We start from the raw sequence: 115343 nt of genomic DNA, 5'->3' as shown, positions 1-115343 counted from the left end.
GTGAGTATGCTAAAGCCAGATGCTGCTTCGCTTTTTGCACGGAATGCTTTTGATTTGAATGCTGTTTCGGCAGATCAAAACTTAAAATCGAATCCAAAAAAAATTGAATTAGGAAAGAAATTATTTTACGACACGCACTTATCCAAAAACAATACACGCAGCTGCGCAAGTTGTCATGATCCCGAGAAGGCATTTACCGACGGATTTAAAGTGGCTTCCGATTTGGCAGGTAGTCCGTTGCTTCGCAACACACCTTCTTTAAATTACGCAGGTTTTTATCACGGACAATTTTGGGATATGCGGCAAGCAGATATAGAATCACTTACTACAAGTGTGATTGAAAACCAAGAAGAGATGCACGGCAATATGACAGATATTTTAAAAATGGTACAAACCGATGAGCACTATGCAACTTTATTTAAAGAGATTTATAAAGACACTAAAATTGAAGGTTGGCATGTTCAAAATGCATTGGCAAGCTATGTTAGATCGCTTAGTACGTTTTCTTCGAGATTTGATGATTATATGCGTGGTGAAAAAACAGCTTTAACTTCCTTAGAAAAAGAGGGATTTAATGTTTTTGTTGCTAAGGCAAAATGTGCAACCTGTCATTTTTTACCCATTTTTAACGGAACAGTTCCGCCACGGTTCTCCTCTTCTGAACAAGAAGTTTTGGGGGTTCCTGCTGATGTAGAAATTACTGTTTTAGATAACGATTTGGGAAGATATATATACAATACCGATTTATATCAATTAAAAAATGCATTTAAAACGGTGACTGTTCGCAATATTGAAAAAACTGCTCCATATATGCACAATGGTGTTTTTAAATCTTTAGAAGAGGTAGTAAACTTTTACAACAAAGGGGGCGGTTTGGGTTTTGGTTTATCTGTAGAAAACCAAACGCTTCCGGCAGATGCTTTAGATTTATCGGAACACGAACAAAAAGCACTCATTGCGTTTATGAAAGCCCTAAACGATCAATAAAAACAATAAAACCTTGCCAAAATTTAATACTTTGGCAAGGTTGTTAATTGAATAAACTATTTTCTGCTGATTGCTTTTTTTGCTTTTTCTACGATTGATTTTGCGTTTAAACCGTATTTTTCCATTAAAGCTTCTGGTGTTCCCGATTCTCCAAAAACATCGTTCACTGCAACAAATTCTTGCGGAGTTGGTTTATTTAAAGCTAAAACACCTGCAACACTTTCGCCTAAACCACCTAAATAGTTGTGCTCTTCTGCAGTTACGATACAACCGGTTTTTGCTACCGATTTTAAAATCGTTTCTTCATCTAACGGTTTTATGGTGTGTACATTTATTACTTCAGCAGAAATTCCATCTTTTTCTAATTCTTCAGCAGCCTGCAAAGCTTCCCAAACCAAATGACCAGTTGCTACAATGGTAACATCGGTTCCTTCTGATAAAAGTACAGCTTTACCAATTTCAAACGGCATATCTTCTGGAATGAAATTTGGCACAACCGGGCGACCAAAACGCAAATAAACCGGTCCTTGGTGATCGGCAATTGCCAATGTTGCAGCTTTGGTTTGGTTGTAATCGCAAGTGTTAATCACGGTCATCCCAGGCAACATTTTCATTAAGCCAATATCTTCTAAAATTTGATGCGTTGCACCGTCTTCTCCCAAAGTTAATCCGGCATGCGATGCACAAATTTTTACGTTTTTCTCTGAATAGGCAACCGACTGGCGAATTTGATCATAAACGCGGCCTGTTGAAAAGTTGGCAAACGTTCCTGTAAAAGGAATTTTACCGCCAATGGTCATACCGGCAGCCATACCAATCATATTCGCTTCGGCAATTCCTACCTGAAAGAAACGTTCCGGATGATTCTTCTTAAAATCGTCCATTTTTAATGAGCCAATTAAATCGGCACACAACGCCACAACGTTTTCGTTCTTTTGTCCTAATTCTGTTAATCCCGCTCCGAAACCAGAGCGTGTATCTTTACTTCCTAAGTTGGTGTATTTTTTCATTTAATCTAAAATCTTTATGAATTCTAAAAGTAATTTTTGATCTTTTTGCGATAAACTGCTTCGTAATTTTTCTATTTCTAACAAGCTTTTTCGCATGCTGTTGATCGTTCCAAAATAATCCACACTTCCACCATTATTATATAGGTATAAATCACAAAAATGTCCTGTTAAATTGTGAACGTGTTTTTTTAATTCATTATTCTGGAAATTAGGGATTCTGTTTTTTAAATTATCGCAATAATTTGGTGCGTATTGTTTAACTTGTTCATTATTTTCTGTATCAATATCATAAGCCAATGAGATTTGGTCAATGTTGATATCGTTGTAATCAGATTGATATTTTGTGTAATAATCATAATCTTCTGCATAAGCAGCATCAGTAACGACTTCTTCAACCATATCTGTTTCAGCATAATCTGTGGCAACTTCTGTATTTGGCACATATTGTTTGATTTTTTCGTTTTGATCTTTAAAAAATTTCTTTAATTCTTTTGCTTGATCAGAAGTAATCAATTGAGATGCCTTTAAGTTTTTAACCAAAGATTTAGATTCTTTTTTATAGAATGCAACTACTTGATCCCTCGTGAGTGGTGCTTCTTCCGAACCATACTCTTTTGTATTGTACAAAACATTTGTTGTTACCGAATAAAGGGGCGAAATATAATTGTATAAATCGTAATTCGTTAAGTCATCGCCATCAAAACTATAGGTGTAAAGCGGATCTTTATAAGCTCCATAATATGCTTCGGTTGGTGCGTAAGCCGGTTCTTCAGCCACTTCTTTTAAAATACTTTCTTGGTATTCAGAAATATCTTTGGAAACTTTATCCGCATCTATATCTAATTTCAAATTGACATTTTCAGCAGATTGAAATACCAATTTGTACGAAGCTTCATTATTATATTCTATCGATAAAATTAATCCTTTTAAATTTGCATTTGGAAAAAGGGCTTCTGTATTATTGATTTTATTGGTTGCATCGATACAAAAACAAAAATCATACTTTTCTTTATTGTTGATGTCTTCTAAAATTGCGTAATAATCACAACTTGTTCCGTTAATGCTGCCTGAGCGATTTAATTTTGAAACAACTTGGGTGTCTTTCACAATTTTAAAAGCCGAATACGGGGAATAGTTTACCGTTTTTGAAACGCCGCTAACCGTTAAAGGAACCATCCAGTTTTCACTAACGAAATAATTAGATTCGCTACCGCCATACATTGCTGTATTAGAATTGTTGTAATAAAAAGACAGTAAGCTTTCCGAATTGTTTTTGCTTAAATAATGATCATAATTGATATTATTGAAGTCTTCTTGGCTGTATTGATCTTTATTAGAAACTTCTATTTTATAATATAATCTTTTGGTAAATTCTACCGGTTGATTGCTTTGAGCTATACCTGCAAACCCAACTAAACTTAGTGCTAAACAAACAATTTTTTTCATAAATGCTTAATTAAAATTAATAATCTCCTAAGGTAACTAGATTTTGATTTAAAGCATTTTCCAACTGTTCGTTATTGGGTGCTTTACCATGCCATGCATGTGTGTTCATCATAAAATCTACACCGTTGCCCATTTCGGTGTGTAACAAAACCATAATTGGTTTTTTGTTACCTGTTTTTTGTTTTGCTTGTTGCAATCCGTTGATAACAGCTTCTAAATCGTTACCTTTTTCAATGCTTAAAACATCCCATCCAAAAGCTTCAAATTTTGCTTGCAAACTGCCCATGTGCAATACCTCATCGGTAGTTCCGTCGATTTGTTTTCCGTTTAAATCTATGGTTGCAATAATGTTATCTACTTTATTAGCAGCAGCATACATCAGTGCCTCCCAATTTTGACCTTCTTGCAATTCGCCATCACCCATAAGCACATAAACCAATTTATCGTCATTGTTTAACTTTTTGGCTTGTGCAGCTCCCAAAGCCACTGATAACCCTTGCCCCAACGAGCCCGATGCCATACGAACACCCGGTAAATGACTGTGAGTGGTTGGATGACCTTGTAAACGCGAATCGATTTTTCTAAAAGTAGCCAATTCGCTTACCGGAAAGTATCCGCTGCGCGCCAAAACGCTGTAAAATACAGGCGAAATATGCCCGTTTGATAAAAAGAAAAGGTCTTCGTTTTTGCCATCCATATCAAATGAATCTTTGCGATCCATAAGTACTTGATACAATGCTACAAAATATTCAGCACAGCCTAAAGATCCACCCGGATGACCCGAATTTACAGCATGCACCATTCTTAAAACATCTCTTCGAACTTGTGTTACCAAGTCTTGTAATTGTTGTGTGTTTGGTTTCATTTATAAACGCATAAAATTTATAGTACACAAAGATAAGTTTTTTAAAAGATTGCACGCAAAAACTTCCTATTTTTGTTCACATTTAATAAACACTTGTGTTTTCTTTTTTTACAATGAATATTTTAAAACAGTATTGGCAAAACTACATTTGTGCCTACAAAGGACTTTCAAAAGCTACTTGGTTATTGGCTTTGGTGATGTTTATAAACCAAAGCGGTTCAATGGTATTGCCTTTTTTGGGCGTATATATGGCTACTGTTTTAGACTTTTCTTTGCAAAATGCCGGCATTGTTTTAAGTATGTTTGGTGTGGGTTCTATTTTGGGTTCTTTTATTGGTGGTTGGCTCACCGATCAATTTGGCTCGTTTAAAATTCAGGTTTGCAGTTTGTTTGGCAGTATTCCGTTTTTTTTGATTGTACCACTTTTCAACACTTTTGAAAACCTGTGCGTTGCCATCTTTTTTTTAAGTTTAATTAAAGAATTGTTTCGACCGGCAAACAGCGCTTCGGTTTCATTTTATGCCAAACCCGAGAATATCACTCGCGCTTTTTCATTAAACCGAATGGCCTTAAACTTGGGATATTCTATTGGTCCGGCAATTGGTGGCTTTTTAGCAGCGGTCTCGTATAACTTTTTGTTCTATGCCAATGCGTGTATGTCTTTTATTGCTGGAACACTTTTTATTATTTATTTCAAAAATCGGGCAGGAAATGCACCCAAGAAAGTAATAGCTGAAAAAGCAGCAACTGTTGCAAAAGTAAAATCGGCATATACCGATGGTATTTTTTTAATTTTCAGCTTTTTTATTGCTATTTATGCCTTTTGTTTCTTTCAAATTTTAAACACACTACCTCTTTTTTACAAGAATGTGGCTTTTATGAATGAAAAAGAAGTGGGATTGCTTATGGGTTTTAACGGAATTGTTGTTTTTGTGCTGGAAATGGCATTGGTACATTTTGCCGAGAAAAAATTCACCCTTTCTGCCAACATGATTATTGGTAGTTTGTTTTGCGGTGCAGCATTTTTGGTATTGATACCGTCGCATACCCAGTTCATACTTTTTAGTTCGATTTTCTTAATTTCTATCTCCGAAATTTTAATTATGCCCTTTGCATCAACCGTAGCCGTAAATAGATCTTTACCTTCAAACCGTGGATCATATATGGGATTAAACGGTATTTCGTTTTCAATTGCCTTTATTACATCGCCCTTGCTGGGAACATATATTGCAGAAAATTTTGGTTTTACCAACTTATGGATTGTAAATTGCACAATGATTGCAATTACCAGTATTGGTTTTTATTTTATAATGAAAAAGATTTAAGAAATGAACGTGTTCAAAGCAATAGATTTATCAATTGGTTATAAAGACAAAACACTGTTTACCGATTTGAATTTTGAATTGAAAACAGGTACTCTCACGGCTTTGTTAGGAAGCAACGGTATTGGAAAATCTACTTTGCTAAAAACCATTTCGGGATTGCTTGATAAACAGCAGGGAAAACTTTTGATTAACCAACAAAATGTGGATGCTTTTTCTGTTCACGAATTTGCCCAAATGGTGAGTGTGGTGCTTACAAATGAAAATGTGAACAAAGAACTCACTGTGTACGAATTGGTAAAATTGGGCAGACAACCCTATACAAATTGGTTAGATAAGCTTTCGGAACAAGATGAATTGCTTATTGAAAACGCTTTGAACGATTGCGAAATCATCGATTTAAAAAATAGAAAACTTGCACAATTAAGCGACGGACAGTTGCAACGCAGCCTTATTGCCAGAGCCGTGGTACAGGACACACCATTTATTTTCTTAGACGAACCCTCTACACATTTAGATTTATACCACAAAGTGCGTCTGCTAAAATTGTTAAGAAAACTGTGTGCGAATCACCATAAATGCATTTTATTTTCTACGCACGATTTAGATTTAGCTTTGCAGTTAAGCGATGAAATTATGTTGCTCAAAGACGAGAAATTTTATCACAACACTACTAACAGCCTAATTAACCAAGGCGTTTTTGACCGTTTTTTTGATACCGATGATATTGTTTTTGATAAAGGACGAAAGCAGTTTTTGATACTTTGATTTTTGCCACAGATGTACAGATATTTTTGTGAATAGAAGAATCTTTCTCTAAGAGATTCCTCCTTTAGCATGTACTGAGTTTGTCGTAGCATGGGAATGACAAAATGTAATAAAATCTACAAATTACTATTATGCTTTTTATTTAAAGAAACATTCTCTATTGTCCAGTTAATTTTTTCTTGAAACGGATGTTTTCTCACAGGACAATCAATTTTACTGCAAATGTTACACGAATATTCTTTACAAGCATCCAAGTGCACAAAAAGTTCAATTCTATCACCAAAATGATTTATTACGGTGTCTTCCAAAGCATCCACTTCTTTATGTCCTTCTTCGATATTAAAATACCAAGGCACTGTCATGTGACAATCAAAATGCAAGGTACTTCCATACTTAATGATGCGTAAATTATGCAAATCAATCCAGTTTTTACGTCTTTTTTCATTTAAAAAAGCCACCACTTCTTTCAACAGTAATTTATCTGTTTCATCCATAATCCCAGAAATCGATTCCCGTAAAATTTTGTATCCCGTAAAAATGATAAATGCTGCAAAAATCAATGCCGTTACGCTATCAATCCAAGCTATTTTTGTGAAATACAAAACCACCAATCCAATTACAATTCCAATAGTAGAATAAGTATCGGTTTGCAAATGTTTTCCACTTGCAATCAGTGCCAATGAATTATTTTTTTTTCCTTTTTGAATGGCATAAAAACCCAAAATATAATTAATAACAGCTGTTATTGCCACTAGAATTAAACCAACATCTAATTTTTCAATGACTTTAGGGTTTTGCAATTCCCCAATGGCTTCATAAATTATAACCACACCTGCAATACTTATCAATGAACCTTCGATAGCTGCCGAGATAAACTCTACTTTTCCATGACCATAGGGATGGTTGTGGTCTTTTGGTAATGCCGACAAATACAAGCTGTACAAACCAATAAATCCAGCCAAAACATTAATGGTACTCTCTAATGCATCGGTAAGAATTGCAACCGAATTGGTGACATACCAAGCATATATTTTAACAATAAAAAGAAGTATTCCAACAATGGTAATTATCCGTTGGAATTTAAAGTTTTCGGTGGCGGAATTGCTCATTAATACGAACGTTTTAATACTCATTCAAAGTTACTAATTCCTTTATTAAAAAAAGAATCCGGTCTCTTTGTTATTATTTTTTTGTATTTGAAAGCAATATATTTCTAGGTTTAAATCAAAATTTAAGCTATCATTTTAAAAAAAGTTGTGTATTGCTAAAAACATTTCTACGAATATATATATCAAATAAAATCACAATAAAAACACTTTCAAATCTGCATAAAATTATGTATTTTTACCCAAATTCACTACAATTTATGCAACAAGAATCTCAGTATACTGAAGATAACATCCGCTCGTTAGATTGGAAAGAACACATTCGTACACGCCCGGGAATGTATATTGGTAAATTAGGCGATGGTTCTTCGCCTGATGATGGTATTTATATTCTCATTAAAGAAGTGTTAGACAACTGTATCGATGAATTTGTAATGGGTGCCGGAAAAACAATCGAAGTCACCATTAAAGACCGCACAGTTTCGGTACGCGATTACGGTCGGGGTATTCCGCTTGGAAAAGTTGTGGAAGTGGTTTCGCGAATGAATACAGGTGGAAAATATGACTCTAAGGCTTTTAAAAAATCAGTCGGTTTAAATGGTGTAGGTACTAAAGCTGTAAACGCTTTATCGTCTTACTTTCGTGTAGAATCAGTGCGCGATAACCAACAAAAAGCAGCTGAATTCAGTGCCGGAAATTTAACTTTAGAAGAAGATTTGGTTGAAACCACCAAACGCAAAGGAACAAAAGTTACTTTTACAGCAGATGACACCATTTTTAAAAACTATAAATTCCGCAATGATTACATTGTGCGAATGCTTAAAAATTATTGTTACCTGAATAAAGGATTAACGATAATTTACAATGGCGAAAAGTTTGTTTCCGAAAACGGTTTAAAAGATCTATTACAAGAAACAATCACCGAAGAAGATATGATTTATCCGATTATTCATTTAACCGGAAATGATATCGAAATTGCTTTAACTCACAGCAAAACGCAGTATTCCGAAGAATACTATTCGTTTGTAAATGGTCAAAACACCACGCAAGGCGGCACGCACTTATCCGCATTTAAAGAAGCAATTGTTCGCACCATAAAAGAGTTTTACAACAAAAACTTTGAAGCATCGGATATTCGCAAATCCATTGTTTCGGCTATTTCGGTAAAAGTAGAAGAACCTGTTTTTGAGTCGCAAACCAAAACAAAACTGGGATCAACCGATATGGGACCTGATTTGCCCACTGTTCGTACCTTCATCAACGATTTTATAAAAACAAATCTGGACAATTTCTTACATAAAAATCCAGAGACCGCCGATGCATTGCTCCGAAAAATTCTTCAAGCAGAACGCGAGCGCAAAGAACTTTCGGGTATTCGTAAATTGGCAAAAGATCGTGCAAAAAAAGCATCGCTACACAATAAAAAACTGCGCGATTGCCGCATACATTTAACCGATGCCAAAAACCCAAGAAGTTTAGAAAGTACCCTTTTTATTACAGAAGGAAACTCAGCATCTGGTTCCATCACAAAATCGCGCGATGTAAACACACAAGCCGTTTTTAGTTTGCGAGGAAAACCGTTGAACACCTACGGAATGTCGAAAAAAATTGTGTATGAAAACGAAGAGTTTAATTTATTGCAAGCCGCTTTGAACATTGAAGAAGATTATGAAAATTTGCGATACAACAATATTGTGCTTGCAACCGATGCCGATGTGGATGGTATGCACATTCGATTGTTAATGATTACATTTTTCTTGCAATTTTTTCCAGAATTGATAAAAGAAGGGCATTTATACATATTGCAAACACCGCTTTTTAGGGTTCGCAATAAAAAGAAAACCATCTATTGCTATTCAGAACAAGAGCGTATCGATGCTATTGAAGAATTAAAACCAAAACCCGAAATTACCCGATTTAAAGGTTTGGGTGAAATTTCGCCCGATGAGTTTGTGAATTTTATTGGCCAAGATATTCGTTTAGAACCGGTAATGTTAGATAAAGCCTCGTCTATAGAAAAATTATTGGAGTTTTATATGGGCAAAAACACACCTGATAGACAAGAGTTTATTATTGATAATTTAAAAGTGGAGTTGGATAAAGTAGAGTAAATAAAACCTGTTATTTAGGAATGAAAAACATTGATAAAACAAGTTTAGAAAATGCGTTTCGCTTATTTGATAGCGGATTTATTAATGAAATAGAAATTGGTACTACTAAAGGTTTACAGCAAATTCATAAATATCTTTTTGACGACCTTTTCGATTTTGCAGGAAAAATCCGTACGTTGAATATTTCGAAAGGCGGTTTTCGTTTTGCTACGGCGTTGTATCTGAATGAAATTCTTGTAAAAATAGAAACAATGCCCGAAAACTCTTTTGAAGAAATTATTGCAAAATATGTAGAAATGAATATTGCGCACCCTTTTATGGAAGGCAACGGACGAACCATGCGTATTTGGCTTGATTTAATTTTGAAACACCGTTTAAAAAAAGTAGTTAATTGGCAGTTTGTTGATAAAACACTTTATTTACAGGCAATGGAACGAAGTCCGATCAATGATTTAGAATTGAGAACCTTGCTTTCCCAAAATTTGACTAATGATATAGATAACCGCGAAATTATTTTCAAAGGAATTGAGCAGTCTTATTACTACGAAGGTTACGAAAAAGAAGATTAAATTATGGAAAGCGAATTGATTATATTTCAGTCCGAAAACGGAGCCTTAGAACTTCGTACAAACGGAGAAAAAGATACTGTTTGGGCAAGCCTTGACCAAATAGCAAGCCTTTTTGGAAGAGATAAATCAGTTATTTCTAGACATATAAATAATATTTTTAAAGAAGAAGAGTTAGATAGAAATTCAACTGTTGCAAAAATTGCAACAGTTCAAAAAGAAGGTAAGCGAAATGTTAAAAGACAAATAGAATATTTTAATCTTGATTTAATTTTATCAGTTGGGTACAGAGTAAATTCAAAAATAGCAACAAAATTTCGCCAGTGGCCAACAAAATTGCTTAACCAACATATTACAAAAGGATACACAATCAATGAAAAATTATTAAAAAGAAATAATGCACAATTTATTAAAACGCTTGAAGATTTAAAGATTCTTACAAAAGAAAATAGTCAATTAAAAGCAACAGATGTTTTCACAAAAAACATCTTATCCTTTCCAAAATAAAGTATCGCCTGAAACATTAACGGTGTTAACGATACTAATTGCCGAATCAAATCCATCTGATAAAGAAAAAATGATTGGAATAGTGAAATCAATTTTAAATTTTTAACTCAATTTAAGTTTTTTTTGCGAATATTACATAAAACATAATTATTCAAATGAATAACGAAGAATTTAACGAAGATGCCGAACTAAACAATTACGATCCCGAATTGGACCATAATAGTTTGGAAAGCACCGAAGCCGAGACCATAAAGAAGGTTTCGGGTATGTATGAAGAATGGTTTTTAGATTACGCTTCGTATGTGATTTTAGAACGTGCGGTTCCGGCAATTGAAGATGGTTTTAAGCCAGTTCAGCGCCGCATTATGCACTCAATGAAAGAATTAGACGATGGTCGTTACAATAAAGTAGCAAACATCGTTGGGCACACCATGCAATACCATCCGCATGGAGATGCAAGTATTGGCGATGCCATGGTGCAAATCGGTCAGAAAGATTTGTTGATTGATACACAAGGAAACTGGGGAAATATTTTAACGGGAGATGATGCCGCAGCTTCGCGTTATATCGAAGCACGTTTAAGTAAATTTGCCTTAGATGTTTTGTATTCGCCAAAAATCACGCCGTGGCAACTTTCCTATGATGGCCGTAGAAACGAACCGATCAATCTACCGGCAAAATTCCCAATTTTATTAGCGCAAGGTGGCGAAGGTATTGCAGTTGGTTTATCAACCAAAATTCTTCCACACAATTTTATCGAGCTAATAGATGCTTCCATCAAAATATTAAAAAAGAAACCTTTTGTATTGTATCCCGATTTTCCAACTGCGGGTATTGCCGATATATCTAATTATAACGATGGCGCACGCGGAGGAAGAGTAAGGGTTCGTGCACGCATTTCGCAAGTAGATAAAACCACACTTGTTATTAAAGAAATTCCTTTTTCAACCACCACCACTTCATTGATTGATAGTATTTTAAAAGCAAATGAAAAAGGGAAAATCAAGATAAAAAAGGTAGAAGACAATACCTCTTCTGAAGTTGAAATTGCGATTCATCTTCCGCCTGGTGTTTCGCCTGATAAAACAATCGATGCGTTGTATGCATTTACAAGTTGTGAAGTTTCAATAGCACCATTAGGCTGTGTGATACAAAACAACAAACCCCTTTTCACGGGCGTTTCGGAAATGTTGAAACAGTCAACCGAACGAACAGTTGATTTGTTAAAACAAGAACTGATTATCGAATTAGGCGAGTTGGAAGAACAATGGCATTTTTCATCGTTGGAACGTATTTTTATCGAAAACAGAATTTATCGAAATATTGAAGAAGAAGAAACTTGGGATGGTGTAATTGCTGCTATTGATGAAGGATTGAAACCATTCACCTCACATTTAAAACGCGCTGTTACCACAGAAGATATAGTGCGATTGACCGAAATACGGATTAAACGTATTTCTCGTTTCGATTTAGATAAAGCGCAAGAAAAACTAGATGCTTTGGAAGGTGATATTGAAAAAGTGAAATACAATATTGAGCATATCATTGATTTTACCATTTCATTCTTCACCAACTTAAAAGAAAAATACGGCAAAGGACGCGAACGCAAAACCGAATTGCGCAACTTTGATAATATCGAAGCAACAAAAGTGGTATTGCGAAACCAAAAACTATATGTAAACCGAGAAGAAGGATTTATTGGAACTGCTTTGCGCAAAGACGAGTACATTGCAGACTGCTCAGATATTGACGATGTGATTGTGTTTCTGCGAGACGGCAGTATGACGGTATCAAAAATCGAAGAGAAAAAATTCGTAGGTAAAGACATTATTCACGCAGCAGTTTTCAACAAAAACGATAAACGCACTATTTACAACATGATATACCGCGATGGAAAAACAGGATCATCGTTTGTGAAGCGTTTCAGTGTTTCAAGTATCACCCGCGATAAAGTCTATGATCTAACTCAAGAAAAACCAGGTTCTCAAGTACTTTATTTTTCAAGTAATCCAAATGGTGAAGCAGAAGTAGTAACTATTTTATTAAGACAATTAAGCAACGTAAAAAAACTAAAATTCGATTTAGATTTTGCCGATTTGCTTATAAAAGGCCGCACATCAAAAGGAAACATCGTCACAAAATATCCAATAAAGAAAATTGAATTAAAAGAGAAAGGAATTTCTACCCTTCGTCCTCGAAAAATTTGGTTCGATGATACCGTTCACCGTTTAAATGTGGATGGCAGAGGCGAGCTTTTAGGTGAATTTAAACCCGAAGATCGTTTGTTGATTATTACCCAAAGCGGAAAATTAAAAACAATTATTCCTGAATTAACCACACACTTTGACGATGATATCATTGTATTGGAAAAATGGATTCCCACAAAACCCATTTCATGTATCTATTTTGATCCAGAAAAAGATAAGTATTTCGGGAAAAGATTTTTAGTGGAATCTGTAAATAAAGAAGAACTTTTTATTTCAGAACATCCGTATGCCCGTTTAGAAATTGTTTCTACAGATTACCGACCAATGGCAGAAATAATATTCGCAAAAAGTAAAGGTGTTGAAAAAGAACCTCTAATTATAAATTTTGAAGAATTTATTGCAGTAAAAGGTATTAAAGCACAAGGAAATCAAGTAACAAGCGATAAGGTAAAAATGATGAATCTTTTAGAATCGTTGCCCTATGAAGAGGTTTTGGAAGAAGAAACATCCGAAAAAAATAATTTTACTGATACGGTTGATGAAAGCTCTCTAACAATTGAAGAAGACGGGCAAATTGGCTTTAACCTAGAATAAACAAATACATTTTAAACACAAATAAAAAATATATGAATTTTGTCATAATTGACGATCATCCTTTTATTTTAGAAGGATATGCCAATGTTATAAAGCAAAATTATCCACAAAGCACAATTGTTAAATTGGCTTCGTGCGAAGCTGTTTTTGACTATTTTTCGAACAATGCCGAAGCAAAACGAACGGACATGGTTTTGGTTGATTTCAACATACCAAGTTTTGAAGAAGAACAATTAAAAAACGGGATTGATGCAGCTAATTTCATTCGCCAAATCATTCCATATTGCAAAGTAATATTACTAACCGCACACACCGAAAAAATCTACATTCTAGATATTATTAAAAACGCAAAACCCGATGGTTTCGTTACCAAAGGCGAACTCACACCCGAATATTTGTTAGAATTAATACAAATTGTTTTGGATCAGGGTAAGTTTTACAGCGATTTTATTCAAAAAACATTCAATGAATCTTTAAACGATAAATCACTTATAGACGACTACAACCGTCAAATATTATATTTACTTTCAAAAGGATATAAAATCGTGGAATTAGACAAAATAATTCCGATATCATACAGCGCTATTCAAAAGCGAATTGCCAAAATGAAGCAAGTGATGAAAGCACAAGATGACAAAGGTTTGGTGAAAGCAGCCATAGAAAACGGGTATTTGTAGAATAAAATACTACATGAAATGAGTGTTTTGCTCACATTTTGTTAACTTTTAAATCCATAGTTGTAAATATAAAACCAACGCCCTTACATTTGTAAAACATTTGAACATAATATGAAAAATTATTGGGCAAATAATTAGGGAGTATTAAGGTTTTCACGTTTTAATAAGGTTAGATTAGGTTTAGAACGTATATGTTGTTTTGTTGATTACTTAAAGTTCAAATGAAACCAATCCTGCTTGTATAGCAGGATTTTTTTTATTACTTTTGTACCACTTTTTGGGGCCGATCGGTTTTGACAGCAGGTGGAATTGAAAAGTAAGCACGTCGAGCGCTCATTTACAGCTCGTAAATATCATGAATGAACTTTTTTTTACACGGCGAAGAAAACTACGCTTTAGCTGCTTAATTCTGAATTATAGTAAGATCAAGCCTTGTCCTATAAGATAGGAAAGCTAAATTCCTTAAAAAAGCCTTGATTTATGGCGTTTTGTAATAAGGAACCGTAAATATAAATCTAGAGTAAATAGCACCTCGGAAGTTACTCGAAATCTAAAGAGGTTAAGTGTGTAGTGGTTGTTTTTGGCAAAGCTATACAACGAAAATTTAAACAAAAACTAAACGTGTAGAAAGCTCTTTGATTGCTTGTTTGGACCAGGGTTCGATTCCCTGCGGCTCCACTGAAATTAAAAAAAATGCATTGATTTTTTTAAGTCAATGCATTTTTTTCAGTATTACCGTATTGGTATTGTTTGAAATACTCCATTTTAACTACAAAATATTCCATAGTTTATTAAACCTAAAGAATAAAAAAGCCCTAATTGGATTAGAGCTTCTGTACCTATTATTAAAACCCACGTTTTTTACTTTGGTTGTACCACATTGGCACTTTTTGTCCGCGCGCTTGTTTCATTTGCCCTTCCATCATGCTAATTTGCTCTTTCAGCATACCTTTCGTATCAAGCTTTTTAGCCTCTGCAATTAATTTTTGAGCTTCTGCAGCACGGTTTTTACTCATCGTGATACCTGCCAACTGCAATTTTGCCACTGCTAAATCTTCCTTTTGATTAAGTCCTAAATCAACTGCTTTGCGAAAATCTTTTTCGGCTTGGTTTAAGTTATTTTGCGCGTTGATAATTCCATTCAAATAAAAATAATATCCTTGTTGGTTTTTTATTAAAGCGGTTTCTGGATTAATTTTCGACAAAATGCGTTTTGCTCCCTCCATATCTTGTTTTCTAAACTTAAACAAGGTCATAATAAGCATTTCATTTTTAAAATAAACTAAAACCACTAATAGCGTTAGTATCAATAAAAAAATACCATTTCCAATATTTTTCTCGGTAAATTGCCAAATAGCAGTTGCCAATAACGCTGCTGCTGCAACAATTTTTATATTCTTGTGAATCATAATCGTTTTTGTTTTAATTTTGCAAATGTAGTAAAATACTGCAAGCCACAAAAAATACCTGGCAAGAATCCTGCAATAAGTAACAGAAATTTAAAATAAATTTTAAAAACAATTTGTAGGTATTAAAAGGATTTGTATATTTGCACTCGGTTTTGAAGCAATGATTTCAAAGCTGAACATTTATAAAATATATATTTAAAGATAAGAAGCAATGAGTAAGAGAACGTTTCAACCATCAAAAAGAAAAAGAAGAAACAAACACGGTTTCATGGATAGAATGGCAAGTGCTAACGGAAGAAAAGTATTGGCACGTAGAAGAGCTAAAGGAAGACATAAGTTAACGGTTTCTAGCGAACCAAGACACAAAAAATAATGATGGATCATCATAAATAAAGGCGTTACTTTAAGTGTCGCCTTTTTTTATATCTTTTATTTTTAAACACTTCATTCTTCTTTTTAATTAAGAATAAGTACATTTGAATACAACAATTATAACAACACCCTATAAATAATGCCTAAAGATCATTCAATTAAAACAGTTTTAATCATTGGTTCTGGTCCAATTATTATTGGTCAGGCTTGTGAATTCGATTACTCTGGTTCGCAATCGGCACGTTCGTTGCGCGAAGAAGGAATTAAAGTTATTTTGATCAATTCGAACCCAGCAACCATTATGACCGATCCATCAATGGCGGATCATGTGTATTTAAAACCATTAAACACCAAATCAATCATCGAAATTTTAAAGGCGCATCCAGAAATCGATGCTGTTTTGCCAACAATGGGCGGACAAACAGCCTTGAATTTGTGTTTAGAAGCCGATGAAAAAGGTATTTGGCAAGATTTTGATGTAAAATTGATTGGGGTTGATATCAACGCCATTAATGTCACTGAAGACCGCGAACAATTTAAACAACTTTTAGCAAAAATCGATATTCCTTTTGCACCTGCAAAAACTGCCACATCGTTTTTGGAAGGAAAAGAAGTTGCCCAAGAATTTGGTTTCCCGTTGGTAATTCGTCCATCGTTTACCTTGGGTGGAACAGGAGCTGCTTTTGTGCATAAAGAAGAAGATTTCGACGAACTTCTTACACACGGACTAGAATCATCGCCTATACACGAGGTTTTGATTGATAAAGCATTATTGGGCTGGAAAGAATACGAATTAGAGTTATTAAGAGATAAAAACGACAATGTTGTAATTATCTGTACTATTGAAAACATGGATGCTATGGGCATTCACACCGGTGATTCAATTACCGTAGCACCAGCAATGACCTTATCGGACCGCACGTTTCAACGCATGCGAGATATGGCTATAAAAATGATGCGCTCTATCGGAAATTTTGCAGGTGGATGTAATGTGCAGTTTGCAGTATCACCCGATGAAAAAGAAGATATTGTTGCTATTGAAATCAACCCTCGTGTGTCGCGTTCATCAGCTTTAGCATCAAAAGCAACTGGCTACCCTATTGCAAAAGTAGCTACAAAATTGGCATTAGGCTACACTCTTGATGAGCTGCAGAACCAAATCACCAAATTAACATCGGCATTGTTTGAACCAACTTTAGATTATGTTATTGTAAAAATACCTCGTTGGAATTTTGATAAATTTGAAGGTGCAGATAGAACACTTGGTCTTCAAATGAAATCGGTTGGTGAAGTTATGGGAATTGGTCGTTCATTTCAAGAAGCCTTACAAAAAGCCACCCAATCATTAGAAATAAAACGAAACGGAATTGGTGCAGACGGAAAAGGATACACCAATTACGATCAAATTTTAGATAAATTAGAACATGCGTCATGGGATCGTGTTTTTGTGATTTACGATGCCATTGCATTGGGTATTCCACTAAGCACCATTCAACAAATTACTAAAATAGATATGTGGTTCTTAAAGCAATACGAAGAAATGTATGCTTTAGAGCAAGAAATATCAAAACACACTTTGGCAACTCTTCCAAAAGACTTATTGTTAGAAGCCAAACAAAAAGGGTTTGCAGACCGCCAAATTGCTCACATGTTGCGCTGTTTAGAAAGTGAAATTTACACTTTACGCGAAAAAATGAACATTAACCGTGTGTACAAATTGGTGGATACTTGTGCGGCAGAATTTGTGGCACAAACACCTTACTACTACTCTACTTTTGAAGCCAATATTGAAAAAGCAGACGGCACAGTTTACACAGCCAACGAATCGGTTCGAACCGATAAAAAGAAAGTTGTGGTACTTGGCTCAGGTCCCAACCGAATAGGTCAAGGAATTGAGTTTGATTATTCTTGTGTGCACGGTGTTTTGGCTACATCAGAATGTGGTTATGAAACCATCATGATCAACTGTAACCCGGAAACGGTTTCAACCGATTTTGATACGGCCGATAAATTGTATTTCGAACCCGTTTATTGGGAACATATTTACGATATTATTCGACATGAAAAACCAGAAGGAGTAATTGTACAGTTAGGTGGACAAACTGCTTTAAAGTTGGCCGAAAAATTAGATAAATACGGAATTAAGATTATTGGAACAAGTTTTGAAGCTTTAGATTTAGCTGAAGATCGCGGACGTTTCTCTGAATTACTAACCGATTTACATATTCCTTTTCCTAAATTTGGAGTAGCCACTACTGCCGAAGAAGCAGCGAAATTGGCAGACGAATTAGATTTTCCTTTATTAGTGCGCCCATCGTATGTTTTGGGTGGTCAAGGAATGAAAATCGTTATCAATAAAAAAGAATTAGAAGAGCATGTAATTGATTTATTAAAATCGATTCCGGGCAACAAATTGCTTCTAGATCATTATTTAGCTGGAGCTGTGGAAGCAGAAGCTGATGCGATTTGCGATGGCGAAAATGTGTACATTATTGGAATTATGGAGCATATTGAACCTTGTGGTGTGCATTCAGGAGATTCAAACGCTACACTACCCCCATTCAATTTAGGTGAGTTTGTATTGCAACAGATTAAAGATCATACTAAAAAGATTGCGGTTGCCTTGAAAACAAAAGGATTAATCAACATTCAGTTTGCAGTGAAAGACGATACGGTATATATCATTGAAGCCAATCCACGTGCTTCCCGTACGGTTCCGTTTATTGCAAAAGCTTATGGCGAACCTTATGTAAACTATGCTACAAAAGTAATGTTGGGCGCTAAAGTAACCGATTTTACTTTTAACCCTCAACTAAACGGATATGCTATTAAGCAACCTGTTTTCTCTTTCAACAAGTTTCCGAAAGTAAACAAAGCTTTAGGACCAGAAATGAAATCAACGGGAGAAAGCATTCTGTTTATCGATAGTTTAAAAGACGACGCTTTCTACGATTTATACACCCGCAGAAAAATGTACTTAAGTAAATAACAGCTTTTTTAAAGCACAAAAAAATCCGTTTCTAATATTGTAGAAACGGATTTTTTTTATAGATTCTAAGGGTTTACTTCTTAATAATCTTAATAAATTGTGTGTGTTCTTCTGAAAACAATTTAACCATATAGGTACCGGAACTGAATTGCGAAAAATTGATTTTAACGGTTTCATTATCATTTAACTGTTTTAAAATTCGTTGCCCAGTAATGTTGTACACTTCTACACTTTCAATGGTGTGTTTGTAACTAACTATTAAATCGTTTTCTACCGGGTTTGGATAATATTTTAAACCAGCTAAATCAAAGTTATTCACTGAAAGCGTAATACCTACTTTTACAGCAGTTGGATAGCTTGGACAGCCGTTTTCATCAATTATTACTCCATAATAAGTGACACCATCTTCTAGAAAATCAGAAACGTCTAGAGGATTCATTCTATTTATTGCATCATTATAGCTTAAATACCATGTTACGAAAGGCTGATTCATTATCAAATCGGACACTTTGGCTTGATTCGTAAAATTTTGAACTAAAAATCCTGTAGGCGAATTGGGACGTGTATTCACTTTTACATGAACTTGTCTTCTGCTTGATGTGCATCCAGAATAATCTATCGCTACATAGTAATAACCCGTTGTTAAACTATATGTATCGGGCAAAGGCGTTGTGGAAGAATTATCAACATACCATACATATTTGGTTGAAGTAGAAGCTTTTAAGTATAAATCACCAACTGTTGCGCCTGCACACAAAACAAAATCAGTCATAATAGGTGCTGTAGTAGGATAAACACGGACTGCTACAGCAATTCTTGGTGATTTACAAGGCATTATTTCTTGCTCTACATAATAAGTTCCTGTTAATAAAGGTGTATTTGCTGCTAAAGGTGTAACACTTTGTGCTGAACTGTACCAATTAATAGTTGCTCCCGGCATTCCGTTTGCAACTAAATCAGAAACATAAGCAGTGTTGCAAAATACTTGTTGTGTGGAAACAATTGGCACTGTTACACCTGCTGTGGTTATAATTTGTAGAGGTTTTCTAACCGATTCGCACAAGTTATAATTAAATGTGCTTACATAATAAACACCGTTTGTAAGCAAATGTGTACTTGGTAATGTTTGTGTACTTGTTAAACTGCTGTACCATTTTAATTGCGAGCTACTGAAGTTATCGATTGAGATATTTTGAATCAATGCGGTGTTGCAAATGACAAGGCTTGTTGTTGTGATAGGATTACTCGGGTAAATGTTTACTACCACCGCAAAGCGGTTGGCACTTTCACAACCATTAACTGTTTGGGTGGCATAATAAGTTGTTCCATTAACTAAACTTGTGGTTGCAGATAAAGGCGCACCATTTGTTGCTTTATCATACCATTTGATATTTTGACCGTTTACATTCAAATCCGCAACAGTCGGTGTATAAGGTTCACAAAATTCTTGAACACTTAAACCTGTTGGTATATTGGTTGTATTTATCGTTACATTTATCGCTGCTCGTGTATAATTTTCACAACCATTTATAGTTTGCGAAGCGTAATAACTACCAGTAGCTAGCTGTTGGGTTCCGCTTAAAGGTATTCCACCAAAAGGAGTTGTGTACCATTTCACATCGGTTCCAGTAACGACTAAATCACTTACAGTGGCATTTTCATTGATACAAAAAACTTGATTTGTGGTTACAGGTTGTGGAATATCAGCTGGCTGTGTAATATAAATATTTTGTGATGCAGTACAATTTTTACTATCGATTACTAACACATTGTATAAGCCCGCAGGTAATTGATTTATATTTTGCGATGTATTGCCATTAGACCATTGGTAGGTATAAGGTGGTGTTCCGCCCGTTACATTTAAGTTAATGCTTCCTGTGGTAGTTGCGTAACAAAGTACATTATTTTGCTGATATGTAATATTTAAAACATCTGGTTGATCAATCGTAATACTCTCAGTAAACGTACAACCATAATCATCTGTTATGGTTAAAGAATAGGTTCCGGCCGATAGATTACTAATTGATGCTGTTGTTGCTCCATTTGACCAATTATAGGTAAAAGGAGCTCTACCACCAACGATAGTTGCAGTAATATTTCCATCAGCAAGTCCATTACACGACACATTTTTTTTACTAAAATTTAAAGATAATCCTACGTTTGGCACCACGGTTACACTTTCGGTCACCGTACAACCATTTGCATCTGATACCGTTAAAGTATAATTGCCGGACACTAAATCATCAACAGTCGAAGTGGTTGCACCATTTGACCAAGAATAGGTATATGGTTGTGTACCACCTGTTGGCATAGCTATTACGGAGTTGGTTAGGGCTCCGTTACAACCAGCTTTCGTTTGGGTAATAGCTACTTTTAAAACATTAGGCTCTGTTATGGTCACAGCCTTTGTTAAAGAACAGCCATTTGCATCCGTAACTAAAACGGTATAATTGCCTTTACTTATATTAGAAATATTTGCTGTGTTACCTCCATTACTCCACAGGTAAGTGTAAGGTGCAGTTCCTCCAGAAACATTTATTGTAGCCTCACCAGTTGCTGTTCCAAAACAATTAACATTCTTAGCTATTGCAGTTGCAGATAAAATCTCTGGTTGTGTGATTGTTATATTTTCTACTTTCACACAATTATTAGCATCTTTTACGGTCACAGTATAAGTACCTGCTGCTAAACCTATTACTTTTGGTGTTGTTGCATTATTGTGCGACCATGTATAAGTGTATGGTTGAGTACCACCACTTGGAATTACCTCAATTGTTCCATCATTTGCGTTGTTGCAACTTAAGTTTTTAACGTTTACAACATTGGTAAGTGCTGTAGGTTGCGAAATAACAACTGTTTCTGTTCCAAAACAACCATTTGCATCTGTGATTACAACACTATATGTTCCGGCACTTAAGCCAGATATTGCTGCTGTTGTAGCATTGTTTGACCATAAGTAACTGTATGGTGCTGATCCTCCATTACCAGAAACAGTTGCACTACCATTGCTCTCACCAAAGCACAACACATTGTTTTGTGTTAAACTTCCTCTAACTTGAGGTACTGTTAGCGTAACTGCGTTTGATGCCAAATCATTTAAACAATTACTTTTTACTATTACTTTATATGTATAGCCATTTAAACTATTGGTAACGTTTGAAATAGTAAGACTATTTGTGGTAACCCCAGAATATTCAGTATTATTTGATAAATTAGTAAAACCACTACCGGTATCTACCTGCCATTGATAACCTACTCCATTTACTGCATTTACATTTATTGTTGCATTATTATTTAAACAAACAATTTGATTAACGGGTTGATTAATAATTGTTGGTGAAAGTACTGTTTGTAAATCTATAGCAGCTATTTTCGAACATGGCCCCCAACTTGCAACGGCATAAACTGTTTTTGAAACAGAGCTATAAGCTGTTGGTACCGCAATAGTATTGGCATTTATAGCCTGTGCATCAGCTAAATTTTCGTAGTAAGAATAAGTAACTCCCGAAAGGGTTGAGATAGATGTTTCTGCATTTGTAAGATTATAAACAGCTGTATTTGTTGGAGAACAGCCTTGTAAAGTTACTGGCGTATTTAGTACAAGTGTAGTTATGTTTACATCTACCGCAGCTGTTGCTGGGCAATCAAAATTGCTAGATGCTACTTTTACGGAATAATTTCCAATTTGAGTGGCAGTATAGGTGCTTTGTGTAGCTCCTGAAATAATTGTATTATTAAAATACCATTGATAAGTTGGATTTACTGCAGAAGTTGTAGCTTTTAATGTGGTATTTACAGTTTCACAAAGCACCAAATTACTTGGCAAAATGGTTCCATTAATATCAGTAAGATCAAGTGGTGGTACAGTACCGTTATCAACCGTAATGCTTGCTGTGCTCACACATGTGCTAGAAGGTATTGTTACTTCTACTGAATAAGTACCCGTTTGTGTTACTGTGTATGAATCTGAAATTGCACCAGGAATTTGCACATTATTAAGAAACCATTTATAGGTTGCGTTTGTAGCCAAAACACTAGCTTTAATTATTTGCGTGGCTTCACACTTTTTTATATTTGATGGCAAAATATTCCCTGATGTATCTGTAATCTTTACACCAATATCAAAAGAGCCAGCTTCTAAAAAAACAGCTGTATCGTACTTTTCGTCTGCATAATCTGCAATTACCATTTTAAAATGATAGGTTTCTCCAGGAATAACAGTTGCTGTTGCAGTCAATGGAATGGTTCTTCCTTGAAAATTAATATCCGAATTTGTGGTATTGTATCCTCCAAAATATTGTTGGTTTACAGCTCCGCAAGAGCCTGCTGATCCTGTCACAGCCGGATGAATATTAGATGTACTCACAACTCCTCCTGAATTGGGCAAAACAGCCAAGTTGGTATATGTAGGATCTCCTACTTTCTTTAACAACAAAGCAAATGCATCAGTAAAACTGCACTCATATCCATCGCCATACTCCTCTGAAGCGAGTATATAATTAAAAGTAATTTGATTGGTTATAGGCACAAAATCAAATTCAATATAAGTGGCATCATATAATACCATAGGTGAAATATTTAGGACATTGGCTAAATCAATATCACCTCCTGAATTGAGGTTATCAGAAAGTATAGGGTTTATAAAGTTATTGCCTGCTTTTCGTGCAAAACCTGTGCTCAGAACAATACCCGATTGAAAAGGAAAGTTGGCATTTGCCTTATTAAAATACCCCCATGATCTGTTTAAGTTTGTTGCCGGCAAATTGGGCGAAACCACAACATTCGTAGCATTGGCACTTGTACAGTTACCACCACCAGATATGAGCACATTATTTATCAATTGCGAAACGGTAAATGCACTTTGCGCACTGGAAGCATTGTTAACCTCTATAAAATCACCAATACCTAAAGGCACAACAGGCGGGGTACTATTTGGAATGTTGATTCGAGTGGGTAAGGATTGTCCTAAACTAAGATAGTTAATCACAAATAAAAACAAAAACAGCCAAAAAAAGTTTTGAACATTGATTCGTTTTTTTGTGGAATCATTAAGCAACTTCACTTTTTTAAGATTCATAGTTTACCAGAAAAATGGTTATTTTAAAAAAAGATACTCATATTTTTAAACGTACTTCTCCAAATGGATTATATTCTAATAATGCATTTTTTTAATATACATTTTAAAAATAACCGTAAATGTAATTGATTTTGCATCAATTTTTTAAGCAAATTGAAAAATTAACTTTTTATTCATCAAAAAAAAAGACTGTCCTCTTTGCGGCAGTCTTTCTTTTTCTATTTATTCCCTTTTGCGTGATCAGCTAAGAATTGTTCCAAACCTAAATCGGTGAGTGGATGCTTCAGCAATCCTAAAATCGAACTTAAAGGTCCTGTCATCACATCGGCACCAATTTTGGCACAATTCACAATATGCATGGTATGGCGCACCGATGCTGCTAAAATCTGCGTTTCAAAGGCATAATTGTCATAAATCATTCTAATTTCATCGATTAAATTTAATCCATCGGTAGAAATATCATCTAATCTACCAATAAATGGCGACACATACGTTGCCCCTGCCTTTGCAGCCAATAATGCCTGACCTGCCGAAAATACTAAAGTTACATTGGTTTTAATGCCTTTTTCAGAAAAGTATTTACACGCTTTAATACCGTCTTTCGTCATCGGGATTTTCACCACAATTTGCTCGTTTAATTCTGCAAGCTCCTCGCCTTCTTTAATCATTCCCTCAAAATCGGTAGCAATTACTTCAGCCGAAACATCGCCATCAACAATAGCGCATATATCCACATAATGTTTCAAAATATTGTTTTTGCCTGTAATGCCTTCTTTTGCCATTAACGACGGATTGGTCGTAACGCCGTCTAAAACGCCTAAAGCTTGTGCTTCTTTAATTTGGTCTAGGTTTGCTGTATCTATAAAAAATTTCATAGTTTTGATGTGTTTAATTATTATTTGTTCTTTTTATTGGAGATTATTTCAATTTATAGGAATTCTTTGATTAAGATTTTTAACCATTAAAAGTTACTAAAAATCTGCGAATTTGAGGCAAATAAATTATTTTATTTTATAATGATTCATTAACATTTTTTCATACACCGTATCTGGTAAAATCTTTTTTAGAAAGATAGAAAACTTTTGCATGAAAGCCCCTACTCTGTAATGAACTTTTGGATTTTTTGTTTGAATAATTGCGTTAATTGCTTTTGCCATTTCTATGGGATCGCCGCCATCATTCACATGCTCGTTGATTGTAGCCAATTGTTGACTGTAAATTTCTTTGTATGGAGATTGATCTAAAACCGGCGCATGAAAACGGCGTGCAGCAATATCGGTAGCAAAATCGCCCGGAGCCACATTGGTAACTCGTATATTAAAAGGTTTCACTTCCATTCGTATCGATTCGGTTAGCAGTTCCAAAGCTCCTTTCGAAGCCGAATAAATCCCGCGGTAAGGCAAGCCCATATATCCCGCAATCGACGTTACATTAATAATCAAGCCCGATTTTTGTTGACGCATTTGTGGTAAAACGGCTTTCATAACTTCAATAGGTCCAAAAACATTGGTATGAAAATTATTTTGAATTTCTTCCAAAGGAATTTCCTCAATAGGTCCGGTAATTCCTACTCCTGCATTGTTAATCAACACATCAATTCTGCCTTCTTTTGCAATAATTTCAGTAACCGCACTTTGTATCGATTCCTTGTTTCGCACATCAATGGCAACCAGTGGAAAACGACTATCTGTCACGTTTTCAGGATTTCTACTGCTGCCGTAAACCGTGTAACCTTTCGTTAATAAAAAGTTTCCAACGGTTTTGCCAATACCTGAAGATCCGCCAGTTATCAGTACAACTTTGTTCATTTTTAATATTTTCAACAAATATACAATAGCTATTTGTAAAATTAGTATTTTTAGTATCTGTAAACTAAAATCACAAAAATGAATTTTAAACCTATTATTGGTCTTTTTATTGTTGCCGGATTTTTAAATTCAAACACCATTTATGCTCAAAAACAAAAAGATCGGGTAAAAGAAATGATGGAAAATCTATCGAAAGACGAACTGGTAAAACATCTTTCTATAATTGCGGGCGATGAAATGGAAGGTAGAAAAACAGGCGAAGCCGGGCAGAAAATGGCGGCAAATTATATAAGAAACATTTATAAAAATTTAGAAATTGAAGCCTTGCCGGGAACAGATGATTATTTTCAGGCTGTTCCGTCTGAAGCTATGAAACGTATGTTCAGCCCTAAATTAAACAACAGCGAAAATGTGGTGGCTTATATAAAAGGAAGCGAAAAACCCGACGAATATTTGGTGATTTCTGCACATTACGACCATGTGGGAATTGCAAATGGCGAAATATATAATGGCGCTGATGATAATGGAACAGGAACAACGGCTTTGTTAGAACTAGCGCGTATGTTTAAAATTGCTGAGAAAAACGGTAACGGACCAAAACGTTCGATTGTATTTCTCCATTGCACCGGAGAAGAATATGGTTTGCACGGTTCTCGCTTTTTTGTGAATTCTAAAATAATTCCTTTAGAACAAATTGTTGCCGATTTGAATGTGGATATGATTGGAAGGAGAGATTTTACGTATCAAAAAAATAAAAAAGAATACATCTATTTGGTGGGAAGCGATAAATTAAGCACCGAATTGCACGATATTTCTGAAGCCATGAATAAAAAATATACCGATCTGGTTTTAGATTACACCTATAATGATGATAAGCATCCCGAAATGATTTATTACCGTTCTGATCATTACAATTTTGCAAAATACAACATTCCCGTAATTTTTTATTACAGCGGAGAACATGCCGATTACCACAAACCAACCGACACTGTTGACAAAATTAATTTTGATGAAATGCTTAAACGCACACAGCTTATTTTTGTAACAGCTTGGGAACTAGCAAATAGAAACGAACGAATTAAACTAAAATAAAATGATGAAAAAAATCATAACAACTTGCCTTTTATTTTTTGCAATTGCATCCACTTTTGCACAAAACAGCCACGAAGACATTCAAACAATTCAAAACTATATCCAAAAAACCTCTCAAAACGAATGGTTTGACCCCATCAACAAAAAGGGAAGTCTTTCTAACAATACAACTTATGACACCGCTTATTATTTGCTTTCGAACGATTCGGTGTTTTCCATTATTCATACCGTTTATGAAAAACATACCTTGCAGAAAGTTTTTTATTATAAGGAAGGGGCGTTAATAGCTTGTATTGTCGAAGAAACCGATGCAAATAACGCCAATAGATTGTTGCAATATGCCGATTACTTTTTTAAAGACGGTGCACTTTTAAACACTGGAGACGAAAAAGAAGCATTTCCCGCTGCTGCACTTTTTACAGAAGGAATGGAGAAATTGCAAAATGTTCCGGTTAATTAAAATTTTCACTTGCTTTTTTCATAAAAAAACTATACTTTTCAATTGCAATAATTAAAACACAGAAAATATATGTCTCAAATAGGTAGATTATTCGATATTCCTTATTATCAGTTGCAACACTATCCGTTAGAAAAAGCTTTTTCAACAAAGCAAAATGGCGTTTGGAAAGCAACAAGCATTCAAGAATATATAGAACAAGCAAATTATGTTTCCAAAGCATTGCTTGCAATGGGCGTTAAAAAAGGCGATAAAATTGCACTAATAACCTCAACAAACCGTACCGAATGGAACATTATGGACATTGGTATTTTACAAACCGGTGCAGCAACTGTTCCAATATATCCAACTATTTCTGAACACGATTACGAGTATATTATAAAGCATTCCGAAAGTGTGTATGTGTTTGTTTCCGATAAAACCATTTTAGAAAAATTAGACCGGGTAAAGTTCAACATTCCCAAACTGCGAGGTATTTATTCGTTCGATGAAATTCCGGGCTGCGCCAATTGGAAAGATATTATAACAGCCGGTAAAGATGCAATGAACGATGCCGATGTGGAAGCAGCTAAAGCCAATGTAACTCCAGACGATTTAGCGTCGATTATTTACACATCAGGCACCACTGGCACTCCAAAGGGCGTGATGCTTACGCATAACAATATCATCAGCAACGTTTTAGGTTCGTCTGAACGTGTTCCGTTTGAAAGAGGAAGTTACACTGCGCTGAGTTTCTTGCCGTGCTGTCATATTTTTGAGCGAATGATTTTGTATCTGTTCCAATATATGGGTGTATCAATTTATTTTGCAGAATCAATTGAAAAAATATCTGATAACCTTCAAGAAGTAAAACCACAAGTAATGACAGTTGTTCCAAGGGTTTTAGAAAAAGTATTCGATAAAATTTATGCCAAAGGATCTGAACTTTCGGGCATTAAAAAAGCATTGTTCTTTTGGGCATTGCGCTTAGCAGAAGACTTTAAACCTTACCAAGCAAACGGCGGTTTCTATGAATTTAAGTTGAAAATTGCCCGCAAACTAATTTTCTCTAAATGGCAAGCCGCTTTGGGTGGCAATTTAGAATTGCTGGTATCGGGTTCTGCCCCATTATCTCCGCGTTTGGCACGAATTTTTGGTGGAGCCGATATACCGGTTATGGAAGGCTACGGTTTAACTGAAACTTCTCCGGTAATTTCAGTAAACGACCAACGAAATAATGGCTGGAAAATTGGCTCTGTAGGTAGGGTTTTAAGCAATGTGACCGTTAAAATTGCAGAAGACGGCGAAATTCTTTGTCAAGGACCATCGATTGCAGAAGGATATTATAAAGACGAAGAAAAAACCAAAGAAGCTTTTATCGACGGTTGGTTCCATACTGGAGATATCGGTGTAGTTGATGCCGACGGATTTTTATTCATTACCGATCGTAAAAAAGAAATGTTTAAAACCAGCGGCGGTAAGTACGTTGCTCCACAAATGATTGAAAATGCCATGAAACAATCGCGTTTCATTGAGCAGATAATGGTGGTGGGCGAAGGACAAAAAATGCCTGCAGCGTTGATTCAGCCAAATTTTGATTTTATTAAAGAGTGGGCCAACCGCAACAAAGTAAACCTTGGTTTTACGTTAGACGAAGTAGTGAAAAACGAATTGGTGATAGAACGCATTCAAAAAGAAATTGAAACCATAAACCCGCAATTTGGTAAATGGGAGCAAATTAAAAAGTTTGCACTCACCCCAAATGTTTGGAGCATTGATACAGGAGAATTAACCCCTACGCTCAAACTAAAACGTAAAGTGATTTTAGAGAAGTATAAAGATTTGTATGAAGGAATGTATTCTTAAATATGTTAAAATTTAATAAATAATTTGTTAATTAAAAAAAAAAAAATACATTAGCAATATAAACAATTAAAAAATGTATTTATTATGAAAAAAATTTTAGCAACGTTATTCTTTTTAGGATTGACAACGACTGGATTTGCACAAAGTCCTAAAACAGTAGATGGAAATGCTGCTCTGTGGCCATCATCTCCAGGTTTTATTACAATTGGCTGTGCACCTTCAGAAGCTACATGCTTTACGCTTACTAAAAATTGGTTTAGTGATAGTTGGAGATTACAAGCACCTGCAATAGGTGTTGACGTTAATGTATTGTTACCTACTGTAAATGGAGTACCGGCAGAAGATTTACCGCCACGACAAGACGGAGGCGATAAAGAATTTAGAATTGAATATACAGTTGAAGATTCTGAATAATGTTCTAAAGGATTTGTTTTAATAAAAATAAATCCTTTTTTTTTAACAAAACTACTTATCAACTATGAAAAAAATACTATTTATTTTTTTATTACTTCTTAATCTTATATGTTATTCTAACAATAATAATAAAATAATAATTGCTTTAAGTCTTAACGACTGTTTGAGTTGTTTGATGCCCTTAAATGAAATAAACCAAGCATTAAATCATCCAGAAATGACTATTGTTTTAAAAAGTCATTTACAATCTGATTCATTATTAGTTAATAAAAAAATAGGGATTAATAATTATAAATCAAGTATTACACTATATTCTGATTCCTTGCATAATAGATATGCTAATGGCATAAAATCAACTATAAATATTGTAAAAAACAATGAAAAAATATATTCATCAAATTTATATCAATTAGATGTAAACGAATTTATTAGGTTTTATCTAAATAATGAAGATAATTGTTTTAAAAATGTTAAAAGTGGAGTACGTTATATTCAAGATGATTTTTCTTTATTAGTCAGAAATTTTGAATTAGGGCGTTGGTCTTATTATGATAGTTCTACTTCAATAGATATCATTCCTGATAAGGAATGGTTAAAAAAAGCATACAGTATTTACTACAAAGAAAATAATTTTGATAAACATTATAATGACTTTTTAAATTTATTAATTGAACACCCTAATTTAGATCCATCTATTACCCATGGAAGAAAAATAAATGCAAATCAGATAGCCTTTTTAACAACTGTTTATTTTGTAAAAGACAACCCTGATCCCAAAAATACAAATATTACCCAAGAGCCATTTATGATTATATACAACATACAAGAAAGAAAAATTGATTCTATGCAGTATATTAATTTAAAATTGTCTAAATCATTAAAGGATTATTCTATTAATATTATGGACTTTAATGTTGTTGGAAACGATTATCTTATAACTTTAGTTTCAAATAATTATGAGAATATTGACAATAGAAAGTATTTATCATTATTCGCTAAGAGTAAATATAATGATGATGAGTTGGTATTAAAAGAGTTTATTAATAGTGATATTCCTAACAATTATATTAAATATAAATTGTATCATAATCTACATAGCTATCGCTTTGACAAATCTTTAATATTATTATATTATGGCGAATATATATATGATTACAAGAAAAATGTAAAATACAAAATCCCTTTTAGTGAAGAAGAATTTGCTAAAATAAGTACCGTCTTTCAAGCTTATTCAACAGGAAAGACATCCACTTATCTTATAGATGATATAGCTGACAGAGACAATACTATTCTTTTATTATATCGCAATTCTTCTGAGCAACTTAAATTAATGGAAATAGAGAAAAAAACAGAAAAAGTGCTTAAGGATAAAATTATTATGACTACAGAGGAATTAAAACCTCATTTTAGCTCATGGTTTACTGTAAATGCTAAAGGTGAAATACATTATTTAAACAACAAAAATTGTATTATTAAAATTCAAACATAAACAATAACATATCCTTTTAACGAAAAATTAAATTTAAAATAGTATGCGTGCATACTATTTTTTTATTATATTTGATATAATTAAAGATTTATGAAAAATAAAACGCTCGATTCCGTAATAAAAAACACTTGGCAAGCCATCGCCCGTATGTATAACGAAGAAGCTTCGCAATACGGTGCATCAATGGCATTGGGTTACGCCTTGTTAAACATAGATAAAGAAGGAACGCCGTCTACAGCTTTGGCTCCACGTTTGGGCATGGAACCTACAAGTTTAACGCGTACTTTAAAAACAATGGAAGAAAAAGGGTTAATCATTAAAAAGAAAAACCCAAAAGACGGTCGGGGTGTAAATATTTATTTAACGCCACTTGGGGTTGAAAAACGGGGATTATCCAAACAAACAGTAATCAATTTTAATAATAAACTTTTAGAAACCTTTTCGCAACAAGAAATCGATAACTTTATTGAAATGTCAGAAAAAATTCAAAATATCATCATCGAAAAAAAGAAATTTTAAGAAACCAAACCTTATATAAATATGAATAGATTAATAAAAAAAGTGGCTGTTATTGGTTCCGGAATCATGGGTTCGGGCATTGCATGTCACTTTGCAAACATTGGCGTTCAGGTATTGCTTTTGGATATTGTTCCCAACCAGCTTACCGAAGCCGAAGAAAAAAAAGGGCTTACGCTTAACGATAAAGTGGTAAGAAACCGAATCGTGAACGAAAATTTAGCAACAGCTTTAAAACAAAACCCCTCGCCTATTTACGACAAAAAATTTGCTAACAGAATTTCGACAGGAAACACAACAGACGATCTTCCGAAAATTAAAGATGTTGATTGGATTATTGAAGTGGTTGTGGAACGTTTGGATATTAAAAAGGCAGTTTACGAGCAAATTGAAAAATTCCGCAAACCGGGAACGTTGATCACATCAAACACTTCAGGAATTCCGATTCATTTTATGAGCGAAGGACGAAGTGAAGATTTTCAGGAACATTTCTGTGGAACACACTTTTTCAATCCGGTTCGATACCTGAAATTATTCGAAATTATTCCCGGACCAAAAACCAAACCCGAAGTTTTATCGTTTTTAAACAATTACGGTGAAAAATTCTTGGGAAAAACATCGGTTGTGGCTAAAGATACACCTGCGTTTATTGGTAACCGCATTGGTATTTACGGCATCATGAGTTTGTTTCATTTGGTTAAAGAAATGGATCTAACCATTGAAGAAGTAGATAAATTAACCGGACCGGTAATCGGCAGACCCAAATCGGCAACATTCCGTACGGTTGATGTGGTTGGTTTGGATACGTTGGTGCATGTTGCCAATGGTTTGTACGAAAATGTTCCGAATGATGAAGCACACGAATTATTCAAACTACCCGATTTCATCAATCACATGATGGAAAACAAATGGTTGGGAAGCAAAACCAAACAAGGTTTCTATAAAAAAGTTGATAAAGATATTCTTTCGCTCGATTTGAATACGCTAGAATATCGACCAAACAAAAAAGCATCTTTCCAAACATTAGAACTTACAAAAACCATTGATAATGTAATTGATCGTTTCAAAGTTTTAGTGAACGGAAAAGACAAAGCGGGCGAGTTTTATCGTAAATCTTTTGCGGGATTGTTTGCGTATGTTTCTAACCGAGTTCCCGAAATTACCGACGATTTATATAAGATAGACGATGCCATGAAAGCTGGTTTTGGCTGGGAACACGGACCATTCCAAATTTGGGATGCCATTGGTGTGGAGAAAGGTATCGAATTGATCAAAGAAAGCGGTGAAAACGTTGCCAATTGGGTAAACGACATGTTGGCATCGGGCAATACATCATTTTACACAGTTAAAGAAGGTGCTACTTATTATTATGATATCGATTCAAAATCGCAACAAAAAATTCCGGGACAAGATGCGTTTATTATCTTAAACAACATTCGCGATACCAAAAAAGTTTGGGGCAATGCCGATACTACTTTGTTTGATTTAGGAGATGGAATTTTAAATCTGGAATTTCACTCCAAAATGAACTCAATTGGTGGCGGTGTCATCAGCGGAATCAACAAAGCGATTGATATAGCCGAAAAAGAATACAGCGGTTTGGTTATTGGAAATCAAGCAGCAAACTTCTCGGTCGGCGCCAATTTGGGCATGATTTTCATGATGGCGGTTGAACAGGAATACGATGAATTGAATTTCGCCATAAAATCGTTCCAAGATACCATGATGCGCGTGCGTTATTCAGGCATTCCGGTAATTGCAGCTCCTCATGGAATGACACTTGGCGGCGGTTGCGAATTGGTAATGCATTCAGACAAAGCCGTTGCAGCAGCAGAAACCTATATTGGTTTGGTTGAATTTGGCGTGGGTGTAATTCCTGGCGGTGGCGGATCTAAAGAAATGACCTTACGTGCAGCAGATCAATTCAAAAAGAACGATGTGAAGCTGAATATTCTGCAAGAATATTTCCTAACAGTTGGTACGGCAAAAGTTGCTACATCGGCATACGAAGGGTTTGAGAACGGTGTGCTTTTACCAACAAAAGATGTGGTGGTGGTAAACAAAGACCGACAAATTGCCGAAGCTAAAAAACACGCATTGTTAATGGCTGAAGCTGGCTACACCCAACCTGTTCCTCGCAAAGATATTTTGGTTTTAGGTAAACAAGCATTGGGGGCTTTCTTGGTGGGAACAGACGGTATGATGGCTGGTAAATACATTTCTGAACACGATAGAAAAATCGCCAACAAGTTAGCCTACGTAATGGCAGGCGGCGATTTATCTGAACCTACATTTGTATCCGAACAATATTTGTTAGATCTAGAACGCGAAGCTTTCTTAAGTTTATGTACCGAAAGAAAAACGTTAGAACGTATTCAGTTTATGTTAACTAAGGGAAAACCTTTGCGTAATTGATGATTTGTATCAAGACGTAAGTATTAAGAATCAAGACAAAAATTAGAGTAACATGCACAATTTTGAAAAACTGAAAATCTGGCAAAAAGCAATGGATATAGCTGTTGCTGTTTATGAAATTTCTGCACTTTTACCAATTGATGAACGATTTAATTTAATTCATCAAATAAAAAAATGTGCTGTTTCAATTCCGTCAAATATTGCCGAAGGATCGGGCAGAAATCACAACAAAGAATTTATCCAATTTTTAGGCATAGCTAATGGATCTACTTTTGAATTGATAACACAATTAATACTTGCAAAAAGATTAAATTTAATAGATGAAGCAATAACACAACCCGTTATAAATCAGTTAGTAGAAGTTTCAAACATGAATTTTTCATTTCAAAAAACTCTTAATACAAATATGAATGCAGATGGAAAAAGTCTTAGTACTTAATACTCCCATCTTAATACTTTAATAAATGAAAACAGCATATATAGTAAAAGCATACCGAACAGCCGTTGGAAAAGCACCAAAAGGATTGTTCCGATTTAAAAGACCCGATGAATTAGCGGCAGAAACCATTGAGTTTATGATGAACGAAGTGCCGCAATTAGATAAAAAACGCATCGACGATGTAATGGTTGGAAATGCCATGCCCGAAGCTGAACAAGGTTTAAACATGGCACGATTAATTTCGTTAATGGGACTAAAAATCACCGATGTACCTGGTGTAACAGTGAACCGTTATTGTGCATCAGGCATCGAAACTATTGGTATGGCAACAGCAAAAATTCAGTCGGGAATGGCAGATTGTATCATTGCAGGTGGTGCCGAATCGATGAGTTTTATTCCAATGGGCGGTTATCGTGCCACACCCGATTATAAAGTAACCGCTGCTGGTCACGAAGATTATTACTGGGGAATGGGCTTAACAGCCGAAGCAGTTGCAAAACAATTCAATGTGTCGCGCGAAGATCAAGATCAGTTTTCGTTTGAATCGCACATGAAAGCATTGAAAGCACAAACAGAAGGCAAATTTGAAAATCAAATTGTACCAATTACCGTAGAAGATACGTTTATTAACGATAATGGCAAAAAAGAAACCAAATCCTATACAGTTACAAAAGATGAAGGACCACGCGCCGGTACAAGCATTGAAGCACTAGCAAAATTAAAACCAGTTTTTGCTGCCGACGGTTCTGTTACCGCAGGAAATTCCTCTCAAATGTCTGATGGCGCTGCCTTTGTATTGGTAATGTCTGAAGAAATGGTGAAAGAATTAAACTTAGAACCAATTGCCCGATTAGTAACCTTTGCATCGGCTGGTGTAGAACCTCGCATCATGGGAATTGGTCCTGTAAAAGCCATTCCAAAAGCATTAAAGCAAGCAGGTTTACAACAAAACGATATTGAATTGATCGAACTAAACGAAGCTTTCGCCGCACAATCGTTAGCGGTGATTCGCGAGTTAGATCTAAACCCTGAAATCATCAACGTAAACGGCGGAGCCATCGCATTAGGTCACCCATTAGGATGTACTGGAGCTAAATTATCTGTCCAATTATTCGATGAAATGAAACGTCGTGGTAACAAATATGGCATGGTAACCATGTGTGTGGGAACCGGGCAAGGAACAGCAGGAATTTATGAGTTACTTTAATTTAAGAGGATAGAATATAGAGAAGAGATAATAGATTGTTATGAGTGTAGGAAAAAGACATAATTATAAGAATTTAAAGATTTGGCAATTAGCTTTGGAGATAGCTAATAATATTTCTGATATCTTACTAAATTTTCCTACGGATGAAAAATACAGTCTTAATTCACAGATTAGTCGCTGTTCTATTTCTATTCCATCGAATATTGCAGAAGGCTCTGCAAGAACAGATAAATCTTTTAGTCATTTTCTAGATGTTTCATTAGGATCATCTTTTGAATTACTTACACAATTACATATTGCAAAACATAGAAATTATATCAATCAAGAACTTTTTAATCAACTCGAAAATAAAATAGAAGAATTTCAGCGCATGACAATGGCTTTCCAAAACAATTTGAAATAGTCTATCATCTATATTCTATTTTCTATTTTCTTTTCTCAAAACAGATACACAATGGAAAACATCACAAGAGGTGGTCAATTTTTAGTAAAAGAGACCTTAGCAGAAAACATTTTTACACCCGAAGATTTTTCGGAAGAACAAAAAATGATGCGCGATTCAGTAAAAGAATTTATTGATCGCAAAATTTGGCCTAATAAAGATCGATTCGAGAAAAAAGATTATCAATTTACCGAAGAGTGCATGCGCGAAGCTGGTGAATTGGGCTTTTTAGGCGTGGCAGTTCCAGAAGCTTACGGCGGTCTGGGAATGGGCTTTGTATCAACCATGCTTACCTGCGATTATATTTCGGGCGCAACAGGTTCATTTTCAACGGCATTTGGCGCACATACCGGCATCGGAACCATGCCAATTACTTTGTACGGAACCGAAGAACAAAAGCAAAAATACGTTCCTAAATTGTCTTCGGGTGAATGGTTTGGATCATACTGTTTAACCGAACCAGGTGCGGGATCTGACGCTAATTCAGGGAAAACAAAGGCAGAATTAAGTGCAGATGGGAAATCGTACAAAATAAACGGACAAAAAATGTGGATTTCAAATGCTGGTTTTTGTCATTTAATGATTGTTTTTGCCCGAATTGAAGACGATAAAAACATTACTGGCTTTATTGTGGAATACGATGCTGCCAATCCAAACGGAATCACTTTGGGCGAAGAAGAACACAAATTGGGAATCCGTGCCAGTTCAACACGTCAGGTGTTTTTTAACGATACGATTGTTCCTGTAGAAAATATGTTGGGCGGTCGTGGTGAAGGTTTTAAAATTGCCATGAACGCTTTAAATGTGGGTAGAATTAAATTAGCAGCTGCGTGTTTAGATTCACAACGCCGTTTAATTACACAATCGGTAAATTATGCCAACGAACGTGTACAATTTAAAACACCTATTGCCAATTTTGGAGCTATTCGTTCAAAAATTGCCGATTTAGCAACCAATGCGTATATTGGCGAATCGGCTTCGTATAGAGCTGCAGGTGACATCGAAAACAGAATCAATGCGCGTTTGGCTGAAGGGAATTCGCATCAGGAAGCTGAATTAAAAGGTGTGGAAGAATTTGCAATTGAATGTTCTATTTTAAAAGTTGCTGTTTCTGAAGATGTACAACATTGTGCCGATGAAGGCATTCAAATTTTTGGCGGAATGGGATTTTCTGAAGATACACCAATGGAAAGTGCTTGGAGAGATGCGCGTATTTCAAGAATTTATGAAGGAACTAACGAAATCAACCGAATGTTAACCGTTGGTATGCTCATCAAAAAAGCCATGAAAGGCCATGTTGATTTATTGGGTCCGGCAATGAAAGTGGGCGAAGAATTATTGGGAATACCCGATTTTGAAACTCCCGATTATTCTGAATTATTTGCAGAAGAAAAAGCATTGATTGCAAAATTGAAAAAAGCCTTTTTAATGGTAGCCGGCTCGGCAGTACAAAAATACGGAACCGAATTAGATCAACACCAACAGTTATTAATGGCTGCAGCGGATATGTTGATTGAAATTTATATGGCTGAATCAGGTATTTTGCGTACAGAAAAATTAGCTAAAAATATTGGTGAAGATGCCGCAAGTGTACAAATTGCCATGGCAAAATTGTATTTATACCAAGCTGTTGATATCATTTATACCAAAGGAAAAGAAGGAATTGTTTCGTTTGCAGAAGAAGATGAACAACGTATGATGCTAATGGGCTTGCGCCGTTTCACAAAATATACCAATCAACCTAATGTGGTACAGTTGAAAGAAACCATTGCCAGCCACGTAATTGGAGAAAATAAGTATAGTTTTTAATAGTTCGTTTAGTTTATAAAAAAACCGTTATTTAGTTTGAACATGCTCCAAAAAGTTAAATACTGTTTGGGGCATTTCTATGAAAAGAAAGTCAAATATGATTAGGAATTAAACTAGAATGTATAGAAGCAGAATGTGCGAATATTTTGATTATGAAGTAGTAGCATTGAAGCGTATTCGTATTATGAATATTTCGTTAGATGTTCCCGTTGGGAAATACCGGGAAATTTCAAAAAAAGAAATGGACGAACTCAACCGATTAATTAGCGAAAGTACCAAAACCGAAGAAGGAAGCTTACAAAAACACAATAAACCTTTGGTTAATAAAAACCCAGCGCCAACCAAAGACCGTAAAGATTTTAAAAAGAAATTTACCGAACAACGTCCGCTACGAAACGAACGCAGAGGGAATAGAAATTAAAAAATCCGAGTTTGAAACTCGGATTTATTAATCGCCATAAATTCTATACCAATTATTCTTTATTTTCCAATTATTATCAGGATTTCTTTTAATTTTTTCTTCAAAATATTTTATATTCTCTGGATTTTCAGAATATATTATTTTGGTTGATGGTGCTTCAAAAAAATTTCTAAAAACAAAAAAAGCAATAGTATATTCATTTTCATTATTATGATAAATTGCAATATCATTTCCACCATTCGAAACTATTGGAAATTCAAAAGGAAGCTCGCACATAAAACCATTATAGGTAACATTTGGTAGTAACTCTTTGTTCTTTACTTGCTCTATAATTTGTGTTCTTTTTTTAAACAAAACGTACCAATCAATCTTTTCTACAATCAGCTGTGGCACATGGTTAACTTTATAAAAAGTTAAACTAAATAAGATTAATACAATCGTTAATTTTAGAATCCTTTGACTGACAGTTAAAGGAACTTTTCTATTTTTAATCGAAATGATGACGTTTCTGATTATTAATACTAAAAAATATAGTATCATTAGCAACCATATAAATGGAATTACAAAAAACGGAAAGAGGTAAAATGTGAATATTTGAATAAGAATCCAAACAACTAACAAAGTTAGATAACCCTTTAAATTGAATTTTTCAATAAATGCTTTTATCATCTGTCTTAAAAATTACTATAATACAACTGCTTCGATAAAAGCGGTAATTCATCATAATATTTTAATAGGTTTAAAAGATATTCCGGAACTTCCATATGCTGTTTTTTGTAATAATCAATCAGTGCTTTTTCGTTTCCAGACAAATTCATTAGATAATTCAAATCGGCTGTTTCTTTTTGTAAGTTGTAATGCGTTATAATATTGCCCCAATTAAAAAGCGAACAACCAACCAAACTGTAAAAAAGCACCCACGACATGCGGTCTATTAAATAAAAATTAGTTTTTTTATGCTGCACTTTTAGATAGGAATAAAGCAATCCTACAAAGCAAATAATTAAAAACAAATACACACCTAATCGTTTATAGGTCAACCCCAACGAGCTGATATAAACTGAATTTTGATAAAATGCGGAACAAATCAGCAGTGAATTCAATGCAATCCAAATTTTTGTAAGTTGCAACAACCACTTATTGTTTTTAATAAAATTCAAAGTATTCTTAAAGAAAAACAAAACAACTGCCATTGCCAAGAAAACCGATACAATGATTAAATAGATTTGACTGTGCGTACGACTGCTGTATTCGGAAATGTGTTGGATGTTTTGCTGTGCATTTTCTATGTTGAAAACCACAATAAAAAATAAAAGCATTGCATTTAAACTAGCAAGTGTAATAACACCGCTTCGCATTTCAAAAGCTACAGGAATATAATTGAATGTGGGTTTTAAAGCAGTTTGCTCGGTGCGTGAAAAGTGAAATTTCAGGTTTTTATCAATCACTTTTATAAAGTTGAAGCTTTTGATGTGCCAAAAAACAAAACTGATATAAAACCCCAATAATATGGTAAAAATAATTAATCCGTTAATGTTCCATTCGTACCGATTATACCATTTACTAAGCCATTCACTTGATGAAACATATAATCCGAAGAAAACCGAAAGAATAACCAAAGGAATAACCACATAGGAAAACAGCTTGATGATTGTTTTCTTAGAATCATCTTTTTTAAACTCCAACCATTCATCTACCTTAAAAAACCGAACCACAAACGCCGGCCAACTCAATACAAAATTAAACGCATTGGAAATTAATTTCATTTGTGGATCCACCACAAAATAGCGAAACACAAACGAGGTGATTACAACGGTAAAAACAGTTGCAACCGAAAGTAACCAAGCATTTGAAACACTTGCTGCGACAACACATGCTGCCAACACTAACGCTTTTTTATTGTGAATCAACTTAGGGTGCATTACCAATTGTGTTACTACCAAAAGTAGGGCAAAAACAGATAGGTTTAACCCCAATTCTTGATCATAGAACAAAATGGTAAACAAAATAGCGCTGCCAAAAATTAAAAATTGTTTTTTCATAATATATTAATTTAAAAGTACTTTGTATTTCAAAGTTTATTAGTAAAAAAATAAGACTGGTTTACTGTCTCATTATTTTTTCGAGGAAAGCAAGATGTTGCTGAAATGCCAACTTGCCTGCTTCGGTAATTTTATAGGATGTTCGCGGTTTTTTACCCACAAATTCTTTCTTAATTTCGATATATTCGTGTTTTTCTAAGGCGGTAGAATGGCTTGCAAGATTGCCATCGGTCACTTGCAGCAGATTTTTCATTTCGGTAAAATCTACCCAATCGTTCACCATAAGAACCGACATCATTCCCAAGCGCACTCTGCTTTCAAATTCTTTATTTAAACCGCTAATTATACTCATTTACTTATATTTTCGGTATAAAATCACACCGTAAACAATGTGCAAAACGCCAAAACCAACTGTCCAAAAGATTAATCCTTTACCAATAAAAAATAAAGACAAACAGCCTAAAACTATTTCAAAGTATCCCAAATATTTAATATCTGAATAGGTATATTTCTCGGCATTTACCAAAGCCAATCCGTAGAAAATAAGGGTTGTACCCGCAACCAATCCGTATAAATTATATTGTAGCAACGCCAAAACAAAAACACCGCCAACGAGTAATGGAATTGCCAATTGAACCAGAATTTTCTTGGTGGTAGCCGTCCAAATTTGTAAACCCAACTTTTTGCTCTTTTGGACTGTAAAATAGCATCCACAAAAAATAGCTAATACTAAGGCTGATATTCCCAAAATTAAAAGAAGGTTTACCATGTAACTTTCGTAAGGTTGCACATGATTACTCCTAACGTATTGCATTTTTCCATTGGTTAAATACATTGCCAAACATCCAGTTACCAAACCAACAATGCCTGCTCCTATCCCAGATAATCCGCTTAAAGATAAAAACCTGGATGAACGTTCCATCATAGAACGGATATGTGCTAAATCGTCAGAAACTTTTTGATTCATTCTATTTTACTTTGAAATACAAAGTTATTTGAAATTTTAATTATTCCAAATTTTTTTTATCAAATTTTGTTACAATATCCTATTATTGCCTTTGCATGCAAATTTATCCGTATTTCTTGGTGCTGCTCATTATTGATGACCAATAAATCATTCGGTTGAAGGTGGTATTCGTGACTGTTTATACTTAAATTCATGGGTTCTTTGGCAAAGATAAATACAAAACTGTTTGATAAAACCTGCGTGTTATTAGTCTGTATCATGTTGGAAATTGCGTTTTTGTGCGCCATAAAATTAAAATCAATACCTTCAGAAAACGATTGAATGGTATCGTTCGAATCAAATTGAAAAATAATGTTTGGATTGTAAAATGCCTCTTTTCCATTTTGATACACATGCAAATCACCATTTAACATCAACAAAAAACGCTGGTAATTTTCAAACCGAGTAAAAATAGAAGGTGCTTTTATGATGGTTGCCACGCTTATTCGAAACAAAAAATTTCGTTCTGAATAATTCGATCCAGGCGGATAAATAAAATATTCATAGGTTTCGCCTCCGTCCCAAACTGTTGGATTTAAAAAATCTTTTGAAATTTTAGTAATTTTCATTTTGCATCAACATTAAATAATCTCCATTTTTTTCATAATGAATGTCGCATTTTTATTTTGGCAGATACCGTCTTTAAGCAAATAATCAAAATGGAGTTCATTGTTAATTATTTCCACCTCGAAACATTTATTTTCCATAGTTTCGGGATATTTATTTGTGGTTTCGCATACTTCCAAATCGTGTGTGGCAATCACTCCCAACACATTCATCTGATGCAGTTTTTCAATCACGCCAATGGTTCCCGATTGCTTGTCATTGGAATTCGTTCCCTTTAAAATCTCGTCTAGCAAAACAAAAATGGGTTGTTTTTCTGCTTTGGTAACGATTTGTTTCAATCGTTTTACTTCGGCAAAAAAGAACGATTCACTATCTGAAAGCGAATCGGTTAATCGCATCGAAACCCACAATGGCAAAGGATAAACGCTTGCTTGTTGCGCATCGATTGGCGCGCCACAATAACTTAAAACCAAATTAATACCAATGGTTCGCAAAAAAGTACTTTTACCGCTCATATTGCTTCCTGTTAAAATCACAAAGCTTTTATTGTGGAAATCTATCGAATTTCGGACTCTTTTTTCTTTTGGAATTAACGGATGACCCAAATTTTCAAAAGTGATTTGGTCTGAAGAAATGTTGGGATATTGATAATCGGAATTGTTATAGGCAAAATTTGCCAAGCTGTTTAATGCCTCTACCTCACCTAGAATTTTCATATATTCCCACAATTGTTTTTGATGGTTGCTTTTCCAGTTTTGCAACTTTTTATACACCCAAAAATGATACTGAAACAAACCATTAAATGCTATAAAAACAAATAAATTGGCAATTGTGTTCAGTTTTTCAAAGTGATTGGCCAATTGGGTTACAATTTCGAAAGCCGTATTTTGTTTGAATTTGAGTTGATTTTGCAGCAATTGCAGGTGTTTTGATTGAAAAGATTGACTTTCAAAAGCCTGCAACATTTTAGAATATTGCATTAATGTGTTGGAAATTTTGTCACTTTTACCGATTTCTTTCATGATGAATCTGCTAAAACTTCCCATGGCAATTAAATTCAGCGTAAAAAACAAGAATACCAATTTTGGAAAAACTACGTGCAGATTAAAAATCCAGCCAAGAATCGATAAAAATAGTAAAACAGGAAAAGCAATTGCTAAAATTTGATTGCCTTTTGGTGGATTTTGAATGGATGATTCGCTCCACTTTTTTATGGCCAAATCATCTTCTTTTGCAGTATCAGCCAAGTGTGATAACGCTTGAAAATGCTGGCGAAATGTTAAATTAGGTGCTAATTCCTTTATTGCTTCTTGTTTTTGAAGGATGTAATCGGCAGTGGGAATTTGCTGTAAACTTTCAGCCAAAGCTTCTTCTCCCAAAAATGTTCCCGTGCGATTGATGAACTGAAAAATAGAATGCGGTCCAAACAAATCTAAATCATAAGAAAAAGCATGTTGCGGATTTTGATACGCCAAACCATCGTTAAACTGATGTGTTCCCGATAAAAAAGAAAGTTCGTTGGTATTGATTTGCTTTAATGTTTTGTGATAGGCAACTTTGCTTTGCAATTTCAAATAAACCGTTACCACTAGTATAAACAAAACAATAAAAACCAATGCCATCCACCCAAAAACTTCTTGTTTGCGGTAGAGCATTAAATATAAAAAATAAACCGAAGCTGCTAATAAAACAATACGTGTAAAGCTGATAGCGTTTTTTTGCTTTAATAACTTTTTTAAGATGATCTCTTGTTCTTGGCTTATTTTTGAATACATGATGTGGTTTTAAGTGGGAATAAAAATACGCACAAAAAAACCATCTCGCAAATGAGATGGTTTTTACTTTTTAAGATAATAAACAATCGATTTTATTTCTTTCTCTGTCAATTTAAAATTATGAATGTATTCATTATAATTCTATTCTTCTTTTATTTTGATAGCCAATTCGTTTTTATGATGAAGTAAGCTGTCTTGATGATTGATATAATCCCTTAAAAAAGATAATTCGTATTTGTTATTTCAATTTGAAAAAGATTATCAAACTACCGATTAAATAGTAAGCGCTTTTGAAAATTGTAAAGGTAAACACTCATCCACTTATTGTTTTAAACTTTGTATCCATCAAAAATACCATCAAAAGCATTGCGGATTTGCAGATATAAAAAGTTGTAAGGTGGATGGAGAAACATACGGAATTGCTAAATCTAATCCTCTTAAAATCAATAAAATTCCTGTAAAAGTTAAAAATACAGGTACTGCTTTTTGCAATTTATTTTTAAAGTATTTATTAATCCAACTGCTCATCCAAATTAAAACGGTTAGCAACGGAATGGTTCCCAAACCATACCAAAGCATGAACAAACCACCATATACCCCACCTTGAGTGGCAGTTGCTCCAAACAATGCCATATAAATCATGGCGCAAGGCAACAAGCCATTTAGTAGTCCCAAAACATATAAAGAAAAGGCGGTCCGCTTTTTAAGGTATGCTCCAAACACACTTTTAAACTTCATATATCCTTTTGAATTGAACTTTAAGAGTGATTGTTGCAACCTTTTTTCATTTAAAAAAAGTACACTTATTATTAAACAAATCCCCAAAATAATCGATGTTTGTTGTTGAAAACCTGTGATAAACAACCCTTTTCCTATCGTTCCAAAAACAACGCCCAGCAACGTATATACTGATATTCTACCCAAATGATACAGCACAATTAAGAGTGTTTTTTTGGTGGTGGAAAACTGGTGTACAGGTAATGCCAAAGCAATGGGTCCGCACATGGCCACACAATGCAGACTGCTTAGCAAACCCAATAACAATGGTATGATCATTACAAATGGAGTGTTTGTTGTTTTAAATAATCGGTGCCCTTGTAAGAAAAATCAATGCTAATATCCCAACGACCATCTATCAAGCGAGATTTAGGTATAAGCAAGTAGTTTGATGACAATTCTATGGGAATTGTTTGATCAAAAGCTTGATTAGACGGCCTGTAAAGGGATACTGTTCCTATTATTTCTTGCGGATTGAAATCCTTTGGAAAATAAATTGCTATTCCTTGTGATGTGGTTTTTATCTGAAAAGCATCAGCCAATTTGTTGGCATTTTGCTGTTTGGAATAATTGCTATTCACCTCGGTTTCTTTTTGGTAATATTGCTCTGTTACCAATTCGTTGTCATAACGTGCGTCTATTTGCACACGAATCACGTATTGCAGTATAAAAATCATAAATGCCGCAATACCAATTACGATGCCTGTTCCCCAATTAAATTTCATTTGATTTTGTTTTAGTTTTTCTTTCTATTTTAATTAAAACTTCGTGGACTCATAAAGTTTGTTTTTGTTTGATCGATTAATTCTTCATTGTTATACACCTCTATTTGCACTTCTGTTTTGTCGCTTTTTAAAACGGCTTGTGGAATTTCGATGAACAACGTTCCTTGTGCCATATCTTCTTTTGGGATTTGGATTGATTTTTTCCCAACCAATTCAATTTTTCCTTCTGGATGAGCCAGTTTTATGGTAACATTATCAAAATTTTGGGTTGATTTGTTTGCTATTTTATAGGTATATACATTGCTGATATAATCGCCTTTATGTTCAAATAGCTGACCAGGTAAGCGAAGAATTTTTGCTTCTACATCGCTTCGCATAAACAGCAATCCGCTTAAAATTCCAATAAGAATCAGCAAAACAGCCGTATAGCCTTTCATGCGTGTAGTGAATACAAATTTTTCTTTTTTTGCTATTTCGCTTTCAGAGGCGTATCTGATTAATCCTTTTGGAAGATTTACCGATTCCATCATAAAATCACAAGCATCGATACACGCTGTGCAGTTTACACATTCCAATTGGGTGCCGTTGCGAATATCAATTCCTGTTGGGCAAACATGTACACATTGTGCACAATCGATACAATCGCCTAAACCTTTTTCGTTTCGATCTTCATTTTTTCGAAATTTTGCCCGACCGTTTTCAGCTTCTCCTCGTTTGTAATCATAAGCAACCACAATGGTTTTTTCATCTAACAAAACCCCTTGCAACCTGCCATACGGACAAGCGATGATGCACACTTGTTCGCGAAACCATACAAATACAAAATAAAATACGGCTGTGAAAATAATGAGTGATACAAATGTAGAAATATTGTTTACTGGCCCGTTTATAATCATTGATAGAACATGGTCGCTGCCTACAATATACGATAGAAAAACGTTGGCTATAACAAAAGAAACTATAAAAAACACGAACCACTTTAACGCTTTTTTACGGATTTTTTCAGCATTCCATTCTTGTTTATTCAAGCGAATTTGTGCTCCGCGGTCGCCTTCTATCCAATATTCAATCCTTCTAAAAACCATTTCCATAAAAATGGTTTGCGGGCAGATCCAACCACAAAAAATCCTTCCAAAAACCACTGTGAACAGTGCCACAAACACAATACCGATGATCATACCAATCACAACGATATAAAAATCTTGTGGCCAGAAAGTGAATCCAAAAAACGAAAATTTTCGCTCTAAAACATTAAACAAAAAAAACTGATTGCCGTTGATTTTTACAAAAGGCGATGCCAGCAAAATCAGTAGTAAAAAATAGCTGACCCATTTGCGTTTGTTATAAAATTTTCCGGCAGGTTTTTTTGGATATACCCAAACTCTTTTTCCTTCTTCGTCAACCGTACCTAATCGGTCTCTAAAGTTGTTGTGATCTTCACTCATTATAATACTGAATAATATTTTGTTTTAAATAACCACAGCCCTTATGAGAAGAGCTGTGGAAGAAAAATAAAACTAAAACGCTCCAAATGGTTATGGATGTTATTATGGTGCACTAGGTGCTTGATTATTTGTGTTTGCTAAGGTGTCGTTTGTTACGCTTCCGTTTGTTTGGGATGCGGCACTTGCAACTGCAACCTTATCACCTTCGGGTGCTTTGGCATCGGCAGGATTTGTTCCTTGCAATGACAAAATATAACTTGACACTTTTTGAATATCTGATGGTTTTATTTGTTGTTTCCAAGCCACCATTCCTTTGCCATCACGACCACCTTCCATAATGGTAGTAAAGATTTCTTTCACATCACCACCTAAAATCCAATACTCATCGGTAAGGTTGGGACCAATTCCACCACCACCATCGGCACGGTGACATGCCACACAGTTGGAATCGAAAATAACTTTTCCGGCGGCTAAATCGGCTGGGTCGGTTAACAACACAACTTGATCGGCTGTTAACAAATCGGGAGCTGTTTTTTTGTACTCTTCGATTTCTTTCTGCGCCATTGCCAAGTCTTTTTCTAATTCTTGTATTTGGTTATCGCCGCCAAACAGGTGGTATTTTCCTAAATAAATCACTCCGAAAATAATGGTAACATAGAATAAATACACCCACCACGGTGGCAAATCGTTGTCTAATTCTTTGATACCATCATAGTCATGATCCATTTCAATTTCTTTTTCTTCTTCAATAGCACGCGATTTGGTAAGCTTTTTCATGAGCTTTTTCACAAACGGCAATTCCGAAAAAGGTAAATTGTCTAATGCTTCTTTTTGAGCACGTTCTTCGGGTGTCATTAGTTGCTCTATGATATTGTTTGAAGCATTTGCAACAATTTCTAAAGCAATTATAACCAACAAAATCAAACCTAAAAGTGCTAAGACCGACGGATAAGCCATAATCATTGGCTTATCACCCGAATCTATAAAGTATTCCAGAATGCCATAGCAGGTAAAAAATACTACTGGAATACGAACATATACAGGAAAAAAACGTTTCATAATTTGGTGTTTGTATTAATTGAACTTTCGTTATTGCCCGTGTTTTGCAAAGGCAAGTTACTTAATTCGTTGAGTGTATGTTTTTTGTAAGTGAACACCCATACGATTAATCCTACAAAAAATAGAAAGAAAATAAGTAGCGCTATAATGGGATAAATTTCGATGCCCGAAATGGTATCCATATTGTGTTTTATAAACTTTAACATAAGAATTATTTTTGTTCTTTTACCTTAATATCGGTTCCCAAACGTTGTAAATAAGCTATTAATGCGGTGATTTCTCTTTCGCTCATCGGAACAAATTTTTCTCCGTTTGCTTCGGCAGCTTTTTTACTTGCTTCGTACGATTTTACAAAATCAGGATCGCTCTTTAAACTTTCTTCTATTTTTTGTGCTTGAATTTGAACAGTTTTTTTAGCGTTTGCAATTTCCTCTTCGGTATAAGGCACTCCTAACTTTTGCAGCACACGCATTTTGGTTTCTACTTCAGAAAGATCCATTGCTTCGTTATCAAACAACCATTTGTAGCCCGGCATGATTGATCCCGGTGAGGTACTTTGCGGATCCCACATGTGGTTAAAATGCCAGTTATCATTGTATTTTCCGCCTAAACGATGTAAATCGGGTCCGGTACGTTTTGATCCCCATAAGAACGGATAATCGTACACAAATTCTCCAGATTTTGAGTATTCGCCATAACGTTCCACCTCACTTCTAAACGGGCGAACCATTTGCGAGTGACAGCTCACACAGCCTTCGCGTATGTATAAATCACGACCTTCTAATTCTAATGGAGTATATGGTTTTACGCTTGATATGGTTTGAATGTTAGAATCTACCACCAATGTGGGTACAATTTGAATAATTCCACCTATCAATATCGCCACAGTAGCCAAAATGGTTAACTGTATAGGTTTGCGTTCTAACCAAGCATGGAAGCGTTCCCCTTTTATACGATTTGGAGCAATGCGAGCCAATGCAGGTGCTTCGGCCAATTCATCTTCTACTTTTGCAGCAGCAGTCATTGTTTTGTAAACATTATACACCAATACCAAAATACCAATAACATATAAAGTTCCTCCAATTGCGCGCATTGCATACATAGGCATAATTGCGGTAACGGTTTCTAAAAAGTTACCATATTTTAAGGTGCCGTCTGGGTTGAATTGTTTCCACATCATGTGTTGTTGAAAACCTGCTACATACAGCGGAATAGTATAAAGAATGATACCTAGTGTGCCAATCCAAAAATGAAAATTCGCCAATTTTTTAGAGTATAATTGTGTTTTGGCAATTCTTGGCAACAACCAATAAATGATTGCAAAAGCCATAAATCCGTTCCAAGCCAATGCCCCAACGTGTACGTGGGCAATAATCCAATCGGTGAAATGGGCAATAGCATTTACGTTTTTAAGAGAAAGCATAGGCCCTTCAAAAGTAGCCATACCATAACCTGTAATTGCCACAACAAAGAATTTTAAAACAGGCTCTGTTCGCACCTTATCCCAAGCACCACGAAGTGTTAGCAAACCGTTGATCATACCACCCCATGACGGCGCAATAAGCATTACAGAAAACACTACACCTAAATTTTGTGCCCATTCTGGCAAAGCAGTATATAGCAAATGGTGAGGACCTGCCCAAATATATAAGAAAATGAGCGACCAAAAGTGAATAATCGATAGTCGGTACGAATATACCGGGCGGTTGGCAATTTTAGGCAAGTAGTAATACATCAATCCTAAAAAAGGAGTGGTTAAGAAAAACGCCACTGCGTTGTGCCCATACCACCATTGCACCAGCGCATCTTGCACACCAGCGTATACCGAATATGATTTTAACATATTCACAGGCATCTCTAGATTATTAAAAATATGCAACACGGCCACGGTAACAAAAGTTGCCAAATAGAACCAAATAGCTACATATAAATGGCGCTCTCTTCGGTTTAAAATGGTCATAATCATATTGATACCAAAAACCACCCACACGATTGCTATTGCAATATCAATTGGCCATTCAAGCTCGGCATATTCTTTAGAAGAAGTATATCCCAATGGCAACGTAATTGCCGCTGCTACAATAATTAATTGCCAACACCAAAAGTTGATATTACTTAAAACATCACTATACATCCGGGTTTTGAGTAATCGTTGCAACGAATAATACACTCCACCAAAAATGGTGTTTCCTACAAAGGCAAAAATTACAGCATTGGTATGCAACGGACGTATTCTACCAAAACTTAACCAAGGAATATTATCGGTAATATTCGGAAAGATAAACATAACTGCCAAAAGCAAACCTACCAGCATACCTACAACTCCGAAAAGAATGGCAGCGTAGAGGAATTTTTTAACAATTTTGTTGTCATAATAAAATTGTTGTACTTCCATAAATACGAATTAATTTGATTGTTTTTGTGATTTATTTTCTTTTTTTGATTTTAATTCATCGTCAAACAACATCCTTACAGATGGTGTGTATTGATCATCGAATTGTCCGCTTTTAACTGATTTAATGAAGAGGGTCAGAAAAACGGCTGCAACAAATATGCTGATGCATATTAAAATGTAAATTACGCCCATACCTAAAATCTTTGTTCAAAGGTAGGCTGGGCGTTTTTCTTAAAATATGATAAAAGTCAGTTTGGTGTGTTTTTTTTTAACGTAAAGTAAAGGAAAGAATAGCAGGGTTTTTGAAACTAATTGTACATTTGCAAAACACACTATTCAAAAAAATACAGAAAGATCATACCTGATTGTTTGAAATGGTTGGTGTAATTCATAAAATTGATAAGAGAATCTATGAAAAGTACTGCTGAACGCGTTTATAAAATGACTTTTGCATCGGTATATCCACATTATATTGCAAAAGCTGAAAAGAAAGGAAAAACAAAGGCTGAAGTTGATGCAATTATCTTTTGGCTTACTGGTTATGACGAAACCGCGCTTCAGAAGGTGCTAGATAGCAAGGTGAATTTTGAAGATTTTTTCAACAATGCACCCGAACTTCATGCAAATGCAGCGAAAATAACGGGTGTGATTTGTGGCTATCGTATTGAAGATATTGAAGACCCTATCATAAAACAAGTTCGGTATTTAGACAAACTGATTGATGAGTTGGCAAAAGGCAGAGCTATGGATAAAATCTTGAGAAAATAACGCACACATAAACAAGCGCCTCTTAATGTGCTTCGCTTGGAATTGTACTTTTTTTTTCTATTATTGCTGTTTTATTTTTGAAACGATTCTAATTTTTTATTGATTTCATCATCGGTTTTTGCAAACAATACTTCCTCTTCTTTATAAATGATTCGAACAGAATATTTATTGGGCTGAATGGGTTTGCCATAAATCTCTGAGTAATTTTTAGTGAAAACAGCTCCAAAATATAAGATAATTGCTGAATAATATACCCAAACTAATATCACTAAAACCGAGCCTGCTGCTCCGTATAAATCCAATTGTGCGGAATTTCCTAAATATAGACCTATTGCCCACTTTCCAACCATAAATAAAACGGCGGTAAATGCAGAACCTACAAATGTTTCTTTCCAGCCTAATTTGCCATCGGGCAATGTTTTAAATATAAATCCAAAAATTATGGTGATGATAACTGCTACGAAAGTGGTATTAATGGCTGATGCCAGAAAAACCGTGTCGCTATTAAACAAACTGCTTAATTGATCATACATATAATCGATTACCGAATTGGCAATTAAACTCACCAATAGCACAAATCCTAAGGCACCAATCATTGAAAAAGACAGCAGTCGGTTCACAACAAACCGTATAATTCCCTTTTTGGGTTTAGGTTTTAGTTCCCAAATTTCATTGATGGAACTTTGAATTTCAGCAAAAATACCCGACGCCGAAAACAACAAAGTAACGGCTCCTACTATTGCCGTAACATTCAAATTGGTAGATAGTTTGATGTTTTTTATGGCTTCTTGAATTTGAAAGGCTGCTTTGGCACCCACTAAACTTTCGATTTGACTGAAAAACTCTCCACGAACAGCTTCTTCACCAAAGAAATATCCAGCCGAAGTGATGATTAATATCGCTAAAGGAGGGATTGAAAAAATGGTGAAATAGGAAAGCGAAGCACTAAATTTGATACAATTATCTTCTAAAAATTCGTTTACAGAAACTTTTAGTAGATTAAATATTCCTTTAAATTTATCTTTTATCATCATTTGTTTTTTATGTATTTATAGCAATTTATTGAACAAAGTTTTAGGAGAAAGGAAGTATTTTGTATGGATTGAACGCATTTATTCCATCGATGATTTTTTCGCGATCATTTCCATCATACCACTTTTTGGTGTTGTTGTCAAAAAATGATAAAATGATGCAATAAATATTGTTTAGTTTCCAATTTGCAAGATACAAACCCGACTCTTCAGGCTGGTATTGCGGATATCTTTTCCATTCAACTACTTTCATACGATTTTTTAATAAAAATTAATTAGTAGTTGTTTATATGATGTTTTATAGCATATTAAATGTAGTGCTTTTTTTGCAAAAAACAAATAATTCATTCAGAAAAAACAGCGGAATTTATGGGCTACAGCTTATCTTCTAGTTATTGCTTGTATTGATAAAAAATACCCGTGTCCCAAAGGGTGAAGAAAGAAGCTTTTAAACCTGCCGACTTTAAAGCGTTGTTTGCCCAAGTGTTGCAGGTATAGAACAAATTGTATCTGCCTTTTGCTTCATAAAAAACATCGTTTTGCCCATAGTTTTGATCGGTTGCAATAAGCTGCAATTTGTCGTTCTCCTGATCAAATCGGTTTAAAATAAATGCGCACAATTGCTTGTATTGTTCTTTGTTTAATTTAATTTCGATACAATCTTGGTCAGCAATCATTTGATCGTGATAGGTTACATGCATTGCCGATTCACTCAACCAAAAGGCCGCTTTAAAGGCTACCGATGCTTTTAAATCTTCCCATTCGGGGGTTTGCAGATAAAAACCTTTATCGCCCCATCCAAAACCCACCCATTGCGCAGATGTTCTTTTGCCAGGTGTTAGTGAAGGATCCAAGTAGCTGCGCCAATCGTACACTTCATTGAAATAAGGCACAACTATATCAGTGTGTACGCCATTTGTTACAATAAAAACCGACAGGTTTTGATCTTTGTACTGCGATTGGTCTTTATTTACAGGAATGTAAGATACGGCAGTAGCCAATGCCAGATAAATCACAAAAAAACCAATAATCAACAGTAAATATGCCACAATTTTTTTTAGTGTTTTCAAATGTATAATGTTTTATACCACAAGATACAAATAAATTGATTACGATATACACTATTTGTTTGCTTGTATGTATTCTTGTTTTATTTTCATAAAAGATTTTTGGGTGCTGATAAGTTGGTTAATGAAATATGCTTTTAAATCTTGATAGTTGTTGTATGATAAATGCTTTGCCCAAGCATCGTTTTGATTTATTTCATTGATTTTTTTTAAAATTTTTGCGGTTTCGTTGGCTGATCTATAAACAGCGTTTTGGATATTAGAATTGTTTTTATGATTGTAAGTATATTGATTGGGCGACACTTCTTCTATAAAATACAAAGGTTGCGCATCTTCATTGCTGTAAAACTGGTTCCAAGCACAAAACCCCCAATAATTGGTTTGCTGCTTATGGTCGATATATTCCAAGCGCCAGCGGCAGTTCCCTACTCTACCCCAATGGTTCGAATAGCGAAAAACGCCTTCATTTGTAAAAAAATAACAACTACCGTGTTTACTGATAAAGTGCGGTTTGGAATAATCTTTTGGCTGATCAGCCTTTTTAAATACGGCAAATGTGTTCTTAAAAAAATTAAACCGGTTGTACATATTTAAAATTTCAAAATGGAGGAAAATGTTAAAAAAAACGATTTATAAAGTTATCACTGCAAAATACCAAATAAAAAGCCGAATTTTCATTCGGCTTTAAATCGTATTATACATTAAAACGGAAATGCATCACATCGCCGTCTTTCACGATATATTCTTTACCTTCAACACGTAGTTTTCCGGCTTCTTTTACTTTTGCTTCTGAACCGTAAGCAACATAATCATCATAAGCAATTACTTCGGCACGAATAAATCCTTTTTCAAAATCGGTATGAATAACACCTGCTGCCTTTGGAGCGGTATCACCAACTTTAATAGTCCATGCACGCACTTCTTTCACACCTGCGGTAAAATAGGTTTGCAAATTCAATAATTTGTAAGCTGCACGAATCAATACTGCTGAACCTGGTTCTGTTAACCCCATGTCTTCTAAGAAAATCTGACGCTCTTCATAGCTTTCTAATTCTGTAATATCTGCCTCGGCACCAACTGATAAAACAATTACTTCTGCATTTTCATCTTTTACCAACTCTTTTACCTTGTCAACATATTGATTGCCTTTTACAGCTGCTTCTTCGTTTACATTGCACACATAAAGCACAGGTTTAGAAGTTATTAATTGAAAATCATTCAATAAAGCTTCTTCATCTTGATTTTGCGGAACAATTGTTCTAGCCGATTTTGCTTGTAGCAGCGCTTCGCGAATACGTTCTAACAAAGCTGTTTCTGCTTGCGCATCTTTATTACCTGTTTTCGCAGCTTTTTTAGTTTTTTCTAAACGTTTTTCAACTGTTTCTAAATCTTTCAGTTGCAATTCAATATCTATGGTTTCTTTGTCGCGAATGGGATCTACACTGCCATCAACATGCACTATATTATCATTATCAAAACAACGCAACACATGAATAATCGCATTACACTCTCGGATATTTCCTAAGAATTGGTTTCCTAAACCTTCGCCTTTACTTGCGCCTTTCACCAATCCGGCAATATCAACAATATCTACAGTTGCCATTTGCACGCGTTCTGGTTTTACCAATTCTTCTAATTTATTAATTCGAGGATCGGGTACATTTACCACCCCAATATTGGGTTCAATGGTACAAAAGGGAAAGTTTGCACTTTGCGCTTTTGCATTAGACAAACAGTTGAACAATGTTGATTTTCCCACATTTGGTAATCCTACAATACCTGCTTTCATATAATTGTGCTATTTATATCAATTTTTAAAACGATGCAAATATATCGTTTTTAATTGGATTTTTAAGAGATATTCGATTTATGCGCAGAGCAGTTGTTTTAACTACCGCTTTTTATCAAATTACTGCTAATAATATTACAAAAAACGGAGCCTACATTCAAGCTCCGTTTTTTATTTATTGCATAATGAATTACTTAAATTGTAGTTGATTAAATCTTAAAAGAGCTACAAACTATCCATTAATTTTTTTAGTGCCTCGTGTTCGTCTTGTGGCAAATATGGAATTAATTTTATAAAGTGGTCTTTAAACTCTTTCTTTTCACACAAGCGAACAATGGCATCTCTACCAAATTTTTGAAAACGACTGTTGTGATGTACCAATGCGTTTACTAAATGCGGCAATGTGTTACTGTCGTACTGATTCAAATACCACAAGGCATTTATAGCGTTTGTGCGAATATTGCTGTTGTATTTATTGTAGGCAAAATTCTCTAATTCTGAATACCAATGAGCTTTTTTATCATTTTTGTAATTTTCGGTTGCTAGTGCAAACATAAGCCATGTAATGCGTAAATTATAATCGTTAAAACCTTTCCATGTGGCCGTTTTGTCTAATAATTCAGCCCTGCCGGCTTGGTTTTGTAACCATAAATTTTTTAAAACAATTTCTCGAGTTATATAAGATTCATCGTTTAATAATTTGGTGTAATCGTCTAAAAATTCTGCTGGAATTTCGCTAATAATTTGTGCCAATGCTTGTCGAACTTTTAAATCGTTGGATGCCATTACGGTTTGATAGAATTCTTTTGCATCATTATAAGGAACTCCGTGCAATTGAAAAACAATCTCGCGTTTTACATTGGTAAAGGTATTGGGATCTTTCAGTAATTTCAGCAATTGTTCTTTTTTTACTTCAAACCCTTTTTCTTGCAGCGCTAAAACTTCAAAATACGATTTCACCTTCGGAGAATTTTGAATTAAAAACAAAGCTTCTTTTGTGTTGAACCCTTTGTTTTCCAACCAATTTCGTTTGTAATTATCCAGATTAAAATTGGGTGCAACTGCCACTACTTCATTCAAAAAATCTTGTGTTGATGCGTTTTTAAAAGCATATTTGTGCAAATAATTTTTAACAACCGTATTAAAATTTGCTTCGCCAATCTGGCTGGATAAGTAGAACAACATCCACGCCCCTTTTTGGTAATAAGTGGTAGTGGTAGCTTTTTCACTGTAAACCGCGGTGTTTTTATTTTCTTTGGCATCTTTAGTAATCAATTCTGCCATTTCGTATAGTTTCCAATAAAAATCATCCACTCCATACAACTCGCGTTCCGCTAAAAGTGCATAATAGGTAGCAAAACCTTCTTGCAGCCAATGGTCTTGATTGGTTTTTGCGGTAACCACATTTCCAAACCACTGATGCGCCATTTCGTGAGCATTTACATTCACAAAATCACGATCGTTCACTCCAATATTATCCACCACATAATCGCTGTTAAAGATGGTTGATGTAGTGTTTTCCATTCCGCCGTACATGAAATCTTGCACCGGAATGTTTCGGTAAATTTGCCATGGATAAGAAAAACCGGTTTGTTTTTCTAAGAAATCGAACATCTTTTTGGTGTGCTGATAAGTGGTTGCGTATTTTGATGCATCTACCGGTCGAATATAATTCTCAATGGTAATGCCCGATGCTGCTTTTTCTGTTTTTTTATCAAATTTTCCAATCGCCATCATCATTAAATACGAACTCATTGGATGATTCATTTTATAGCTCCATGTGGTTTGTTTTCCGCTAACGGTTTTTCCATCTAAAACACCATTACTGATTACATCATAACCTGTTTCGAAGGTTACTTTTGTATTAAAAATCACTTTTTCGTTGTAATCATCAAAACTAGGCAGCCAATGGCTGGTATATTTTCCCTGACCTTGTGTCCATATTTGTAAATCTGTTCCAGACCCCACATAATACAAGGCTTGTTTAGGATTGGTTTTGTAACTAATGGTAAGCGTATTTTCACCAACAGTATATCCTTGTGTTAAAGCAATTTTCTTTTTATCGTAGTGATATTTAGGCGTTTGCCCATTTAGTTTCATACCTTGAATCATCATGTTTTTTGCATCGATTTTAATGGTATCGGTAGCTTCGTTTACTGTAAACTGATAGGTTACATCGCCAATAACCATGTGTTCGGCAATATCAAAACGAATGGAAGCATTTGCTGTGGTAAAATCAACTTTGGGTGTTGTTTGTGACCAACTGTTTAAAGAAAATAATACGCTTAAAGCAAGTATTGTTTGTTTCATAAATCTGAAATTTTGTTAGGAAGATATAGAAAATCATAAAAGTACGAAATTAAAAACGTAATTTTGTTTAAATTTTTTGATATGAATTTTACAGAATTTCCACTAAATAACAATATTGCCGAAGCTATTACCGATTTAGGATACACCACCGCCACTCCTATCCAAGAAAAAGCCATTCCGGTGTTAATTGATGGAAAAGATTTGGTGGGTTGTGCGCAAACCGGAACCGGAAAAACAGCTGCTTTTGCCATACCTATTATCAATCATATTCATAGAATTGTGGGCTCGGGCAAAAAGCGCAAACAAATCCGCACTATTGTTCTATCGCCCACTCGAGAATTAGCCATACAAATTGCAGAAAATTTTGAAGCATTGAGTAAATACACCCAAATTAAAACTTATGTGATTTATGGCGGTGTAAACATGCAGCCCCAAATTAACGCTCTTAAAGAAGGCGTAGATGTGCTGGTTGCCACACCAGGCAGATTTCTTGACCTCTACAAACAAAATTTTATTAAAACCGACGCTATGCACCAATTGGTTATTGACGAAGCCGATTTAATGCTGGATATGGGTTTTATAAACGATGTGCGAAAAATTATAAAACTAACGCCGCCAAACCGCCAAACGCTCATGTTTTCGGCCACTATGCCAATGGGTGTTCGCGAATTGGCCGATGAATTTTTAAGCAATGCGGTTTATGTTTCGGTGGATCGCGATTCAAGTGCAGGCGACAATATTACACAAAAAATCTATTTGGTTGAAAAAGAAGATAAAAAGAAACTTTTAAAACACGTTCTTGAAACGCAACATTTAAAAAATGTTCTGCTGTTTACACGCACCAAACAAGGCGCCGATAATGTGGTTGAGTTTTTACAAAAAGAGGGATACAAAGCCAATGCCATTCACGGCGATAAATCGCAAGCTGCACGATTGCAGATTTTGGAAGATTTTAAAAACAAACAAATAGATGTTTTAGTGGCTACCGATGTGGCTTCGCGAGGAATCGACATTCAGCAATTACCGTTTGTGATCAATTATGATATTCCAAATATACCCGAAATCTATGTACACCGAATTGGAAGAACAGGTCGTGCAGGCGAAGAAGGTTTGGCACTTTCATTTGTTGGTCGCGATGAAAAAAACTATTGGCACGATATTGAAAAATTAATTCGTTTGCAGGTAAAAGTGGTTAAAGACAATCCTTTTCCGTGGCGCGAAGCCAACCCAAATGCCAAAAAAGATTTTCGCAACAAAAAAACAAACACTGCAAGTACAAACAAAAAGAAGCCAGCTAACAGCTCTAAATCTCGAAAATCAGATGCTTCTAAAAAAAATAAAAAGAGATGGTATTAAACACCATCTCTTTCTTCTATAAATCGTTTGTTTCTTTTCTGCTTTTAAATTCATCGGTATAAGGCACAAAAACTTCCGGAAAATCAACCCCTATTTTTTTGTACAACCATCCACCGGCAACACGTGTAACCCGATAATAAATAATTTGTTTCAATCGGTTTTCGTATTCGGGTATAATGGTTTTTACCACCGTGCTTTCGTGCAAATCTAATTCGTAAACTGTTTTCATAACTAATTTTGTAAGAGAATATCTAAAGATAAATATATTAACAATATCTTTACAAAAATATTTTTTTATGGAAAATAATTCGACTTATATCAACGATTTTGTTTCAGAATTCATACAAAATTACACGGCAGAAATCATTGAAGATGATGTAGTTGGTTTTTACAACGATGCCTTTGTGCTGTTGCATCATTTTTATGATCTGAAAGATTTTAACACAACTACCCAAGCATTGTATGCGCAATTTATCAATCATATCATTGAAAATGAATCAACCTTAAAAGAATACACTAATTTTGATTTTAGATCGATAAAAACATTAGCATCATTGCAAAAAAGCATTGATTTTAAAGCACTTGCCCCTATTTATACGCCCTACAGCTTTTTGGAAACAGAAGAAGCGATTGACCAAATTTTTGATGAATTGAAAGTTGTGAAAGAGTTTAAAAAAGAATTGAAGGAAGAAATCAATTATTTGCTAGACGAATACCAATTCCATTTAGATCATTTAAAGGAAAATATGCAATATAATTTTTATACCTATGAAGAATTGGAAAATCTAAAGGCTTTTGATTTAGATGAAAAAGTAGAAGAATTAAAAGGCGAAAAGCAAAAATTTGTACAGAAATGCAAGGATAAATTGGCAAAGAAATAAAGCTTTAATCAAATGAAAATTCCACATTTATTAATAGTTTTTCGTTTTCTTTTAGCACCACTAATCTTGGTACTTGCCTGTAAAATGGGTAATGAAGCGCGATTGTTGCTCGTAGTATTGATGTTTTTAGGACTTTTATCGGATATTTTTGATGGAATCATCGCACGAAAACAAAATATAACAACTGTTAAATTACGCCGAATGGACAGCCAAGTAGATTTACTATTTTGGTTATCTATTGCATACAGCTGCTATATGCTGCAACCCGATATTTTCACAACACACAAAATCGGAATTATTTCTCTTTTTGTAATGGAAGCAATGTGTTATGCCACCAGCTTCATAAAATTTGGCAAAGAAACATGTACACATGCTTTTTTATCGAAGATATGGGGATTGTTATTATTTGCAACTTTTGTGGCGATACTCGGTTTTCAACATACTGGTTGGCTGCTAAATCTTACTATTATCTGGGGAATTATCTCGCAAGCAGATGTCATTCTCATTATTTTGATTTTACCAAAATGGCAAAACGATATTCCAAGTAGCTATCATGCACATTTAATCAGAAAAGGTGTTCCGTTTAAAAAAAGTAAGTTACTGAACGACTGATTGTAAAAAGAAAAAAACTCCTAAATTGCTTTAGAAGTTTTTTTAGAGCCTCTGGAGGGACTCGAACCCACGACCTGCTGATTACAAATCAGCTGCTCTAGCCAGCTGAGCTACAGAGGCAAAATGTAAATTAGTACTTTTATTGAAAATTTAGAGCCTCTAGAGGGACTCGAACCCACGACCTGCTGATTACAAATCAGCTGCTCTAGCCAGCTGAGCTACAGAGGCAAAATAATATTTTCAATTGTTAAAAGAACTTGAGCCTCTGGAGGGACTCGAACCCACGACCTGCTGATTACAAATCAGCTGCTCTAGCCAGCTGAGCTACAGAGGCGACTCATTTACGGTTGCAAATATACTGCTGTTTTTTGATTCTGCAAGAGCTACCGTAAATTTTTTAATGTTTTTTTTTATTACAATTTATTGATTTTTTCAACTAATTGATTTGCAGTTTCTTCTAAATCTGAATAAATTGCTTTAAAGTGCGCTTTTTTGTTTTCTACCTTTTTATTGTTCACTCTTTCGATTAAAACATCGAATTTTTCTATTGCTTCATCTATAATCGCTTCTGATTCTTGGGTTGGCTTTCCTGCTGTGGACATTTCCCAAATATAAACTGCTTCTATAATATCGCCTAAAACAAAATTAATGTCTTTCTTTAAATTTCTAACATTTGCCATAATAATCACTTATATTTCATTAATAAATACTTCTAATAAGGTTGCATTTCCAGTGAATGCAAAATTGGTTAACTGTGCAGGTACTAAAATGGTTGTGCCTTGCTGTACCTGAAATGTTTCATTGTTTGCGGTTAACTGCGCGCTTCCTTCGGTACAAATATACACCAAAAAACAATCACTATTTTTGGCTACTTCATACAAAGAGGTCAATGAAACTATTTTTGTTGTAAAAAAAGGACAATCAACTAAATTAATTGCTTCATTTTCCTTTTTTTGGTATTGAATTTTTGGATCTTTATTTTTATAATTAATTGCTTCTAAAGCCAAATCTACATGTAATTCCCGCTCATTTCCTTGATCATCTACCCGATCCCAATCATAAACGCGGTATGTGATGTCTGAGGTTTGCTGAATTTCTGCTAAAAGAATTCCACCGCCAATGGCATGAATGGTTCCGGTTTCAATAAAGAACACATCTCCTTTTTGAACATAATATTCCTGCAAAACATTGGGTAAGGTTTTGTTTTGCAAATGTTGGATATATTCTTCGGGCGAACTATCCTTTTTAAATCCTAAAATAATCCGTGCATCGTCGTCGGCTTGCATAATATACCACATTTCTGTTTTGCCAAATGAATTGTGGCGTTTTTTTGCCAATTCATCGTTTGGATGCAACTGAATAGACAAATCGGTTTTGGCATCTAAAAACTTAAACAACAAAGGAAATTGCGTGCCGTATTTTTGATATACTTTTGTTCCTAATATTTCATTGGGATACAAATGAATCAATTCGGCCAGGTTTTTTTCTTGATAAATACCGTTTGTAACCACATTTACATCGGTATCTATCATAGAAATTTCCCAACTTTCTCCTATATTTTTACTTGGAATTTTTTTGCCTAATGCCTTTAATTTCTCGCCACCCCAAATTCGTTCTTTCAGAATAGGCTGAAAATAAAGCGGATAGCTTTTAAATTTTGATTGGAGGTTGTGCTTATTTATATGTTTGGGTGTCGAATTCAATTGTAACTTATTCGGATAAATTAAGGGTGCAATTTACAAATTTTCTTAAATGATTTTCTGTAAAATAATCATAAACCACAATACTTTACAAAATTTCTTGGGGTTTCATACAACGTTACATCTAAATCTAGTTTTAATGGCAGGCGTTTTCGCAATTTGTTCCAAATGACATAAGCTATATGTTCTGCCGTTGGATTCAAATCTTTAAAATCGGGCACATCTATATTTAAGTTTTTATGATCAAAAGGAAGCTCTACTTCTTCATAAATCAAATCGCTTAACTCTTTTATATCAATCACATAGCCTGTTTCTGGATTCACCGTACCGGTTACCTCTACTATAAGTTCATAATTATGACCGTGAAAATTGGGGTTGTTGCACTTGCCGAAAATCAATTCGTTTTTCTCGTCGGTCCAATCTTTTCTGTACAAACGGTGTGCTGCGTTAAAATGTGCTTTTCTGCAAACTGTAACTCTCATAACTTACTTTTTCTGAACTTGTTGAATGTAATGGTAAAATTTATCAAAAATAATTTTGAACCATTCGGTATAATGTTCTGGATGCACCTGCATATCGCTTTTAATTGCTTCGGCGCTCATCCATTTCCAATTTTCTACTTCTTCTTTGTTGATTTCGGGTTTTTGATTGTAATATCCCACCATTACATGATCAAATTCATGTTCGGTTAATCCATTGTCAAACGGCACTTTGTAGATAAATGAAAAAACTTCTTCCAAACTTGCGGTAAATCCCATTTCTTCTTGCAAACGGCGGGTTCCGGCTTGAATATTGGTTTCGCCATCGCGTTGATGGCTACAACAAGTGTTGGTCCACAACATCGGAGAATGGTATTTGTGAGCAGCGCGTTGTTGCAGCATAATTTCGTTTTTATCGTTCAATATAAAAACCGAAAACGCACGGTGCAATAATGCTTCTTGGTGTGCTTGCATTTTGGGCATTAAACCAATGGGCTGATCTTTTTCGTTTACTAAAATTACTTGTTCTTCGGTTATCATATCGGGTATTACAAAAATCAAAAATACAATTTTTAATAGGAATAAAAAAACACCCTTCTATGCAAAAGGGTGCTTTTAATGAAATATGTTTTGTTTTATTTTACAATGATTCGGTTTGTGGTAACCTCACCGTTATAGGTTGATACAATCAGATATACTCCATTTGACGAGAATGTGGTATCAAAAACATAACTTTCTATGTTATTTACCTCTTTTTTACTTACTAATTTGCCATCTAATGTGAAGACATGAATATTCAAATTGGTTGGTTTTCCAAAATTGTAAGTTACATTTACCGTTTCGTTGATGCGCGCCGGGTTTGGATACGCGTTAACTTTTGAATCTAAATTAGATACAATTTCTGGTTTTGTAGTTTGTTTAGATTGTGTAGTATGCACTATTGAAAAAGTATCATAACCATTGCCATCTGTATCAAAAACTACGTTTTCAAAAACCAATTCATTGCCTTGTACTTTTCCTTCAACACGCAACACGTTCGCATCATTCTCAAAAGTAGTTGCTGACGGGTTAATCGCCAATTGATACGTTCCAGTGTTTTTTAAAGCTCCTAAATTGAAACGCAAGTTTGCAACCGCTGGTTTTTTATTGGTTTGAACCAACCATGAAGAATCTAAAATTTCTGCATCGTTTTCTTTAACAAAGTTTGTTTTTTCGTTAATTGATCCAACAAAAAGATACTCGTTATTCGCAAACCCATCACTGCTGATTGCTAAACGCTTATCAACAGAATTTACTGTTTCCAATTTGTTTAAACCAAAATAATCACTTCTTCCCAACCCTGTAATGGTATTGTTATAGGCTGGATTCAATTGGTGGTTCCAAATTTGTTTTCCGTTTGCATCTACATAATTGGCATTATCAATCAATGAAATTCCATATTTAATAGATAGATACGTTTGAATTTGCTGATGATCTAATTCGGTAAACGTATCATTTACATAGATTACCTCATACACATCGGTTAAATCATTCGGAGTATCAATAATGGTTACATAATTCTTATCACCTGTGGCATTTGGATAGTTAAAACCATATTTAACGATAGCACCTGTTCTTCTTTTTTGATCGATTGTAGATGCATCGTGGTAATTAATATTATGAGTGGTAACGGCGTGTTGAGCACACGTAAACGTAAAGTTCATCAAATCTTTTTCAATACCGTCTTCTGATTTGAAAACCATATAGAAATTAGAATCTCCAGCACCAATTGAGGTCGTTAATGACTGATTGCTATTGCCATTTACTGCTGCATTTTTGTTGAACATTTGCGCGGTGTTATTTGTTTTATTTGGCTTTAACCAAAATGACGCACGATTGTTAAAGCTTTGCGCATGTACGGAAATCGACGCTAATAAAACTGCTGCTAAAAGTATTTTTCTATTCATAATGTTTTGTATTTTAATCGAATATACAAATTATTTTGTTTCGGCAAAAAAATAACTCATAAAAATTATGAGTTATTTTAAAATTATTTTTTTTACAATTTCCTTTCCCAAGCTTTCATTGATCATTTTTATTATTTTATCAATTCCGTAGCTTAACTCTTCTCTAAGCACATCGGATGAAAGCGACACGAATAAGGTGTTTTTGCGCAGTTCAATCTGTTGGGTGTAGTTTGCAATTCCTGGTCCTAGCAAATTGATCCATGCTTCGCGAACGTTTAATTTATCAAAACCTTTCTCTAGATTGTATCCTTCAATCATCTTTCCCAAAACATTTTGTACAGATGATTCTTCGTGTAATCTTTTGTGAGGATTGAATTTTTTGTTATTCATTTATCTGGATGGGTGTATATCGTTTATAGGTGTATTTTACATTGTTATTATTGATGATTACCAACTGATTTTTTGACAATTGATCGATTTTTTCGGTCCATTTTGAAAACTGCGTAGTATATTTCAAATAAGTGGCGTTGGCAGAATCGATTACCACAAATTGCTCTTGAATACCGTTTGATTGCGCTTTTCCATTTAGCTGAGGCACTATTTTGCTTCGCGTTCCTTTATCGCCATTCAATTGAAAATAATCTACATTGTTGTTTGATTGAAACGTTTTTAAATCGCCATCTTCTGTTTTTGCTTCGCTTATTTCCCAATAACCATTCAAATGTTGGAGCTGTTCAGCAGAAATGGGTTTTGAACACGATACTAAAACAATTGCAAATACAACAAAACTTAAAATTTTTCTCATTATTTAAAGAATGAATCTACGAATTCGTATTTATTAAACACTTGCAAATCTTCAATACCCTCGCCCACTCCGATGTATTTTACCGGAATTTGAAATTGATCTGAAATACCAATCACCACGCCGCCTTTTGCTGTACCGTCTAATTTTGTGACTGCTAAAGAAGATACTTCTGTTGCTGCCGTGAATTGTTTTGCTTGTTCAAACGCGTTTTGTCCGGTTGATCCGTCTAAAACCAACATCACATCGTGTGGTGCATCGCCAATAACCTTTTGCATTACGCGTTTCACCTTTGTAAGTTCGTTCATTAAACCTACTTTGTTATGCAAACGTCCAGCGGTATCAATAATTACCACATCGGCATTTTGCGCCACTGCCGATTCTAAGGTATCAAAAGCAACCGAAGCCGGATCTGACCCCATTTGCTGTTTTACGATAGGTACTTGCACGCGATCTGCCCAAATTTGCAATTGGTCAATTGCCGCCGCACGAAACGTATCTGCCGCACCTAAAACCACTTTGTGTCCTGCTTTTTTGAACTGATACGCCAATTTGCCAATTGTGGTGGTTTTTCCAACGCCATTCACACCAACAACCATTATTACATATGGCTTTTTATCTTTTGGTACTTCGAATTCTGTAGCTTCGCCCGATTGGGTTTCCGAAAGCAATCCCGAAATTTCTTCGCGCAAAATTTTGTTCAGCTCATCGGTTCCTAAATATTTATCTTCGGCAACACGCTTTTCAATTCGATTGATAATTTTTAAAGTGGTATTCACACCAACATCTGAAGTGATTAACACATCTTCCAAATCATCTAAAACATCATCATCTACTTTTGATTTACCGGCAACCGCTTTTGATAATTTATCAAAAAAAGAGGTTTTTGATTTCTCAAGCCCTTTATCAAGTGTTTCTTTCTTTTCTGATGAAAATAAACGCTTAAAAAAACTCATATACTACAATTTTTATGAAACAAATATACTGATATTAATTTAACAATTTTTGATAAATATCATTTGTTAGAAAATAAAAAAAGCTACCTAATAATTTAGATAGCTTTTATGATTTATTTTTGAATGATTATTTTTTTGCTAAAAATTCATCCACTAATTCAGGAGCCAATACGGTCTCTACAAACGTGTAAGCGCCTGATTTTGGAGATTTAACCATTTTAATAGCTTTGGTTAATTTCTTTGAACCTCCTTGTAATGTTGCTACGGTTTTCTTTGCCATGACTAACTAAATTATTTAATTTCTTTATGAACTGTTACTTTCTTTAAGATAGGATTGAATTTTTTGATTTCCATTCTATCTGGAGTATTCTTTTTGTTTTTTGTAGTAATGTAACGCGATGTACCTGGTAATCCGGTTGCTTTATGCTCTGTACATTCTAAAATTACTTGGATTCTGTTTCCTTTTGCTTTCTTTGCCATCTTGATAAAATTTTAATGGTGAATGGAATTATTTTAATAATCCACTTGCTTTAGCATCTTTAAGAACTGCAGCAATACCTTTTTTGTTAATTGTTTTTAATGCAGATGTTGATACTTTTAAAGTAACCCATCTATCCTCTTCAGCGATGTAGAAACGCTTTTTAACTAAGTTAACAGAAAACTTTCTCTTAGTTTTGTTCATAGCGTGTGATACATTGTTTCCAACCATCGCGCGCTTTCCTGTAATTTGACAAACTCTTGACATTATTTCTTACTTTTAAAATCAGTGTGCAAAATAACGAATTAAAATTTATTTAAACAAGTGTTCTTTTTCTTTTTTTTGATTTAATAGAAACCACCCCCCTATTTTTTAGGTTGATTTTATTTGCAATCTTATATATTGATACAAAAGCAACCATGTTTTTTCAACAGCTGCTTGAATTACTTTGTGGCGTGGTTTTCCAAAATTGTAAGTAAAGCTTTCTACTTTATCCTCATACACAAATGCAATACAAACGGTTCCTACTTCTGCATCGGCATCACCTTTTAGCGGACCGGCATTACCAGTAGTTGCTATGGCAAGATCTGTTTGAAATATTTTTTTTGCACCAACTGCCATTTCTTTGGCAACTTCTTGGCTTACCACACTATAAGTATCGATTGTTTGTTGCTGAACACCTAAAACATTTACCTTCGATTCTGTTGCATAGGTAACGGCACTGCCTTTAAAATAAGCCGAAGCTCCTTCTATAGATGTGAGTTTTTGAGCAATACTTCCTCCTGTGCAACTTTCGGCTGTTGCAAGCGTTAAACCGCTCTTTTTTAGCAATTGCACCACCTCATCAAACAACGTATCGGTATTTGTTACACCAATGAAAAATGTAGGAATTAATTGTTGCAACTCCTTAATCTTCTCATCAATTTCTTGAGTTATTTCTTCAACAGAATCACCTGTTTTGCTCAATCGCAAGCGCACCAAACCAAACTGTGGCAGATAAGCCAAATGAATGTTTTGAAGCTGCAAACTGTCTTCCCAAAGCGCTATTTTTTCAGCCAACATACTTTCACCAATACCTACTGTAAGCACGGTTTTGTGCACGATCGCATCTAACTGAAAGTGTTTTTTTATATAGGGAAACAACTTTTCGGTAATTAAATATTTCATTTCGTATGGAACGCCGGGCAATGACACAAAAACCGTTTGTTCTTTAACCATTAACATACCCGGAGCGGTGCCCACATCGTTAAAAAGCACTTCGCATCTTGAAGGCACTAAAGCCTGCAATCGGTTCATTTCGTTTAACGGTCGGTTGTAATAGTTGGCAATGAGTTGGGTTACATGATCTAAAACAGCCGTATTCATCACTAATTCATCATTAAAATAGTGGGCAAAAGTTTTTTTGGTGATATCGTCTTTTGTGGGACCTAAACCACCCGTAATAATCACTAAATCAACTTTGTTTTGGTATTTTTCAAATGTTTCAATAATTTGATGAAATGTATCCGAAACAGCTATTTTTTCAATCACTTTACAGCCAATTGCTTCTAACTGTTGCCCTATAAAAACACTGTTTGTATCAACCACCTGCCCTATCAACAGCTCATCGCCAATGGTTATAATTGCTGCTTTCATTAGATTACTTTAAAACTAAACATTTTTTCACCTTCTATAAATCCTTCCAATTCATCATTGGGATGCACTTTTGCAACGCCACTTGGTGTTCCGGTAAAAATCACATCACCCGTTTTCAATGTAAAAAATTGCGATATATAAGCAATTAGCTCGTTGATTTGCCAAAGCATATCTTTGGTGTTGCCGCTTTGCACGGTTTCGCTGTTTTTCTTTAACTGAAACGACACATTTTGCAAGTCTTCAAACTTTGTTTTATCGACAAAATCACCAATAACGGCCGATCCGTCAAAACCTTTTGCAATTTCCCAAGGTAAACCTTTTTCTTTTAATTTCGATTGCAGGTCGCGTGCGGTGAAATCAATACCTAAACCAATTTGATTGTAGTATTTATCGGCAAATTTTGGCTGAATGTATTTGCCCACTTTACTGATTTTTACAAGAATTTCTACTTCGTAATGCACATCGGCTGAAAATTCAGGTATTACAAACGGATTTCCATTGTTCAATACACTGGTATCGGGCTTCATAAACAGCACAGGTTCAGTGGGTTTTTGATTAGAAAGCTCGTTGATATGATCGATATAATTTCTTCCTACACAAATAATTTTCATACTAAAATTTATTAGTCAGTTTTCGCAATTTAATACTTGTTAGAACTTTTTTGGTGTATAAAGGAAAATCCGCGTTTTGTATCCAACCAAAATAACCTGGCTCGCGCTCTAAAACATCATCTACCAAAGTACCCTTATGCTTTCCAAAGGTAAAAATTTCTTCTCCTTTATCATTTAAAGCGATAAATCCGGCAAAATCTACTGATTTTTTACGAGTTGTGAATACAGAAAGGGCTTTCATATCGTTTTCTAAATCTTCGTATCGATCTAATTGTGCCTTCAGAATTTCATAAGTTGCTTCGGTATCGGCTGCTGCAGAATGGGCATTATCAAGCGATTTATTGCAATAAAATTTTAAAGCGGCACTCAATGTACGCTCTTCTTTTTTATGAAAAATTGTTTGCACATCAATAGACACACGGTTTTTCATATCAAAATCTACATCGGCACGAAGCAATTCTTCTGCTAAAAGCGGAATATCGAATCGGTCGGAATTATATCCTGCCAAATCGGCGTCTTTTATCATATTATAAACCTGACCTGCTAATTCTTTAAAAGTAGGTTCATTGGCAACCTTTTCATTGGTAATTCCATGAACAGCTGTGGCGTGTGCCGGAATAGGAACCGTTGGGTTTACCAACCACGTTTTGCTTTCTTTGTTTCCGTTTGGAAAAATTTTTAATATCGAAATTTCTACAATTCTGTCTTTTGCTACATCAATTCCTGTTGTTTCTAAATCGAAAAAACATATCGGACGGTTTAATTTTAATTCCATTTTTTTTAGATTTAATGTTTTAAGGTACACTTATTTTCCTTTAAACCACGTACTTTAATTAATTTAACTTCTATAACCAAAAATTTGTTCGGCACATTTAATGGCACATTTTTCACCATCGATCGCTGCAGAAATAATTCCTCCGGCATATCCAGCACCTTCTCCGCAAGGATACAAACCTTTTATTTGCAGGTGTTCCAACGTTTCCTCGTTTCTTGGAATACGCACTGGCGATGATGTTCTGCTTTCGGGTGCATGCAAAATAGCTTCGTTTGTAAAATATCCTTTCATTGTTTTTCCAAACTCTTGAAATCCTTGGCGCATGATACCTGTTAAAAATTTCGGGAAAACATCCCCTAATTCAGCCGAAACCACGCCGGGAACATAAGACGTTTTTGGTAGGGATTCGGATATTTTTTTATTGGAAAAATCAATCATTCGCTGCGCAGGGACTTTTTGTGTTTTACCTGCTACTTTCCAGGCGGTGTTTTCAATTTCTTTTTGAAAATACATTCCTGCCAAAGCACCATGTTTTTGGAATGGTTTAAAATCTTCTAATTTCAATTCCACAACAATTCCAGAGTTGGCCGTAGCTTGATCGCGTTTTGAAGGCGACCATCCATTCGTTACCACTTCTTCCACGTTAGTGGCACAAGGTGCAATAACTCCTCCCGGACACATACAGAAAGAATACATTCCACGACCGTTTACTTGCTTTACGATGGAGTACGGTGCCGGTGGCAAGTATTCTCCCCTAAAATCACAAGAATATTGAATACTGTCAATAAGTGATTGCGGATGTTCTGCCCGAACTCCCAAAGCAAAAGGTTTCGCTTCAATGAGCACTTCTTTTCGATCTAATAATTCAAAAATATCTCGTGCCGAATGTCCGGTAGCCAAAATCACTTGGCGCGCAGGAATTTTTTCTCCCGTATGCAAAACTACTCCATTTATTTCATTGCCTTTAATATCAAAATCGATCACCCGTTTATCAAAAAGCACTTCGCCCCCAAACTCGATAATTTTGTGGCGCATATCTTCCATGATTTTAGGCAATTTATTAGTGCCAATATGCGGATGTGCTTCTACCAAAATATCTTGCGATGCGCCAAAAGCCACCAAAAGTTCTAAAATTCGGTTTACATCGCCTCTTTTTTTTGAGCGGGTATATAGTTTACCATCTGAATAGGTTCCTGCACCTCCTTCGCCAAAACAATAGTTGGAATCGGGGTTTACAACATGATCCACATTAATTGCTTTTAAATCTCTTCTGCGACCACGCACATCTTTTCCACGTTCTATAACGATTGGTTTCACACCTAATTCAATTAATTGCAAAGCTGCAAAATATCCAGCCGGACCTGCACCAACAACAATGGCAACTGGTGCGTTTTTTATATTTTTATATTCGGGAAAATGAATGGTGCGATGCACTACTTCTTCGCCTTGAAAAAAAACATGAATTTTTAAATTTATTTTTATCTGTTTTTGGCGGGCATCGATAGAGCGTTTTAAAATGGATATATGTTGAATATCGCGAACCGATGTATGTGTTAATTTTGCCACATAATCTGTCAGCAATTGGTTGTCAACTGCTATTTGGGGAAGAACTTGTAATTGTATTTCTTGAGGCATTTTTTTATAAAGCAAATTTGAAAATACAAAAGTACATTAATTATGGTTTTGATTTAAAAAGGATGTTTTAAATTTACTGAAATTTACAAAGCATGGAACGACAAATCAAGTTAATTTGGGATTTTAGAGGATATGATGCATTGAAAACTGCAGAACATCAGGAAATTCATTTGAAACAATTCATACAAATAGAAGGTTTACCCGTTAATATTACGGGATTTGAACAGATAAATGAAATGCATGCTATTGCTTTTATCGTAGTAAATGATGATTTAATGCGAAAATTGCGCGATATACTAAAGCCACATCGAGGAGAGTTGTACAGCGATATTGCATAAGCATTTAGATGTACCTTCCTACCTCACCCCAACTCCTTCTAATTTTAATCTGGGATCATTTATATTTACTAGTTCGTCTAATTCATAAACGTTTCTATAACCATATCCATATAAATTAACGTAGGTTGGTATGTTTAACGCCAATGTCAAAGGTTGCGTATGAGCTGGTGCTTTAGAGTTTGAGCCAGCAACTTTAGAGGCAAAATTCACTTGATCGCCTTCAAAATTGTTGTTACAATAAATCAAAATTTTGGTTTTGGGGTCAGGAATTAATGCTTGTAATGCTTGTTGTGTAAAATCGGTAAAGCTTAAGTGAACCGCACCTTCAATATGTTTTAAGTTGTATCGAAAAGTGGAACGAGTGTCTAAAATAACTACATTTTCTTCTTTGCTCATTTTTAAAAATGTATTAAAATCAATTAAACGCTCGGTTCTGTGTTCGTCTACTTCCGCTATTAATCCTTTATAATCATCATAGTTCACTAAAGCTTTTGGATAATTCTGATTTGCATCGTTGCTTTGAGCAAAGATACTGCACACACTGAAAAACGCTACAATTGCAAAGCTTAACTTTTTCATTCAACAAAAATTAATTGGCTACTTCACTAATAAATTTTATACGCATTAAACGCAATTCTTCAATATCATAATCGCCGTCGAATTCCTTTAAAGCCGCTTTAATAGAGTCGTTTTCAGCTTCCATAAAATATTCTTTGATTTCATCTTGCTGGTCGTCGTCCAAAATATCATCAATCCAATAGTTGATGTTCAGTTTAGTGCCTGAATATACAATTTGCTCCATTTCTTTCAAAAGCAGATCCATATCTAGACTTTTTGCAGAGGCAATATCTTCCAACGATAATTTTCGATCCACACTTTGAATAATAAATAATTTCAATGCAGAATTGGCACCTGTAGATTTTACAACCAAGTCATCAGGACGAATCACATCGTTTTCTTCTACATATCTATTGATTAATTCTAAGAATTCCTTACCGTATTTTTTAGCTTTTCCTTCGCTCACCCCATGCACATTGGCTAATTCATCCATTCTAATGGGATATTTTAACGCCATATCATCTAATGAGGGGTCTTGAAAAACAACAAACGGCGGAACGCCCATTTTTTTGGCTACTTTTTTGCGGAGGTCTTTCAGCATACCAACCAATACTTCATCGGCTACATTTGATGATTTATTATTTACAATGATGCTATCATCTGCTGTTTCTTCGTAATTATGATCTTCTGTCATCATAAAAGACGACGGATTTTTTAAGAAATCTTCTCCTTGTGGCGTCATTTTAATAACACCGTAGCTTTCAATATCTTTTGAAATAAAACCTGCAACTAATACTTGGCGTATCAAGGCCATCCAATATTTATCTGTATAGTCTTTTCCTGCGCCAAATATGCTTTGGGTATCGGTTTTATAGGATTTTATAATCGAGTTTATTTTTCCTAATAAGGTTAATACAATTTCTTTTGATTTATAGATTTGCTTGGTATCTTTTATGGTTTTTAAAAGAAGTACCACTTGGTCTTGGGCTTCTTTTTTGGTTTTAGGGTTGCGCGAATTATCATCCATATCGGCTCCTTCCCCATTTACTTCATCAAATTCTTCACCAAAATAATGTAGTAAAAATTTACGGCGCGAAACAGATGTTTCGGCATAAGCAACCACTTCTTGCAACAAAGCAAAACCAATTTCTTGTTCAGCCAATGGCTTTCCTGTCATAAATTTTTCAAGCTTTTCAATATCTTTATAAGCATAATAGGCCAAGCAATAACCTTCGCCTCCATCGCGGCCGGCACGTCCTGTTTCTTGATAATAACTTTCAAGCGATTTGGGTATATCGTGATGAATTACAAAACGCACATCGGGTTTGTCGATTCCCATTCCAAACGCAATCGTTGCTACCACCACATTTACATCTTCCATTAAAAACATGTCTTGATGTTTGGCGCGGGTTTTTGCATCTAATCCTGCATGGTACGGAACAGCCGTTATACCATTTACTTGCAAAACTTGAGTAATTTCTTCTACTTTTTTTCGACTTAAACAATAAATAACGCCCGATTTACCTTTAAATTGATTGATAAATTTAATGATATCTGCTTCGATATTTTTTGTTTTTGGTCGTACTTCATAATACAAATTGGGTCTGTTGAACGATGCCTTAAACACATTTGCATTGGGAATTTCAAGGTTTTTAAGAATATCCTCTTGCACTTTTGGTGTGGCAGTTGCTGTTAACCCAATAATAGGAATATCGCCCAATTTGCGGATGATATTGCGTAAATTTCGATATTCAGGTCTGAAATCATGCCCCCATTCCGAAATACAGTGTGCTTCATCTATGGCGATAAAAGACAGCGGAACCGAGTTTAAAAAAGAAACATATTCTTCTTTTGTAAGCGATTCTGGAGCAACATATAAAAGTTTGGTAACACCTTTTTTAATATCGTCTTTAACCTGTGTGATTTCTGTTTTTGTTAACGAAGAATTTAAAACGTGAGCCACGCCAATTTCGTTTGATAATCCGCGAATGGCATCGACTTGGTTTTTCATTAAAGCAATAAGGGGCGACACCACAATTGCAGTTCCTTCTAACACTAACGCAGGTAATTGGTAACATAAAGATTTTCCGCCTCCAGTTGGCATGATTACAAAAGTATTGTTGCCATAAATAATGCTATTTACAACTTGTTCTTGCAATCCTTTGAACTGACTGAATCCAAAATATTTTTTTAATTCTTTATGTAAGTCAATTTCGATTGATTTCATGTTTTTAATTATGCTATTTTATCTAAATTTGCAATTATAAAGATATACAAATCTTTTAGTTTTATCAAAATTTACCTAACACGTTTGCGTTTTGAATATCAATTTTAACATATTATCTGCTGCCAAAAGCACTTTAAAAGCTGAAAGCGATGCAATTACAAAGGCTATCGACTTTTTAAATGATGACTTTTTAAACGCTGTATCGGCTATTTTTAACACAAAAGGTCGTTTAATTGTCACTGGAATTGGCAAAAGTGCACATATTGGTCAAAAAATTGTCGCTACATTAAACTCTACTGGAACACCATCAATGTTCTTACATGCTGCCGAAGCTGTTCATGGAGATTTGGGAATGATTACAAAAAATGATATTATTTTATGCATTTCCAAAAGCGGAAACAGCCCAGAAATTAAAGTTTTGGTGCCGCTATTAAAACGCGATGGCAACATTTTAATTGCAATGACCGGAAACAGCGCTTCGTTTTTAGGAAAAAATGCCGATTTTGTAATCAATGCTTATGTGGAAAAAGAAGCAGACCCCAACAATTTGGCGCCAACCACCAGCACCACGGTACAGTTAGCCTTGGGCGATGCACTGGCTGTAGCTTTAATTGAAATGCGAAATTTTACAGCAAATGATTTTGCGAAGTTTCATCCGGGGGGTGCATTAGGAAAAAAACTTTTGTTGCGTGTCAACGCTATTTTAGATACTAATAACAAGCCAGCTGTAAAAACCACTTCTACCATACAAGAGGTTATCTTTGAAATATCTAATAAACGTTTGGGAGTTACTGCGGTTCTAGAAAAAGATGAAATCAAGGGAATTATTACCGATGGTGATATAAGAAGAATGTTAGAAAAAACAACCGATCTTTCAGCCATTACTGCCGTTGATTTAATGACAAAAAATCCAAAATCGATCGATTTAAATTCCAAAGTAGAAGACGCTTTAAACATTATGGAGTCATTTGAAATTACACAACTTGTGGTTACAGACAATAATCAATATGCCGGCATCATTCATTTGCACGACATTTTAAAAGAAGGAATTGTATCGTGAAAAACAAAAACACCAATAAAGAAATGTCGTTCTTAAACCATTTAGAAGAACTTAGATGGCTTTTAGTACGCAGCAGCATTGCTATTTTAATTACGTCGGTAATTGCAGTTGTTTTTAATGAGTTTATATTTGATGTAATTATTTTTGGTCCTAAACGGGGTGATTTTGCAACCTATCAATTTTTTTGCACAATTGCACAACAGTTTGATTTGGATCAGTCGTTTTGCAACAACGAATTGCCCTTTGTTATTCAAAACCGAACTATGGACGGGCAACTTTCTGTTTTAATCTGGACATGTATAACAGCCGGTTTCATCATGGCTTTCCCTTTTATTTTGTGGGAGTTTTGGAAATTTATAAGTCCGGCACTTTATGAAAAAGAACGCAAATATGCTAAACTATTTATTTTTGTATCGAGTATTTTATTCTTTTTAGGAGTGATTTTTGGATATTTCATATTAGTACCATTATCAATCAATTTTTTAGCTAATTTTACAATAAGTTCTATTGTAGAAAATCAAATTGACATTAATTCGTACATCAGCCTTGTGAAAACCACATCGCTTGCAACGGGTTTAATTTTTGAATTGCCCATAATCATTTTCTTTTTAGCTTATTTGGGACTAATTACCGATAGCTTTTTAAGAGAATACCGTCGTTATGCATACGTTTTGATTCTAATTGTAGCTGCAATTGTTACCCCGCCTGACATTATTAGTCAAATGATTGTTTCTATTCCCTTAATTATTTTGTATGAAGGAAGCATCGTAATAGCAAAAGTCATCACCAAAAAAAATGTACAAAAGCAGATAAAGCAAGTTTAAAAAACCAAAAATGAAATTAAGAGCAGAAAATTTAATTAAAACATATAAAGGAAGAAAAGTTGTAAAAGGCATTTCGGTTGAAGTAAACCAAGGAGAAATTGTAGGTTTATTAGGACCAAATGGTGCTGGAAAAACAACTTCGTTCTATATGATCGTGGGCTTGGTAAAACCCAATTCCGGAACCATCTATTTAGATAACCTAAATATCACCAACTACCCCATGTACAAACGTGCGCAAAACGGAATTGGTTATTTGGCACAAGAAGCATCGGTTTTTAGAAAGTTAAGTATCGAAGACAACATTCTTTCGGTTTTACAACTTACAAAGCTTTCCAAAAAAGAACAAGAAGCAAAAATGGAATCGCTGATTGATGAGTTTAGTTTGCAACATATTCGTACCAATCGTGGAGATTTACTTTCGGGTGGTGAACGCCGCCGAACCGAAATTGCTCGTGCCTTGGCAACCGATCCAAAATTCATTCTTTTAGATGAGCCTTTTGCCGGCGTAGATCCCGTGGCGGTTGAAGACATTCAACGTATTGTAGCACAATTGAAAAACAAAAATATTGGTATTTTAATTACCGACCACAATGTGCAGGAAACATTGGCTATTACAGATAAAACCTATTTAATGTTTGAAGGCGGAATCTTGAAAGCAGGTATTCCTGAAGATTTAGCTGAAGACGAAATGGTTAGAAAAGTTTATTTAGGGCAGAACTTTGAATTACGAAAAAAGAAACTGGAATTTTAAGTTAAAATTTCAATTTAAAATTAAAAAACTGTACTTTTGCAGAACCTTTGGAAAATTACTATGCCCGTACCAAATAACTTACAGAAAAATTTTTCGTATCTCCGATCGATACAGTATCTACCAAGGTGGATTATTTTTTCAATAGATATTTTTATAGTAATTTTTTCGGCATTAATAGGTTATTTTATTTTAGATGGAATTGGTATTAATATTAGAAATGCTCATTTTGTACCTTATAATCTAATACTTCTTATTGGTGTTCACATTTTCTATTTTTGGTTATTCAAAACATTTACAGGAGTTATTCGGCATACCACTTTAAATGATGCCACAAAACTTTTTTTTTCAGAGCTATCTTGTTTTGTTACACTTTATATAATAAACACATTATTTTATGCTATCTATGATATAAAGTTGTTTTTAAATACGCGCTTGTTAATCACTGTTGCTATTAGTTTTTTTCTTCTACTACTTTTTAGATTGTTTGTAAAAACTACTTTCGATTTCTTTTCACAATATTCGCAACAAAATCATTTTATAAACACGGTGATCTATGGTAGTGGTGAGCGGGCAATTGCCATTGCCAACGCTATTATTGCAGAAGTTCCGCAAAAATACAAACTAAAAGGTTTTATAAACCCCAATGCAAAAAATTCGTTTAATCGCATTTTGAACCTGCCCGTTATTGGAAAGTCACGAAAAATTCCTGTATTGGTACGCGTTTTGGGAGCAAATAGTGTCATTATTGCAGATGAAACACTTTCTAAAGACGAAAAAATCGATTTAATTGAAGATTGCTTAAAATACAACATTAAAGTTTACAATCTTCCAGGAATAACTGATATCAATAATCAGAAAAAAGTTGCTTCGAACATTCGGAAAATAAAAATTGAAGATTTATTAGAACGCAAGCCTATCCAAATCAACAACACACAGATTTCACATCAAATAAAAGATAAAGTGATTTTGGTGTCTGGTGCAGCAGGATCTATTGGTAGCGAAATTGTTTGGCAAGTGGCGAATTTCAATCCCAAAAAATTGATTTTAGTAGATCAAGCCGAAACACCTTTACACCAAATATCCTTAGAAATTACCAAATCAAATACCACCGCAGAAATCATTTGTATTATTGCAGATGTGAGAAACTATGATTGCTTAGAAAAAATATTTTCAGATTACACGCCTGATATTGTTTATCACGCTGCCGCTTACAAGCACGTTCCTTTAATGGAAATGAATCCGCAGCAAGCTATTTTTACAAACGTATTAGGAAGCAAATATATGGCCGATTTGTCATTGAAATACAAAGCAGAACGTTTTGTAATGGTTTCAACAGATAAAGCGGTAAACCCAAGCAATGTGATGGGTGCCAGCAAGCGTATCGCTGAAAAATACGTGCAATCTTTAGCCCAAAAATTAAAAAAAGAATCAGGCAACACAACAAAATATATTACCACACGTTTTGGAAATGTGTTGGGCTCAAATGGTTCTGTGGTTCCTTTGTTTACAAAGCAAATCGAAAATGGCGGGCCAATAACCATCACGCACCCAGATATTATTCGCTATTTTATGACCATTCCCGAAGCGTGCCAATTAGTGCTTGAAGCAGGATCGATGGGTAATGGAGGCGAAATTTATATTTTTGATATGGGAAAACCCGTTAAAATTATAGATCTTGCCACAAAAATGATTAAATTAGCCGGTTTGGAACCAGAAAAAGATATTGAAATAAAAGTTGTAGGTTTGCGTCCAGGTGAGAAGCTGTATGAAGAATTATTAAACGATAGTTCTACTACCTTGCCTACACATCATGAAAAAATAATGATTGCGCAAGATATACACGAAGATTATGAGTTTATATCAAGCCAAATTGAAGATTTAAAGAAGTTAGCAGCATCATTCTTAGTTATCGATACAGTTGCTACGATGAAAAAAATAGTTCCCGAATTTAAAAGCTTAAATTCAGAATTTGATAAACTAGATTAATATTTATGAGAAAGATTATTTTACCAGCTATTATCACAAGTTATTTACTAACATCATGTGTTTCGAGAGAAAAAATTGCGTATTATCAAAATATCGAAGGTACAGAAATAGTTAACAAAAAATTTGAAACCAAAATAAAAACAGACGATCTTTTAATGATTTTGGTTTCTGCACAAGATCCTATAGCAGTAGAACCTTTCAATTTAACTACCAATTTATCGGTAGATCCTTCTAATCAAGCAGGTGGCGGCCAAAGACAACAACAATTGTATTTAGTAGATGATAAAGGTTATATTGATTTTCCAACATTAGGAAAGATAGAAGTTGCCAATAAAACAAAAGATGAAATTGTAAATAATTTACAAACTAAAATTTCTAAATACGTAAAAAATCCTATCATAAATTTACGTATTATGAATTATAAAGTCACAGTTCAAGGAGAAGTTAAAAGACCAGGAACACACAAAATTAATTCAGAAAGAATCACATTATTAGAAGCTTTAGCACTTTCTGGTGACCTTACCAACTATGGAAAACGTGATAATATTTTGGTGCTTCGAGAAGAAAACGGAGAGGTTACATCACACCGAGTAGATCTTACCAAGGCCGATTTCATCAATTCAGACTTTTATTATTTAAAGCAAAACGATGTAGTTTACGTAGAACCAAACAAAGTAGCCGTAAACTCATCGGCAGTTGGTCCAAATATTTCGATATATTTATCGGCATTTTCTTTATTATTAACAACTGTAGCTTTAATACTTACAAATTCTAACAAATAATGACAGAAGATAAAGACAACGTAATTAACTTAAAAGAAGAGTTATTTAAGTATTTAGCGCATTGGCGTTGGTTTGTATTAAGTGTTTTTATAGCACTTATTTTGGCGTTTACCTATTTAAAATTTACCCCTAAAAGTTATAACATTGCTACAAAAATCTTAATCAAAGATGAAAAAAGCAATGATTTAGCCAATCAGTTAAGTGCTTTTTCAGAAGCTGGTTTACTAGGTAATTCAAAAAATAACATAGAAAACGAAGTAGAGATTCTAAAATCTAGAACCTTAATTTACAACACCTTAGACTCATTAAACTTAAACATTCAATATGTAGATGTTTCTGAAGTTATTGAGAAAGACTTATACAAAAAATCACCCATTGAAGTATTGTGGAATAATGATGCTATTTCTAAGCCTGTCACCATTGAACTACATAATATTAAAGGAAACAATTTTGAAGCTGTGGTGAATGATACAAAGTTAGGAACAGCCTCATTTAATAAAAACATAAGTACAGAATATGGAGCTTTTGTAGTAAAGAAGAAGGCAACATTAAACAAGTTAACTGAAATTAAGGTAAATGTATTTCCTAAAATGCAGTTAGCAGAAAATTATCGAAACATATTAAGTGTGGCGCCAGCAAGTAAAACTTCAAGTGTTATAGATGTTTCAATTGTAGATCAAACTCCACAAAAAGCTGCTGATTTTTTAAATACATTAGTGCATAACTATAATCTAGGAGGTATTAAAGACAAACGTTTTATTTCTGAAAATACTGCAAATTTCATTTCGGATCGATTAAAACTAATTGGTACTGAATTAGGTGATGTGGAGTCGCAAGTTGAAGGTTATAAAAACGCCAACAATTTATCGGATATAGAAACAGAGGTAAAATTGTATTTAGACAATTTATCTACTTTTGAAAAATCGGTATTAGAAAACGAAACTAAAATAAATATTGTAAACAGCTTAATAAGTCATGTAAGTAAAGCAAAAAAAGATGATTTAGTACCTGGAGGTTTACTTACAGATGATGCTGGTTCTGAAAGCCTTATTCAAGAAATAAACCAATTAATCCTAGAAAAACAAAAAATTTCGATTAGTGCTACTTCGGAAAATAGTAAATACATTCTTCTAGAAGAGCAAATCAGAACCTTAAAATCAAACTTACTGGCAAGCTTACGCAGAAATTTAAGTTCTCTACAAATTGTAAAAAACGACTACAAACGTCAGGAAAACGAAATGCAAGCAAAACTTGCACAAGTACCTCGTCAAGAGAAAGAATTCAGAATTATCGATCGTCAGCAAAAAGTAAAAGAAGCTTTGTATCTTTTCTTACTTCAAAAACGAGAAGAAACCAATATTACATTAGCAGCTACTGATTTGAATGCCAAAGTGATTGACAAAGCTATTGTAACAGACAAACCTGTGGCACCAAAGACAATGATTATCTTATTGGCCGCTTTGGTTTTAGGTGCCATTGTACCATTTATAGTTATCTATGTTAGAAACCTATTAGACACCAAAATTAAGACGAGATTTGATATTACCGACAATTCAAATATTCCTTTCTTGGGCGATATTCCAACGTCTGAAACTAGTGATTATTTAATGGAAATAAGCAGCCGATCGAGTGCCGCCGAAGCAATAAGAATTGTTCGAACAAATTTAGACTTTATACTTTCTGAAAAAGCAGAAGATGAATGCAAAGTTATTTTCTTAACTTCAACCATCTCAGGAGAAGGTAAAACTTTTGTATCTGCAAATTTAGCAGCTACTTTCTCACTGTCGGGTAAAAAAGTATTATTAATGGGTTTAGATTTACGAAACCCTAAATTATACGAATATTTAAAAGTAAATCCTTTGGGAATTTCAAATTATGTAACTTCAAACAATAAAACATTGAATGAATACATTAGCAATGTGGAAGGATATGAAAATTTTGATGTTTTATCTTCAGGTTCTATTCCTCCAAATCCAACAGAGATTTTAATGAGTAAAAAAATCAAAGAAGTTTTCGATACGTTAAAATCCCAATACGATTATATCATTGTTGATACAGCACCTGTAAGTTTAGTAACCGATACTTTATTGATTAGTAAATATGCCGATGCCACTATTTATGTGGTCAGAGCAAACAAAATTGATAAAGAAATGCTTCGAATTCCAAACGAATTATACAAAGACAAAAAATTAAACAAACTCACATTTGTTTTAAATGATTCAGATGTTACCAAAGGATATGGTTATGGATACGGATATGGATACGGAGCCAAAGCTGAAAATACATCTTTCATCAAAAAAATGTTAGGTATTAAATAAAGCAAAACACCTTATTATTTCATAAAAAAAGGATTCCAGTAAAATTAATGGAATCCTTTTTCAATTAGGAAAGATTTTTAATCTATTATTTAAAACAAACGGGCAGCAGTTCTCCTTTTGCCAAGCAGTATTTTTCTACTTCTTCATTTGATAATTTCGCTGTGTAATCAACGGCATTTACTTTAAAACCAATGCTTCGTAATTTATCAAAATAATCTCGTCCGTAAATGCGTACATGATCATATTGTCCAAAAATTTTTGCGCGTTCTGCTTTATCAGTTATGGAATGATCTTCAAAAGTTTCTTGCCGAGATAAATCTTGCGGAATTTGCAAAATTGCCATTCCACCTGGTTTTAAAACTCTGAATAGTTCTTGCATTGCCTTGGTATCATCTGGAATATGCTCTAAAACGTGGTTACAAAAAATCACATCATAGGAATCATTGCTAAATGGCAAATTACAAATATCCGCTTTCACATCTGCTAAAGGCGATTCTAAATCGGTGGTGGTATATTCCAAGTTTTTTTGTGCTCTAAATCGTTTGTAAAACGCTTGCTCGGGAGCAAAATGCAATACTTTTAATTGCTTTGAAAAAAAATCTGTTTCATTTTTAAGATACAACCACAACAATCGATGTCGTTCCAATGAAAGTGTACTTGGTGATAGCACATTGTTTCGCTGGGTTCCGTAACCATAAGGCAGAAATGTTTGAAACGATTTGCCATCTATGGGATCTGTAAAACGATCGCCCTTTAAAGCAAAAGCCAAAACGGGCCTAACAAAATAACTCGCCCTGATTAATATGGGGCGAGGTATGGTGTTCAATATCGTTTTAAAAACTTTTTTAATCATTTACGATAAAACTAAAGGCTGTTTACGAAACTCTTCTTCTTCATCCGACACTATTCCCAAGGCCTTGTAGATATAGGCAAATGTTGAAAGTAACTCGGGTTTTCCGTCAACCAAAGCCACATCGTGTTCAAAGTGTGCCGAAGGTTTTCCGTCGCGGGTAACGATGGTCCAACCATCTTTTAGTTGCTTGATGTTTTTGGTTCCCATGTTGATCATTGGTTCAATAGCCACCGTCATTCCTTCTTGAAACAATTTTCCCCGACCTTTTTTACCGTAGTTTGGCATATTTGGTTCTTCGTGCATTTTTTTACCCAATCCATGCCCTACTAATTCCCGAACTACTGAATATCCGTGACTCTCAGTATAGCGTTGAATAGCAGCACCTACGTCTTCTACCCTATTTCCTAATTTGAATTCACGAATACCTACATATAATGATTCTTTAGTAACTTGTAATAGTTTTTTGGTTTCGGGTGCCACTTCGCCCACTTCAAACGTATAGCAATGGTCGCCATAATATTCATTTACAATGGCTCCTAAATCACAAGAAACCACATCGCCATCTTCTAAAGCCCGATTAGTTGGCAAACCGTGAACAATTTGTTCGTTCACACTTGTTAGCAAGGTGCAAGGGCATCCATATAAGCCTAAAAATCCGGGTGTACCTCCGTGATCTCTAATATATTGTTCTGCTAATTTATCTAAATGTAAGGTAGTAACACCTGGTTTAATTTCTGTAGCCAACATTCCTAAAGCTTTAGAAACCAACAAGGCTGCTTGGCGCATAATTTCTATTTCTTCTTTTGTTTTAATTACAATCATTTAAAAAAAATTTGAAGTGCAAATTTACTCAATTTCATTTGAAAATTGGTTTGAAAAGCAATTAAGCTTCAATCAAAACATTTCCGGTCATTACGGGTGGTTGTGAAACACCCATTAATTTTAGCACAGTTGGGGCAACATCTGCCAAAACACCATTGTGAATTTCTTTGATGTCTTTATCGATTATAATTACAGGAACAGGATTTGTGGTGTGGGCTGTATTTGGACTTCCGTCTTCGTTAAACATGGTTTCGCAATTGCCATGATCTGCCAAAACAATAACTGTGTAATTATTCAAAACAGCTGTTTCTACCACTTGTTGTGTGCAAATATCTACGGTTTCACAAGCTTTTATGGCGGCACTCATACTGCCGGTATGTCCCACCATATCGCCATTTGCAAAATTAATCACAATAAAATCTGCATCGCCTTTATTTAATTCGGGAAGCAGAGCATCTTTTAAATCATAGGCACTCATTTCGGGTTTTAAATCGTAAGTGGCTACTTTTGGCGACGGACATAAAATGCGGGATTCGCCTACAAATGGTTCTTCACGTCCACCTGAAAAGAAAAATGTTACATGGGGATATTTTTCGGTTTCGGCCATGCGAATTTGCTTTTTACCAGCGCTTTCTAAAACTTCACCCAAAGTGTTGGTAACATTGTCTTTATTGTAAACCACTTTGACATTCTGATAGCTTTCATCATAATTGGTAAGAGTCACATAGTATAAATTTAATTTTTCCATCCCAAACTCTGGCAAGCTTTTTTGCGAAAGCACCTCGGTTAACTGTCTGCCGCGGTCGGTTCTAAAATTAAAAAAAATCACCACATCACCTTCTTGAATGGTTGCAACTGGCTTGTTTGCTGCATCAACCATTATGATTGGCTCAATGAATTCATCGGTAATTTCATTCAGATAAATGTCTGAAATGCTTAAAACAGCATTGTGAGAAGGCATTCCGATACCTTTTACTACTAAATCATATGCTTTTTTTACACGATCCCAACGTTTATCTCGATCCATTGCATAATACCTACCTACAACAGAGGCTAATTGTGCAGAAGTATTATTAATGTGTTTCACCAAACGATCAATATGACCAGCACCTGATTTTGGATCCACGTCGCGCCCATCGGTAAATGCATGAACGAAAATATCTTTTAAACCGAAATCGTTTGCCGCATCTAGCAAGCCAATTAAATGATCGATATGTGAGTGCACCCCTCCGTTTGATACCAATCCTAAAAAATGCACCGGTTTGTTGTTTACTTTTGCATATTGAAAAGCTTCCTGCAAAACGGGTTCTGCACTCAATGTTTGGTTTTGAACGGCTAGGTTTATCTTTGCTAAATCTTGATATACAATTCTGCCTGCTCCAAGATTCATGTGTCCTACTTCAGAATTTCCCATTTGTCCTTCTGGTAAACCAACATTCAAACCGTCAGTTCGCAATTGCGCCCAAGGATATTTTTTGTATAAACTATCTATGAAGGGTGTATTTGCATGATCAATTGCAGAAACTTTGGGGTCGGGTGAATTTCCCCAACCGTCTAATATCATTAAAAGGACTTTTTTGTTCATTTTTAAGTATCGTATTATTCGTCAAATTTACTTATAGAAATTTAGAAATGACGGTATTTCTTTAACATTTTACTCCAAAAAAATGTTAAATATTGCGCTTATAGCATCAATTAATAGTTTGATTAACAATAAAGTTTTTATATTTACGTTCACAAATTACAAACAATATAATATATCATCAATGAATTTTAAACTATTGCCTATAATGATGGTGGGGTTATTGTCGTTTAAACCAATGACCACAAACCCCAATGGAGACAACAATGGAAATGGAAATGGAAACGGAAATGGTAAAAAGAAAGTTACAGTAGTTACAAAATCGTCCACAATAAAATCGAAAGAAATTGCTGCTGTAACAAAAAAGAATTCAAAAACTTCTTCAGAGAGCAATCTAAGTGCTTTTGATAAAATGGTTTTATCCGAATATTTAGATTTAAACGAGAAAAATTTCGAAAAACCTGAAATGCAAAGTTTTACAGCAGCTTTTAAAGGCTACTATAAACTGAAAGAACAAGGAAAAATTAAAAAAGAAATTCTTACAATTTTAGACTTTACAAAGTCATCAACCGAACGCAGAATGTGGGTGATTGATATGAAAAATCACGAAATTCTTTATCAAACAGTGGTTTCTCATGGCAGAAACAGTGGTAAAGAATATGCTACTGATTTTTCAAATACGCCTGAATCATACAAAAGTAGTTTAGGTTTTTATGCCACTGCAGAAACATACATGGGTAAGCACGGACTTTCGTTGCGCTTAGATGGTTTAGAAGCCGGAATTAACAGCAATGCACGTGCACGCGATATTGTGATTCATGCCGCAGATTACGCCAATGAAAACTTAGGAAAAAACCAAGGCTATTTAGGTAGAAGCTTGGGTTGCCCGGCTTTACCAGAAGAAGTGGCTTTTAAAATAATTAATACTATAAAAGATGAAAGTTGTTTATTTATATTTCATGCCGATAAAAAAGACTATCTTACTAAATCTTCCTTATTGAATTAATTGTTTATACAATTTATTATCTAAAGAGTAAACGTCGTTTAAGATTTGTATTTCGCCTGCATCATTGATTACCGCAGTCAAGTACACTTGATGGACGTTTACTTTTTTATTTAACGAAAAGTTTTTGGTCTTTGCTTCTACAGCCAGTGTATCCATTTCGGCTTTTGATATATTTCTCCCTTCGATCTTAAAAATTTTTTCAGCTAATCGAAAAGGATCTTCTACGCGCACACAACCCGAACTTAATGCACGGTATTTTTCTACAAAGCGGGTTCGATTGTTGGTGTCGTGTAAATAAACCATGTGTTTGTTGGGAAAATTAAATTTAATTTGCCCTAAAGAATTCGAACTACCCGATTCTTGCACATATCGGTATGCGTTATAGTTCCCGGCATTCCAATTCTCAGGAGCAACTTGCTTGCCCGTTTTTTTATCGATAATACGCATTCGGTTCGAAGCAAAATAGCCTAAATTTGCGCTTGCTTTCGGCACTAAATCATTCTTTAAAATGGTTGGTGGAACCGTCCATTTAGGATTCATAATGATGCTGTTAAAGGTAGAAGAAAGAACAGGTGTTCTACGGCTTTTTTTGCCAATTATTACTTTGTGGGTATCTACGATTGCGCCATTTTCAATTAGATGCAGTTGGTATTCAGGTAAATTTACCCATACATAATGATCGCCTAAATCGGGTTGAATCCATTTGGTTCGTTCAAAATTCACCCACACTTTTTTTCGCAACAACCCTTCTTCTGACAATGTGTCTTTAGAGGTTATTGGAACATATTTTGCAAATGCTTTTTTATAAGAAAGATACAATTTATTTTTAGGTTTAATTTCCTCTAAACCATCATAAATACTGTTGTTTTCAAGCGACTCTTTAAGTATCTCTTTGTAATCAATTTCAGGATGATAAGGTTCCCAATCGCCATACATTTTTTTTGGATTAATTTTTCCTGTGGATAATTGCTTGGCAATTCTAAAAAAGGTTTCTGTAAAATGAATATCGGCTTTTTTAACCTCAGCAATCGATAAATTATTATAATTGTTGTGTGCTTTTATAAGTTGTGCCAATGGATATTTTTCAGGCAAAACCGCATCGTATCTGCTATCAATAATTGCAGATATAAGCTGTGAGCGGTTTATGCTGTCTTTCCAAATGGTTTCAAAATCATTTTTTGTATAGAAATCAACCATATTGTTGTCTTTCCCAAAAAATAATGTTTTTTCTATTTTATATGTTTTTTCTGCATTTGTTAAGCCCAAGTTATTTTGGTTTGTGGTACATGCAGAAAATACCAACGCCCCAATAATAATTTTTTTCCAGTTCATTTTAATTTTTTGGCTAATCTTCTTTGGATACAAATTTAAACATTATTCTGTGAGAACCAATATGTGGAATCACCACCTGCTGCACATTTAATTGATATCCGTTTTTTTTGTAAAAAGGCACGGCATAATCGCGGGCAAAACACCAAATCATAACTGTTCCTTTTCGAGAAATATATTCTTCGGCAAAATGCAACAACCTGCGACCAATATTGTTGTTTTGATTTTCTGCTAAAATCGATAATCCCGTTAACCGATACACCGGATGTACTTTATAGGTGTTGGTGTTTTTTAACATCATTGTTACAGCTCCCACCAATTCGTTGTTTAAAAATGCACCAAAATGTTTGGTTCCCTCATCTAAATCACCTTCAAAATAACAGGTTTCAACTGGTTGTCCTATTTTTAATACGCGGTGGCGCATTTCCACAACGTCGTCCACTTTTATTTGTTTGAATGTTAACATACGAAATCAAAATTTTAAAACAAGATACTAAATTAATAAGTATATCTCATACATATTACTTATTTTTATCATGCTAAAATAAATTCTAAATTGTTTTTATGAAAAGTCTCTTATTGCAAAGTATCGCAAAACACGTATCGCTAACTGAAAAAGAAGAAGAAATTGTTTTAAACGCATGCAGTAGCGGCACTTATAAAAACAAAACAATGCTTATAAAACCCGGCGATGAAGCACATTTCACTTTTTTTGTTTTAAAGGGCATTTTGCGCAGTTACACAATCGACGATAACGGAACGATTCACATTTTAAGTTTTGCAACACCGGGCTGGTGGATGGCCGATATGTATAGTTATTTAACCGATAAACCTGCGATTTTATATGTGGATGTGATTGAGGAATGCGAAGTTTTAATTTTACAAAAATCCGATGTAGAAAATTTATATTCAAAAGTGCCGAAATTAGAACGCTTTTTTAGAATTTTAACCGAGAATAATTTAGTAGCCAACCAGCAACGAGTGCTAGATAAAATGGCTTTGACTGCCGAAGAACGCTATGAGAAGTTTTTACAAAAATATCCAACGGTTGTAAACTGCTTGCCTCAAAAATATATTGCATCATTTATAGGTGTTACCCCAGAATTTTTTAGTAAAATGAAAAGCAATATGTTGCGAAAAAAATAAACTTCTATACTGCAACAAAACCATCGATTTCATTTCTTAATATAGGTTAACCGCCATTCAATTTATCCGTGATACCTTTACATTATCAATAAAAAGAAAGGATAAAAGATGGCAAAATATATTTTACATCCATCAAATACAAGAGGTTTTGCCGATCATGGTTGGTTAAAATCGTATCACACATTTTCATTTGCCGGATACTTTAATCCAGAGCGGATAAACTTTGGGGCACTGCGCGTTTTAAACGATGATTTTGTGGCGGCAGGAAACGGTTTTGGTGCACACCCACACGAAAACATGGAAATTGTTTCGATTCCTTTAGAAGGAAAATTAGCCCATAAAGACAGTACCGGATCGGAAGGTGTTATTCAAAAAGGCGAAATTCAGTTTATGAGTGCCGGAACAGGAGTTACACACAGTGAAATGAACGCAAGCAAAACCGAAGATGTAAAGTTTCTCCAAATTTGGATCATTCCAAACAAAATGAATATAACTCCGCGTTATGGTCAAATGGAATATGTGGTAAACCACAATGAGCTCAAAACATTGATACAACCCACAACTGCAGAAGGCACCTTGAGGTTGCAACAAAATGCATGGTTTAAAATGGGTAAATTCCATGAAAACCAATCTATTGAAGTAGCTGTGGAAGATCCAGCAAACAACGGAATTTATTTATTTCTATTAAATGGATCTATTGAAGTGGATGGTCATTCCTTGGAAACACGCGATGCCATTGGTATTTCGGAAACTCAAAAAATCCAGATTAAAACTAATACAACCAGTGAATTTCTTATAATAGAAGTTCCCATGAATTACAACTAATCTAAAATGTTATAACTATGAAAAAATGGTCTATTGATCCATCGCACAGCGAAATTGGATTTAAAGTGAAACATATGATGTTTACAAACGTTAAAGGATATTTTAACGATTATACTGCCGAAATTGATTTTGATAACGATTTAAAAGATGCCAACTTACAGTTTGCAGCAAAAGTAAATTCTATCTTTACCAATAATACAGACAGAGATAACCATCTAAAAAGTGCCGATTTCTTTGATGCGGAACATTTCCCTGCAGTGCATTTTAAATCAACAAATATTGAAGGAAACGGAAGCGAATATAAAATCACAGGCGATTTAACAATAAAAGATGTGACAAAACCCATTACGCTAAACGCAGAATTTAGTGGTTTAATGACCGATCCTTGGGGAAATACTAAAGTAGGTTTAAACTTGGAAGGAAAAATAAACCGCAAAGATTTTGGTTTAACCTATAATGCGGCTTTAGAAACAGGTGGCGTTTTAGTGGGTGAAGAAGTAAAATTAAACGCTGAAATTCAGCTAATAGAACAAAAGTAAAGTTAATTTTAATTGTTTTTATCTAAAGTACAATCTTTCAACAGATTGTACTTTTTTTATGCCGATAGATTTAGTAAATTGCCAAAAAACAATAATAATGAATCGTAAAACAATTATTTTGTTGTGTTTGCTGGCAGGTGCAGCAGTACAGCAATCTTGTGATAAAAAGCAAAATACCGTAATGACATCAGGACAAGAAAACCCTTTAATTGCCGAATGGAACACACCATTTGAAGTGCCTCCTTTTGATAAAATAGAAAACAGCCATTTTAAACCTGCTATTATAGAGGGCATTAAGGATCACGAAAAAGAAATTCAAGCCATTGCAAACAGCAAAGAGCAACCCACGTTTGAAAATGTGATTGTGGCTATTGATCAATCAGGCGAAACATTAAGCAAAGTAACCACGGTTCTTTATAACCTAACAAGTGCCCATACAAATGACGATTTGCAAAAATTGGCACAAGAAATGGCTCCTACCCTTTCGGAACATACCGACAATATTTATCTAAACGATGCCTTGTATCAAAAAGTAAAAACGATTTACAATCAATACCAATTCGCAAAACCTGAAACTTTGCAACTAACTGCAGAACAGCAAATGTTGTTGAATGAAACCTATAAACGTTTTGTGAGAAGTGGTGCCAATCTATCTGCAGAAAACAAAGAAAAGCTAAAAAAATGGAACAGTGAACTATCAGTTTTATCTTTAAAATACGGCGATAATTTGTTAAACGAAACCAATAATTACGAATTAGTTATCGATAAAAAAGAAAACTTAGCAGGCTTGCCCAATGAATTAATCGAAGTAGCCGCCGAAGAAGCAAAAGCAAAAGGCAAAGAAGGTAAATGGGTGTTCACGTTGAGCAACTCAAGCGTGATGCCGTTTTTGCAATATGCCGACAATCGAGAATTGCGCAAAACCATTTGGAATGCTTACCAAATGCGCGGAAATCAAAACAACGAAAACGACAATAAAGAAAATGTACTAAAAATTGCCAACTTACGCATGCAAAAAGCACAATTGCTTGGCTACAAAAACCATGCAGAGTATGTGCTCGCAGAAAGCATGGCAAAAACACCAGATGCAGTTAATAAGCTTTTAATGAAATTGTGGGAACCTGCACTAAACAAAGCCAAACAAGAGGCTACCGATATTCAAAGTTTAATGCGCCAAGAAGGTTTAAACGAAGATGTGTCGCCAGCTGATTGGCGCTATTATGCCGAAAAAATTCGCAAAGAGCGTTTTGATTTAGACGAACAAGAACTGAAGCCTTATTTAAGTTTAGAAAATGTGCGTCAAGGAATTTTCGACGTAACCTTTAAGCTTTGGGGATTGACTTACAAAGAGCTAAAAGATGTTCCCAAATATCATGAAGACGTTACCGTTTGGGAGGTATTTGACAACAATAAAGAAAGTTTAGGTGTTTTATATATGGATATGCATCCGCGCGAATCGAAACGAGGTGGTGCTTGGATGACTTCATATCGCGACCAACAAATGGAAAACGGAAAACGCAAAAAACCTGTGATTTCTATTGTTTGTAATTTCACAAAACCCACAGCCACAACGCCGTCTTTATTGACTTTTGATGAAACAACCACTTTTTTCCATGAGTTTGGTCATGCGTTGCACGGATTGTTATCAAACGTAAATTACAAAAGTTTAGCAGGAACCAATGTGCCGCGAGATTTTGTGGAACTTCCCTCACAAATCATGGAAAACTGGGCTGCAGAACCCGAAGTGCTAAAAATGTATGCAAAGCATTATAAAACAGGCGAAGTAATTCCGGATGCATTAATTGAAAAAATGAAAAAAGCCGGCACTTTTGATCAAGGTTTTGCTACTACAGAATATTTAGCAGCATCGCTTTTAGACATGCAATACCATACGGCTACCGAAGAAATTAAAAACGATGTGAACACTTTTGAAATAAACGCAATGAAGCAAATAGGACTTGTTGATGCAATTATTCCTCGCTACCGCAGTACCTATTTTAGCCATATTTTTTCAGGTGGATATTCTGCAGGATATTACAGCTATATATGGAGTGCTGTTCTAGACACCGATGCATTTGAAGCTTTTAAAACATCCGGTTTATTCAATTCGGAAAAGGCATTATTATTCCGAAAAAATATCTTAGAAAAAGGAGGTACAGAAGATCCGGCAGAGCTTTACAGAAAATTCCGCGGTGCCGACCCATCCATTGAACCGCTGCTTAAAAAACGAGGTTTGAATTAATAAGAAAACTCCCGATTGTAACGATTTATAATCGGGAGTTTTTTGATCTGAAACGGTCTTTTCCTAACTATTAGATGAAAAAAGGTTGTTTGCTTATCATGTGTTCCTCAAGGCTTATCTTCTATTCCTCACTGCTTATCTTGTGTTCCTCAAAGCTTATCTTGTGTTGCTACCGACTTTCTTTGTATTCTTAATAGCTTATCTTGTATTCCTCAAAGCTTATCTTGTATTCCTCACAGCTAGAGTGCTTTAAATTAGTTTTTTATTTTTGTTTGTGCAAGTTTTAGATAAAAAAACCGCAAGCGGGGAGCTTGCGGGTGGATTTATAAAATGATATTCACTTTGTATTTTCCTATTTTAGAATGGGCTGGAGCTTCAGCTTCTATTATTAAATTATTATTAGATTCGAGTTTAAAAGATTGTTTGTCAGACCAAAAACTATCCGGATATTCTTTAGTATCTAAGTCTCCCAAGTTTAAATATAAAATATATCTATTATTTTCTTTTGTAATTCTAAAATTACATTCAGCTAAACTTTTGTTGTTTTTATAATAAAACACACTTCCTGAAAATTCAAATACTATATTCTCATTACGTAATGAGTCAATACTATTTTAATCAATAAATTGTTCAATTACTTCTATATTCTTAAAATTTTTATCCAAATCTCCTATCTTACTTGTTCATATTTTTTATAAGCTCTAAACATCTCTCATGAGGAACACCTATTTTACTTGCTAAACGTAATAAAATTCGTTCTTCTCTTTCGCTGATTTCCCCATCCTGTAACATAAAATTTATTTCTTCTATCAGTTCTTTTTCTTTATCAGAATAATTATTTAATGTAGTAATCAACTCAGAAGCTCGCTCTTCTGTTATATTCAACTTTTGACGCAGTCTGTTTAAAATTCTTTGATCTCTTTCCGAAAGTTCGCCGTCTGCGATTAAAAATTTATATTCTTCTATAAATTCCACTTCATTATTATTCCCTGTTGTTACGGGTAACTCTTCAAACTCTATAGCATCACTAAGCGTTTGTTGTACAAATTGATCAATAGGTTTAAATTTTACTTGTACTTTCCATTCTGTAGAAGAACTGTTTTTTATCTCTGCATCAATATCTTTTTTTACATTGACATTGGCTTTGTTAAAGAAAACTTTTAAATCTACTTTTAAATCGTTTATTTCATTGGTATTTAAAATTTGACTTTGGTTTGAAGACATAAACTCGTTGTGTTCTAACAAACTTCCTCCTAACCGCTGTTTTATTAAACGTTGCCATCCTGCTTCGTTTGTCAACCAAGTTAAATCATTAGGTATATACGGAAACTTTGTTGGATTGAATGTTTGATTTCTTCCAATTCTTAAGCTGATTTGATTTTCGGAAGATTTTTTTTGAGTATTTTTATTATCTACTTCAATACCTGCTTTTAAGCTTGATACACCTACATTAACATTGTTTTGATGATTGGTTTGCTTGGAATTATTATCACTATTAATGTTTTCAATTGTTATTGATTCTGCTCCTAAGCATTGCAATAAATAGCAAAATTCATTGATTCTATCTATCAGTAATTCGTTATCATAATTCTGTATTGGTATATACAAATTGTTATTGTACGGATGCCCTATGTAGGTTTCGTTGTTAATTGGATGATGAGCAGGAAAACTAATATCTGGTAAATGATTTGCCTGCAAAACTGTTAAAGTATCCGATTTGTATTTTTCGGTACTGTTGGTTATGTAAATTACTTTTCGGTCTTTATAAGGAAGTTCTTTAAAACTTTCTAAATATTTTGTGTATAATTCTTTTGAACGCTCTTCGCTATAATATCCTGAGCTTTCTTTATCTTCATAACCTTTTAAACCATCATTAAAAAGCTGTAAAGCATCATAATAATCTCCACTAGCTTCAAGAAATGTTGATTTAAACATTTTTGCTTTACCTGCCCAATAATTTACTTCTTGCTCTTCTGCTGATTCTATTAAGATATTTAAAACCTCAACAGCTTTAACATCTTCATCTAACATTGAAAATGTATATGCCAAATCATATTTAAAAAAATAATAATCTTCTAAAAAATTATATTCTTCTAAAATGCTGTGTGCTTTTTGATAATCTTCCGCTTCGAAAGCTTCGTTTATTGCAATTTGATAGTTTTCTTTTGACTGTTCGTAATCATTTTCTAAAGAACTTATTCCTTCTTTTATTTTTATAAAAAATGGTTCAATTGGATCTTTATAATTGAAGTTTTCCAAACCAAAATATTTAGGTTCTCGCTCACAATATTCACAATTATCATAATTATCTTGCCATAATTTGCGAAGATTGCTGTCTTTTTCATTTTTAATTTCAGAACTCCAATATTTTTTTAGTTCGGCTATATGTTCTTTAGTGTAAAAGAAGCGAATGTATTTATCGTAAACCTCAACACTTTCTATATCCTTATAGAAGATCTCCGAACTCCATTCATTTTCTACTCCCGAACCGTGTTTGTATTCTTGTTTGTAAAATGAAATTCGATTTTCAAGAAAAATAGTCGAGTACGTATATGTTCTGTTTGCTGTCCAAAAATCTCCTCCCACATAGAATTCACGATAAAACAAGATTAAAAATTCATCTTCATCAATTAATTCATGCTGTTTTCGTAATTCAATATTATCAGTTTTAGACAATTCTATACTTTCAAATGTCATAAATTTGGATGTTTCAAAAACATTCGTTTTTTGCATTGAATCGTAAAAATGCGTGTCAATAATTGCCTGTTTAATAATTTCTTTCATTTTTTTTAAATTATATGATGGATGTATTTCTACCTAATCTTTTTTATTATTTTATTATGTCTTGTTTCCATTATATATTTCAAACCTCTTCATAAAATGTATACTCCACTTTATCTTTACTATGATAATATTTAATTGCCGCTTTTTTAAAACCAGACATAGTAAAATAATTAAATCCACCACTAATCGCTGCTCCAACCCCAAATGGAATTAATTTTCCTATAGCTATACCTCCTCTTTTAGTTCCATATTTTGTTAGAATTGTTGTGCCTACTTTTTGATTTATTTTTTGTAATATCTTGCCCGAAACTTGTTTATTAAATTGTACAATTGCTACTTTAGTACCTATTTTAACAGCTCCTGCTTTAATAGGAATAAGAACACCACACCATATACCTAATATTCTAATAAACTCATCATTAAACTCATTCTCAATATTTTTTCCATATATTAAGGCTATACCATAACAATTTGCTGCCATCCAACGTAACATTAACGCCAAATCACCAGATAATGTTGTAATTTCAGTTCCGATTTGAACTGCAGTTCCGATACCAGGAATAACACTTGGTAATGCCGAAGCAACACCTACAGAGGTATACTTCTTTTTAATTCTATCACCATAAATATTAGCTAGTTCTTCTCTGGAAGAGTTAGGATTACTTTGCTTTAATTCTTGAACTTCTTTAATGATTGACTCATATTTCGGAGCAACAGCATTAACAATCGTAATTAAATTCATCTTTTTATATTTTTAAATGTAGTTATTAATATTCTTTACTCAACCTTTTCAACATTAACAAACCCGGGACTTAACGCGTGGTTTGTTTTTAAATTAATGCCATACACACGCAAAAAAGCGTTGTTTATAGCTTCGGTTCCTAGTCCGTTGCCGTCCCACGGAAAGTTTATGTGACTGTATTGTACCGTCATGCCTTTTTCTATAATACTGCCGTCTGGCAGACGTTCGGTTTTTGTAATAGTTGCTTTGTATAGTGCCATGGTTTTTGTTTATGTGTTTGTTTGTGTAATTGTTTATGTGTGTATTCGTTTATTTGTTTTTTACATCCCCCTTAGTCCCCCTTCAAAGGGGGAATTTTGGAGAAGATGTTTAGATATCTCGACTTCGCTCGATACGACTAACAATTGTGTCTATTTTCTTTATTCTAATCTATTTTCTATTTTCTATTATCTATTCTCTATTTTCTATTTTCTTTATACAGCTTCCATGCTTTTTGGTACTCTTCTTTTAGTTCTTGGCGTAAGGCTTGTGGTTGCAACACTTCTACCAATGCGCCGTATTTTAGCACTTGTTGTTTTAGCTCGAAATTTGGTTTTACATACAACGCAATGGTATATTCATGAGCGTTATCGGTAATTTCTTGTTGCTGTTTGTAAATGGGCACCGATTTTACATAGTTTTTTTGGCTGCTGTGAAAACGCAATACAACTTTTTCTATTGCTTGTTTTTCGCTATTGGTTAACCCTACCACATTTCGAAAATGTTGCTTTACCGTATCTGCATCGGCTTTAAATTTTTTATTGGTTGCTTCTAAATGTTCCATTCGCTCTAATGCAAAAGCTTTATAGGCTTTGTTGTGTTCGGCAATAAGGTACCAGCGGTTTTGATATTGCTTTAAAAACAAGGGCTTTACTTCGTATAATTGCGAATCGGTTTTTACAAACGATTGATATTTGAACTTGATTTTTTGCTTTTTTTGTGTGGCTGTAAGTACGTCTTCAAAAACATTGTGAAACATAGAACTTGGCTCGTTTTCAAACTCTAAATACGTAAGGTATTTGGTGTTATCTGAAAAAAATGCGCTTACCGAATTTGCTGTAATCATTTCTTGCATTAGTTGTAAAAACCGATTGGTTTCGTGGTGTGCATCGTTTTCATCGTCAATAAAATACCCTTTGTTTATTTTACAATGCTCAATGGGTATGTTATAGTTGTTAATCAATGCCTTACGGTCGCGGTAAAAAGTACGGTCGGTAATAAATATTTCTTTGTCTTCAAACAGTTTTATTAAATCGTTCATTGACGGATAGTGCTTTTCTGCAATCCATTTCACTAAATAATAATACCGTATGTAGGGCGATTTTTGCTTCATTCTATTATTAATGCTACAAACATATATTTGTTCACTGCCAAAACGTGTCAGTGCTTTTATGTTTTTTTAAGATTTTTTGTAAATCTATTTGTAAAAAAGTAACATTAAGTTGATAAATGGGTGAACACTCGTTTTTTTTGAGTGAATGAAGTTTTTTTAAGTGCTACAAATAAATAATTACATGTGTACCTTTGTTGGAAGTATTGATTTGTATAGGTTTTTGAAGTTTTTTCTGGGTAAGATCCAATCGGGTTTGCACAATAGAAATTCCTTTTGATTGATGTGTCGTTGTTTTTTGCTGATAACCTATTCCGTTGTCTGTGATTGTAATTTTTATTGATTGCTCTTCTTTTTCGATTTTAAGTTCGATCTGTGGATTTGTGATCGATGGCGGAAAAGCATGCGCAATGGCATTTTCTATGAAGGGCTACAGTAATAGTGGAACAATTTTAATTTGCGTAACGTCTATATCTTCGGCAATATTTTCGGTTAAAACAATTGCATGTTCTGCTCGTAGATTTTCAATCTCGATATATTGTTTCAAGTATGCAATTTCATCATAAATGGCTATGTCTTTTTTATCGGAATATTCTAAAGTGGTTCGCACCAAAGCAGAAAATCGTTCTAAATAATACAAAGCATTATCAACATCTTTACAAATAATATAATACTGAATGGAACTTAACACATTGAACAAAAAATGAGAATTCATCTGGCTTTTTAGCGCCTGCAATTTCACATCTGCCAATTGTTTATCAAATATAAGTTCTTTTTTTTCCTGTTGATTCTGCAATTCTATAACTGCCAATTTCTGTTTTTGTTTCTGATTTAAATAATTTATGCGAATTCTGTATGCAGCATACGTTAAACCTGAAATCAACAAAATACACGCTGTTAAAAACCACCAAGTATAGTAAAACGGTGGTTTAATGGTAATGTTAATGAGTTTTTGGATGGAAACGGTTCCCGTGTCTTCGTTGTAAATTTGTAATTCAATTGAATATTCTCCAGCATTTAGATAATTTAAAATCAAATGATTTTCTGTTGTTAATTCCTGCCAAAGTTCAGATGGTTTTAAACGGAATTTGAATTGTAATTTATCGGGATACTTTGCATTGTTTACCTGAAAATGTAAACGAAGGTTATTTTCGTTAAAAGGCAATATTATCTGATTATTACCATATTCTTCATTAGAAATTTTGTTGTTATTCACAAACAAATCGGTAATAGAAAGCGTATTAGCAAATGCTCTTTTTTGCACGAAGTAATCATTATTTAGTACAAAGTAGCCTTCTTCTGTTCCTACTAATAAACGCTTACTGTCATCTGTAGCGCATAAGCTATTGTAGTTGGTAAATCCTTGCGCTTTATCAATAAAAAAGTAAGTGTTTTCTTTAAAAACGTTCAACCCTAAATTGGTACCTATATACAATACGCCGTTTATTTCATGCACAAAATTGGTAGTGCTGCCCTTAATTTTTGGGTATGAAATCTGCTTTTTTATTTTTAATTTGGCTTGCGATACATCTAAAATATACACATCGTTATAATCGGTTACAACAACTAAATCTCCTGTTTTTGTAGTGCAAATACGCTTTATTTTAGGTTCGGTAAACGATTTATCAAACAAAAATGAACGAAATTTTCCGTTTTTATATTCGTATAAACCACTTAATGCCGATGCAAAATAAACAGCCTTTTCTGTTTGTGCTATCGATACAATTTCGGCAGGAACATTGGGGTTTTTCCAATCGTGAAAATAATCGTAGTTGAATTGATCGATATCCGTAAAAATTCGTACTCCAGCATAAGGCACTGCTGCAATTAAATTGTTATGAAAAAAGGTGAAATAGTAAACGTGAACAGGATAATAGTTTGTAATTTCTCCGTTCAACGTAAGTTTAAAAATACCTATGTTGGTATTCACCCACAAATTGTTTTTATGAATTTGCGAACTGTAAAAAATAATTTTTTCGGTGGTTGTGCTGTAATCAATCGGGTAAAAATGATTTTGAATAACCGCTTGTTTACTGTATTTTGAAGGATTTTGCTGTTGAAAGTTTTTAAATGCTTTTTTCGAAAGATGTTTTATTTCGATTGAATTTTGATAAATCGAAAAACCATTGTTGTGAAAAACATACTCTTTTTGATCATCAACCGCAATTACAGCTACTTCTTTAAGATTTTTCTGATGGTAAACCGGCGCATACAAGTTTATTTCTGCCAATCCATTGTTCTGTGTGCCAAGATATAAAAGCTGATTTTGTCTATCGAAAGCAATACTTTTAAAATCGGTAAAGGGAATATGAAACTCGGTAGTTATATCGATAAAATCATTGTTTTCAAACTTAAAAATACCGCCTTTATTTTCAACAATACCAGACGAAATCAAATACATTTGTTTGTTAACCAACAAAAACTTGTGCACACTGCTTACATTAAACGTACACATTTTTTCAAAAGTGAGAGCATCTAACTCAAACAAATTGTTTTGTGTACCAATAAAAAGACGATTGTTAAATACAAAACTTGAAAATGCTTTTTTTAGAGTAGAAACTTGAATTAATTTTTGTGGGGTAACTAAAAAAATACCATCGTTTAAAACCGTTGCATACACATTATTGTTTATTGCAAAAAAACTGGTAACATTAAAAAAGTAATCTGGATGTTGTTCAAAATCGGGATTTTTTACGGAAAAATCTTTTGACGATATAATGGAAACTCCGTTTGATGTACCTGCGTAAACTTTGTTATTATGATAAAAAAGTGTTCGAACGTGATCATTAATCAAGCCACTTTTTATATTAATCAATCGACTAGTTTTATTGTTGAAATATAAAATTCCCTGACCAAAACCGGCAACCCACATACCCTTTTCGGTATCTTGACAAAAATCAAAAACATTATTGAATTTATACTTTGCGGCTTCGGGTACATTTTTAAAAGAAGTTCCGCTTCTTAAAACCAATCCTGCACGCGAGCCCAACCACAAATTTGCGTCTGTATCAACAAATCCTGCCTGAATGTTATTAGAAATCAAACCATTGTTTACATTTTTAAGTTTGGTATCAATAAATTGTGCCTGAACAAATTGTGTACAAAGAAAAATACAGAAAGTAATTAAAATCTTCATAAAAACATTTTTCTGATTGCTTCTTTATACTTTGCAGAAACTGGAATTTTCTGTGTTGCCATACCATTTTGATTGATGACCAACAGATTTTTATCTTTTTCAAAATAAGAAACATGGTCCATATTTACCATGTACGAACGGTGTACACGCTGAAACAACTGCTGTGGAAGTTTCTTTTCCAAATCGCCCAACGTTCTGCTTAAAATATGTTTGGTTTTATCATTTTTTAAAAAAATTTCGCAGTAATTATCATCGGCTCTGCAAAAGGTAACATCTTCTAACTTTATCAGTATTCGTTTACCTTGCGAAGCATTGACTAATTTTAAATATTTTTTGTTTGTGTTTTTTGCTTGATAGCGTTCAAATATTTTCAATAGTTTTTCACGTTCTAATGGTTTTTGTAAATATCCAAAACAACCAATTTCGTTGACCGATTTGTCTAAAAACTGTGAATAAGCCGTTACAAAAACAACCTCAAAACTATCTTTATTTACCTTATTAAACAATTCAAAACCATTAGCTTCAGGCATTTCAATATCTAAAAAAACCAAATCGGGCAAATAATTTTCTATTGCCAAAACGCCTTCTTTTACAGAATTGCACAAAATCATTTCGAAACGGTTGTTTGGAAACAGCATACAAATGTAGCCTTTTAAAACTTCGCGCGCTTTAGGTTCATCATCGATAATTACTAAAACCAAGTTGTTCATAAAGTTTTTTTATCAAATCAATACTTTTTCACATATTTCAAATTCAAACCGTTCATGGCATTTGGCTGTAAATTATGCACGTTTTTCTGCGTAAAACGTGCCACTTTATCATAAAACAGCACAATTACCGGCACTTCATTTGCAATCATTTCGTTCATTTTTTGATACAATTCAGTACGTTTTTCATCATCTACCGTATTTAATGCTTGCTCATAGAAATTATCGAAAGTAGTATTTTTAAAATGGGTGTAATTAGGTCCGTTTGGCGTGAAGTTTTTACTGTAAAATAACGAAAGATAATTCTCTGCATCGGGATAATCGGCAATCCAGCTTCCTCTAAAAAATGCCAATTTGTTCGTAGCAATTGCTTGGCGAAGCGTGCTTGGTGGCATTACATCAATTTTTACTTTAATACCTAATTTTTCCCATTCGCGCTGCAAATATTCAGCAATATCCAAATAGGTGTTGTTGGTGCTTAAAGTAATTTCAACCGTTGATTTTTTATCTTTTTTAACCTGATCAATCAGTTGTTTTGCTTTTGTTGGATTATATAAAGGATCTTTTGCCGGTTGAAATCCTAGTAATCCGTTTGGAATCATTCCGTTTACCTTTCCATCGCCCATTCCGTTTCGCAGATAAGCAACTAGTTTGGTTCTATCGAAACCATGGTTCAAAGCCTTACGAATTCGAATATCGCTCATCAATGGATCATTCATATTAAAACCCAAATATTCGGTGTTCAAATAAGGACCTGTAAGCATTTTTATTTTGCCTTTGTATTTTTCTTGAAGACTTCCTGTTGGCTGTAATAATTCATCTTTATACGATGGATCCAAACCCGAAATCATATCGATTTTTCCCTGAAGAAATTGCATAAACCCGCTCTGTTTATCAGGTAAAAAAGAAATAGCGATGCTTTCTAAATAAGGCAATCTTTTTCCCGTTGCATCTTTTTCGTGGTAATTTGGATTTTTCCGCAAAACCAACTTCACATTTTCTTCCCAAATTTTAAACTGAAAAGGCCCAGTACCAATCGGGTTCGATCTAAAATCAATGGATTGATCTTCGGTGATTTCTTTAGGAACAACCGAAGCATATTTCATGGAAAGCAAACTCAAAAATGCTGGAAACGGATTTTTTAAATCAATTGTAAAAACCGAATCATTCACGGCTTTATAACTGTTCACATGCTGAAAAACCCATGTTCCCGGCGATGCCAAATCTTCGCTCAAAACTCGGTTAAAACTGTATTCAAAATCGTGTGCAGTAACCACTCTGGTACTGTCTTTCCCAAAATTTTTATGCTTGTGAAAATACACATCGTCTCGAAGAAGAAATTCGTAATGTAAACCATCATTTGAAATGTTCCAACTTTTAGCAATATCAGGCTGTACGTGCAAAGAATCATCTAACTGAACCAAACCATTAAACAATTGCGTGCAAGGCCAAATAATTGCCATGTTTCTAGCAAAAGCTGGGTCTAATGTTTGAATGTTTGCACTTTCATTGTATCGAAACACATCGTTCTCTGTAAACAGTTGCTTTTTTTTAGCACAACTATCTAATAATAAAACACTTAAAATTAAAAAAAGGTAGTTTCCCAGATATTTCATCAAACCAAAATTTGTTTGTAAATTTGCAAATTGCTAACTGCATTTCCTAAATAGTTAGTAAAGATAATTGATTTTTTACACTACTTGTAGATATGATTATGGAAAACAGAAAAAAAGTAGCGTTTTATACGTTAGGGTGTAAACTGAATTTCTCGGAAACATCAACCATTGCCCGCAGTTTTAACGATGAAGGATTTGACAGGGTTGATTTTGAAGAAGTTGCCGATATTTATGTGATTAACACTTGTTCTGTAACCGAAAATGCCGATAAACAATTCAAACAAATTGTAAAAAAAGCTTTAAAAGCAAATGACAAAGCCTTTGTTGCAGCTGTTGGTTGTTATGCGCAATTAAAACCAGAAGAATTAGCTGCTGTTGATGGTGTGGATTTGGTTTTAGGAGCCACTGAAAAGTTTAAAATTACCGATTATATAAACGATCTTTCTAAAAACGATATGGGCGAAATTCACTCGTGCGAGATTGAAGAAGCCGATTTTTATGTGGGAAGTTACTCTATTGGCGATAGAACCCGAGCGTTTTTAAAGGTTCAAGACGGTTGCGATTACAAATGTACCTATTGCACCATTCCATTGGCACGCGGAATTTCTCGTTCTGATACCATGGAAAATGTACTAAAAAATGCACATGAAATTTCTCAAAAAGGCATTAAAGAAATTGTGCTGACGGGCGTAAATGTAGGCGATTATGGCAAAGGCGAATTTGGCAACAAAAAACACGAACACACTTTTTTAGACTTGGTTCAGGCTTTAGATACAGTTGAAGGAATAGAGCGTTTGCGTATTTCATCTATCGAACCTAATCTTTTAAAGAACGAAACCATTGAATTTGTATCAAAAAGCAAAACCTTTGTACCGCATTTTCACATTCCGTTGCAATCGGGTTCTAATACTATTTTAAAGAAAATGAAACGCCGATATTTGCGGGAATTGTATGCAGAACGTGTAGCTAAAATTCGCGAAGTGATGCCAAATGCTTGTATTGGGGTTGATGTTATAGTTGGATTTCCCGGCGAAACCGATGCGTTGTTTTTAGAAACTTATAATTTCTTAAGTGATTTAGACATTTCGTATTTACACGTTTTCACCTATTCTGAACGTGATAACACCGAAGCTATTAGTTTTGATGGAGTTGTGCCGGCAAATGTTCGTGCAAAACGCAGCAAAATGTTACGTGGGTTATCGGTTAAAAAACGTCGTGCGTTTTATGAAAAACAATTGCATACAAATCATACTGTACTTTTTGAAAGCGAAAATAAAGAAGGATACATTCACGGGTTTACCGAAAATTACGTAAAAGTAAAAACACCTTGGAATCCAGAACTAGTAAACACCCTTCACGATATTACCCTTACAAAAATTGATGAAGACGGTTTGGTTCGATTTGATTTTGTAGAAGCGATGGTGTAATTCCACTTATTTAGGGGTTTATTAAATTCTATTTGATTTAAAAAAAAAGTAATTAAATATCAATTACTTAAAAAAAATAGCGAGATCAAGGCAAAACTCCTCTGCAAAGCACTACTCGCAAAATCAGAAATTTAGTAGAAAGTTTACATAAAAAAAGCTGCTTTTTTAACCAAAGCAGCTTTTTTTATGTGTAATTCGTTTTTTAGCTTTCAACAACTTTACCTTTAATAAATAAAGCAACTGTTCCACCTTCCACGTTTTTAGCATTTGATTCAACAGTAATTGTTTTAGAAATCGTACCTGGATTCATGTTGTATTTCACCTCAATTTTATCTGATTTTCCAGGCATAATTGGCGCTTCTGGCTTAGAAGGCACAGTACAACCACATGATGAACGTACGTTGGTAATAACCAAAGGCTCATCACCAGTATTTGTAAACTCAAAAGTTCTTACACCAGTGTCAACACCTTTAACAACCGTACCATAATCAATGGTATTGTTCTCAGCCTTAAACTCAATTTTTGGACCAGTTTGTGCGTATGAAGCAGCTCCAACCAATGTCATCGCTACTATTCCTAAAAATTTTTTCATTGTTTTAAATAATTTTAATTATGTAAATTTAATTAGTTTCAAGTGAAATCCAAATATTTATAATTATTTTTTGCATTTCATTAACATGTATTTCAAAACGTATGCCAAACTTAACAAAAAAAACTTTAAGTAATATTTTATTTAAAGATTATTGTATTTTTGTTGTATAAAACACGATTTAAATAATATTATATGATGATTCCAGCACAATTTGATGCACAACAAGTTGAAAAAAAATGGTATGCATACTGGATGCAGAACCAATATTTTAAATCAACTCCTGATCATAGAATTCCTTATTCCATAGTAATTCCTCCACCAAACGTAACTGGGGTTTTGCACATGGGGCACATGCTGAACAATACCATTCAAGATGTATTAATTCGCCGCGCTCGTTTAAAGGGATTCAACGCTTGTTGGGTACCCGGAACCGATCATGCTTCTATCGCAACTGAAGCAAAAGTTGTAGCTAAGCTAAAAGCAGAAGGCATCAATAAGTCAGATTTAACTCGTGAAGAGTTTTTAAAACACGCATTTGATTGGACCGAAAAATACGGTGGTACTATTTTAGAACAACTCAAACAATTAGGGTGTTCATGCGATTGGGATAGAACCAAATTTACAATGGATGAAGATATGTCAGCTTCTGTCATTCGATCATTTGTTGATCTATATAATAAAGGAATGATTTACCGCGGATATCGCATGGTGAATTGGGATCCTGAAGCAAAAACAACCTTGTCTGACGAAGAAGTGATTTATGAAGAACGCCAAGGTAAATTGTATCATTTAAAATATCAAATCGAAGGCTCTAATGAATTTGTAATCATTGCCACCACAAGGCCTGAAACCATTTTAGGAGATACAGCGATTTGCATCCATCCAGAAGACGAGCGTTATTTTCACCTAAAAGGAAAAAAAGCCATTGTGCCTATTTGCAATCGTGTAATTCCCATCATTTTCGATGAGTATGTGGACAGGGAATTTGGAACAGGTTGTTTAAAAGTAACCCCTGCACACGATGTGAACGATAAAGCATTGGGTGATAAACATGGATTGGAAATTATTGATATATTTAATGAAGACGCTACTTTAAACTCATTTGGATTACATTACGAAGGAAAAGACCGCTTTGAAGTTCGTAAGGAAATCGAGAAAGAATTAGCAACCATTGGCGCATTGGAAAAAGTAGAAACACATATTAATAATGTAGGCACATCCGAGCGAACCAAAGCCGTAATAGAACCCCGATTGTCCGATCAATGGTTTTTGAAAATGGACGAGTTGGTGAAGCCAGCCATAAAAGCTGTTTTAGAGTCAGAAGAAGTAAAATTATATCCTTCTCGCTTCAACAATACTTATGCGCATTGGTTAAACAATATCCGCGACTGGAATATTTCGCGCCAGTTATGGTGGGGACAGCAAATTCCTGCTTATTATTATGGCGACGGAAAAGAGGATTTTGTTGTTGCCGAAAATATAGAAGATGCTTTGGTATTAGCCAAAGAAAAAACCAATAATCCGCAGTTAACAACTCAACATTTAAAGCAAGATCCGGACGCGTTGGATACATGGTTTTCGTCGTGGTTATGGCCTATTTCGGTTTTTGGTGGTATGATGGATCCAGAAAACGAAGAATTTAAGTACTATTACCCTACCAACGATTTGGTAACTGGCCCCGATATTTTATTCTTTTGGGTGGCACGTATGATTATTGCAGGATACGAATATACGGGAGAAAAACCATTTTCGAATGTGTATTTAACAGGATTGGTTCGCGACAAACAAGGCAGAAAAATGTCTAAATCGCTAGGAAACTCTCCTGATCCTCTTGGATTAATTGAAAAATTTGGTGCCGATGGTGTTCGTGTGGGATTATTGCTAAGTTCTTCCGCAGGAAACGATATTTTGTTTGATGAAGAATTGTGTAATCAAGGAAAAGGGTTTGCAAATAAAATTTGGAACGCGTTCCGACTGATAAAAGGTTGGGAAGTTGCCGATTTAGAACAACCACAATCGTCTAAAATAGCTATTGATTGGTATGAAGCAAAATTGCAAAAAACTTTATTAGAGATTGAAGATAATTTTGAAAAATACAGAATTTCAGATGCTTTAATGGCTATTTACAAATTGGTTTGGGACGATTTTTGTTCATGGTTTTTAGAAATGATAAAACCTGGATACCAACAACCAATTGATCGCCAAACATTCCACAAAGCAATTGAAATGTTAGAAGCAAATCTAAAATTGTTGCATCCGTTTATGCCTTTCTTAACCGAAGAAATTTGGCAACACATTACAGAAAGAACACCTGAACAAGCTTTAATTGTTTCAGAATGGCCAACTATAAAAACATTTAACGAAAAATTAATCAATGATTTTGATTTTGCTGTGGATGTGATTTCAGGTATAAGAACCATTCGCAAAAACAAAAATATTTCGTTTAAAGAAGCCATTGAATTAAAAGTAATAAATAAAGAAAATACTTCTAAAGCTTTTGATGAAGTTATTAAGAAATTAGGAAACGTCTCGGCTTTAGAATATGTAAACGAATCAGTTTCTGGTGCTTTATCATACCGTGTACATTCAAACGAATATTTTATTCCTGTTTCAGGAACGGTTAATATCGATGAAGAAGTAAAAAAAATAGAAGAAGAATTGACGTATTTACAAGGATTTTTACGATCAGTTCAAGCAAAATTGTCAAACGAAAAATTTGTTTCGGGCGCACCAGAGCAAGTAATTGCAAATGAGCGTAAAAAAGAAGCAGATGCTTTAGCCAAAATTGCTACTTTAGAACAAAGTTTGGCAACATTGCAATAAAAAAATTCAGCTTTATGAATATGCCCCAAAAAGTTAAACACTATTTGGGGTATTTTTATAGAAATAATTTCAAAAATGATGCATTTGCTAGAATGTGTTCAAATAGTTTTAAAGAAACATGATTCAACTACACTAATTTGCTTAAGTTTGTTAAGAAAAGCGCCTTTTCAGCCTTCAAAAACACAATGGTAAACTATTCAAATTTTAGAGTTTCAATTGCTAGCTAAAAAATAAACCTCGCTTAAACGTACTTAAACGAGGCTTATTTTTTATGTTTTTAGAACTATTTTAAAAAAAGGAGTTGTGTGGCAGTTACCCGTTTTGGTGGTAGTATTTTTCATTTTTTTATCTTTTTTATCTGGTGTGGTGGTATGTATTCCCATGTATTGTCTTTGTCACTAATGATAAATCTTTTGTCATAGTCAGATTCTTTGTTTCTCGGGTCTGAATTATTATAAAAAAATGTTTTTGGGTCAGCATTTGGAAATACCTTATCGTGTTTGTAAACATTGTTTTTGTCAGTTGCAAAGAAAAAGAATTCTGGTCCTTCAATTACATTAAAAGTTGCACCGTCTGCAGCTTGTAATAGTTTTCCACGAAAAAAAACATATTTACCATCTGTTGCATAATCTTTGCCTAAATAACGAAAACTTGTCGGGTTTGCACCTTCAATAATTACTTTGCTATAATAACAAACACCGCAGTCTGTATAGTCATCGCAAGGTATTACCAATGGATAGTAAACGTAGTTTTTGTCTTTAGCATATTGAGTTCCTGGTAATACCTTGAATGTTACAATGTCAATGTTTTGTAATGGCTTAATATTACAAGCTATTTCACCCCCAAAAATAGAGTCTCCAATACGTGTGTAACCATCAATTCGTTCTTTGTCTGCAAGAGAAATCCATTTACCTTTTGAAATGAACTCTTTTGTCCTATCGTTTATATCAGTAGGTTCAAAATACTTTGTTGTCTGTCCATTGCAACTTGTCAAGGTATTTAAAACTATCAACCATATTAAAAAATGTCGTTTCATTGTCGTGTTGTTAATATTGCCCCCAACGTCAGACAGTGCAGTTTTTTCACAGTCTGACGTTTTTGGGCTTAGCGTTCTGAAGGGCTTTCGGATCCGAACCGTTTAGCTAATATATCAATTTTCATAGAAGTACAAAACCTGAATTTAGCACTTCAGCCCGCCTGACACAAAAACCTTGTAGCCGTAGTTTTTTAGTGTCAATTTAAATTAACTTTTACTTTCAGTCATAAAAATAGTATTTCCACTTGTCTTTACCTGTTTCATATAAAGTTGTCAGTTCTCTTTCTGCTTTGTGTTTTTCTGTCGGGTCGTAAACAACAACTTCAAAATTAAACCCGATAATCACGTTTTGGGTAAATGTCAAATTATAGTTGTCTGATTTCTTCTCGTAGTCGTATGCTGAAATTCCCATTACCCAAGGCTTTGGAATACTTTTTAGAAATTCTGGTTCTAATTGATTGATTTTTTTTGGATAGAAGCCATTCTTTTGCTTGAATATCTCAATAGCCAATATTAATTTATCGGCATTATTAATTGCAACTGTCCTACTTAATTCTCTTGCAAGTCCTGAACCCCAAATAGAGAAAACAAAAGCAAATAGAGGAACTGTCCAAAGTAATACAGGGAAAACTTTTTTGTCTTGTTTTTTCATTTGGTTAAATGTCCAAACTAGTCCAATAGGTATTAGTAAAAGCCCGAAAATGCTACCTAGTTGTGCTAAGCTGAAAATTAGGTTTGTCGGTCTACTTAAAAAGCTCGGTCCTGGCAAAAAAGGTGAAAGCACCAAAAAAATTGTCAGTACGTTTATTACGATTATAGCTTTCCACTGATTTCTTGTCATTAGTCTTTATGTGTCGTGGGGGTTTTCTATTATAGTCACCAACTCATTTGCATCCGCAACATTACAACGTCAATCTAGCCAATTTTGGCTGTATATGCGCTATAAATTAGTGTTTTTCTAATATAATAAAAAAATCTTACAAATCTTTAAGAGGATGTTAGTTTACAATAGCTTATGAGTCGTTGTTAAGATTCATTTTCTTTTTGCCCCATCATCATTAAATAAGCTTTTAGGAATGGATCAATTCCGCCGTTCATTACATTGTCCACATCGCTGGTTTCAAGTTGTGTGCGCACATCTTTTACCAATTTGTATGGATGCATCACATAATTCCTGATTTGCGAACCCCATTCAATTTTCATTTTGTTTGCTTCGATTTCATCGCGCTTCGCCTGACGTTTCTTTAACTCCATTTCGTACAATTGTGATTTAAGCAACTGCATGGCTTTGGTTTTATTGTCGAGCTGCGATCGTGTTTCCGAATTCTCGATAATAATTCCCGTTGGGTGGTGGCGCAAACGCACGGCTGTTTCAACCTTATTTACGTTTTGCCCGCCTGCACCCGATGATCGCATGGTTTCCCACGAAATATCAGACGGATTGATTTCAATTTCAATGGTATCATCTGCCAAAGGATACACATATACCGACGCAAATGAGGTGTGGCGCTTTGCATTGCTATCAAACGGAGAAATTCGAACCAAACGATGCACGCCGTTTTCACCTTTTAAGTAACCAAACGAAAATTCGCCTTCAAACTCTAAGGTAACTGTTTTTATTCCAGCCACATCACCTTCTTGAAAATTCAGTTCTTTAATTTTGTAACCGTTTTTTTCGCCCCACATTAAATACATTCGCATAAGCATGGCAGCCCAATCACAACTTTCGGTTCCACCAGCACCGGCAGTAATTTGCAAAACCGCACTCATACTGTCGCCCTCGTCTGAAAGCATGTTTCTAAACTCTAAATCTTCAACAATCGCTAGTGTTGCTTCATATTGTTTTTGAACGTCATCTTCCGAAGCTTCTCCTTCAGCAAAAAACTCCATCAAAACTTGTAGTTCTTCTGCATTGCTTTGTGCACTTTGGTAGCCTTCTACCCATTTCTTTTTTGAACGAATATTTCTAACAATGATTTCGGCTTCTTTGGCATTGTTCCAAAAATCAGGATCAAATGTTTTTTCTTCTTCGTTTTGTATCTCAATTAATTTCTGATCGATGTCAAAGATACCTCCTTAACGCACCAAGGCGATCCATAAGACCTTTTATTTGATCTGTTGTAACCATTTTTGTATGATTTTTGTTAGATTTATAAAAACAAATGTACATCTATCTTAAACAATAAAAAAATGAAAAAGCGGCATTGGTATTTATATATGATAATTTTTGGAATGATGGGCTGCGTGGCTCAAACCAAAACAGGGGCAGACAAAAGTGCAACTAAGATTGAAAATGGAAAAGTAACCCTTTCAAATCCCGATTTAGAATATGAAGTAATTATTATGGATAACGGTTTTGAGCGATGGTTTAATACTAATCGCATGCCAAAAGGTCATTATTCGATAGATTATTTAGAAAACAAAAACCGAAGATGGGTGCAGCAATGGAATGCGAAAGCACTGCAACCAAACAGCGGAATTGATTATACTATTGATTACAACAACCAAACCCATTATGGATATGAAGTGAATTATATGCTGTACCATTATTTGTTGTATTATCAACGGATGAATAATTTAAAATTAGATTAAATAATGTAAATTTGCAACGAGAAATAATTGCACTATGGCATCATTAAAGGAAAAGTGGGGAATAACTTCTAATTTTCAATTTATTATAATTTTGGTGGTTTTTGCTATAACCGGAAGCACTTCGGCTTATATTACAAGACCTATTTTAGAAATGATTGGTATTACAAAAGAAAGTTTGCACCCGTTGATCTATTGGCCGTTGTCGTTAATTTTAATTTTGCCTGTTTACAAGGTTTTATTGATTATCATAGGCACCTTATTTGGGCAGCACAAGTTTTTCTGGAATTTTGTTAAGAAGATGCTGATCCGAATGCGGTTAGGATTTTTATATGGAATAAAAAAATAAGCAAAACTTTATGTTTTTGCTTATTTTTTTATTAGTTATTCATATATTTATAGCTGTATGCCAGATAATATGATGAGATATTTTATTAGATTCTTTTTGTTTTTAAACCTATGTTATTGCAATGCACAAATTGCAACTAACTCTATTATAACGAAAGGACATGATTTTACTATTAAAAAAATCAATTGTAAAGCCCTTATAAACTTTGATTCAAAAATACCGGGAATAACAGATAAACAAATAATTCTGTACAATAAATATCAATTTGAATTACCTTTTATTGAAATTAAATGGTGGATGCAACTTGATAAAAATCTTACAATTCTTTACGAAAATGATCAATTAATTAGTATTGATGCTGGAAGAAAAAGTGATCTTGAGAATGCTAAACTTACAAAATGGAAATTAAAAAAATATAAAAGAAACAAAAAGCATATAGTCGAAGATGACCCAATTGATTTACTTGGAAAAGGATTAGTAAGAAGTTTCAAGTCTTATGAGGAACTTTTGTTTGAGAATAATATTTATATAGAATCATTGGATAAGAAAATTCAGGTAAATGAAGTTTATCATTACTCTAATGGAGTAGTAGATATTTTAGTGGTAAATAAAGGAGAATTAAATGATTTTATAAAGAAAAATATTGAGAGCTTTAGATTTGTAAAATAATAGAAAAATCCCAGCCGTTTGGTTGGGATTATTTTTTGTGAATAATAAAGATACACGGACGTTTGTGCAAATCTATTTTATGTTTTTTCCAGAAGCTTATAGGTTTTGTCAGCATAATTTCAGTTGGTAAGGTTAAGTCACACGCAACGCACAGCGAAGTGTTTGGATGCAATGTTTGAACCATTTCTTCCATCAATTGATTGTTTCGATAAGGCGTTTCAATAAAAAGTTGCGACTGATTTCTTTCAAACGACCATTTTTCCAAATTTTTCAATAGGGCTTTTTTATCTGATTTATCAATAGGAAGGTATCCGTTAAAAGTAAACGATTGCCCGTTCATACCCGAACCCATCAACGAAAGCAGAATGGATGATGGACCTGTAAGCGGCACCACTTTTATGCCTTTTTCATGTGCCATTGCCACAATCACTGCCCCCGGATCTGCAACGCCTGGGCAACCTGCATCGCTCATTAATCCCATGTTTTTTCCTTCCAATAAGGGCTGAATAAACGTTTTTAATTCTTTCGCATCGGTATGTTTGTTCAGTTCGAACAAATTTAAAGTAGCCTGAACTTTAGTTGAATCAATAGCTTTTATAAACTTGCGGGCAACTTTGCTGTTTTCAACAACATAATCGTCAATTAACGAAACCGCTCGCATTACACTTGCGGGTAAAACCTCGTTTGCAGCTGTATCGCCTAACATTACCGGAATTAAATATAAGGTGCCAAATGTTGTCATAAAAAATAATTAAGGAAGTATAAATTTTCCAAATAACACCAACCATAAATAAAAACCTAAACTACCTCCGATTAATCCTGAGATTATGAAAGTAAATCTTTGGTGGTATGGAATGTATTTGAAAATAATAAATAAAGTTACAAATATTCCAATGAATGCTGTAGGTATTAAAATACTAAAATCATTAATATCTAAATTGCGGGCAATTTTTATCTCGTCCATTTTTTTTGGATAACGACCATTCATAAAGTACTTTGTCACTACAATTATAAAATTAAAAGTTTGTCTTAACCAAAAAAGAGAAAGAAAAATATAAAACCAATGAGCAGTTTTTAGTTTTTCGGAACTAATTTTTTTTCGATTGAAATATAACAGAAGTAATCCAAGTGTTCCTGTTATAATGGTTTGTAAAGGACCGCCGAGAGTAAATAAAAGTTGATCCGATTGGGTAATAACTCCTTTAAAGTCATCAGGAATTAGTATGCTTGTAGATGCATAATGTATAAGTGCATCTAATCCAACAAATTTTGCTGCTATGTAATGACCACTTTCATGTGAAACTGTTCCTATAATTGTAAAAACAATAAAAGTTATTATTAGAAGAACTAATAATTTAAAATCTATTTTATAAGAAAAGTACTTTTTCATTAATAACTGTTCAAACCAGAAAAACATAAAAAAACGCCCTTAAGCGTTTTCTAGTTTAATTTTTATTTTTTCGCAAGCATCGTTCAGCATATTATAAACATCCTCAAAACCATTGTCGCCACCGTAATATGGATCGGGAACTTCTTTGTTTTGGTCGGGATACAGTTCGTTTAAAATAAACTGCACCTTGTTAATTGCTTCGTTTGTAGGAGCTAAACGGCACACATTTTTATAGTTGCTTTGATCCATCACATAGATATAATCAAAGTTGTCAAAATCTTCTAAAGTAAATTGTCTTGCGCGTTGGGTAGTTAAATCCACACCATACTTTTTTGCAACGGCAATTGAGCGTTTGTCGGGTAATTCTCCCGAATGCCAAGCGCCTGTTCCTGCAGAATCTACTATAAACCGATCAGAATTTAGTTTTGATTTTAAAATACCCTCTGCCAAGGGCGATCTACAAATATTTCCTAAACAAACCATTAAAATTTTGGCCATTACATAGATAATTTTTTGTTGATATCTTCAAAATGTACTTTAAACTCTTTGTCGGTTTCCAATAAATTATCAACCGTTTTGCAAGCGTGTAAAACCGTAGCATGGTCGCGATCACCTATTTGCGAACCTATATTTGCCAATGATGATTTGGTGTATTTTTTTGCAAAAAACATAGCCAATTGTCTTGCTTGCACAATGTTTCGCTTGCGTGATTTGGAACAAAGTGTTTCTATATCTAAATCAAAATAATCGGATACAATTTTTTGGATATAATCAATCGAAATTTCTTTTCGTATATTTTTAACGAATTTCTCAATTACATTTTTCGCAAGTTCTATCGTTACTTCTTTTTTATTGAAAGACGATTGTGCAATTAACGAAATAATCGCACCTTCTAATTCGCGAACATTTGTTTTAACGTGCTTTGCAACATATTCCACCACATCGTTTGGAATCTCCACTCCGTCGCGGTATAAAATATTTTTTAAAATATTCACACGTGTTTCAAAATCGGGGTGCATAATTTCTGCCGAAAGTCCCCATTTAAAGCGAGATAACAAACGCTGTTCGATATCCTGCATATCAACGGGTGCTTTGTCTGAAGTTAAAATAACTTGTTTTCCGTTTTGATGCAGATAGTTGAAAATATGGAAAAATACATCTTGCGTTCCCGATTTTCCAGATAAAAATTGGATATCATCAACAATTAATACATCAATTAATTGATAAAAATAAATGAAATCGTTACGGGTTTGTTTTCTAACCGAATCTACATATTGCTGCGTGAAAACTTCGGCCGAAATATATAATACCGTTTTTTCGGGATGTTTCTCTTTAATTTCTACTCCAATTGCGTGTGCCAAGTGTGTTTTTCCTAAGCCAACACCTCCGTAAATCAATAACGGGTTAAAAGCGGTTCCGCCGGGTTTGTTGGCAACAGCCATACCTGCACTTCGTGCCAAACGGTTCGATTCGCCTTCCAAAAAGTTATCAAAACTGTAGTTAGAATTTAACTGCGATTCAATCTTAACATTTCGTATGCCAGGAATTACAAACGGATTTTTTAATTCGGGGTTTTTGGTTTGCACAGGAACATCTAACTCCTGCGTTTTAACAGGCTCTCTCTGCGTACTAGGTAATTGTTCGGTGAACGGTTGTTTGGTTCCCGAAGTATTTTCCATTTTAATTTTATACAATAACTTTGCTTTAGGACCAAGTTCCTTAGTTAATGCAGATTTTAATACCTTTACATAATGTTCTTCTAACCATTCGTAGAAGAATTTGCTAGGAACTTGAATATACAAAGCGTTTTCTGTTAACTCAATAGCCTCAATTGGTTCAAACCAAGTTTTGAACGCCTGATCGCCAATGTTGTCTTTTATGTATTGAAGACAACGATTCCAAACAGATATTGCGGTTTCTTGTGTATAGTCAAGCAT

Annotated in this window: 108 protein-coding genes, 3 tRNA genes, 1 other RNA gene and 1 pseudogene (1 of these 113 running past the window's edge); 44 read left to right on the top strand and 69 right to left on the bottom strand. The window is 34.4% G+C overall.

Annotation, left to right across the window (positions count from 1 at the left end; translation table 11 throughout):
• Positions 1 to 987: the 3' portion of a cytochrome-c peroxidase gene (locus tag MG290_RS00565; RefSeq protein WP_264561997.1), read on the top strand. Its footprint begins 804 nt before the window's first position; the window shows 987 of its 1791 coding nt (coding positions 805–1791); the start codon falls outside the window, past its left edge; the stop codon is at positions 985 to 987.
• Between the two features lie 56 nt (positions 988 to 1043).
• On the opposite strand, the gene MG290_RS00560 is transcribed toward MG290_RS00565, so the two are convergent.
• The 3 genes from MG290_RS00560 to MG290_RS00550 are packed head-to-tail and all read right to left on the bottom strand — an operon-like array spanning position 1044 to position 4308.
• A complete protein-coding gene (locus tag MG290_RS00560; protein ID WP_264561996.1) occupies positions 1044 to 1997 on the bottom strand; it encodes a transketolase family protein in 954 nt (317 codons plus the stop codon).
• On the bottom strand, positions 1998 to 3443 hold the full coding sequence (locus MG290_RS00555; RefSeq protein WP_264561995.1) for a hypothetical protein: 1446 nt from the start codon (positions 3441 to 3443) through the stop codon (positions 1998 to 2000).
• A 16-nt stretch (positions 3444 to 3459) separates the two neighbouring features.
• Positions 3460 to 4308: a transketolase gene (locus tag MG290_RS00550; RefSeq protein ID WP_264561994.1), complete on the bottom strand. Its 849-nt coding sequence runs from the start codon at positions 4306 to 4308 to the stop codon at positions 3460 to 3462.
• A 113-nt stretch (positions 4309 to 4421) separates the two neighbouring features.
• Between MG290_RS00550 and MG290_RS00545 the strand changes: the two genes are divergently transcribed.
• Positions 4422 to 5633 (top strand): MFS transporter, encoded by a 1212-nt coding sequence (locus MG290_RS00545; RefSeq protein ID WP_264561993.1) that lies wholly within the window; start codon positions 4422 to 4424, stop codon positions 5631 to 5633.
• A gap of 3 nt (positions 5634 to 5636) precedes the next feature.
• A complete protein-coding gene (locus MG290_RS00540; RefSeq protein WP_264561992.1) occupies positions 5637 to 6398 on the top strand; it encodes an ABC transporter ATP-binding protein in 762 nt (253 codons plus the stop codon).
• A gap of 116 nt (positions 6399 to 6514) precedes the next feature.
• On the opposite strand, the gene MG290_RS00535 is transcribed toward MG290_RS00540, so the two are convergent.
• Positions 6515 to 7507, bottom strand: a complete 993-nt coding sequence (locus MG290_RS00535) for a cation diffusion facilitator family transporter (protein ID WP_264561991.1) — start codon at positions 7505 to 7507, stop codon at positions 6515 to 6517.
• A gap of 257 nt (positions 7508 to 7764) precedes the next feature.
• Here MG290_RS00535 and MG290_RS00530 point away from each other — a divergent pair, with 257 nt between their 5' ends.
• The 6 genes from MG290_RS00530 (at position 7765) to ssrA (ending at position 14847) form a co-directional block, all read left to right on the top strand.
• A complete protein-coding gene (locus MG290_RS00530; protein WP_264561990.1) occupies positions 7765 to 9615 on the top strand; it encodes a DNA topoisomerase IV subunit B in 1851 nt (616 codons plus the stop codon).
• A 20-nt stretch (positions 9616 to 9635) separates the two neighbouring features.
• Positions 9636 to 10184, top strand: a complete 549-nt coding sequence (fic, locus tag MG290_RS00525; protein ID WP_264561989.1) for a protein adenylyltransferase Fic — start codon at positions 9636 to 9638, stop codon at positions 10182 to 10184.
• Between the two features lie 3 nt (positions 10185 to 10187).
• Positions 10188 to 10688 carry a virulence RhuM family protein gene (locus tag MG290_RS00520; protein ID WP_264561988.1) on the top strand — a complete coding sequence of 167 codons (501 nt, stop codon included), beginning with the start codon at positions 10188 to 10190 and terminating at the stop codon, positions 10686 to 10688.
• Between the two features lie 155 nt (positions 10689 to 10843).
• Positions 10844 to 13489: a DNA gyrase/topoisomerase IV subunit A gene (locus MG290_RS00515; RefSeq protein WP_264561987.1), complete on the top strand. Its 2646-nt coding sequence runs from the start codon at positions 10844 to 10846 to the stop codon at positions 13487 to 13489.
• A 32-nt stretch (positions 13490 to 13521) separates the two neighbouring features.
• A complete protein-coding gene (locus MG290_RS00510) occupies positions 13522 to 14166 on the top strand; it encodes a response regulator (protein WP_257499265.1) in 645 nt (214 codons plus the stop codon).
• A 279-nt stretch (positions 14167 to 14445) separates the two neighbouring features.
• Positions 14446 to 14847, top strand: a transfer-messenger RNA (tmRNA) gene (gene ssrA, locus MG290_RS00505).
• A 164-nt stretch (positions 14848 to 15011) separates the two neighbouring features.
• Here the strand turns inward: ssrA and MG290_RS00500 are convergent.
• Positions 15012 to 15575 carry a DUF2892 domain-containing protein gene (locus MG290_RS00500; protein WP_264561986.1) on the bottom strand — a complete coding sequence of 188 codons (564 nt, stop codon included), beginning with the start codon at positions 15573 to 15575 and terminating at the stop codon, positions 15012 to 15014.
• A 211-nt stretch (positions 15576 to 15786) separates the two neighbouring features.
• Here MG290_RS00500 and rpmH point away from each other — a divergent pair, with 211 nt between their 5' ends.
• Both rpmH and carB read left to right on the top strand, forming a co-directional pair.
• Positions 15787 to 15948 (top strand): 50S ribosomal protein L34, encoded by a 162-nt coding sequence (gene rpmH, locus MG290_RS00495; protein ID WP_008464848.1) that lies wholly within the window; start codon positions 15787 to 15789, stop codon positions 15946 to 15948.
• Positions 15949 to 16086: 138 nt separating this feature from the next.
• Entirely contained in the window at positions 16087 to 18936 is a 2850-nt protein-coding gene (gene carB / locus MG290_RS00490; protein ID WP_264561985.1) for a carbamoyl-phosphate synthase large subunit, read from the top strand.
• Positions 18937 to 19009: 73 nt separating this feature from the next.
• On the opposite strand, the gene MG290_RS00485 is transcribed toward carB, so the two are convergent.
• The 3 genes from MG290_RS00485 to MG290_RS00475 all read right to left on the bottom strand — a co-directional run bounded on the left by MG290_RS00485 (position 19010) and on the right by MG290_RS00475 (position 25821).
• Entirely contained in the window at positions 19010 to 24013 is a 5004-nt protein-coding gene (locus MG290_RS00485) for a choice-of-anchor L domain-containing protein (protein WP_264561984.1), read from the bottom strand.
• A 218-nt stretch (positions 24014 to 24231) separates the two neighbouring features.
• A complete protein-coding gene (fsa, locus tag MG290_RS00480) occupies positions 24232 to 24888 on the bottom strand; it encodes a fructose-6-phosphate aldolase (protein WP_264561983.1) in 657 nt (218 codons plus the stop codon).
• A gap of 126 nt (positions 24889 to 25014) precedes the next feature.
• A complete protein-coding gene (locus MG290_RS00475) occupies positions 25015 to 25821 on the bottom strand; it encodes an SDR family oxidoreductase (RefSeq protein WP_264561982.1) in 807 nt (268 codons plus the stop codon).
• Positions 25822 to 25899: 78 nt separating this feature from the next.
• Here MG290_RS00475 and MG290_RS00470 point away from each other — a divergent pair, with 78 nt between their 5' ends.
• The 12 genes and pseudogenes from MG290_RS00470 to MG290_RS00415 all read left to right on the top strand — a co-directional run.
• A complete protein-coding gene (locus MG290_RS00470; protein WP_264561981.1) occupies positions 25900 to 26913 on the top strand; it encodes a M28 family metallopeptidase in 1014 nt (337 codons plus the stop codon).
• Between the two features lie 4 nt (positions 26914 to 26917).
• Positions 26918 to 27373 carry a hypothetical protein gene (locus MG290_RS00465; protein WP_264561980.1) on the top strand — a complete coding sequence of 152 codons (456 nt, stop codon included), beginning with the start codon at positions 26918 to 26920 and terminating at the stop codon, positions 27371 to 27373.
• A gap of 69 nt (positions 27374 to 27442) precedes the next feature.
• Positions 27443 to 29215 (top strand): AMP-dependent synthetase/ligase, encoded by a 1773-nt coding sequence (locus tag MG290_RS00460; RefSeq protein WP_264561979.1) that lies wholly within the window; start codon positions 27443 to 27445, stop codon positions 29213 to 29215.
• 84 nt (positions 29216 to 29299) lie between these two features.
• On the top strand, positions 29300 to 29629 hold the full coding sequence (locus tag MG290_RS00455; protein WP_264561978.1) for a hypothetical protein: 330 nt from the start codon (positions 29300 to 29302) through the stop codon (positions 29627 to 29629).
• Positions 29630 to 29693: 64 nt separating this feature from the next.
• Entirely contained in the window at positions 29694 to 31118 is a 1425-nt protein-coding gene (locus MG290_RS00450) for a hypothetical protein (protein ID WP_264561977.1), read from the top strand.
• 90 nt (positions 31119 to 31208) lie between these two features.
• Positions 31209 to 31637, top strand: a complete 429-nt coding sequence (locus MG290_RS00445) for a MarR family winged helix-turn-helix transcriptional regulator (RefSeq protein WP_264561976.1) — start codon at positions 31209 to 31211, stop codon at positions 31635 to 31637.
• Between the two features lie 21 nt (positions 31638 to 31658).
• Positions 31659 to 34049, top strand: a complete 2391-nt coding sequence (locus MG290_RS00440; protein ID WP_264561975.1) for a 3-hydroxyacyl-CoA dehydrogenase/enoyl-CoA hydratase family protein — start codon at positions 31659 to 31661, stop codon at positions 34047 to 34049.
• 52 nt (positions 34050 to 34101) lie between these two features.
• Positions 34102 to 34488 carry a four helix bundle protein gene (locus MG290_RS00435; protein WP_264561974.1) on the top strand — a complete coding sequence of 129 codons (387 nt, stop codon included), beginning with the start codon at positions 34102 to 34104 and terminating at the stop codon, positions 34486 to 34488.
• Positions 34489 to 34513: 25 nt separating this feature from the next.
• Positions 34514 to 35695: an acetyl-CoA C-acyltransferase gene (locus tag MG290_RS00430; protein WP_264561973.1), complete on the top strand. Its 1182-nt coding sequence runs from the start codon at positions 34514 to 34516 to the stop codon at positions 35693 to 35695.
• 40 nt (positions 35696 to 35735) lie between these two features.
• On the top strand, positions 35736 to 36098 hold the full coding sequence (locus tag MG290_RS00425) for a four helix bundle protein (RefSeq protein ID WP_264561972.1): 363 nt from the start codon (positions 35736 to 35738) through the stop codon (positions 36096 to 36098).
• Positions 36099 to 36149: 51 nt separating this feature from the next.
• Positions 36150 to 37946 (top strand): acyl-CoA dehydrogenase family protein, encoded by a 1797-nt coding sequence (locus MG290_RS00420; protein WP_264561971.1) that lies wholly within the window; start codon positions 36150 to 36152, stop codon positions 37944 to 37946.
• 130 nt (positions 37947 to 38076) lie between these two features.
• Positions 38077 to 38367 (top strand): annotated as a pseudogene (locus tag MG290_RS00415) (23S rRNA pseudouridine(2604) synthase RluF); the annotation flags it as partial.
• A 27-nt stretch (positions 38368 to 38394) separates the two neighbouring features.
• Here MG290_RS00415 and MG290_RS00410 read toward each other — a convergent pair.
• From MG290_RS00410 to ccoS, 13 genes are all read right to left on the bottom strand, one after another.
• On the bottom strand, positions 38395 to 39036 hold the full coding sequence (locus MG290_RS00410) for a hypothetical protein (RefSeq protein WP_264561970.1): 642 nt from the start codon (positions 39034 to 39036) through the stop codon (positions 38395 to 38397).
• Between the two features lie 5 nt (positions 39037 to 39041).
• Positions 39042 to 40409, bottom strand: a complete 1368-nt coding sequence (locus tag MG290_RS00405) for a DUF4153 domain-containing protein (RefSeq protein ID WP_264561969.1) — start codon at positions 40407 to 40409, stop codon at positions 39042 to 39044.
• Between the two features lie 61 nt (positions 40410 to 40470).
• Positions 40471 to 40761 (bottom strand): winged helix-turn-helix domain-containing protein, encoded by a 291-nt coding sequence (locus MG290_RS00400; protein WP_264561968.1) that lies wholly within the window; start codon positions 40759 to 40761, stop codon positions 40471 to 40473.
• Positions 40762 to 41376 carry a hypothetical protein gene (locus tag MG290_RS00395; protein WP_264561967.1) on the bottom strand — a complete coding sequence of 205 codons (615 nt, stop codon included), beginning with the start codon at positions 41374 to 41376 and terminating at the stop codon, positions 40762 to 40764.
• A 59-nt stretch (positions 41377 to 41435) separates the two neighbouring features.
• Positions 41436 to 41984: a HutD family protein gene (locus MG290_RS00390; protein ID WP_264561966.1), complete on the bottom strand. Its 549-nt coding sequence runs from the start codon at positions 41982 to 41984 to the stop codon at positions 41436 to 41438.
• A 12-nt stretch (positions 41985 to 41996) separates the two neighbouring features.
• Positions 41997 to 43757, bottom strand: a complete 1761-nt coding sequence (locus MG290_RS00385; protein ID WP_264561965.1) for a MutS-related protein — start codon at positions 43755 to 43757, stop codon at positions 41997 to 41999.
• Positions 43758 to 44114: 357 nt separating this feature from the next.
• Positions 44115 to 44813 carry a sulfite exporter TauE/SafE family protein gene (locus tag MG290_RS00380; RefSeq protein ID WP_264561964.1) on the bottom strand — a complete coding sequence of 233 codons (699 nt, stop codon included), beginning with the start codon at positions 44811 to 44813 and terminating at the stop codon, positions 44115 to 44117.
• Complete coding sequence (locus tag MG290_RS00375; RefSeq protein WP_264561963.1) at positions 44813 to 45259, bottom strand: FixH family protein; 447 nt, start codon at positions 45257 to 45259, stop codon at positions 44813 to 44815. The genes MG290_RS00380 and MG290_RS00375 overlap by 1 nt, the downstream gene beginning before the upstream one ends.
• A 29-nt stretch (positions 45260 to 45288) precedes the next feature.
• Positions 45289 to 46704 (bottom strand): cytochrome c oxidase accessory protein CcoG, encoded by a 1416-nt coding sequence (ccoG, locus tag MG290_RS00370; RefSeq protein WP_264561962.1) that lies wholly within the window; start codon positions 46702 to 46704, stop codon positions 45289 to 45291.
• Positions 46705 to 46806: 102 nt separating this feature from the next.
• The gene (locus MG290_RS00365) at positions 46807 to 47763 is read right to left on the bottom strand and encodes a cbb3-type cytochrome c oxidase N-terminal domain-containing protein (RefSeq protein ID WP_264561961.1); all 957 of its coding nucleotides are present in this window, start codon (positions 47761 to 47763) and stop codon (positions 46807 to 46809) included.
• Positions 47760 to 47969 (bottom strand): cbb3-type cytochrome oxidase subunit 3, encoded by a 210-nt coding sequence (locus MG290_RS00360; protein WP_257499340.1) that lies wholly within the window; start codon positions 47967 to 47969, stop codon positions 47760 to 47762. The genes MG290_RS00365 and MG290_RS00360 overlap by 4 nt, the downstream gene beginning before the upstream one ends.
• 5 nt (positions 47970 to 47974) lie before the next feature.
• The gene (gene ccoN / locus MG290_RS00355) at positions 47975 to 50158 is read right to left on the bottom strand and encodes a cytochrome-c oxidase, cbb3-type subunit I (protein ID WP_264561960.1); all 2184 of its coding nucleotides are present in this window, start codon (positions 50156 to 50158) and stop codon (positions 47975 to 47977) included.
• Between the two features lie 9 nt (positions 50159 to 50167).
• Positions 50168 to 50350, bottom strand: coding sequence for a cbb3-type cytochrome oxidase assembly protein CcoS (ccoS, locus tag MG290_RS00350; RefSeq protein WP_257499342.1), 183 nt, complete (start codon positions 50348 to 50350; stop codon positions 50168 to 50170).
• Between the two features lie 219 nt (positions 50351 to 50569).
• Here ccoS and MG290_RS00345 point away from each other — a divergent pair, with 219 nt between their 5' ends.
• Positions 50570 to 50926 (top strand): DUF2200 domain-containing protein, encoded by a 357-nt coding sequence (locus MG290_RS00345; protein WP_264561959.1) that lies wholly within the window; start codon positions 50570 to 50572, stop codon positions 50924 to 50926.
• Positions 50927 to 50997: 71 nt separating this feature from the next.
• On the opposite strand, the gene MG290_RS00340 is transcribed toward MG290_RS00345, so the two are convergent.
• The 6 genes from MG290_RS00340 to MG290_RS00315 all read right to left on the bottom strand — a co-directional run bounded on the left by MG290_RS00340 (position 50998) and on the right by MG290_RS00315 (position 57123).
• The gene (locus tag MG290_RS00340) at positions 50998 to 51960 is read right to left on the bottom strand and encodes a YihY/virulence factor BrkB family protein (protein ID WP_413614611.1); all 963 of its coding nucleotides are present in this window, start codon (positions 51958 to 51960) and stop codon (positions 50998 to 51000) included.
• Positions 51961 to 52000: 40 nt separating this feature from the next.
• Entirely contained in the window at positions 52001 to 52210 is a 210-nt protein-coding gene (locus MG290_RS00335; protein WP_264561958.1) for a hypothetical protein, read from the bottom strand.
• 139 nt (positions 52211 to 52349) lie between these two features.
• Positions 52350 to 53027 (bottom strand): TIGR02117 family protein, encoded by a 678-nt coding sequence (locus MG290_RS00330; RefSeq protein ID WP_264561957.1) that lies wholly within the window; start codon positions 53025 to 53027, stop codon positions 52350 to 52352.
• A gap of 51 nt (positions 53028 to 53078) precedes the next feature.
• Complete coding sequence (locus MG290_RS00325; RefSeq protein ID WP_264561956.1) at positions 53079 to 53612, bottom strand: hypothetical protein; 534 nt, start codon at positions 53610 to 53612, stop codon at positions 53079 to 53081.
• A gap of 106 nt (positions 53613 to 53718) precedes the next feature.
• On the bottom strand, positions 53719 to 54813 hold the full coding sequence (gene ychF, locus MG290_RS00320) for a redox-regulated ATPase YchF (protein WP_264561955.1): 1095 nt from the start codon (positions 54811 to 54813) through the stop codon (positions 53719 to 53721).
• 225 nt (positions 54814 to 55038) lie between these two features.
• Positions 55039 to 57123, bottom strand: coding sequence for a M1 family metallopeptidase (locus MG290_RS00315; protein ID WP_264561954.1), 2085 nt, complete (start codon positions 57121 to 57123; stop codon positions 55039 to 55041).
• Between the two features lie 81 nt (positions 57124 to 57204).
• On the opposite strand from MG290_RS00315, the gene MG290_RS00310 reads away from it, so the two are divergent.
• On the top strand, positions 57205 to 58479 hold the full coding sequence (locus MG290_RS00310; RefSeq protein ID WP_264561953.1) for a DEAD/DEAH box helicase: 1275 nt from the start codon (positions 57205 to 57207) through the stop codon (positions 58477 to 58479).
• A 16-nt stretch (positions 58480 to 58495) separates the two neighbouring features.
• Here the strand turns inward: MG290_RS00310 and MG290_RS00305 are convergent, their stop codons facing one another.
• Positions 58496 to 58708, bottom strand: a complete 213-nt coding sequence (locus MG290_RS00305) for a hypothetical protein (RefSeq protein WP_264561952.1) — start codon at positions 58706 to 58708, stop codon at positions 58496 to 58498.
• 67 nt (positions 58709 to 58775) lie between these two features.
• Between MG290_RS00305 and MG290_RS00300 the strand changes: the two genes are divergently transcribed.
• Positions 58776 to 59360, top strand: coding sequence for a hypothetical protein (locus MG290_RS00300; RefSeq protein WP_264561951.1), 585 nt, complete (start codon positions 58776 to 58778; stop codon positions 59358 to 59360).
• A 12-nt stretch (positions 59361 to 59372) separates the two neighbouring features.
• Positions 59373 to 59972: a CDP-alcohol phosphatidyltransferase family protein gene (locus MG290_RS00295; RefSeq protein ID WP_264561950.1), complete on the top strand. Its 600-nt coding sequence runs from the start codon at positions 59373 to 59375 to the stop codon at positions 59970 to 59972.
• A gap of 46 nt (positions 59973 to 60018) precedes the next feature.
• Here the strand turns inward: MG290_RS00295 and MG290_RS00290 are convergent.
• From MG290_RS00290 to MG290_RS00205, 18 genes are all read right to left on the bottom strand, one after another.
• A tRNA-Thr gene (locus MG290_RS00290) sits at positions 60019 to 60092 on the bottom strand.
• A gap of 34 nt (positions 60093 to 60126) precedes the next feature.
• Positions 60127 to 60200 (bottom strand) — tRNA-Thr (locus tag MG290_RS00285).
• A 32-nt stretch (positions 60201 to 60232) separates the two neighbouring features.
• Positions 60233 to 60306 (bottom strand) — tRNA-Thr (locus tag MG290_RS00280).
• A gap of 79 nt (positions 60307 to 60385) precedes the next feature.
• The gene (locus tag MG290_RS00275; protein WP_257499359.1) at positions 60386 to 60652 is read right to left on the bottom strand and encodes a hypothetical protein; all 267 of its coding nucleotides are present in this window, start codon (positions 60650 to 60652) and stop codon (positions 60386 to 60388) included.
• Between the two features lie 9 nt (positions 60653 to 60661).
• Positions 60662 to 61675, bottom strand: a complete 1014-nt coding sequence (locus MG290_RS00270) for a type I phosphomannose isomerase catalytic subunit (RefSeq protein ID WP_264561949.1) — start codon at positions 61673 to 61675, stop codon at positions 60662 to 60664.
• A 68-nt stretch (positions 61676 to 61743) separates the two neighbouring features.
• Positions 61744 to 62154, bottom strand: a complete 411-nt coding sequence (locus MG290_RS00265; protein ID WP_264561948.1) for a 6-pyruvoyl trahydropterin synthase family protein — start codon at positions 62152 to 62154, stop codon at positions 61744 to 61746.
• A gap of 3 nt (positions 62155 to 62157) precedes the next feature.
• Positions 62158 to 62688: an isopentenyl-diphosphate Delta-isomerase gene (idi, locus tag MG290_RS00260; protein ID WP_264563224.1), complete on the bottom strand. Its 531-nt coding sequence runs from the start codon at positions 62686 to 62688 to the stop codon at positions 62158 to 62160.
• A 98-nt stretch (positions 62689 to 62786) separates the two neighbouring features.
• Positions 62787 to 64097, bottom strand: coding sequence for a T9SS type A sorting domain-containing protein (locus MG290_RS00255; RefSeq protein ID WP_264561947.1), 1311 nt, complete (start codon positions 64095 to 64097; stop codon positions 62787 to 62789).
• A gap of 72 nt (positions 64098 to 64169) precedes the next feature.
• On the bottom strand, positions 64170 to 64487 hold the full coding sequence (locus MG290_RS00250) for a DUF721 domain-containing protein (RefSeq protein WP_257499363.1): 318 nt from the start codon (positions 64485 to 64487) through the stop codon (positions 64170 to 64172).
• Complete coding sequence (locus MG290_RS00245) at positions 64480 to 64902, bottom strand: hypothetical protein (protein ID WP_264561946.1); 423 nt, start codon at positions 64900 to 64902, stop codon at positions 64480 to 64482. The genes MG290_RS00250 and MG290_RS00245 overlap by 8 nt, the downstream gene beginning before the upstream one ends.
• A complete protein-coding gene (gene ftsY, locus MG290_RS00240; protein WP_257499365.1) occupies positions 64902 to 65855 on the bottom strand; it encodes a signal recognition particle-docking protein FtsY in 954 nt (317 codons plus the stop codon). Before ftsY ends, MG290_RS00245 begins: the two co-directional genes overlap by 1 nt.
• Before the next feature lie 127 nt (positions 65856 to 65982).
• Positions 65983 to 66135 (bottom strand): DUF4295 domain-containing protein, encoded by a 153-nt coding sequence (locus tag MG290_RS00235; RefSeq protein WP_264561945.1) that lies wholly within the window; start codon positions 66133 to 66135, stop codon positions 65983 to 65985.
• A gap of 11 nt (positions 66136 to 66146) precedes the next feature.
• Positions 66147 to 66335, bottom strand: a complete 189-nt coding sequence (gene rpmG / locus MG290_RS00230) for a 50S ribosomal protein L33 (RefSeq protein ID WP_091521250.1) — start codon at positions 66333 to 66335, stop codon at positions 66147 to 66149.
• Between the two features lie 28 nt (positions 66336 to 66363).
• Positions 66364 to 66600, bottom strand: coding sequence for a 50S ribosomal protein L28 (gene rpmB, locus MG290_RS00225; RefSeq protein WP_257499367.1), 237 nt, complete (start codon positions 66598 to 66600; stop codon positions 66364 to 66366).
• Positions 66601 to 66705: 105 nt separating this feature from the next.
• Complete coding sequence (locus MG290_RS00220; protein ID WP_264561944.1) at positions 66706 to 67968, bottom strand: CinA family nicotinamide mononucleotide deamidase-related protein; 1263 nt, start codon at positions 67966 to 67968, stop codon at positions 66706 to 66708.
• On the bottom strand, positions 67968 to 68579 hold the full coding sequence (locus MG290_RS00215; RefSeq protein ID WP_264561943.1) for a fumarylacetoacetate hydrolase family protein: 612 nt from the start codon (positions 68577 to 68579) through the stop codon (positions 67968 to 67970). Before MG290_RS00215 ends, MG290_RS00220 begins: the two co-directional genes overlap by 1 nt.
• A gap of 1 nt (position 68580) precedes the next feature.
• Complete coding sequence (locus tag MG290_RS00210; RefSeq protein WP_264561942.1) at positions 68581 to 69354, bottom strand: 3'-5' exonuclease; 774 nt, start codon at positions 69352 to 69354, stop codon at positions 68581 to 68583.
• 63 nt (positions 69355 to 69417) lie between these two features.
• A complete protein-coding gene (locus MG290_RS00205) occupies positions 69418 to 70989 on the bottom strand; it encodes an NAD(P)/FAD-dependent oxidoreductase (RefSeq protein WP_264561941.1) in 1572 nt (523 codons plus the stop codon).
• A gap of 92 nt (positions 70990 to 71081) precedes the next feature.
• Between MG290_RS00205 and MG290_RS00200 the strand changes: the two genes are divergently transcribed.
• Entirely contained in the window at positions 71082 to 71327 is a 246-nt protein-coding gene (locus tag MG290_RS00200) for a hypothetical protein (RefSeq protein ID WP_264561940.1), read from the top strand.
• Positions 71328 to 71345: 18 nt separating this feature from the next.
• On the opposite strand, the gene MG290_RS00195 is transcribed toward MG290_RS00200, so the two are convergent.
• Both MG290_RS00195 and MG290_RS00190 read right to left on the bottom strand, forming a co-directional pair.
• Positions 71346 to 71906 carry a rhodanese-like domain-containing protein gene (locus tag MG290_RS00195; RefSeq protein ID WP_264561939.1) on the bottom strand — a complete coding sequence of 187 codons (561 nt, stop codon included), beginning with the start codon at positions 71904 to 71906 and terminating at the stop codon, positions 71346 to 71348.
• Positions 71907 to 71916: 10 nt separating this feature from the next.
• Positions 71917 to 74112 carry a RecQ family ATP-dependent DNA helicase gene (locus tag MG290_RS00190; protein ID WP_264561938.1) on the bottom strand — a complete coding sequence of 732 codons (2196 nt, stop codon included), beginning with the start codon at positions 74110 to 74112 and terminating at the stop codon, positions 71917 to 71919.
• A gap of 91 nt (positions 74113 to 74203) precedes the next feature.
• On the opposite strand from MG290_RS00190, the gene MG290_RS00185 reads away from it, so the two are divergent.
• The 6 genes from MG290_RS00185 (at position 74204) to MG290_RS00160 (ending at position 81833) form a co-directional block, all read left to right on the top strand.
• Positions 74204 to 75172, top strand: coding sequence for a KpsF/GutQ family sugar-phosphate isomerase (locus MG290_RS00185; RefSeq protein ID WP_264561937.1), 969 nt, complete (start codon positions 74204 to 74206; stop codon positions 75170 to 75172).
• 23 nt (positions 75173 to 75195) lie between these two features.
• The gene (gene tatC / locus MG290_RS00180; RefSeq protein ID WP_264563223.1) at positions 75196 to 75996 is read left to right on the top strand and encodes a twin-arginine translocase subunit TatC; all 801 of its coding nucleotides are present in this window, start codon (positions 75196 to 75198) and stop codon (positions 75994 to 75996) included.
• A 10-nt stretch (positions 75997 to 76006) separates the two neighbouring features.
• The gene (lptB, locus tag MG290_RS00175) at positions 76007 to 76747 is read left to right on the top strand and encodes an LPS export ABC transporter ATP-binding protein (protein WP_257499376.1); all 741 of its coding nucleotides are present in this window, start codon (positions 76007 to 76009) and stop codon (positions 76745 to 76747) included.
• A 414-nt stretch (positions 76748 to 77161) separates the two neighbouring features.
• Positions 77162 to 78733: a polysaccharide biosynthesis protein gene (locus MG290_RS00170; protein WP_319800348.1), complete on the top strand. Its 1572-nt coding sequence runs from the start codon at positions 77162 to 77164 to the stop codon at positions 78731 to 78733.
• A gap of 5 nt (positions 78734 to 78738) precedes the next feature.
• On the top strand, positions 78739 to 79515 hold the full coding sequence (locus MG290_RS00165) for a polysaccharide biosynthesis/export family protein (protein ID WP_264561936.1): 777 nt from the start codon (positions 78739 to 78741) through the stop codon (positions 79513 to 79515).
• The gene (locus MG290_RS00160) at positions 79515 to 81833 is read left to right on the top strand and encodes a GumC family protein (protein ID WP_264561935.1); all 2319 of its coding nucleotides are present in this window, start codon (positions 79515 to 79517) and stop codon (positions 81831 to 81833) included. The genes MG290_RS00165 and MG290_RS00160 overlap by 1 nt, the downstream gene beginning before the upstream one ends.
• Positions 81834 to 81918: 85 nt before the next feature.
• Here MG290_RS00160 and MG290_RS00155 read toward each other — a convergent pair whose 3' ends face one another.
• The 3 genes from MG290_RS00155 to gpmI all read right to left on the bottom strand — a co-directional run bounded on the left by MG290_RS00155 (position 81919) and on the right by gpmI (position 85093).
• On the bottom strand, positions 81919 to 82683 hold the full coding sequence (locus MG290_RS00155) for a class I SAM-dependent methyltransferase (protein WP_264563221.1): 765 nt from the start codon (positions 82681 to 82683) through the stop codon (positions 81919 to 81921).
• A 3-nt stretch (positions 82684 to 82686) separates the two neighbouring features.
• Positions 82687 to 83508, bottom strand: a complete 822-nt coding sequence (map, locus tag MG290_RS00150; RefSeq protein ID WP_264561934.1) for a type I methionyl aminopeptidase — start codon at positions 83506 to 83508, stop codon at positions 82687 to 82689.
• 61 nt (positions 83509 to 83569) lie between these two features.
• Positions 83570 to 85093 carry a 2,3-bisphosphoglycerate-independent phosphoglycerate mutase gene (gene gpmI / locus MG290_RS00145; RefSeq protein ID WP_264561933.1) on the bottom strand — a complete coding sequence of 508 codons (1524 nt, stop codon included), beginning with the start codon at positions 85091 to 85093 and terminating at the stop codon, positions 83570 to 83572.
• A gap of 181 nt (positions 85094 to 85274) precedes the next feature.
• On the opposite strand from gpmI, the gene MG290_RS00140 reads away from it, so the two are divergent.
• A complete protein-coding gene (locus MG290_RS00140; RefSeq protein WP_264561932.1) occupies positions 85275 to 86096 on the top strand; it encodes a murein L,D-transpeptidase catalytic domain family protein in 822 nt (273 codons plus the stop codon).
• On the opposite strand, the gene MG290_RS00135 is transcribed toward MG290_RS00140, so the two are convergent.
• Complete coding sequence (locus MG290_RS00135) at positions 86085 to 87428, bottom strand: L,D-transpeptidase family protein (RefSeq protein WP_264561931.1); 1344 nt, start codon at positions 87426 to 87428, stop codon at positions 86085 to 86087. The two genes, MG290_RS00140 and MG290_RS00135, sit on opposite strands and share 12 nt — an antisense overlap.
• 13 nt (positions 87429 to 87441) lie before the next feature.
• Positions 87442 to 87891, bottom strand: coding sequence for a GNAT family N-acetyltransferase (locus tag MG290_RS00130; protein ID WP_272585772.1), 450 nt, complete (start codon positions 87889 to 87891; stop codon positions 87442 to 87444).
• Positions 87892 to 87989: 98 nt separating this feature from the next.
• Between MG290_RS00130 and MG290_RS00125 the strand changes: the two genes are divergently transcribed.
• The 4 genes from MG290_RS00125 to MG290_RS00110 all read left to right on the top strand — a co-directional run bounded on the left by MG290_RS00125 (position 87990) and on the right by MG290_RS00110 (position 92177).
• Positions 87990 to 88571 carry a Crp/Fnr family transcriptional regulator gene (locus MG290_RS00125; RefSeq protein WP_264561929.1) on the top strand — a complete coding sequence of 194 codons (582 nt, stop codon included), beginning with the start codon at positions 87990 to 87992 and terminating at the stop codon, positions 88569 to 88571.
• Positions 88572 to 88679: 108 nt separating this feature from the next.
• A complete protein-coding gene (locus tag MG290_RS00120; protein ID WP_264561928.1) occupies positions 88680 to 89396 on the top strand; it encodes a pirin family protein in 717 nt (238 codons plus the stop codon).
• A gap of 11 nt (positions 89397 to 89407) precedes the next feature.
• Positions 89408 to 89935, top strand: a complete 528-nt coding sequence (locus MG290_RS00115; RefSeq protein WP_264563220.1) for a YceI family protein — start codon at positions 89408 to 89410, stop codon at positions 89933 to 89935.
• A gap of 97 nt (positions 89936 to 90032) precedes the next feature.
• Positions 90033 to 92177, top strand: coding sequence for a M3 family metallopeptidase (locus MG290_RS00110; RefSeq protein ID WP_264561927.1), 2145 nt, complete (start codon positions 90033 to 90035; stop codon positions 92175 to 92177).
• A 323-nt stretch (positions 92178 to 92500) separates the two neighbouring features.
• Here the strand turns inward: MG290_RS00110 and MG290_RS00105 are convergent, their stop codons facing one another.
• The 8 genes from MG290_RS00105 to MG290_RS00070 form a co-directional block, all read right to left on the bottom strand.
• Complete coding sequence (locus tag MG290_RS00105; RefSeq protein ID WP_264561926.1) at positions 92501 to 92650, bottom strand: hypothetical protein; 150 nt, start codon at positions 92648 to 92650, stop codon at positions 92501 to 92503.
• A gap of 202 nt (positions 92651 to 92852) precedes the next feature.
• On the bottom strand, positions 92853 to 94961 hold the full coding sequence (locus MG290_RS00100) for a TerB family tellurite resistance protein (protein ID WP_264561925.1): 2109 nt from the start codon (positions 94959 to 94961) through the stop codon (positions 92853 to 92855).
• Positions 94962 to 95040: 79 nt separating this feature from the next.
• A complete protein-coding gene (locus MG290_RS00095) occupies positions 95041 to 95703 on the bottom strand; it encodes a hypothetical protein (protein ID WP_264561924.1) in 663 nt (220 codons plus the stop codon).
• Between the two features lie 35 nt (positions 95704 to 95738).
• Positions 95739 to 95963, bottom strand: coding sequence for a DUF6140 family protein (locus MG290_RS00090; protein WP_264561923.1), 225 nt, complete (start codon positions 95961 to 95963; stop codon positions 95739 to 95741).
• Positions 95964 to 96160: 197 nt separating this feature from the next.
• The gene (locus MG290_RS00085) at positions 96161 to 97075 is read right to left on the bottom strand and encodes a helix-turn-helix transcriptional regulator (protein WP_264561922.1); all 915 of its coding nucleotides are present in this window, start codon (positions 97073 to 97075) and stop codon (positions 96161 to 96163) included.
• Positions 97076 to 97502: 427 nt separating this feature from the next.
• Positions 97503 to 100208, bottom strand: coding sequence for a histidine kinase (locus MG290_RS00080; protein ID WP_264561921.1), 2706 nt, complete (start codon positions 100206 to 100208; stop codon positions 97503 to 97505).
• Positions 100205 to 100918, bottom strand: coding sequence for a LytR/AlgR family response regulator transcription factor (locus tag MG290_RS00075; protein ID WP_264561920.1), 714 nt, complete (start codon positions 100916 to 100918; stop codon positions 100205 to 100207). Before MG290_RS00075 ends, MG290_RS00080 begins: the two co-directional genes overlap by 4 nt.
• Before the next feature lie 17 nt (positions 100919 to 100935).
• Positions 100936 to 102531, bottom strand: coding sequence for an ABC transporter substrate-binding protein (locus MG290_RS00070; RefSeq protein ID WP_264561919.1), 1596 nt, complete (start codon positions 102529 to 102531; stop codon positions 100936 to 100938).
• A gap of 98 nt (positions 102532 to 102629) precedes the next feature.
• Here MG290_RS00070 and mtaB point away from each other — a divergent pair, with 98 nt between their 5' ends.
• Positions 102630 to 103958: a tRNA (N(6)-L-threonylcarbamoyladenosine(37)-C(2))-methylthiotransferase MtaB gene (gene mtaB, locus MG290_RS00065; RefSeq protein ID WP_264561918.1), complete on the top strand. Its 1329-nt coding sequence runs from the start codon at positions 102630 to 102632 to the stop codon at positions 103956 to 103958.
• A gap of 202 nt (positions 103959 to 104160) precedes the next feature.
• Here mtaB and MG290_RS00060 read toward each other — a convergent pair whose 3' ends face one another.
• Positions 104161 to 104550 (bottom strand): DUF1573 domain-containing protein, encoded by a 390-nt coding sequence (locus MG290_RS00060; RefSeq protein WP_257499409.1) that lies wholly within the window; start codon positions 104548 to 104550, stop codon positions 104161 to 104163.
• Between the two features lie 192 nt (positions 104551 to 104742).
• Here MG290_RS00060 and MG290_RS00055 point away from each other — a divergent pair, with 192 nt between their 5' ends.
• A complete protein-coding gene (locus MG290_RS00055; RefSeq protein ID WP_264561917.1) occupies positions 104743 to 107373 on the top strand; it encodes a valine--tRNA ligase in 2631 nt (876 codons plus the stop codon).
• Positions 107374 to 107710: 337 nt separating this feature from the next.
• Here MG290_RS00055 and MG290_RS00050 read toward each other — a convergent pair whose 3' ends face one another.
• The 3 genes from MG290_RS00050 to prfB all read right to left on the bottom strand — a co-directional run bounded on the left by MG290_RS00050 (position 107711) and on the right by prfB (position 110537).
• Entirely contained in the window at positions 107711 to 108409 is a 699-nt protein-coding gene (locus tag MG290_RS00050; RefSeq protein WP_264561916.1) for a DKNYY domain-containing protein, read from the bottom strand.
• 220 nt (positions 108410 to 108629) lie between these two features.
• Positions 108630 to 109250, bottom strand: coding sequence for a hypothetical protein (locus MG290_RS00045; protein WP_264561915.1), 621 nt, complete (start codon positions 109248 to 109250; stop codon positions 108630 to 108632).
• 185 nt (positions 109251 to 109435) lie between these two features.
• A protein-coding gene (prfB, locus tag MG290_RS00040) for a peptide chain release factor 2 (protein WP_264561914.1) occupies positions 109436 to 110537 on the bottom strand; the annotation gives its coding sequence in 2 pieces (ribosomal slippage) (positions 109436 to 110473 and positions 110475 to 110537; 1101 coding nt in all).
• Positions 110538 to 110599: 62 nt separating this feature from the next.
• Here prfB and MG290_RS00035 point away from each other — a divergent pair.
• The 3 genes from MG290_RS00035 to MG290_RS00025 are packed head-to-tail and all read left to right on the top strand — an operon-like array spanning position 110600 to position 112016.
• Positions 110600 to 111001 (top strand): DUF6146 family protein, encoded by a 402-nt coding sequence (locus MG290_RS00035; RefSeq protein ID WP_264561913.1) that lies wholly within the window; start codon positions 110600 to 110602, stop codon positions 110999 to 111001.
• 34 nt (positions 111002 to 111035) lie between these two features.
• Positions 111036 to 111347 (top strand): DUF6787 family protein, encoded by a 312-nt coding sequence (locus MG290_RS00030; RefSeq protein WP_257499405.1) that lies wholly within the window; start codon positions 111036 to 111038, stop codon positions 111345 to 111347.
• A gap of 57 nt (positions 111348 to 111404) precedes the next feature.
• Entirely contained in the window at positions 111405 to 112016 is a 612-nt protein-coding gene (locus MG290_RS00025; RefSeq protein ID WP_264561912.1) for a hypothetical protein, read from the top strand.
• Positions 112017 to 112044: 28 nt separating this feature from the next.
• Here MG290_RS00025 and MG290_RS00020 read toward each other — a convergent pair whose 3' ends face one another.
• From MG290_RS00020 to dnaA, 4 genes are read right to left on the bottom strand one after another with little or no spacing between them, the layout of a single operon-like run.
• A complete protein-coding gene (locus MG290_RS00020; RefSeq protein ID WP_264561911.1) occupies positions 112045 to 112758 on the bottom strand; it encodes an SAM-dependent methyltransferase in 714 nt (237 codons plus the stop codon).
• A 9-nt stretch (positions 112759 to 112767) separates the two neighbouring features.
• Positions 112768 to 113406, bottom strand: coding sequence for a hypothetical protein (locus tag MG290_RS00015; protein ID WP_264561910.1), 639 nt, complete (start codon positions 113404 to 113406; stop codon positions 112768 to 112770).
• A 39-nt stretch (positions 113407 to 113445) separates the two neighbouring features.
• Positions 113446 to 113904: a low molecular weight protein-tyrosine-phosphatase gene (locus MG290_RS00010; RefSeq protein ID WP_264561909.1), complete on the bottom strand. Its 459-nt coding sequence runs from the start codon at positions 113902 to 113904 to the stop codon at positions 113446 to 113448.
• Positions 113904 to 115343 (bottom strand): chromosomal replication initiator protein DnaA, encoded by a 1440-nt coding sequence (dnaA, locus tag MG290_RS00005; protein ID WP_257499401.1) that lies wholly within the window; start codon positions 115341 to 115343, stop codon positions 113904 to 113906. Before dnaA ends, MG290_RS00010 begins: the two co-directional genes overlap by 1 nt.

The organism is Flavobacterium sp. CBA20B-1 (genome assembly GCF_028473145.1).
Taxonomy (GTDB): domain Bacteria; phylum Bacteroidota; class Bacteroidia; order Flavobacteriales; family Flavobacteriaceae; genus Flavobacterium.
Note: the sequence above shows the minus strand (reverse complement) of the source record. Positions and strands in the feature narration are given on the sequence as shown.

Excerpts from the sequence above, each read along its gene's own strand:
- MG290_RS00380 (WP_264561964.1), bottom strand. The coding sequence starts at position 44,813 with ATGATCATACCATTGTTATTGGGTTTGCTAAGCAGTCTGCATTGTGTG.
- MG290_RS00055 (WP_264561917.1), top strand. The coding sequence starts at position 104,743 with ATGATGATTCCAGCACAATTTGATGCACAACAAGTTGAAAAAAAATGG.
- MG290_RS00390 (WP_264561966.1), bottom strand. The coding sequence starts at position 41,984 with ATGAAAATTACTAAAATTTCAAAAGATTTTTTAAATCCAACAGTTTGG.
- MG290_RS00100 (WP_264561925.1), bottom strand. The coding sequence starts at position 94,961 with ATGAAAGAAATTATTAAACAGGCAATTATTGACACGCATTTTTACGAT.
- rpmB (WP_257499367.1), bottom strand. The coding sequence starts at position 66,600 with ATGTCAAGAGTTTGTCAAATTACAGGAAAGCGCGCGATGGTTGGAAAC.
- MG290_RS00485 (WP_264561984.1), bottom strand. The coding sequence starts at position 24,013 with ATGAATCTTAAAAAAGTGAAGTTGCTTAATGATTCCACAAAAAAACGA.
- rpmH (WP_008464848.1), top strand. The coding sequence starts at position 15,787 with ATGAGTAAGAGAACGTTTCAACCATCAAAAAGAAAAAGAAGAAACAAA.
- MG290_RS00210 (WP_264561942.1), bottom strand. The coding sequence starts at position 69,354 with ATGGAATTAAAATTAAACCGTCCGATATGTTTTTTCGATTTAGAAACA.
- MG290_RS00470 (WP_264561981.1), top strand. The coding sequence starts at position 25,900 with ATGAATTTTAAACCTATTATTGGTCTTTTTATTGTTGCCGGATTTTTA.
- MG290_RS00460 (WP_264561979.1), top strand. The coding sequence starts at position 27,443 with ATGTCTCAAATAGGTAGATTATTCGATATTCCTTATTATCAGTTGCAA.
- MG290_RS00385 (WP_264561965.1), bottom strand. The coding sequence starts at position 43,757 with ATGTATTCAAAAATAAGCCAAGAACAAGAGATCATCTTAAAAAAGTTA.
- MG290_RS00020 (WP_264561911.1), bottom strand. The coding sequence starts at position 112,758 with ATGACAACATTTGGCACCTTATATTTAATTCCGGTAATGTTAGGCGAT.
- MG290_RS00070 (WP_264561919.1), bottom strand. The coding sequence starts at position 102,531 with ATGAAATATCTGGGAAACTACCTTTTTTTAATTTTAAGTGTTTTATTA.
- MG290_RS00375 (WP_264561963.1), bottom strand. The coding sequence starts at position 45,259 with ATGAAATTTAATTGGGGAACAGGCATCGTAATTGGTATTGCGGCATTT.
- MG290_RS00395 (WP_264561967.1), bottom strand. The coding sequence starts at position 41,376 with ATGAATCAAAAAGTTTCTGACGATTTAGCACATATCCGTTCTATGATG.
- MG290_RS00455 (WP_264561978.1), top strand. The coding sequence starts at position 29,300 with ATGAAAAAAATTTTAGCAACGTTATTCTTTTTAGGATTGACAACGACT.
- MG290_RS00010 (WP_264561909.1), bottom strand. The coding sequence starts at position 113,904 with ATGGCCAAAATTTTAATGGTTTGTTTAGGAAATATTTGTAGATCGCCC.
- MG290_RS00220 (WP_264561944.1), bottom strand. The coding sequence starts at position 67,968 with ATGAAAGCAGCAATTATAACCATTGGCGATGAGCTGTTGATAGGGCAG.
- MG290_RS00530 (WP_264561990.1), top strand. The coding sequence starts at position 7,765 with ATGCAACAAGAATCTCAGTATACTGAAGATAACATCCGCTCGTTAGAT.
- MG290_RS00250 (WP_257499363.1), bottom strand. The coding sequence starts at position 64,487 with ATGAATAACAAAAAATTCAATCCTCACAAAAGATTACACGAAGAATCA.
- MG290_RS00515 (WP_264561987.1), top strand. The coding sequence starts at position 10,844 with ATGAATAACGAAGAATTTAACGAAGATGCCGAACTAAACAATTACGAT.
- MG290_RS00300 (WP_264561951.1), top strand. The coding sequence starts at position 58,776 with ATGGAAAATAATTCGACTTATATCAACGATTTTGTTTCAGAATTCATA.
- MG290_RS00120 (WP_264561928.1), top strand. The coding sequence starts at position 88,680 with ATGGCAAAATATATTTTACATCCATCAAATACAAGAGGTTTTGCCGAT.
- MG290_RS00410 (WP_264561970.1), bottom strand. The coding sequence starts at position 39,036 with ATGATAAAAGCATTTATTGAAAAATTCAATTTAAAGGGTTATCTAACT.
- MG290_RS00475 (WP_264561982.1), bottom strand. The coding sequence starts at position 25,821 with ATGAACAAAGTTGTACTGATAACTGGCGGATCTTCAGGTATTGGCAAA.
- ccoG (WP_264561962.1), bottom strand. The coding sequence starts at position 46,704 with ATGAGTGAAGATCACAACAACTTTAGAGACCGATTAGGTACGGTTGAC.
- MG290_RS00085 (WP_264561922.1), bottom strand. The coding sequence starts at position 97,075 with ATGAAGCAAAAATCGCCCTACATACGGTATTATTATTTAGTGAAATGG.
- MG290_RS00500 (WP_264561986.1), bottom strand. The coding sequence starts at position 15,575 with ATGATTCACAAGAATATAAAAATTGTTGCAGCAGCAGCGTTATTGGCA.
- MG290_RS00545 (WP_264561993.1), top strand. The coding sequence starts at position 4,422 with ATGAATATTTTAAAACAGTATTGGCAAAACTACATTTGTGCCTACAAA.
- MG290_RS00560 (WP_264561996.1), bottom strand. The coding sequence starts at position 1,997 with ATGAAAAAATACACCAACTTAGGAAGTAAAGATACACGCTCTGGTTTC.
- MG290_RS00045 (WP_264561915.1), bottom strand. The coding sequence starts at position 109,250 with ATGACAAGAAATCAGTGGAAAGCTATAATCGTAATAAACGTACTGACA.
- carB (WP_264561985.1), top strand. The coding sequence starts at position 16,087 with ATGCCTAAAGATCATTCAATTAAAACAGTTTTAATCATTGGTTCTGGT.
- MG290_RS00435 (WP_264561974.1), top strand. The coding sequence starts at position 34,102 with ATGCACAATTTTGAAAAACTGAAAATCTGGCAAAAAGCAATGGATATA.
- MG290_RS00025 (WP_264561912.1), top strand. The coding sequence starts at position 111,405 with ATGCCAGATAATATGATGAGATATTTTATTAGATTCTTTTTGTTTTTA.
- MG290_RS00305 (WP_264561952.1), bottom strand. The coding sequence starts at position 58,708 with ATGAAAACAGTTTACGAATTAGATTTGCACGAAAGCACGGTGGTAAAA.
- MG290_RS00540 (WP_264561992.1), top strand. The coding sequence starts at position 5,637 with ATGAACGTGTTCAAAGCAATAGATTTATCAATTGGTTATAAAGACAAA.
- MG290_RS00400 (WP_264561968.1), bottom strand. The coding sequence starts at position 40,761 with ATGAGTATAATTAGCGGTTTAAATAAAGAATTTGAAAGCAGAGTGCGC.
- MG290_RS00140 (WP_264561932.1), top strand. The coding sequence starts at position 85,275 with ATGAATTTTAAACTATTGCCTATAATGATGGTGGGGTTATTGTCGTTT.
- MG290_RS00245 (WP_264561946.1), bottom strand. The coding sequence starts at position 64,902 with ATGAGAAAAATTTTAAGTTTTGTTGTATTTGCAATTGTTTTAGTATCG.
- fsa (WP_264561983.1), bottom strand. The coding sequence starts at position 24,888 with ATGAAATTTTTTATAGATACAGCAAACCTAGACCAAATTAAAGAAGCA.
- MG290_RS00325 (WP_264561956.1), bottom strand. The coding sequence starts at position 53,612 with ATGTACAACCGGTTTAATTTTTTTAAGAACACATTTGCCGTATTTAAA.
- MG290_RS00420 (WP_264561971.1), top strand. The coding sequence starts at position 36,150 with ATGGAAAACATCACAAGAGGTGGTCAATTTTTAGTAAAAGAGACCTTA.
- MG290_RS00200 (WP_264561940.1), top strand. The coding sequence starts at position 71,082 with ATGGAACGACAAATCAAGTTAATTTGGGATTTTAGAGGATATGATGCA.
- MG290_RS00130 (WP_272585772.1), bottom strand. The coding sequence starts at position 87,891 with ATGTTAACATTCAAACAAATAAAAGTGGACGACGTTGTGGAAATGCGC.
- MG290_RS00090 (WP_264561923.1), bottom strand. The coding sequence starts at position 95,963 with ATGGCACTATACAAAGCAACTATTACAAAAACCGAACGTCTGCCAGAC.
- MG290_RS00080 (WP_264561921.1), bottom strand. The coding sequence starts at position 100,208 with ATGAAGATTTTAATTACTTTCTGTATTTTTCTTTGTACACAATTTGTT.
- MG290_RS00425 (WP_264561972.1), top strand. The coding sequence starts at position 35,736 with ATGAGTGTAGGAAAAAGACATAATTATAAGAATTTAAAGATTTGGCAA.
- MG290_RS00295 (WP_264561950.1), top strand. The coding sequence starts at position 59,373 with ATGAAAATTCCACATTTATTAATAGTTTTTCGTTTTCTTTTAGCACCA.
- fic (WP_264561989.1), top strand. The coding sequence starts at position 9,636 with ATGAAAAACATTGATAAAACAAGTTTAGAAAATGCGTTTCGCTTATTT.
- map (WP_264561934.1), bottom strand. The coding sequence starts at position 83,508 with ATGATTGTAATTAAAACAAAAGAAGAAATAGAAATTATGCGCCAAGCA.
- MG290_RS00030 (WP_257499405.1), top strand. The coding sequence starts at position 111,036 with ATGGCATCATTAAAGGAAAAGTGGGGAATAACTTCTAATTTTCAATTT.
- MG290_RS00405 (WP_264561969.1), bottom strand. The coding sequence starts at position 40,409 with ATGAAAAAACAATTTTTAATTTTTGGCAGCGCTATTTTGTTTACCATT.
- ftsY (WP_257499365.1), bottom strand. The coding sequence starts at position 65,855 with ATGAGTTTTTTTAAGCGTTTATTTTCATCAGAAAAGAAAGAAACACTT.
- MG290_RS00255 (WP_264561947.1), bottom strand. The coding sequence starts at position 64,097 with ATGAATAGAAAAATACTTTTAGCAGCAGTTTTATTAGCGTCGATTTCC.
- MG290_RS00050 (WP_264561916.1), bottom strand. The coding sequence starts at position 108,409 with ATGAAACGACATTTTTTAATATGGTTGATAGTTTTAAATACCTTGACA.
- MG290_RS00110 (WP_264561927.1), top strand. The coding sequence starts at position 90,033 with ATGAATCGTAAAACAATTATTTTGTTGTGTTTGCTGGCAGGTGCAGCA.
- ccoS (WP_257499342.1), bottom strand. The coding sequence starts at position 50,350 with ATGGGCGTAATTTACATTTTAATATGCATCAGCATATTTGTTGCAGCC.
- ccoN (WP_264561960.1), bottom strand. The coding sequence starts at position 50,158 with ATGGAAGTACAACAATTTTATTATGACAACAAAATTGTTAAAAAATTC.
- MG290_RS00095 (WP_264561924.1), bottom strand. The coding sequence starts at position 95,703 with ATGAATTTAATTACGATTGTTAATGCTGTTGCTCCGAAATATGAGTCA.
- MG290_RS00265 (WP_264561948.1), bottom strand. The coding sequence starts at position 62,154 with ATGAGAGTTACAGTTTGCAGAAAAGCACATTTTAACGCAGCACACCGT.
- MG290_RS00340 (WP_413614611.1), bottom strand. The coding sequence starts at position 51,960 with ATGATGATAAAAGATAAATTTAAAGGAATATTTAATCTACTAAAAGTT.
- MG290_RS00520 (WP_264561988.1), top strand. The coding sequence starts at position 10,188 with ATGGAAAGCGAATTGATTATATTTCAGTCCGAAAACGGAGCCTTAGAA.
- MG290_RS00535 (WP_264561991.1), bottom strand. The coding sequence starts at position 7,507 with ATGAGCAATTCCGCCACCGAAAACTTTAAATTCCAACGGATAATTACC.
- MG290_RS00125 (WP_264561929.1), top strand. The coding sequence starts at position 87,990 with ATGAAAAGTCTCTTATTGCAAAGTATCGCAAAACACGTATCGCTAACT.
- MG290_RS00275 (WP_257499359.1), bottom strand. The coding sequence starts at position 60,652 with ATGGCAAATGTTAGAAATTTAAAGAAAGACATTAATTTTGTTTTAGGC.
- MG290_RS00360 (WP_257499340.1), bottom strand. The coding sequence starts at position 47,969 with ATGTTAAAGTTTATAAAACACAATATGGATACCATTTCGGGCATCGAA.
- MG290_RS00345 (WP_264561959.1), top strand. The coding sequence starts at position 50,570 with ATGAAAAGTACTGCTGAACGCGTTTATAAAATGACTTTTGCATCGGTA.
- MG290_RS00015 (WP_264561910.1), bottom strand. The coding sequence starts at position 113,406 with ATGAAAAAGTACTTTTCTTATAAAATAGATTTTAAATTATTAGTTCTT.
- MG290_RS00465 (WP_264561980.1), top strand. The coding sequence starts at position 26,918 with ATGAAAAAAATCATAACAACTTGCCTTTTATTTTTTGCAATTGCATCC.
- mtaB (WP_264561918.1), top strand. The coding sequence starts at position 102,630 with ATGGAAAACAGAAAAAAAGTAGCGTTTTATACGTTAGGGTGTAAACTG.
- tatC (WP_264563223.1), top strand. The coding sequence starts at position 75,196 with ATGTCGTTCTTAAACCATTTAGAAGAACTTAGATGGCTTTTAGTACGC.
- MG290_RS00060 (WP_257499409.1), bottom strand. The coding sequence starts at position 104,550 with ATGAAAAAATTTTTAGGAATAGTAGCGATGACATTGGTTGGAGCTGCT.
- MG290_RS00550 (WP_264561994.1), bottom strand. The coding sequence starts at position 4,308 with ATGAAACCAAACACACAACAATTACAAGACTTGGTAACACAAGTTCGA.
- MG290_RS00035 (WP_264561913.1), top strand. The coding sequence starts at position 110,600 with ATGAAAAAGCGGCATTGGTATTTATATATGATAATTTTTGGAATGATG.
- MG290_RS00510 (WP_257499265.1), top strand. The coding sequence starts at position 13,522 with ATGAATTTTGTCATAATTGACGATCATCCTTTTATTTTAGAAGGATAT.
- ychF (WP_264561955.1), bottom strand. The coding sequence starts at position 54,813 with ATGAAAGCAGGTATTGTAGGATTACCAAATGTGGGAAAATCAACATTG.
- MG290_RS00335 (WP_264561958.1), bottom strand. The coding sequence starts at position 52,210 with ATGAAAGTAGTTGAATGGAAAAGATATCCGCAATACCAGCCTGAAGAG.
- lptB (WP_257499376.1), top strand. The coding sequence starts at position 76,007 with ATGAAATTAAGAGCAGAAAATTTAATTAAAACATATAAAGGAAGAAAA.
- MG290_RS00440 (WP_264561975.1), top strand. The coding sequence starts at position 31,659 with ATGAATAGATTAATAAAAAAAGTGGCTGTTATTGGTTCCGGAATCATG.
- MG290_RS00555 (WP_264561995.1), bottom strand. The coding sequence starts at position 3,443 with ATGAAAAAAATTGTTTGTTTAGCACTAAGTTTAGTTGGGTTTGCAGGT.
- MG290_RS00315 (WP_264561954.1), bottom strand. The coding sequence starts at position 57,123 with ATGAAACAAACAATACTTGCTTTAAGCGTATTATTTTCTTTAAACAGT.
- MG290_RS00195 (WP_264561939.1), bottom strand. The coding sequence starts at position 71,906 with ATGAAAAAGTTAAGCTTTGCAATTGTAGCGTTTTTCAGTGTGTGCAGT.
- MG290_RS00450 (WP_264561977.1), top strand. The coding sequence starts at position 29,694 with ATGAAAAAAATACTATTTATTTTTTTATTACTTCTTAATCTTATATGT.
- MG290_RS00135 (WP_264561931.1), bottom strand. The coding sequence starts at position 87,428 with ATGAACTGGAAAAAAATTATTATTGGGGCGTTGGTATTTTCTGCATGT.
- MG290_RS00165 (WP_264561936.1), top strand. The coding sequence starts at position 78,739 with ATGAGAAAGATTATTTTACCAGCTATTATCACAAGTTATTTACTAACA.
- MG290_RS00075 (WP_264561920.1), bottom strand. The coding sequence starts at position 100,918 with ATGAACAACTTGGTTTTAGTAATTATCGATGATGAACCTAAAGCGCGC.
- MG290_RS00235 (WP_264561945.1), bottom strand. The coding sequence starts at position 66,135 with ATGGCAAAGAAAACCGTAGCAACATTACAAGGAGGTTCAAAGAAATTA.
- MG290_RS00310 (WP_264561953.1), top strand. The coding sequence starts at position 57,205 with ATGAATTTTACAGAATTTCCACTAAATAACAATATTGCCGAAGCTATT.
- MG290_RS00365 (WP_264561961.1), bottom strand. The coding sequence starts at position 47,763 with ATGAAACGTTTTTTTCCTGTATATGTTCGTATTCCAGTAGTATTTTTT.
- MG290_RS00205 (WP_264561941.1), bottom strand. The coding sequence starts at position 70,989 with ATGCCTCAAGAAATACAATTACAAGTTCTTCCCCAAATAGCAGTTGAC.
- MG290_RS00215 (WP_264561943.1), bottom strand. The coding sequence starts at position 68,579 with ATGAAAATTATTTGTGTAGGAAGAAATTATATCGATCATATCAACGAG.
- MG290_RS00430 (WP_264561973.1), top strand. The coding sequence starts at position 34,514 with ATGAAAACAGCATATATAGTAAAAGCATACCGAACAGCCGTTGGAAAA.
- MG290_RS00445 (WP_264561976.1), top strand. The coding sequence starts at position 31,209 with ATGAAAAATAAAACGCTCGATTCCGTAATAAAAAACACTTGGCAAGCC.
- gpmI (WP_264561933.1), bottom strand. The coding sequence starts at position 85,093 with ATGAACAAAAAAGTCCTTTTAATGATATTAGACGGTTGGGGAAATTCA.
- rpmG (WP_091521250.1), bottom strand. The coding sequence starts at position 66,335 with ATGGCAAAGAAAGCAAAAGGAAACAGAATCCAAGTAATTTTAGAATGT.
- MG290_RS00190 (WP_264561938.1), bottom strand. The coding sequence starts at position 74,112 with ATGAAATCAATCGAAATTGACTTACATAAAGAATTAAAAAAATATTTT.
- dnaA (WP_257499401.1), bottom strand. The coding sequence starts at position 115,343 with ATGCTTGACTATACACAAGAAACCGCAATATCTGTTTGGAATCGTTGT.
- MG290_RS00160 (WP_264561935.1), top strand. The coding sequence starts at position 79,515 with ATGACAGAAGATAAAGACAACGTAATTAACTTAAAAGAAGAGTTATTT.